Source organism: Actinomycetospora aurantiaca (genome assembly GCF_037401875.1).
Taxonomy (GTDB): domain Bacteria; phylum Actinomycetota; class Actinomycetes; order Mycobacteriales; family Pseudonocardiaceae; genus Actinomycetospora; species Actinomycetospora aurantiaca.
Genome location: NZ_JBBEGN010000001.1, coordinates 626,296 through 739,212, shown reverse-complemented (window position 1 = coordinate 739,212; position 112,917 = coordinate 626,296). Strand labels below are relative to the sequence as shown.

The window sequence follows — 112,917 nt, the reverse complement described above, 5'->3', positions numbered from 1 at the left end:
TCTGCGACAGCGGCCGGCCCATCGAGTCCGGACGGCGGGTCTCGCCCGCGGCATAGGTGACGACGAGCCCGCTCTGCTCGGTCTGCCCGTAGATCTCGGTCCCGACGATCCCCGTCCCTGCTTCGAGCCGGTCGATCGCCGCGGTCGGCGTGCGCGAGCCACCGAACATGCAGACGCGGAACGAGTCCAGCACGACCGGCGCGTCCACCGTCCGGTTCCCGACGTCGATCATCATCGTCGAGATCAGCCCGCCGTACGTCGGCCGGAGCTCCTCGACCAGCTCGAGCCAGCGCACCACGTCCCACCGCGGCATGAACGTGATCTGCCCGCCGCGCACCAGCATCGGCAGGCTCGCGAGCTGCAGGCCGCCCACGTGGAACAGCGGCATGCAGTTGAGGACGTGGTCGTCGCCGGTCAGTGCATAGACCTCGATCGCCCCGTCGACCTGCGCGGCGATGTTGCGGTGGGTCTGCCGGACGCCCTTGGGCACGCCGGTCGACCCGGAGGTGTACATCAGCAGCGCGTCGTCGCCGTCCAGGCGCGGCACCACGCCCTCCAGCGGCTCCGCGCCGGCGACCGCCGCCGCGAAGGTCCCGTCGTCACCCGTCGTCAGGAAGGCTGGAGCGGGTCCGTCGAGGGCCTTCTCCAGCCGCTCGACGTCCCCGGGCGGGGTGACGACGAGACGCGCCCCGGAGTCGGTCACGGCGTGGCGCAGCGGCGCGTCCGGGAACAGGTAGTTCAGCGGCACCCCGACCGCGCCCGCCTGCCAGGCGCCGAGGATCGCGACGAGGTACTCCAGGCAGTTCGGCGCCAGGACCGCGACCCGGTCGCCCTCTCCGATGCCGGTCGCGCGCAGGTGCCCGGCGAAGCGGGCGGCCCGGTCGGCGAACTCCGCGTAGGAGATCTCGGTGGCGTCGAGGCGCAGCGCCACCCGGTCGGCGTGGTCGGCCGCGGCTCGGCGCAGCAGGGTCGCGAGGTTCATGACGCCGCCTCCTCGGCGGCCTCCACGACCGCCAGGACCTGCCGGGTCTCCACCTGGTCACCCGGACCGACGTGCAGTTCCGTGACGACGCCGTCGACCGGTGCCGCGACCGTGTGCTCCATCTTCATGGCCTCCAGGACGACGAGGGCCGCTCCCGCGGCCACGGAGTCGCCGCCCGCGGCGAGCACCCGGACGACCGTCCCGGGCATCGGCGCGAGCAGCGACCCGGCGTGGGCGACGGCGTTCGGGTCGGCGAAGCGGGGGACGTCGGTGAAGGCGCTGGCGCCGTCGGGGCCGTCGACGAAGGTCCGGCCGGCGGTCCGGTGCACCCGGTAGGCCCGCCGGACCCCGGCGACCTCCATCGTCACGTGGTCCGGGGTCGCCGCCACCGCCGCGACGGGCAGGGGCGAGCCGTCGACGGTGACGTCGAGCCGGGCCCGGCGGGACGCGTAGGTCACCTCGAGCGTGCGGTCGCCGACGGAGTAGTCCACCGCCTGCGGTGGACCCCCGACGTTGCGCCAGCCCGACGGCAGGCCCCGCAGCACCGGGGTGACCGCCCGGTGCTCGGCCTGCCGCGCGAGCGCGGCGGCGGCCGCCCGCGCCGCCTCGCCGTCGTCGGGACCGGGGGAGACGAGCTCGGGGTGGCGCGGCAGGTAGCCGGTGTCCGTGCCGCCGGCGAGGAACTCCGCGTCGCGCAGGATGCCGACCAGCAGGTCGCGGTTCGTCGTGACGCCGTGGATCTCCGCGCGGGCCAGCACGCGGGCCAGGGTCCGCGCCGCCTCGGCCCGCGTGCTGCCGTGGGCGATGACCTTCGCGAGCATCGGGTCGTAGTGCGGGCTGACGACGGAGCCGTCGACGACGCCGGCGTCGACGCGGACGCCCTCGAGTGACGGGACCGCGAAGCGGTGCAGGGTGCCGGTCGCGGGGAGGTAGCCCGCCGGGACGTCCTCGGCGTAGAGGCGGACCTCGATGGCGGCGCCGTCCATGCGGGCGCCGGTGACCTCGGGCGGCAACGGGTGCCCCTCCGCGACCCGCAGCTGCAGGGCCACCAGGTCCAGGCCCGTGACCAGCTCCGTCACCGGGTGCTCGACCTGCAGGCGGGTGTTGACCTCGAGGAAGAAGAAGCTCCCGTCGCGGTCCAGGACGAACTCGACGGTGCCCGCACCGGTGTAGCCGATGGCCTTCCCGGCCGCGACCGCCGCCGACCCGAGCCGGGCGCGCAGCGTCTCGTCGACGGCCGGCGACGGGCTCTCCTCGACGATCTTCTGGTAGCGCCGCTGGATGGAGCACTCGCGCTCGAAGAGGTGCACGACGGTGCCGGCGGTGTCGCCGAGGATCTGCACCTCGACGTGGCGCGGGTCCTCGACGTACCGCTCCAGGAACACCGTGCCGTCGCCGAACGCGGACGCGGCCTCGCGGCGGGCGCCGTCGACGGCGTCGGCCAGCTCGGACGCGGAACGCACGATCCGCATCCCGCGCCCGCCGCCGCCGAACGCGGCCTTGACCAGCACCGGGAAGTCGAGGTCGGTCGGCAGGGGAGCGCCCTCGGGCAGGGTGGCGCCCGGCAGGACGGGGACCCCCGCCGCCTCCATGAGCGCCTTGGCCTCGAGCTTCGACCCCATCGACGCGATGGCCTCGGGCGTCGGCCCGACGAAGGCCAGCCCCGCGGCCGCGCAGTCGCGGGCGAACCCGGCGTTCTCGGAGAGGAACCCGTAGCCGGGATGGACGGCGTCGGCCCCCGTCGCGCGGGCGGCCGCGACGACGAGGTCCGCGCGCAGGTAGGTCTCCGAGGGCGCGGCGCCCGGCAGGCGTACGGCCTCGTCGGCGAGCGCGACGAACGGCGCGTCGGCGTCCGGGTCGGAGTACACCGCGACGGTGCCGATGCCCAGCGCGTGGGCGGTGCGCATGACGCGGGCGGCGATCTCGCCGCGGTTGGCGACCAGCAGCTTGGTGATCACGAGGTGCCTCCGGCTCGTGAGTACTTCTGGTCGCTATAGCCGCTACAAGTGCACACGGGCCGAAGGCACCTCACATCCGGAACGTGCCGAAGCCGCGACGGCCGGCGACGGTGTTGGAGTGGACGGCGGACAGCGACATCCCCAGCACGGTGCGGGTGTCGCGGGGGTCGACGATGCCGTCGTCGTAGAGCTTCCCGGAGATGTAGAAGCTGTGGGACTCGCTCTCGATCTGCGCCTCGATCGCCCGGGTGCGGGCCGCGTCGGCGTCCTCGTCGAACGGCTTGCCCTGCGAGGACGCCGACGCCCGGCCGACGATCGACATGACGCCCGCGAGCTGCGCCGCGCCCATGACGGCGAGCTTCGCGCCCGGCCAGGCGAACATCAGCCGCGGGTCGTACGCCCGGCCCGACATGCCGTAGTTCCCCGCCCCGAACGACGACGCCATGTTGATCGTCAGGTGCGGCACGCCGCTGTTGGTCACCGCGTTGATCATCTTGGCGCCGTCCTTGATGATCCCGCCCTGCTCGTAGTCGGTGCCGACCATGTAGCCCGTGGTGTTCTGCAGGAAGATCAACGGCGTGTCGGTCTGGTTGGCGAGCAGGATGAACTCGCTGGCCTTCTTGGCCTCCTCGCTGAACAGCACCCCGCGGTGGTTCGCGAGGACCCCGACCGGATAGCCGTGGATGCTCGCCCACCCGGTGACCAGGGAGGTGCCGTAGAGCGGCTTGTACTCGTCGAACTCCGAGCCGTCGACGGTGCGGGCCAGGACCTCGCGCGGGTCGAAGGGCACCTTGGTGTCCGGCGGCAGGATGCCGAGGATCTCCTCGGGGTCGTAGAGCGGTTCGGGCGCGTGCGACGACGGGGCCGGGCCCAGCTTGTGCCAGTGGAAGCGCGCGACGATCTCACGCCCGATCCGGATCGCGTCGCGCTCGTCGGTCGCGAAGTGGTCGGACAGGCCGGACACCCGCGAGTGCATCTCCGCGCCGCCCAGCGACTCGTCGTCGGCGGTCTCGCCGGTCGCCATCTTCACCAGGGGCGGCCCGCCGAGGAACACCTTGGCGGCGCGGTCGACGAGCACCGCGTAGTCGCACATCCCCGGCACGTACGCGCCGCCGGCCGTGGAGTTGCCGAAGACCAGCGCGATCGTCGGGATCGCCATCGACGACAGCTCGGTCAGCTCGTGGAAGATGCGCCCGGCCGGGACGAACAGGTCGGCCTGCGTCGGGAGGTCGGCGCCGCCGGACTCGACGAGGTTGATCACCGGGAGGCGGTTGAGCCGTGCGATCTCCAGCGCCCGCAGCGTCTTGCGCAGCGAGTACGGGTTCATCGCGCCGCCGCGCACGGTCGGGTCGTGGCCGATGACGACGCACTCGACCCCGGACACCACGCCGATCCCGGTGAGCACCGAGGCGCCCACCGTGAAGTCGGTGCCCCAGGCGGCGAGCGGCGAGAGCTCGAGGAAGGGCGAGTCCGGGTCGAGGAGCAGCGCGAGCCGTTCGCGGACGGGGAGCTTGCCCCGGTCGCGGTGGCGCTGCATGTAGCGCTCCCCGCCGCCCGCGACGACGGCCTCGAGCTGCTCGTCGAGGGCCGCGACCAGCTCGAGCTGGTTCTTGCGGTTGCCGATGTAGCTCTCGGACGTGGTGTCGAGCAGTGACTGCAGGACGGCCATGCCTAGCGTCCTCCGTAGTGCATCGCGTGGGTGTCCCGGACGACGTTCTTCTGGATCTTCCCGGTCGACGTGCGCGGGAACTCCTGCTCGACGATCACGGCCTTCGGCACCTTGTAGCCGTCGAGGCGCTCCTTGAGCGCGGCGATCAGCCGGTCCGGGTCGATCGTCGCGCCCGGCTTCGGGACGACGACGGCGGTGATCGCCTCGCTCCACCGCTGGTGCGGCAGCCCGACGACCACGACCTCCGCGACGTCCGGCTCCGCGTCGTACACCGCCCGCTCCACCTCGAGCGACGCCACGTTCTCGCCGCCGGTCTTGATGACGTCCTTGGTCCGGTCGGCGAACCACAGCACGCCGTCGTCGCCGAACCGCCCGACGTCGCCGGAGTGGAACCAGCCGTGCTCGAACGCCCGCGCGGTGGCAGCCTCGTCGTGCAGGTACTCCTGCATGGTCGAGGGCCCGCGGTAGACGATCTCGCCCTGCTCACCGGGCGGCAGCAGCTCGCCGTCGGGGCCCATGATGCCGACCTGGACACCGGTCAACGGTGTTCCGACCGACCCGACGTGCGTGAGCTGGTGCTCCGGCCGGAAGAGCGTCGTGATCGGCGACATCTCGGTCTGGCCGAACAGCAGCGCGAAGTCGCACCGGTAGCCGTCCAAGCACGCCTTGATCTGTGCCTCGGGCATCGGGGCCATGGCGTAGACGGCGCGCTTCAACGACGACAGGTCGCGGTCGGCGAAGCCCTCGTGGTCCAGGGCCGCCCGGTACATCATCGGCAGCCCGAAGACCTGCGTGATCTTCTCGTCCTCGATCGTCTGCAGGAAGCGCGCGGGGTCGAAGCCGCGGTGCACGTGGATGGTCGCGCCCACGACGACGGCGGGCGTGCAGAACGCGTTCAGCTGGGCGGTGTGGAACATCGGCATCATCGCGATGAACCGGTCGTCGGCGGTCCAGCCCGAGTCGAGCGCGGCCGACATCGACTCCAGGTGGATGCCGAGGTGCGTGCCGACGACGCCCTTCGGGAACGACGTGGTGCCCGAGGTGTAGAGGTAGCTCAGTGCCGCGCGGTCGTCGATCGCGACCTCGACGGGGGTGCTGTCGTCGGTCTCGAGGTCGCCGAGCGTCAGCGATGGTCCGTTGCTGACGCTGGACGTCAGAGAGGCGCCACTCGCACTCGTGCCGGGGGCGACGAACACGTCGGCGACGGACGGAACCTTCCCGACGGCGGCCGTGATCGGCTCCAGCAGCTGGCTCTCGACGACGATGCCGCGGGCCTGCGAGTGCCCCAGCACGTAGGCGACCTCGTCGGGCCGCCAGCCGAGGTTGATCGGGACGCACACCACGCCGGCCTTCGCGCAGGCGTAGTAGACGGCGAGGAATTCGGCGGAGTTGCCGGCGGCGAGGGCGAGCGCGTCGCCGACGGCGTAGCCACGGTCCACCAACCCGTGCGCGAGCCGGTTGACCCACGCGTCGAGCTCCGCGTAGGTGAGGCGACGGTCGCCGTCCACGACGGCGAGCTGCCCGGGCCGGGCGAAGGCGGACCGGGTCAGGGCGTCGCCGACGTTGATCCGCTGGACGAGGTTGCGCTGCAGGTCCATCAGTACGACCTCGGCAGCCCGAGGCTGTGCTGCGCCACGTAGTTGAGGACCATCTCGCGGTTCACCGGCGCGATCCGCAGCAGCCGGGCGAGGCCCCAGTAGGGGAGCAGCCCGAACTCCTGGGACACGCCGTTGCCGCCGTGGGTCTGCATCGCGGCGTCGCACGCGGCGATCGCGGCCTCGGCGGCGGCGTACTTCGCCATGTTCGACGCCTCGCCGGCCGGCAGTCCCTGGTCGTGCAACCAGGCGGCCTTCTGCGTCATCAGCGCCGCGAGTTCCGTCTCGATCTTGGCCTTCGCCAGGGGGTGCGACACGCCCTGGTGGGTGCCGATCGGCCTGTCCCACACCGCGCGGTCGTTCGCGTAGCGCGTCGCCTTCGCCAGGGCGTAGCGGGCGATCCCGACGCACAGCGCGGCGCCGGTGATGCGCTCGGGGTTGAGGCCGTGGAACACCTGCTTGAAGCCCTGGTTCTCGTCGCCGACCAGCGCGGACGCCGGGACGCGGACGTCGTCGAACCGCAGCGTGAACTGCTTCTCGGGCAGCAGGACGTCGACCGGGAGCGGCACCTTCTGCAGGCCCGGCGCGTCGGTGGGGACGAGGAACAGCGACATCTGCGCCCGCCCGGCGTCGTCGCGGCCGGTGCGCGCGACCAGGAGCAGCGCCTCGGCGTCGTCGACCCCGGAGATGTAGTACTTCTCGCCGTTGAGCACCCACTCGTCGCCCTCCCGGCGGGCGTGCGTCGCGAGCTGATGGGTGTTGGAGCCGGCGCCGGGCTCGGTGATCGCGAAGACGACCTTCTCGCGGCCCGACGCGAGCCCCGGCAGCCACTCCTTGCGCTGCTCCTCGGTGCCGTACTCGGCGATCACCTCCGCCGAGATCGCGTGCGTGACCAGCAGGAGCAGGATCGGTGCGCCCTGCGCGGCGGTCTCCTCGCAGACGAGGGCCAGCTCGACCATGTTCCCGCCCCCGCCGCCGTAGGCCTCGGGGACGGACACGCCGACGTAGCCCGCGTCGCCGAGCGCGTGCCACAGCTCGGTGCACTCGACGCCGCGTCGCGCGTGGTCGACGTAGTAGTCGCCGCCGAAGGGCGCCGCGACCTTCGCGACGGCGGCCCGGAGGTCGCGGTGCTCGTCGGTCTCCACGAAGTCCACGCCGACTCCCTCGCTTTGTGACTCGCCGTTCACTCGTGGCGTACCGTAGCGTCCGCGACGACGGGTGAGAAGAGGGATGGCGATGGCAGAGCCTGCGGACGGCCCGGTGGTGCTGGCGGACGCGACCCGTCCCCGCCGTCGTCGCGACCCCGCCCGCAAGGACCGCATCCTCGCCGCGGCCGCCGAGCTGGTGGCCAAGCACGGGTACCACGCGGTCGGGATGGCCGACATCGGTGCGGCCGCCGGCATCGTCGGGTCCGGGATCTACCGCCACTTCGGGTCGAAGGCGGCGCTGCTCTCCGCCCTGCTGGAGCAGCTCATGGACGAGATGCAGCGCACGGCGGCCGCGGTCGTCGCCGGAGCCGCCGACGACCGCGAGGCCCTGGAGGGGCTGGTCGCGAACCACGTCCGCTTCGCGATCGAGGACCGGCGGCTGCTGCAGGTGTACTACCGCGAGGCCCACCACCTGCCCGAGGACGACCTCCGCCGGCTGCGCCGCGCCCAGCGCCACTACGTCGAGGAGTGGGTGATCGCGCTGGCCCCGCTGCGCCGGGAGCTCTCGGACGCGGAGCTGCGGGTCGTGGTGCACGCGGCCCTCGGCACCACCCAGGCCGTGCTGTTCCACCACAGCGGCCTGCCCGCCGACCGGCTCGCCGAGATGCTGGTCGCGATGGGCCGACAGTGCCTCGGTTTGTGAACCACGGATAACTCACCTCTTGCGCTCGACCTGCCGTCCTGGGAATGCTGCACGTCACATCGCGACGGCAGGGAGGCCCGCGTGGACCTGGGCACCACGACCTTCGACGTGACCACCCTGCGGGGCCGCCGCGCCGTCCACCGGTGGGAGCGGACCTCCGTGGGCGACGTCTTCGAGCGGCTCACGTGGAGCTACCCCGACCAGGTCGCGATCGTCGGCCGCCCCGGCGCCTACGCCGACGAGCGCTTCGCCGCCGTGACCTACCGCGAGGCCGACCGGACGGCGAACCGCGTGGCGAACGGCCTCCTCGCCCGCGGCCTCGAGCCGGGCGCGCGGGTGCTGCTGTTCTGCGAGAACTCCGTCGAGGCCTACGTCGCGAAGATCGGCATCGCGAAGGCCGGGATGGTGGCGATGCCGCTGAACCCGAACCTCGCGCCCGATGTCGTCGAGCACCTCATCGCGCACGCCGAACCCGGGTTCGCGATCGTCGACGCCGAGCTCTGGTCCCGCGCGGCCGGCGCCTTCGGCCGGGCCGGGCTCGCACCCGGCGTCACGATCGGCATCGGGGGCGACCCGGCGCCCGGCAGCACGGGCTTCTCCGCCTTCGTCGATGGGGCTCCCGACGGCGAGCCCGACGTCGAGATCCACGGCGACGACATCTGGGAGATGCTGTTCACCTCCGGGACGACCGCCATGCCCAAGGGCGTGATGATCTCCCACTCCGCGAGCCACTACGCGGCGCTGAACTTCGCGCTGTCGCTGACCCGCGGCACCGGCCTGGAGAACGAGGTCCGGGTCGGCACCTACCTGCCGATGATCTACCACGTCGGCGAGCTGATCTTCGCGCTGTCGGCGTTCCTGTCCGGCGGCACGCTCGTGCTGGGGCGGCGGCCGATCCCGGCCGACGTCGCGGCGGCGGTCGCCGAGGAGCGGATCACGGCGCTGTGGGCCGGGTCGCCGCAGTTCGTCACGGCGCTGACCAAGGAGTTCGAGGGCCTCGACGTGACGTGCCTCGACGTCCTGGTCTACGGCTGGGGCGCGCTGCCCCCGGAGGTGTACGAGCGGCTGCAGGGCCAGGCCGGCGACGACCTCGTCGTGCTGGGCATCTTCGGCCAGACCGAGGCGATCGCGTGCCACCGCTTCTGGCCGCGCCGCTGGCCGGAGGCCTACGCGGCCACGGCCCCCGTCGTGAACTACGTCGGCCTGCCCAGCCCGCTGCTCGCCTCGGACGTCTTCGACGACGACGGCGTCTCGCTGCGCGACCGGCCCGGCGTCGCCGGCGAGGTGGTCTACCGGACCCCGACCGTCACCGCCGGCTACTACAAGAACGAGGAGGCCACCCGCGAGGCGTTCCGCACCGGGTGGTTCCACTCCGGGGACAGCGCCGCGTTCGACGACGACGGGCTGCGCGTCATGGTCGACCGGATCAAGGACATCGTGAAGTCCGGCGGGGAGAACGTGTCGAGCCTGCGGGTGGAGTCGGCGCTCTACGCGCACCCGGCGGTCGCGCGGGCGGCGGTGATCGGGCTGCCGCACGAGCGGTGGGGCGAGGCCGTGACCGCCGTCGTCGTGCCGTCGTCGGAGGTGACGGCCGAGGAGCTGATCGCGCACTGCCGCGAGCGGCTCGCGGGCTACGAGACGCCGAAGGCGATCGTGTTCGCCGACGCGCTGCCCGAGACCGTCGGCGGGAAGATCCTCAAGTACAAGCTGCGGGCGGCGCACGCGGACCTGTTCTCGGCGGCGGTGCCGTAGTGCGGATCGGGGTCAACGTCGGGCACTTCGCGGGGCGGCCGCCGCCGGACCTGGCCGCGCGGCTGCAGGAGATCGACGCGGCCGGGTTCTCGTCGGTGTGGTTCGCCGAGGCGTACGGGTCCGACGTGTTCACGCCGCTCGCGTACGCGGCGGCGCTGACCTCCCGGGTGCGGCTCGGGACGGCGGTCGCGCAGGTCCCGGCCCGGACCCCCGCGGCGACCGCGATGGCGGCCATGACCCTCGACCACCTCTCCGGTGGGCGGGTGGTGCTGGGGCTCGGCGCATCCGGTCCGCAGGTCTCCGAGGGCTGGCACGGCGCCCCGTACGCGCGGCCCCTCGCCCGCACGCGGGAGTACGTGTCCGTGGTGCGACAGGTGCTCGCGCGGGAGGCACCGGTCAGCAACGACGGCGAGTACTTCCCGCTGCCGTCGCCCGGCTCCGAGCTGGGGAAACCGCTGCGCTCGTCGTTGCATCCGTACCGCGCGTCGCTGCCTGTGCTGCTGGGGGCGGAGGGGCCGAGGAACATCGCGCTGTCCGCCGAGGTCGCGGACGGCTGGCTCGCGATGTTCTTCGCACCCGCGTTCGACGGGTTCTACCGGGAGGCGCTCGACGAGGGCTTCGCGCGGCGTGGCGGTCGGCCGGAGGGCTTCGAGGTGGTCGCGACGGTGCCGGTGGTGCTCGACGACGACGTGGACCGTGCCGCCGACCGGGTCCGCCCCGAGCTCGCGCTCTACATGGGCGGCATGGGCGCCCGTGGCGCGAACTTCCACCACGACGTCTTCGTGCGCATGGGGTACGAGTCCGTGGCCGCCCGGGTGCAGGAGCTCTACCTCGACCGACGCAAGGACGAGGCGGCCGCCGCGATCCCGACGGAGCTGGTGGAGCAGGTGGCGCTGATCGGTCCGGTCGGGAAGGTGCGCCGGGACCTCGACCGATGGGAGTCCACGGTCGTCGACGAGATCGCCGTGCAGGGCCTCCCCGACGACGTGTCGGCGGTGGCGCGGTTGCTGTAGGTGTCAGCACTGCGGCCATGCTGACACTGGACGTCACAAACGCCGCAACGTCGACGCTCAGGTGGGCAGCTGTGGCCGCGACGACGGCAGGTGGACGACGGTGATCAGACCCTCGACCCCACGCCTGAAGGTGTCGCCGACGTCGTCGGCCTCGTCGATGGAGCCGGCGCTCATCGCCCCGTCGCGCAGCATGAGGAAGTGCCGGGCGGCGTGTTCCGGACGAGCCCCGGGCCCCTCGTCGCGGTAGACCTCGGTGAACAGGTCGCGCAGCGTGTCGACCATCCACGCCCGGTGCGCCACCACCTCGCGGTGCACCGGGTCGCCGGGATCGGGGAACTCGGCGGCCGCCCGGAGGAAGGCGCACCCACGGAAGCCGGGCCGGCGGAGGTCGTCGGCGATCGTTCCCGCCACGGCCCGCAGCGCGTCCGCGGCGGACGACGTCGTCGCGATCGACCGGTCGACCTGGTCCCGCACCTGCGCGTCCGCCGCCCGGAGGTAGGCGACGACCAGGTCCTCCTTCGACGGGAAGTGCCGGTAGAAGGTCGCCCGGGTCACCCGTGCCTCGGAGACCAGACGGTCGACCCCGACGGCCCGGATGCCCTCGCCGTAGAAGAGGCCGCTCGCCGTCGTCAGCAGGCGCTCACGGGCTTCCGAGTGGCCGGGCACGGCGCCGACGTTAACAGAAAGAACGATCGGTCTTGACGACGGCGAGTGCGGTGAAGCAGGCTCGTTCAGATAGGAAGAACGTTCGTTCTACACGAGGAGTCGACGATGTCCGCCGTGCTGTCGGTCGAGGACCGCGACGTTGCCGAGGAGCGCGCGCAGGCACCGCTCCTGCTCGCCCGCGCGCTGTTCGCCCTGGTCTGGGCGGCGGTGCTCGTCACCGTCGGGCCCGAGCTCGGCGTCGTGACGGCGGTCGTGCTGGTGCTCTACCCCGTCGGCGACCTCGTGCTCGTGGGTGTCGACGCCCTCCGGTCGCCTCGCGGCCGCGCCGGACTCGTGGCGAACGCGGTCGTCAGCGCACTGGCCGCCGTGGGTCTCGTCGTCGCCTCGGGTCTCGGGGTGGCGAGCGTGCTCTGGGTGTGGGGCGTCTGGGCCGTCGTGTCGGGAGCGGGGCAGCTCGTCGTCGCGCTCGCCCGCCGTCGGACCCGGCGCGGGCAGTGGCCGCTGGTCGTCAGCGGGGGACTGTCGTGCCTGGTCGGGGTGGCCTTCGTCGTGATGGCGTCCGGGCCGGCGCCGCTGCTGATCTCGCTCGCCGGCTACGCGGTCGCCGGGGCGGTGTTCGCGCTGGTCGGACTCCTGCGACTGCGACGGAGCTGAGATTGTCGGACCCCTGGTGCACTCTGTCGAACATGAGTTCGAGTGCCGGAGGTCGGGATGTGCTGGAGATGCCGGGAACCACGGGTCACGAAGGCCGCGGCGGACGCACGGATGCTGGCGATGATCGAGCAGTACGGCTGGGCGATCCAGTACGTCCAGGCCGACCGGGTGCACCCGCCGTGGGCGTACACGGTCGGCCTGGTGCAGTACGACCTGGCGGAGCTGGTGGTGACGGGGCTGTCGACGCAGCGGGCCGGCCACCTGCTCAACGACGTGGCGCACGAGGTCGTCTGGCACGACGGGGAGTGCCTCCCGGGGCAGCGCTTCCCGCTCGACGACGGGACGCGGATCGAGGTGGTCGAGCTCCCGCACCCCGACGCGCACCTGCTGGCCGTGCCCGGCCTCTTCCCCGGGCTGCCCCTGCGTGCGCTGCAGTTGGTGTGGTGCGACGACCGCGGCCGTTGGCCGTGGGACCGGCGCTTCCGCGGCCGCCGCGGAGGTCAGCCGGTGCTCGGGCCGCGCGCGGAGACGGGCGCGTAGACGAAGCCGTCGCGCTCGTAGGTCTCGCCGACCACCACGTCCACGGGCCGGGCGAACCCCGGGCCGTCGGTGACGAACGTGTGGAGCTCGCCGTTCTCGCCGCACGGGTCGACACCCTCGGGGAGGTCACGGAGGAGGTCCTCGTCCCACGTCCGCCCGGCGATCCCGGCGGGCGCCTGCGCGGGGTCGACGCAGACGACGACGGCGCGGACCCCGGCCTGGAGCATCTCCCGGGCGAGGTCTGCGGTCGACCGTTCCCACAGCGGGAACCGCGCGGTGAGCCCGGTGCCCTCGAGTCCCTGCTCCCGGTAGGCGCGGATGTCGGCGAGGAACAGGTCGCCGTAGACGATCGCGTCGGCGCCGGCGGCCTGCAGCTCGGCGAGGGCGGCGCCGGTCCGCTGCTCGTAGACGTCGTTCGGGCAGGGCCAGGGCAGCTCGATCGTGCGCAACGGCAGGTCGAGCGCGGCGGCCTGGGCGTGCAGGAGATCGACGGGCACGCGGCTCATGGCGACCACGCCGTCGGTGACGGTCGTCAGGAGCCCGCCGACCTCGACCTCGTCGCGCACGGCGTGCAGCGCGAAGGCGCCGTCCTTGCCGCACGACCAGCTGGCCCAGGCCCTCATCGGACCTGGAACCGGTCGAGGGCGTCCTCGTCCCAGTCGACCCCGCTGCCGGGCTCGTCGGGCAGGACGACGGCGCCGTCGACGACGCGGGCGGGGGAGCGGAGCACCCCGGCGGCGACGTCGAGGTACTCGAAAAGGAAGGCGCCCGGAGTGACGGCGAGCAGAGCGGCGCTGATCTCGGGCCAGAAGTGGCTCGACACCGGCAGGCCTGCGGCGTGAGCCACGGGCGCGGCGCGCAGCCACCCGGTCACCCCTCCGATGCGCGCGACGTCGAGCATCGCGTGGTCGCTCGCACCCGCGGTGATGCTCGCGGTCATCTCGTCGACCGCCCACCAGCTCTCGCCGAGCTGGACCGGTGTCGACACGGCCGACCGGATGCGCGCGTGTCCGGCCGCGTCGTCGGCCCGGGTCGGTTCCTCGACCCACATCAGGTGCTCGTCCGCGAGCGCGTGGAGCCGCCGGATCGCCTCGGGGACGGGCAGGGTCTGGTTGAAGTCGACCGCGATGTCGGCGTCCGGCCCGACGGCCTCGCGCAGTGCGGCGATGACCTCCCGGTCGCGGGCGAGCCCGGCCGACCCGACCTTGACCTTGTAGGCGTCGAACCCGAGCCCGGCGAGCTCCGCGGCCTCGGCGCGGACCTCGTCCGGGGCCATCCGCCGCAGGCTGCCGTACGCGCGGACCGGGCCCGGCTCGCCGCCGAGCAGCCGCACCAGGGGGAGCTCGCGCCGTCGTGCCAGGACGTCCCAGAGCGCCATGTCCAGCCCGGAGATCGCCATCGTCGTGAGGCCCTGCGGGCGCAGCAGCCGCAGTCGCGCCCGCAGGTCCGCCTCGACGGTGCGCGGGGCGTCCGGCGTCCCGACGACCGCCGCGCCCAGTTCCTCGACCAGGCTCGTCAGGGCGGGCAGGACCATCGGCGTGTAGCAGAACAGGTAGGCGTGCCCGATCACGCCGTCCGACGCCTCGACGTCGACCAGCACCAGTGGCGCCGTCGGGACCTCGCCGCTCGCGGTCTGCAACGGCGGGTCCAGCGGCGCCAGGACCGGCCGCGCGGTGACCGACCGCACCGTCGTCGTCATCCCCGCATCCTCCGCCCCGGCCGTCAGCCGCGGGCCCGGGGCAGGCAGCACTTCTTGTACTTGGTGCCCGATCCGCACCAGCATGCGTCGTTGCGCCCAGGTGGCCACTCCAGCAGCGGTCCGGGCGGCACGTCACGGTCCTCGTCTCCTGCGACGAGGGCCGCCAGCAGCTCCGGGGACCCGAGCTCGACGACGGGAAAGTCGTTCGGGTCCGCCTCCTGCAGTCGACGCTCGATCGACGCGCGGTGCTCGTCCCAGGTCGGGGGCCCGCCGTCGATCTCCGGCAGTGAGCGAACCAGGTCGGCGAAGGCGGCCTCCGGCCAGAAGGTGACGTCGGACCCGTCGTCGTCGACCTGCTCGGCGAGGCGATCGGTGTCGTCGAGCGGGAGACCCATCTCGCGGCGGAGGTCGTAGCGGAGCACGAGCAACCGGTCGGCGATGTCGAAGGCGTCCTCTTCGTCATCCGAGCCGTCCTCGGCGCGGTCGGCGATGCCGAGAACGGTCGCGAGCGCCGCGCTCAGCCACTCCTCGGCGAGCTCGTCCCGACCGTTCTCCCGCAGCGGGTCGATGACGTACCCGTCGGCCAGGAGGTCTCGGCTGAGCTGCGGTCGAAGCGTCCGCAGCAGCGCCATGCCCTCCTCCTCGTGGCCGTAGCGCAGGAGGAGGTCCGCGTGCTCGCCGCGGGACTGGAAGTGGTCCCGCCCGCCTTCGGACATCTCGACGCCACGCGCCGACAGCTCCAGGGCCCGGGCCTCGTCACCCAGCTTCACCGCCGCGCTCGCCGCCAGGGTCAGCGCGTAGGGGACGTCGTCCGGGTCGGCGATCCGGCCCTCCTCGACGGCGAGCACGAGCTCGTCGAGCATCGCCTTCGGGTCAGCCGGGTACAGCTCGTCGCCGTAGGCGTCCAGATCGTCGGAGGTCAGGGTGCGCGACACGGGAGCACCGTACGGGCGGTGGGCACCAGGCCCGTCGGAGCCCGCAGATCGCCTGGTTGCCGTCCGGCTCCGCGGACACCGTGCTCGGGCTTGCACTCCACCGCAGAACCGATTCCACGGGAATCGGTTCTCCGGCACGGTCGAGGACCAGGAGTTGCGCTCAGTGATCGCCGACTCGGCTGCGCTATCGGTGGGTGAGCGTCTCGGCGGAGAAGGCGCGGCCCGAGAGCCTGCGCCACAACCAGGTCAAGATCACCGGAACAACGAGGATCTGGACGGTGAGCGTCCGAATCCTCGTTGTTGCGGTGATCTTGGTCGTGAGCGGGCGCACCTCAGCCGTAGGACGTCGGCACGAGGTCATTCGCGAGCCAGACCAGCCAGCGTCGAGCGGTCCATCCGTCGGTCCAGGGTGTGTACTCGAGGCCGAGTCCCAGGAGCTTCACCCTGAGTTCGTCCTCCTCGAGGTGGAGGTGGACGAGAGCACTCGCGTCCTCGGAGGTCGCGACGAGTGACTTCGGTGGGAATTCCCGCTTGTAGGCCTCGATGGCGGCTGTGGCCGACCCGTAATCGTCGGGACAGTTTTGGTTCAGGTAGCACCCGAAGAAATTGGACAGGGTCTCGTAGGCGGGTTCGGTGTTCGTCATGCTCTCCGCCTCACGACGGTCGGCGCGTCAACTGATGTAGCGGATCTACGCGCCCCGCGTCCGAATCCGCTACATCCTGATGCTGCAGGTCGACGTGAACCGTCGGCGACGTGCAGCAGCCACCTACCGCAGGGTTCGCCGAGGCTCAACGACCGGCGCGCCGCTGCACGATGGCTTCCAACCGCGAGGCCACGAACTCCAACCACGCCGCGTCGCTCCAACCGTCGGCCCAGTACGCATAGGCGACCTGAGCCTCGGTCATCCGCTGTCGCAGGGCCTCGTCCGATTCGGACACCGCGAGCGACCGAGCTTCGCTGGCCGCTCGGCGGACGTACTCGACGTCCTCGTCATGTCCGAAGCCGTTGATCGAGCCCTCAGGGGTCCCGTCGTACTCGAGGTCGAAGTCCTGGTGGAGGTACGCGAGGAGGAGCGTCTCGAGATGTGGCCATCGAGCCAGAGCGGTCACGCTGCCGCCTCCTATCGCTGCGGGTACGAGGTCAGGACGTAGAAGCCGTCGGGTTGTGTCGCGTCCCGTCGCAGGACGAGGCGTGTCCGATGTACCTCGACTGCGTCGGCCGGCGAGGTCGCCGAGCGATCGATGCTGATGCCCACCGCCTGCCGGTGCTCGAAGTCCACGACCTGATTCCTCGCGGATGTGTTCGCCAGCCAGTCATCGATGGCTCCACGGTTGCCTGCGAGATTCTCGGCGACGCTCCGCTCTGCGATGGCTCGGTCGAAGAAGCTCGAGGCTGAAGGTATCGGTCGCGGGGCATTCTGGACCCGGTCGAACAACGCCTGCTCGTCGGTCCCGATGTGCACCTTGTGCGGCGCGAGCGTGTGCCCGCCGGCCTCCTCGTGGTGCTGCAGCCCGCCGCCCGGGGCCAGCGGGGTCTGGTTCTCTCCGCGGAGCCGTCGCAGCTTGTTGAGCTTCGTCAGCCCCTTCGTCCCGATGACGCCGGCGAGGACGGCGGGTGTCCGCCCGATCGCCTCGTCGAGACCGCCCGTCCCGTAGGACTCGCCGATCGGCGCGACCGTCCCCTCCACCACGGCTCGCCCCGCGCCAACCGGGTCCGTGACAGTCGCCCTGACCGTCTCCCACGTGCTCGCCCAGGCCGGTCCGAACGCGTCGGAGAACGGGTTGAGCAGGGTCGTGAGGCCGGAGACCGAGTTGACGATCTCGCCCGACACGTCGCCCACCGCCTTCACGAGGCCGTCGCCGAACGTGCCGTCCCGGCCCACGACCGGAGCGGGCGCCGACGCCGGGACCAACCCCGCCAACGCCCACGCCGCCTCCGCGAGGGCGCGCGCCGCGACCTCGTTCGCCTCGAGCGCCCGCTCCTGCGCACTCTGCATCGCGCTCGCGCCGTCGGCGATCGTCTGCGCCGCGCCGTCCCGCGCGGCATCAGCCACCGCGGTCGCACCGGAACCCGTCGCGAGCCGCGCCGCCTCACCCTCGCGCACCATCTGCTCGCCGAGGGCGAAGTCCCGTTGGGCATCACGCAGCGCCTCCGCGTACACCGCGAGCGGCGGCGCCGACCGCGCGACCGCATCGACTGCCCGCTCCAGCTCGAGCGCCTGCCGCTCGACCAGCTCCAGCGCGGCTGGCGCAGCACGCCCAGTCCAGTCGGCGGTCACGGCTCGTCCGCGCGCCGCCAGTCCTTCCCGGGCGGCCTGCAACGCACGCGCCGCCGCCGTCAGCTCGGACGACGCAGCGAGCACGGCGTCCGGGTCTCCAAGCACCGTCATCAGAAGCCCGGCACGGCGACACCGGAGATGCTCCGCGACGCCGCCGCATCCGACGTCTCGTAGTTCGCCGATGCGGCGTCGATCGCGGCCGCGGTCTCCTCGATGCTGCGCCGTACGGCGTCGATCGCCTTGTCGAGCTGTGACGCCAGCTCGTTCGCCGCGCCCGCGAGCGGACCGGCGCCCGACGCCTGCGCCGCCGACTGCGCGGCTGCGCTCGCCCGGCCGCCGGCACCGTCGAGCCCGCTCGCGTCCCCACGCAGCCCGGTGGCGCCGGCGCGGAGCTGGTCGGGGTGGACGTCGAAGCCGTCGGGCACGCACCAAGCCTGGTGCAGGCCGCGTGGCAACAGGTGCCGTTCCGTGAAAGTCAGGCACGCAGGACCCGTCTCCTGCCGGTCGCACAGCCTCGCAGCCGTCGACACCATTGCCGACGACGGGTCCACCCCGCGTGACCGTTCTGTGACCTTCCGTGGCATTCTGCCGTCACTCAGCGGGATCTTCGCCCGCTGCTCCTGGGGGGAGCACGACATGGTCCGATGGACACGTCTCGGCCCACTCGCGGTCGTCGTCGTCGCGAGCGCGCTGATGGTGGCCGGTCCGGCCTACGCACAGCAGGATCCACCCGCGCCGGGTACGGACAGGTGCACGGACCTCGTCAACGCTGAGAAGGCCGTGCAGGAGGCCACGGAGGGGTCTGAGAAGGACGCCGCCGTAGCGAAAGCCACCACGGACCTCTGCACCGGGACTGCCACGACCACCCCTCAGGGCGACGACTCGACCAACGGTGAGCCTCCTGCAGATGGAGATGCCGGGACGGCAGGGGCACAGCAGCAGCCGCAGAACGGCGGAGACGGGCAGCAGGCCCCCGGCCAGTCGACGTCGGAGAACCGGACGCGCCAGTCGGGTCAGGGTGGGCCGGCGTCCACCACGCGGCAGCAGCGCGTCGGCGACCAGAACTGCCCCGACTTCGCGAACCAGCGCGAGGCGCAGCAGTACTTCGAGTCCATCGGCGGTTCGGCCCAGAACAACGCAGACCGTCTCGACGCCAACCACAACGGCGTCGCCTGCGAGGACTACTTCGACGACGGCGACAACCAGAACGCCGCCGTGACGACCACCGGCGACGACGGGTCCGAGGCGAAGACGTCGGGCGACCAGGTCACCGAGGTGCCCGAGGGCTCGGCCCAGACCGGGGGGTTCTGAGATGAAGCAGCGCACCGTTCTCGCGGTCCTCGCGGCCGCCCTGCTCGCCCTCCTGACGACGGCCTGTGGCGCCCAAGACACGAGTGGCGCCGCGGCCTCGCTCGCCTCGGGTCAGCAGACGACGGCGGGCGTCATCCCGGGCTACCAGGTGACGATCCCCAAGCTCAACGCGTCGTCGCAGCTGGTCGGGCTCGGCCTGAACCCCGACAGGTCCATCCAGGTGCCGCCGCTGTCGGACCCGATGCAGGCCGGGGTCTACACCAAGGGGCCGATGCCGGGCCAGAACGGGCCGGCCGTCGTCCTGGCGCACATCAACGCCGACGGCAAGCCCGGGTTCGGCGCGGACTTCCACACGCTCGCCGCCGGCGACACGATCACCGTCACCACGCCGACCGGCCCGGTCACCTACGCCGTCACGAGGACCGAGACGACGCCGAAGGCCGAGTTCCCGACCGCCGACGTCTACTCCGACACCCCCGGCCCGGAGCTCCGCCTCATCACCTGCGGTGGCACGCTCGACCGCGGCGCGCACAACTACCTCGGCCAGACGATCGTCTACGCGAAGAAGGCCTGACCCCGCCGGTTCGCCCACAGCGAACCGCCCCACCCCCTCCGTGATCCGCGCCTAGCGTGGACACCGATGAAGCCGCTCGCGTTCCTTCACGCCGATTTCAGGGTTGCGGCCCTCGGCACGGAGGAATACGCCCACAAGTCCGCACGGGTGCGGTTGTGAGGCGAACCGGGGGGTATCCGCCTGCTACGACGTTGTGTAGTAGGAGGTGTTCGTCGTGGCCGACGTATCCCGACTCCCGGCCGCCCTCGTGGCCCATTGGGACTGGCAGCGACAAGCCGCCTGCCGGGACATGGACCTCGAGATCTTCTTCCATCCCGACGGCGAGCGGGACCCGTCCCGCTCGCAACGGGTCGCCCGCGCGCGGGCGATCTGTGACTCGTGCCCGGTCGAGAAGGCGTGCCGGGACTGGGCCCACCAGGTCGAGGAGCAGTACGGCACGTGGGGAGGCGAGAGCGAGGACGAACGTCGCCTCGTGATCTCCCGCCGCCGGCGCCACGCCCGCCAGGGCGCGTCCGCCCCTCGTCCCGCCGCCTGATCGTCGTCCGTCGACACACCGGAGGTCCCCGATGACCGACACCACCACCGACATGGCCCGCGTCCCCGAGCTCGCGGGCGTCCCCGCCTCCGAGGCGCACGACCGCGCCCTCGACGCCGGCTTCCTCGCCGTCGCCGAGAACGCCGTGCACACCGCCGCGGGCCGGGCCTTCATCGGCCGCCAGGAGCCCGAGGCGGGCACCGAGCTCCAGAAGGGCTCAATCGTCCGCATCTGGATCGGCGAGGACAACGGCGGTCGCTGATCCGACCCGCCGTCGGGAAGGGCCTTCCTGACGGCGGGTCGCCCCTAGGCTCTCGATCATGCCGACGGCTGACGAGCTGTTCGAGGCCGCCGTGGCGGCCGACCTCGCAGGACGGCCCGACGAGGCGCGGGAGAAGTTCGACGAGCTCCTGGCCCGGCGTCGGGACGAACTCGGTCCCGACCACCCCCACACCCTGGACGCGGCCCACCGCCTCGCCGGCCTCGTCGCCGAGCTCGGCGACCCGGACGCCGCCCTGGCGATGGACCGGGACACCCTCGCGCGGCGCAGCGCGACCCTGGGGCCCGACCACCCGAACACCCTCGAGACCGCGAGCAACCTCGCCGCGACGCTGGCGCAGCTCGGCGACCTGCGGCAGGCCGTCGGGGTGCTCGACGACGTCCTGACCCGCCGTCGTCGGGCGCTGGGCCCGGACGCGCAGGCCACGCTCGACAGTGCGCGCAGTCTGGTCGCACTCGGCTTCGCCATCGGCGACGAGGCCCAGGTCGCGCCGCTCGCGCACGACACGCTGGAGCGGCACCGCCGTACCCTCGGCGACGACGACCCGCGGACGATCGACGCCGCGCACCAGGTCGGGGCCGTCCTCCGCGCGACCGGCGACGTCGTCTCGGCGCGCTCGGTCGACGCCGAAGTCTTCGCGCGCGCCTCCCGGGTGTTGGGGGAGCAGCACCCCTGGACGGTGCGCTCGGGGCAGGCACTGGCCGCCGACGCCGAGCTCCTGGGCGACGTGAGCACGGCGACCGCCTGGCGGAACTGGCTCACCCAGCGCCAGGGCTGACGACTTTGCACGAACCGCACCCACGCGCCCGGCGGCTTCCCTAACGTCCGTCGACGAAGGGGGTGGTCCGAGGTGCCGATGCCGGGGGATCCGGGGGCGGTGGAGGCCGGGGCGTCGCAGTTGACGTCGATGGCCGAGCAGTTCACCAGTGCCGGGGAGGGCATCCGGGCGGCGGGCGGGAGTCTGGGCAGCGCGTGGACCGGTGGGGCGGCGTCGGCGGCGACGGGTCAGATCGGGGAGATCGGGGCGCGGGCGGGGATCGGGGCGGACGTGTCGCGGCTGGTGGGGTAGGCGCTGACGGCGTACGGGGCGGAGTTGCGGGCGGCGCAGGAGATGTTCGCCCGTGGCGAGGAGATGGTCCGCCAGGGTGAGGCGGAGTTGGCGACGGCGTCCGCCCGGGTGGCGACGTTGGCGGCGGCTCCGGCGCCGGCGGGGCAGCAGGCGGACGCGGCGATGAACGCGGCCAACGGGGCGGTCAACGCGGCGAACGCGAGGATCGCCGAGGGTCGGGCGTTGATGGAGCAGGCCACGGCCCGCGAGCAGCAGGCCAACCAGGCGGCGGCGTCCCAGGTGGCGGGTGCGCAGGGTCAGTTGGCCGGGATGACGGCGCCGGTTCCCGGCGCGGCCGGTGGAGTACCGGGAGCGGTGGCGGGCGCTCCCGGTGCTCCACTCGGAACCCCGCCGCAGTTCGGGGCGGCTCCGGTGGCACCACAGACGCCGCCCGAGGAGGAGGCGGGCTTCTCCTGGTCCGATCTCGGGCACTCGGCGTTGGACGTCGCGGGTCTGATCCCGGGGGTCGGTGAGATCGCCGACGGGGCGAACGCGGCCTGGTACACCGCGGAGGGCGACTACCTCAACGCCGGGCTCTCCGCGGCGGCGATGATCCCGTTCGTCGGGTGGGGTGCGACCGGGCTCAAGGCCGGGCTCCGGGCCGGCGAGGCCATCACCGACGCCTCCCGGCTCGCCCCCGACGCCGTCGCCGCGACCCGTACCGCGGACGTCCCGACGCAGGCTGTGCCGCCGGCCCGTCAGGCGGGGGCACAGGCCGGCCCGCAGAACCCGCCCGTCGTCGAGACGAAGGTCCCGACCACCGAGCCGGTCGACCTCGCCTCCGGGCTGCTGTTCCAGCCCGAGGTCGACGTCGTGCTGCCGGGTCTGCTGCCGCTGGTCCTCGAGCGGACGCACGTCTCGAACTACCGCGCGGGGCGCTTCTTCGGCCCGTCGTGGGCCTCGACGCTCGACCAGAAGCTGCAGGTCGGCGAGGACGCGGTGTGGTTGGCGCGCGCCGACGCCCACGTCCTGGAGTTCCCGACGGCGGACGTGGTCCCGGTGGCCTCGACCCACACGCCGCGGTGGACGCTGCGCATCGTCGACGACGAGCTCCTGGTCGACGACCTCGACCGGCGCCGCACCCTGCACTTCGTCGGCGAGGGCGAGGAGCGCTGGTTGGCGGCGGTCACCGACCCGGTCGGCCACCGTGTCGACGTCGAGCGGCTCGCGGACGGCATGCCGATCGAGGTGCGCCACTCCGGCGGCTACCGCGTGCGGGTCGACTCCTCGCACGACCGCATCGTCGGCTACGACCTCCTCGGCGCCGGTCCCGACGGCGAGCCCGCGGCGCTCGTCCGCTTCGGCTACACCGCGGGCAACCTGACCGCGATCGTCAACTCGTCGAACCTGCCGTTCCGCTACGGCTACGACGAGCGGGGGCGCATCACCGGCTGGGTCGACCGGATCGGTACCTGGTTCCGCCACGAGTACGACGAGCAGGACCGGGTCGTCCGCCAGACCGGGGCCGACGGGGTGCTCTCGTGCGAGCTGTCGTACGTCGGCGACGTCGTCGAGATGACCGACGCCCTCGGGCACCGGTCGCACTACGTGCACGACGACGCCCGCAGGGTGGTCCGGGCGGTCGACGGGACGGGTGCCGAGCAGCGTTGGTCGTGGGGGCACGGCGGGCTCGTCGCGTCGGTGACCGACGGTCTCGGCCGGGAGACCCGGTTCGGGTACGACGAGGCCGGGGCGCTCGTCGGGATCACGCGGCCCGATGGGTCGTCGGTGGCGATCGAGCGGGACGTCCGGGGGCTGCCGGTCCGCGTGGTCGAGCCGGACGGCGGGGTGTGGCGCTACGAGCACGACGCACGCGGGTTGCGGACCGCCGAGATCGATCCCGCGGGCGTGCGAACCTCGTACGCCTACGACTCGTCCGGGCACCTCGCCGCGGTGACCGACCCGCTCGGCGGCGTCACGCGGGTCGAGTGCGACGCGGCCGGGTTGCCGGTGGCGGTGACCGACCCGCTGGGCGCGACCACCCGCCTCGAGCGGGACGCGTTCGGGCGGGTGGTGGCGGAGGTCGACGCGCTGGGTCAGCGCACCGCGCACGGCTGGACGCTGGAGGGGCTGCCGGCGACGACGACGGGCCCGGACGGCCGGATGTCGCGGACCGTCTACGACGGCGAGCGCAACGTCGTCGCGGTCACCGACCCGGCGGGTCACGTGACGCGATTCGAGCGCGCGCACTTCGAGGTGCCGGCGGCGCGGATCGACCCCGACGGGTCCCGCACCGAGTTCGTGTGGGACGCCCAGGTCCAGCTCGTGGGCGTGCGGAACCCCCAGGGGCTGACCTGGTCCTACGAGCGCGACGAGGCCGGTCGGGTGGTCGCCGAGACGGACTTCGACGGTCGCCGTCGCACGTATCGGCTCGACGCGGCGGGACAGGTCGTGGAGCGCCACAATCCCGCCGGGCAGGTGGTGACGCAGTCCTACGACCTGCTCGGACGGGTCAGCGAACGGCGGGCCGGGGGAGTGCTGAGCACCTTCGACCACGATGCCGCCGGCCGCCTCGTCCGCGCGACCACCCCGGACGTCGACCTCGTGCTCGAGCGCGACGTGTGCGGCCGCGTCGTGGCGGAGGCGGTCAACGGGCGCGCGGTGACGTCGTCGTACGACGTGCTCGGGCGGCGGGTGCGGCGCGAGACGCCTGCCGGACAGGTCAGCGCGTGGACGCACGACGCCGCCTCACGGGTGTCGACGCTGCTCGCAGGGGTCGACATCGCGTTCGAGCACGACGAGGTCGGGCGCGAGACCCGTCGTCGGGCCGGGGCGGCGGTGGTGGCGTCGGAGTGGGGTCCGAGTGGCCTGGCCGCGTTGAGCGCCGGACCGGTGTCGCGCAGCTACACCTACCGGGCCGACGGCTACCTGTCGGCGGTGACCGGGACGGGTGCGCAGACGTTCGACCTCGACGCCCTGGGCCACGTGACCGGTGTGGCCGGCGATGGACGGAGCGAGCGGTACGCCTACGACGTCGCCGGCAACCAGACCTCGGCGTCGTGGGCCGGGGCCGACCCGGAGGTCGCGGGGGAGCGCGAGTACCGCGGCACCCTGCTCGTGCGGGCCGGCCGGGTCACCTACGCGCACGACGCCGAGGGCCGTGTCGTCCGCCGCACCCGGGGTCGGCTGTCGCACCGGCCCGAGACGTGGCACTACGAGTGGGACGCCGACGACCGCCTAATCGGGGTGCGGACCCCCGACGGCGCGCACTGGCGCTACGTCTACGACGCCCTCGGCCGGCGGGTGTCGAAGGTCGGGCCCGACCGGCAGGTCGACTTCGCGTGGGACGGGCCGACGCTGGTCGAGCAGGTCGCCCACGGCCCGGACGGCGTCTCCTCCACGACCTGGGACCACTCCGGCCTGCATCCCGTCGCACAGCGCGAACGGGTCCGCCGGGCGGGACAGCAAGAGATCGACGAGCGCTTCTACGCGATCGTCACCGACCTCGTCGGCGCACCCACGGAGATGCTCGATGTCGAGGGACGGGTCGCGGGCTCGGCCCGACGCTCGCTCTGGGGCCGGACGACCTGGACCGGCTCGGCGTCGACGCCCCTGCTCTTCCCCGGGCAGTATCACGACCCCGAGACCGGCTTCGCCTACAACGTCCACCGCCACTACGACCCCGACACCGCCCGGTACGCGAGCCTCGACCCGCTCGGCCTCGCTCCCGCCCCGAACCCCAGCACCTACGTCCACAACCCACACACCTGGCTCGACCCGCTCGGCCTGACGAGCTGTCCCAGGCCGGATTTCGTCGTCGGGTCGAACGGCACGGCGATCCCGACCAGTCGAGCGCGACTGGAGGAGGGCCTGCAGCAGTTCCCGAGCACGCCGACGGAGAGCGCCGGCCGGCAATACCAGTTGCCCGACAAGACTCATGTGCGAGTCATGGAACCCAGTGGCAACAATCCGCTCCGGGCCTCCTTCACCGGCGATGACGGACGGAGTCTCGTCGACGCGTTCACCGGACAGAAACCGACGCCTCCCCAACCGCCTCTGAGGCCCCCCGGCGCGACTCCGCCCCAGGCCGACATGGATGCTTGGCAGTCAGCGCTCCAGCAGCACAAGGAATGGATGAAGAGACAATGGCCGATGGAAGTTCACCGGCGGGCTCACGTCAACCTCAATCCCTAGTTCAACGATTGAGCTTGGCCATAGAAAAGCAGGGACCACTCCTCATCGGCGCTATCACCACGGATTGGCCGCAGTTCGGGTTCGGGGGGACGAACTGGGGTTTTCAGACGACGTCGTCGTGGCGGCTCGTAGGTGACGAAGGGATCGTCACGAGCAGCGGTAGTCCGGACCTCGAGTCCGGCGTGCTCGGGCTCGTTCATCTGAGCGTCGTCGCTGTATCCGAACAGGCGCGCCTCACTCCTGGGGACCCTGTCTTCCTGCTCGACAACGGGTGGCGGCTCGAGGTCTTCTCGGAACTCGCGCTCGATCCGTGGTCGATGATGCTGCCCGACATCGTCTTCGTGGGAGAACCCGGACGCTGATGATCGAGGAGCCGGGAGTGGGGCTTCCCGGCGAGCTGCGTCGACACCCGGAAGGCCGCATCGTGCGGAGTCGAGTGGCCGTCCTCGTCGTGGCGACGCGGACGAGGAGCCGACACGCCGCGCTCGGACCCACGCCGAGTCAGCACAACCGACAGGTCTGGACACCGTGATCTCTGAAGAGGAGAGACGCGTCGGCAGCAGGACGTTGACGTTCTCGTTGACCACGAATCGTCTCAGGACCGCACTATCAGTGGCAGACGCCTGCACGCAGCGAACCTTCATGCGGATCGGTCGGGACAACGGGTGGCTGCCATGGCAGGCCGTCATCGACTGGGCCGAGGAGCCGATCGAGCTGGCGCTGCTCGAGGACCTGCTCGCTGCGGCGCGCATGGGGCTCGACCTCGCCGAGGTGCCCGCGGATCTCTCCTCGACCGGCGTTCCTCCCGATGGCCCGAGAATCGGTGAGGTGTGGGTCAACGGGATCTGCTTCCGGACGACGCTGCTGTCACCGGCCTCGGGTGACGGAGAACAGCTGGAGTTCCGTCGTGTTCCAGGAGGAGGGCACCTCGTCGTGGAGCAGTGGGGCGGTGCGGGCTCGACGACGGCGTCCGTCCGCTACGGGGGACTCGCTGGAGAGTCCCCCGAATCGCGCGACATCGCGGTCCTGGACGTCCTCCTGGACGTGGCACGTGACCGCCTCGACGTTCCTCGTCCCGCGCGATATCGGGCACCGACCAGCGGCTCGGCGCGGCGTGATCGGCTCGCGCCCCCGGTCGTCGTTCCCTGGTCGGACCCTGACGAGGTCCCGCCGGAGATTGGTCGACTGCACTCGCTCGGGATGACGGACCTGATCGCATGGCGGCTGCTGACGGGGCGGCGAGGCCGCTGGTTCCAGGTTCGCCACGACGAGCTGTATCCAGGCACGCAGAGGATCCCGTTCGCCGGTCGGATCGACAACGACGATCTCGCCTGTGTCGTGCCGATGACGGGCGAGGTCGTCGTGGTGCACCTCGAAGCGTCTGCCGGGTGGGAGGCTCGCGGGACGTACCGCGACGTCTGGCACTTCATCGAGGAACGGCTGATCCCCGACCTCCTCGAGCGTCTCGAGGACGACGCCGAATTCGTGCGCCACGATGTCGCCCTCCGAGAAGACGACGAGTTCCAGGTACCGGTCGCCTGGCCGCAGGGACTGTCCCTGCCCCCTGAGTTGGCCCGTCTCCACGGTGCCGGCCTCGTCGACCTCGACGCATGGCGCCTGCTCGGCGATCCGTCCGATGACGAACTCGTCGAGGCAGCTCCCTTCTACCCTTCGAATTCGGACAGTCCGTGGGTCCTGTTCGCGCAACGCCGTGAACGAGGCGTGCGAGCATCGTGGAACCGGTTCACGGGGCAGGTGGCCACCTCCCCCTGGCTCGCGGATCCGGAGGACGAGTCCGAGGCCCGGTACGAGGACGTGCTGTCGTTCCTGGCCGAGGTCGTCTGGCCCGACTTCGTCGTCAGACATCGCCTCGAGTCTGCGGCGGAGCGCCGCGAGCGCCGGTTGCTTCCGTGACGGGTCGGCTCGCACCCGGCTACTCCCGGCGCCGGTCCACGCTACGAGGTAGCACTCGCCCTGGGCCGAGAGCACGTCCGCGTCACGACGACTCGGACGAACGCGGCTCCGACACACCTCCAGGCCCGAACCGAGGTGCGAGTGCCACATCAGGCAGCTCCACTAGCCGCGGGTGCTTGCTGGCGTAGCACTCGACGGCGCGTGACCCGTCGTCCGGAACAGGGCACCCGCGGGGCATGACCGTGCACCTGCAGCAGGAACAGCAGACGATGCTGTGGACGCTCGCCATGCACGCGCACGACGCCGCGTCCACCCGCCCGATCCTCGGCGACCGGTACGCCGCCGACCTGCTCGACCGTGTCGACGACCCGCCGCGGCTCGGGCTGAGCCTCGCCGGCAACACCCCGCTGATCTGCGCTCGCGCGAAGCTCATCGACGACGCCGCCCGGGCCTTCCTCGCCCGGCACGACGAGGCCGTGGTCCTGCACCTGGGCTGCGGGCTGGACAGTCGGTTGCTGCGGCTCGACCCCGGGCCGGGCATCCGGTGGTTCGACGTCGACCAGGATCCGGTCATCGAGTTGCGCCGAGAGCTCTACGGCGAGCGCGAGGGCGCCACCTCCGTCGCCGCGTCGGTCACCGACCCGGGCTGGTGGGCGCAGGTCCCCGACGACGTGCCGCGCCTCGTCCTCGCCGAGGGCCTCCTGATGTACCTCGATCCGGAGGGCGTGCACACCGCCGTCACCCACGCGCTCACGCCCGGCAGCACACTCGTCGCGGATACCGTCGCGCCCTGGGTCACGTGGATCGCGGGTCTCCAGCCAGCGATGCGCGCCGCCGACACGGGGTTCCTGTCGTCCACGAACGACCTCGCCGCCGCGGCCGGCGCAGTGAACCTCGAGGACGAGCTCTCGCTCGTCGATGCGACCGCGACCCGGACGGGCGGCCTCACCTCGACCGCGATCCGGCTGTTCGCGCTGGCCTCCGGTGGCCGGGACGCGATGGTCCTAAGAACGTATCGAAGGCCTTGACAGTCGTACTTGTTTTTTGCAAGTCTTCTTCCCGTTCGAGCACGACGACGAGGGAGCCTCCGATGATGTTCGTCAACCTGCCCGTGACCGACCTCGACCGCGCGAAGGCCTTCTACGAGGCCCTCGGGTTCCGGATCAACCCGCAGTTCAGCGACCACAACGCCGCGTGCGTCGTCGTCGAGGACGACCACAACTACTTCATGCTGATCACGCGGGACTACTTCGCGACCTTCACCAAGCTGCCGATCGGCGACCCGTCGAAGGCCGTCTCGTGCTCGACCGCGATCTTCCTCGACAGCCGCGAGCAGGTCGACGCGACGGTCGAGGCCGGCGTCGCCGCCGGCGGGAGCGAGCCGCAGCCCGCGTCCGACTACGGCTTCATGTACCAGCGCGGGTGCACCGACCCCGACGGCAACGTCGTCGACTTCGGCTGGATGGACCCGAAGGCCGGCGAGCAGCAGGCCTGATGGCGCCGCGCGAGTACGGCCAGTACGACGGCGTCACCCGGGCCCTCGAGCTGATCGGCGAGCGCTGGGCCCTGCTCATCGTGCGCGACCTGCTCGTCGGTCCCCGTCGCAACGGCGAGCTCGCGGCGGGCCTGCCGCGCATCCCGACGAACATTCTCGCGGCCAGGCTGAAGGAACTGCAGGCCGCCGGAATCATCCGACGGGCGCCCCGGTCGCGGATCATCATCTACGAACTGACGCCCTTCGGTCGCGAGCTCGAGCCGATCGTCCTCGGGCTCGCGGCGTGGGGGTTCAAGGCCCTGGGCGACCCGCGGGAGGAGCAGGTCATCACGCCCGACTCCATGACGATCGCCTTGCGCTCCGCCTTCCGCGCGCAGGTGGCGGCGGACCTGCCCGCCACCGCCTACGCCGCCCGGCTCGGGTCGGCGGAGCTGCTGATCCGGGTGGACGGGCCCTCGCTGGACGTGGCCCGCGGCAACGGCCCCGCCGACCTCGCCTTCGCCGCGGGCCCGGACATCCGACGCATCCTCTCGGGCGAGCTCGCCCCGGACCGGGCGATCGCGACCGGCGTCGTCGAGGTGCTGCGGGGGAGCGGCGACCTCCTCGGCCGTTTCGCCGAGACGTTCCACCTCGCTGCCTAGATCTTCCTGACGACGGGAGCTCCCGGAACTCGGTCGCTCCGGCGCCGGTGTCGTGGTGCCCTGCCGGGATGGACCTGCCCGACCACTTCGGCCCCGCCGTCGCCGAGGCCTACGACGATGACGACGACGTGCGCTTCACCGCCGAGCACCTGGCGGTCGAGTCACGGTTCCTCGCCGATCTCGCGGGCGACGGTGGCCGTGCCCTCGAATTCGCCATCGGCACCGGTCGCATCGCCGTCCCGCTGCGCGAGCGGGGCGTCGAGGTACACGGCATCGACCTGGCCGAGGCGATGGTGGCGAGGCTCCGCGCCAAGCGCGACGACATCCCCGTCGTGGTCGGCGACTACTCGTCGACGCAGGTCGGAGGGATGTTCGACCTCGTGTTCCTGGTGTTCAACTCGATCGGCAACGTGGTGACCCAGGACGCCCAGGTCGCCACCTTCACCAACGCCGCCCGCCACCTGCGTCCCGGCGGGCGCTTCGTCGTCGAGACTGAGGTGCCCGGCGTGCAGCGCCTTCCGCACGGCGAGCGGTTCCGGGTCTTCCGGCACGACACGCACGGGGTCGGCTACGACGAGTTCGACCGGGCGAGCCAGACGATGTGGTCGCACCACGTGTCCCTCGCCCCGGACGGCTCGGCCCGGCGCCGCTCGCTGCCGTTCCGCTACGCCTGGCCGGCCGAACTGGACCTGATGGCCCGGCTTGCCGGGATGGCCCTCGAGCAGCGGTGGGCGTGGTGGGACCGCTCGCCGTTCACCGACGCGAGCACCTCGCACGTGTCTGTCTGGACGCTCGACGTGTCGGCCCCGTGACGGCCCTTCTGGTCCGAAGTGCGGTGGCAGAACCGTGTCCTTCGGACTCGGTTCGCCGCCCTGCGCCCCGGTTCCGCCGCCATCGACCGGGTCTCGCTGTCGTTGTTGCGCTACCGTAGTGACATGACGTCCCCGCTCTCCGTGCGATTCGACAGCGAGGTGCTCGCGCGGCTCCGCCAGCATGCCGCTGCCGTACCCGGGGCAACCGCGTCCGGGCTCGCGCAACGCCTGGTCGACGAGGGGCTCAGGATGGCGGACCATCCGGGCGTCGTCTTCCGTGACGGACCGGCGGGTCGCCGTCCCGCGCTCGTCGTCGGGCCGGACGTCTGGGAGCTCGTGGTGTTCCTGCAGGAGATCGACGAGCGGGGCGAGGCAGCCGTCGACGCTGCCGCCGAGAACTTCGCCGTGCCCGCAGCCACCGTCGCGGCCGGGATCCGGTACTACACCGAGTTCTCGACAGAGATCGACGCGTGGATCGGCGAGGCCCGCGCCGCATCGGAGCGCGCTGAGGCCGAATGGGAGCGTCGGCGGGCCCTGCTCGCATGACGACCACTCCGTCGCCCGAGCGCCTGCTCCTCGACGAGATGTTCAGTCCTCGGCTGGCGGACTCGCTGACGAGCGAGGGACACGACGTGGTGGCGGTCGCGGGCCACCCGGTGCTCGCCGCTGCCTCGGACGTGCAGGTCGCCACCTGGGCAGCTCGCGACGAGCGTCGTGTCGTCACCGAGAACGTGCGCGACTTCGTGCCGCTGCTCGCGACGGTCGAGCCTCCACTCCAGCTCCTCCTCACCAGCTCCCGGCGTTACCCGCGCTCGCGTCAGAATCCGACACCGCTGCTGCAGGCCCTGAGTACCTGGCTCGCCGCGGAGGTCCCGCGGGCCACGCTGGAGTGGCTTCCGTGACGACCCCCGCCGAGTCGGCGAGACGAGGAACCTCGAAAACCGCCACCGCACCCGAGCGGCGCCCGCTAGCGTCCTGATCGTCGCCAGGGTCAGCAGCGCGCCGGCATCGCCGGGCCGCGTCCTGCGCATCGTGGCGGCACTGGACCGGGCCTCGAAAACCTGGATACCTCCTCACGCGCTCCGCCCGGGTCGTCGTGGTCGTCCTCGGACGGCCATGGCCGGACGGACGGCCCTGCGGGCTCCGGACTCCGGGTGGCCCCCGCCGACCGTCCGATGCCCGGGCGGAGCGCCCCGAGGACCGACGACGAGGAGAGATGCGGCGTGGAGGTGGGCGCCCGGCACGTGACGGTGCTCGAGTGGGAGCGCGTGCTGCGGCTGCGCGACGGGCGGGTGACCGAGCTCCTCGGCGCGGGCCGGCACCGGCACCGCCCGCGTCGGGAGCAGCTCGACGCCGTCGACGTGCGGCAGCGGCTCATGCCCGTCCTGGGGCAGGAGCTGATCACGGCGGACGGCGTGACGGTGCGGGTGAGCGGCCTGCTGACCTGGCGGGTCGTCGACGCGCGGGCGTTCGTGATCGTCGCGAGCGGGAGCGACCGGCTCCTCTACGGCGCGGTCCAGGAGGCGATGCGGACGGCGATCGCGGCGGCGACGCTCGACGAGCTCCTCGCCGATCGCGACCGGCTCCATCCGCAGGTCGGAGGCCCCGTCGCCGAGCAGGCGGCCGCGATCGGGGCCGAGGTCGACAGCCTGCGCGCGAAGGACCTCATGCTCCCGGGCGAGCTGCGACAGGCGGCCATGGACGTCGTCGTGACCCGGGAACGGGGGCGGGCCGAGCTCGAGCGCGCACGCGCCGAGGCGGCGACGCTGCGATCCCTCGCCAACACCGCGCGCCTGCTCGAGGAACACCCGGCGCTGCTGCAGCTGCGCACCCTGCAGACCGCGGCGCAGGCGCGGAGCACCGTCGTCCTCACACCGTCCGGCCTGCCGACGACGACGGGCACCTGAGGAACCCGCCGTCGGGAACGAGGCGTGGCTCACGCCAGGAGGCCGATCGGCTCCGGCACCCGACCGCCCACCCACGCGGGCCCGCCGCACGTCGTGCTCGCCCGGATGCCCGCGCCCCGTCCGAACCGGGGACTCCACACTGGAGCCCATGGACGGTCCCGACGAACCGGCCCCGACCTCGACGCGCCTGTGGTTCTCCCTGCTGCGCCGCCTCGGCCGGGGCCTGACGGGCCGGCGGATCGCGGTGCAGGACACGGCGTTCACGGTGGCGTCCGTGCACGGCCGTCCCGACGGCTGGTCCCTCGGCCGGGCGCGCGACGTGCGGCTGACCCTCCACGACGTCGCCGCGCCGGAGATCACGGCCCAGGAGCTCGTCGTCGAGTGCGACACGCTGACCGTCGGGTCGACCGTGTCCGCCACCGGCGTGCGCGTCACGGCCACCCTCTCGTCGTCGGCCTTCGCGTCGTTCGGCGACGGCAGCGAGGGGCCGCGGGTCACGGTCGAGGGCGGGGAGCTCCGCACGGCCTGGTGGCCCGGGATCACGCTGGCGCTGCGGCCCGAGGTCACCGCCGAGGAGCTCCGCTTCACGCCGGTCGCCGTCGTGACGCCGCTCGGTCGCTGGTCTTCGTGGGGGCTCCTGCCCTCCGGGACGGTGCCGTCGCCGGTGCTGCCCGGCGGGCTGCGGGTCACGGACATCGCGACGACAGGTGACGTCGTCGTGGTCCGCTCCGCGACCGACCGGTGGACCGCCACCCCGGCCGACCGGCCCCGACTCCGCGAGCTGCTCGCCGCGGCCTGACGAAGGCTCTTGACGGCGACGCGACGACCCGCAACAGTTAACCTCGTGGTTCACCATCAGTTCGCGGCGCTCGGGGACGCGACCCGTCTGGCGATCGTGGAGCGGCTCGCGCGCGGGCCGACCCCGGCCGGGGATCTCGTGGCGCCGTCGGCGATGTCGCTGCCCGCCGTCCTCAAGCACCTGCGGGTGCTCGAGGAGGCGGGGCTGGTGACGACCGTCAAGCGCGGCCGCGTGCGCGAGTGCCGGCTGCGCCCCGACGCCCTCGTCGCCGTCGCGGAGTGGACCGCACGTCAGCAGGCGCTCTGGTCGGCCCGACTGGACGCGCTCGGCACCCTCCTGGAGGAACAGTGACCACCGCCCCGCTCCTGTCGTTCGACCTCGACCGCACCTACTCCGCGCCTCCTGAGCGCGTGTGGGACGCCTTCACCCGCGCCGAGCTGCTGCAGCGCTGGGCGTGCCCGGACCCCGAGTGGCTGGTGTCGAGCTGCGAGGTCGACGCCCGGGTCGGCGGCGGCTACCGGGTCGTCTTCGGCCCACGTCCGGGCGGCGACGGGTTCAGCGAGGTGGCGACCTTCACGACCTTCGAGCCGGTCGAACGCCTCGTGCTCGACGTGGTCACCTCCGGCGAGGGCATGAACGAGACGTCGCGGTGCACGGTGGTGCTCGTCCCGGTCGACGGCGGGACCCGGCTCGACCTCACCGTCGAGGGGCTCTCGGGTCAGGAGGCCGCCGAGGGGATGCGCACGGGCTGGGAGTGGTGCCTCGAGGGCATCGCGGCGCAGCTCGAGCCCGCGGCCTGACCGGTCGTCTCAGGCCGCCTGCCGCGCGGCCTCGGCGTGCACCGCGCGGCGCAGCGCCTCGACGGGCGGGGAGTGGTCGTCGGCGCGGGTGCACAGCGAGATCGGGCAGGGGTCGGCATCGACGATCGGCACGTAGACCACCTCCGGGTGGCGGTAGCTGTCGGCGACCGACCCGCCCGTGATCGCCACGGCCCGGCCCGACGCGACGACCTCCAGCAGCTCGTCGAGGGTGTGCACGATCGGCCCGTACCGCACCGGGCGGCCGCTCGGACGCGGGTCGCAGGCCCACCACCGGACCCACACCGGGTCGGTCTCGTCGTCGTCGACGTGGGGGTCGTCGTCGAGGTCGAGCAGTTCGACCGATGCGCGGGTGGCGAGCCGGTGGCGCGCCGAGAGGGCCACGACCCGCGGCTCGTGGCGGACCACGTCGAGCCGCAGTCCGCCACAATCGACCACGGGCGGACGGACGAGCGACGCGTCGACGGTGCCGGCGCGGACCGCTTCGGCCTGGTCGGGCCAGGTCAACTGGACGAGCTGCACGGACACCGCCGGCAGCTCCTGCTGCATCGTCTCGAGGATGCGGCGGGTGTGGGTGCCGGTCGCGGCGGTCATGAACCCGAGGCGCAGCTCGCCGGCGACGAGACGGCGGTGCGCCTCGACCGCCGCCACCGCGCGGTCGGCCGCCGCCAGCGCGACCCGGGCCTCCGTCAGGAACCGTTGCCCGGCCTCGGTCGCGACGACGGGGTGCGCGCTGCGGTCGACGAGGTCGACCCCGAGCTTGCGCTCGAGCGTGCGGACCTGCTTGCTCAGCGCCGGCCCGCTCACGTAGAGCCGGGCGGCGGCCCGCCCGAAGTGCCCCTCGTCGACCACCGCCACCAGGTACCGCACGAGGTGCAGGTTCAGCTCCACGACGGCGAGTGTGCCAGCTCACCGCGTCGTCGAGCCGCTGAGCAGCGGTGATAACCAGCTGGTTCACGAGCAGGACGAGAAGTGTCGTGGACGGGCCGGGGGCGGGTCGTGACTCTCGTGGGCGCCACCGCACGAGGGAGGACCACCACGATGGGCCAGTACGACCACGAGTTCGTGACGATGTTCGCCGGGCTCGAGAAGCAGCTCCAGGACGTCGAGAACCCACGCCACCGCGCCATCCTGAAGAACTACCGCCGTCACGGACTGCTCGAGGTGGCGGGACGGTACAAGGAGCTGCTCGCGCCCGACATGACCGTCGAGCACCCGCACTACCGCCTCCACGAGGGCGGGCAGTCGATCATCCTCGACGGGATGGAGCAGGTCGTCGGCTTCTACGAGTCGCTGATGGCGGCGAACGCCATCGTCATGTGGGTGGCCGACCAGGACATCGCCGTCAACGACCACGGGTTCTCCGGCGAGGTCGTGTTCAACGCCTTCGTCCCCGCACCGATGCTCGGCGACAGCGCCTTCGCCGACATCCGCGCCGGCGAGGACGCGAGCGAGATGTACCTGCTGCGCCGCACCCTGGCGTTCGTCTGGCCCTACGACGACCGCCAGCGCCTCATCGGCGAGCACGTCTACGAGGACGCCGCGTCCCGCGAGATCACCCGCCCCGACCCGGCCGACGTCATCACCGCCGAGCGCGCCGCCGAACTGCTCGCGCCGGAGATCGACCGGGTCCTGCCGTGAGGCTCAGCGGAGCGGTCGCGCTGATCACCGGGGGAGCGCGCGGCCAGGGCCGTGCCCACGCCGTGCGGCTCGCCGAGGAGGGCGCCGACGTCGTCGTGGTCGACCTCTGCGCGCCGATCGCCTCGGCGCCCTACCCGATGCCGGATCCCGGTGAGCTCGAGCAGACGGTCGAGGCCGTCGAGGCGGTGGGTCGGCGTGCCCTCGCGGTGCAGGCCGACGTCCGCGACCTCGGAGCGCTGGAGAAGGCGGTCGCCGAGACCGTGGCGCGGTTCGGGCGCCTCGACGTCGTCGTCGCGAACGCCGGGATCGGCGGCTTCGCACCCGCGCTGGAGATGGACGAGGCCACGTGGCGGGAGATGATCGACATCAACCTGACCGGCGCGTTCCTGACGGTGCGGGCCGCGGCTCCCGCCGTCGTCGACGGCGGGCGCGGCGGCTCGATCGTGCTGACCAGCTCGGTCGCGGGTCTGATCGGCTTCCCGAACCTCGCGCACTACTGCGCGGCCAAGCACGGCCTCGTCGGGCTGATGAAGGTCCTGGCCGTCGAGCTCGCGCCCCACCGCATCCGCGTGAACACCGTGCACCCGACCAACGTCGACACCGACATGATCCAGAACCCGGCGATGTACGAGCTCTTCAGTGGCGGGCAGCCGAGAGCAGATCGCGCGACGGCCGCCGCGGCGATGCAGGGCATGCACGCCCTCCCGATCTCCTGGATCGACCCGGTCGACATCAGCAACGCCGTGGCGTGGTTGGCCTCCGACGAGGCGCGGTACGTCACCGGGGTCGCGCTTCCGGTGGACGGCGGGATGACGGCGCCGTACACGATTCCCCATGCCTGACGTCCCGACCCTCGCCGTCACCGGCGCGACCGGCCGCCTCGGTGGCCGGATCGCCCGCCGTCTCGCCGACCGCGGCATCCCGCTCCGTCTCGCGGTGCGTACCCCGGCCGGGGCCCCGGAGCTGCCGAACGCCGTGGCGGTCGCGTGCAGCTACGACCGGCCCGACCAGGTCCGCGAGGCCCTGAGCGGTATCGAGACCGTGCTCATGGTGTCGGGCTCGGAGACCCCGGACCGCGTCGAGCAGCACCGGACGTTCATCGACTCCGCCGCGGCGGCCGGGGTCGGGCGGCTGGTCTACATCTCCTTCGCCGAGGCCTCGCCGACGGCGACCTTCACCCTCGCCCGCGACCACGCGGCCACCGAGGAGCACCTCCACGCCTCCGGGCTCACGCCGGTCGTGCTGCGCGACAACTTCTACCTCGACTTCCTCCCGCAGCTCGTCGAGGCCGACGGCGTGATCCGCGGGCCGGCGGGGGAGGGTCGGGTCGCCGCCGTCGCGCAGGACGACATCGCCGACGCCGCGGCCGCCGTCCTCGCCGACCCCGCGCCGCACGACGGCCGGACCTACCGCCTCACCGGCCGCGAGGCCCTGACCCTGGGTGAGGCCGCGTCCAGGATCGGTCGTCACCGGGGCACCGACGTCCGGTTCGAGAACCAGACGGTCGACGAGGCCTACCGCTCCCGCGCCGGGCAGGCCCCGGAGTGGCAGCTCGACGCCTGGGTCAGCACCTACACCGCCATCGCCGCCGGTGAGCTGGCCGAGGTCACCGACGACGTCCCCACCCTCACCGGCCACCCCGCACTGACCCTCGACGACGTCCTGCGTCGCGCCTGAGAGGAGCCCGATCATGCCCGTCGACCTCGTCCACCCCGACCGCGTCCACCGCGTCGACGTCCACCACCAGGTCGCCGTGGCCACCGGTTCGCGCACGATCTACCTCGCGGGGCAGGTGTCGTGGGACGTCGACGGAAACCTCGTCGGCGCCGACGACGTCGCCGCGCAGGCCGAGCAGGCGTACCTCAACGTCCACGCCGCGCTCGAGGCGGTCGGCGCGACGCCGACCGACCTCGCCAAGGTCGTCGTCTATCTCGTCGACCTCGACGAGACGAAGGCCGAGCAGTTCGTCGTCGGTCGCGACCGGGCGGCCGCGAGGTTGGGCGTCGAGTTCCAGCAGCCGAGCACCTGGATCGGCGTCACGGCCCTCGCCGCGCCGGGCTACCTGGTCGAGGTCGACGCGGTCGCCGTCCTGCCCTGAACCTTCCCGACGACAGGTCTGGCGCGCCCGACCCGACGTCGGGAAGGGTTTCCTGCCATGGACGACGTCCGCTCGCTCATCCCCGCCGCCACGGACCGCTTCGGCGCGCGGGTGCACGCGGTGCCGGCGGAGCGGTGGTCGTCGCCGACGCCGTGCTCGGAGTGGACCGTGCGCGACCTGGTGGCCCACATGTGCTTCGAGCACCGGTGGGCGCCGCACGTGCTGGCGGGGGAGTCGATGGAGGAGGTCGGGGACCGGTACGACGGCGACCTGGTCGGCGACGACCCTGTCCGCGCGTGGGACGCCGCCGCGTTGCTGTCCCGCCCGGCGTGGACGGGCAGCGCCGCGCGGGTGCACACGTCGTTCGGGTGGCTGGCCGTCGAGGAGTACGCGGTCCAGATGCTGGTCGACCTCACCGTGCACGAGTGGGACCTCGCCCGCGGCGCCGGCCTCGACGAGCACCTGGACCCGGAGGCCGTGGGAGCAGCGCTCGCCTACATCCGCACCGGCCCGATCATGCTCACGGGCCCGGGTCTGTTCGACGCCGCGCTCCAGCCGTCCAGCGGTGACCCGCAGGCCGAGCTGCTCGCCGCCGTGGGTCGACGCGCCTGACGCAGCTCTCCCGCCGTCGCGACGCCGAGCGTTCAGGGCTCGCCATGGCGGGCAGCCACCACGCGCAGGGCGTACTCGACGTGATCGACGACCTCGGCGAGCGAGAGGGTGAACACCCCACCGTTCTCGTCGCGCCACGTCCGGTAGCCCTCGAGGTCGGGCTCGCCGGGGTCGGTCCCGAGCAGGTCGACCGCGCTGCGCTCGAAGGCCTCCTGGCTGAGCGGGACATGGGTGATGCAGGTCGTGTACCCCGAGTCCAACCGCGGGTTCGGTACCACGACGTCGTGCACGCTGAGGTGCACGATCTGTCCGAGCACCGGATCGGTCTCGGTCACCAGCACGCGCAGCCGCGAGTGCTCCTCGCCGGGACGGGTGCGGTAGCTCCACACCTGCCCGTCGTGAACATCGGTCATGTCGGGGGCCCTTCTCGACCTGGGTCCGTCGTCTGGTTCGGGAGAGTAGGCACGAGGCGGGTCACACCGCCTGAGATTTCTCGGATGTCGCCCCGGGGACAGGCCCGGCCTTCTCGAAGGGTCCGCGCTCGCCCGTCGCGCGGGACACGACGAGGTCGTTGACGCTGTCGATCCGACTGCGCCACGCTTCTCGGACACTGTCGAGCAGCTCGTCGAGGAGAAGCCGATGACCACGGGCACCCCGCACGTCCCTCCGGGCCGGCTCGGCGATCCCGCCCTCACGCTCGGCACGGATCCGCGTTCCGACCCCCGCATGGTCGCCGTGTTCGGGGCGCTCGGGGCGCTGGACCACCCCGCACCGAACCCGCTCACCGCGGACGCCGGCCGCGAGACCCTGCTCGGGTTCAGCGTCGCCGCGGAGGAGGCCTTCGAGGGCCTGTTCACCGTGCTGGCCCAGGACCTGAAGCCGGTGGACGGGGTGTCCCGCGAGGTCCGGACGGTGACCCGGGACGGCCACGAGATCGCGTTGCACGTGCACCGACCGGACGGCGTCGAGGGCCCGCTCCCGGTGATCGTCCAGATCCACGGCGGCGGCATGGTGATGCTGTCGGCCACGGGCCCGCTCTACGTGCACTGGCGCGACGAGATGGCGAAGGCGGGCGCGGTCGTCGTCGGGGTGGACTACCGCAACGCCGGAGGTGCCGCCGGCGCCAACCCGTTCCCGACGGGGCTCGACGACTGCGCCGCGGCCATCCGCTGGGTGCACGCGAACCTGGCGGAGCTGGGCGGCAGCCACATCGTGGTCACGGGCGACTCCGGCGGTGCCAACCTGTCCCTCGCGGTGGCGATCAAGGCGCGCCGGGAGGGCTGGCTCGACGAGATCGCGGGCGTCTACGCCCAGTGCCCGTACATCCTGGGCACCTGGGACGAGCCGCCCGCGGAGCTGCACTCGCTGTGGGAGAACAACAAGTACTGGCTGGACCGGGCGCTGTTCCCGCTGCTCGCGGAGGTCTACGACCCGGACGGCCGGAACGTCGACGACCCCACCTGTTGGCCGTCCCGCGCCGAGCCGTCCGACCTCGGCGGCCTGCCGCCGCACGTCATCTCAGTGAACGAGTGCGACCCCCTGCGCGACGAGGGCCTCGCCTACCACCGGCTGCTGGTGGCGGCGGGCGTCCCGTCGGTCGGGAAGATCAACCTCGGCCTGTGCCACGTCGGGGAGCTGCTCTTCCAGAACGCGATGCCGGAGGTGTACGCCGAGGCGGTCCGGGACGTGACGGGCTTCGCGCATTCTCTCGCGTCCTAGACGAGGGCCTCCCCACCGTCCCAGGTCAGCTGGAGCCGGCCGTCGATGGTCTCGAAGGCCACGCCCAGCACCTCGGAGTACGCCGGCTCGGCGACCCGGCCCGCGCGGTACAGCGTCGCGGTCCGGGTCTCGGGGTCGATGACGAGCACCTCCCGCACGCCGAGCTCGTCATACCAGGGGAGCTTCGCCCGCGTCTCGTCCTGCGGCGAGAGGATCTCGACGACGAGCTCGGCGCCCTCCGCGCCGCGGGAGGACCCGTCGTCGGGAAGGCGGTAGAGCTGATCGGGTACGCGGTAGTCCTCGCCGCTGCGGAACAGCCCGGTCTCGACCCGGGGGACGAGCCCACGGCGCTTCGCCAGGGGCCCGAGCAGCATCACGAGCTCCGTCGACAGTCCCTGATGCGCGTCACCGGGCGGGGGCACCATGTGCAGGACCCCGTCCCAGAGCTCGTCGCGGCGGTCGAGGCCGCGCGAGCGCCGCTCGGCCAGCAACGCCTCCGGCACGACGGCTCTCATCGTTCAAGGGTAGGTCGCACGATTCCTCCGGCACTAGCGCGTGGCACCCGGAGGACACAGCTCGATGTCGACCGCTCCCGGCCCCGCTTCCTCCATCGCCGCCATGAGGTGGACCCAGAAGGCCACCAGCGCGGCCTCGAGGGGCTTCATCAGCGGGAACACCGGCGCGTAGTCCGGGACGAGGTCCCGGAGCGTCCGCCCGAGCAGCGAGGGGTTGAGGTGCAGCCGAAGCTCCGGTTCGCGTTGGCCGGGCTGACCCCGCAGGACGATCACGTCACCGACGACCTCGGGCGGCACCTCTCCGGCTTCCTCGAGCTGCTCGAGCAGCATCGCGAACAGCTCGTTGTCCGTCGATCCCATGGGCTCCTCCTGTCACACGACGTCGTCATGAGATGAGAGGGGATCGGAGGCCAATCGGTTCCGTCGAATTTCTGCTCATCGGCGGTCGGGCAGCGAGACGACGCCTTCCGAACCGTGTCCGACGGACACGGTCTCGCCGTCACCGTCGATACGTCTGCCCGCTCTCCGGTGCACGGGCCGACCACGTGAGATCGGCGGCCGGTCGTTCCGGCAGCGGATCGGAGAGCGCCCTGGTGGTCACCCCGGTCGACGTCACAGCGATCCTGGTGCTCCGCGTGTCGATCGTCCCGGCGAGACGGTCGATCTCGTCGACCATCGCCTGCCAGGCCGCCTCCCGATCGTCCGCCTCCCGCATTAGCGACCGCAGGTCCTCGATCGGCACGTGCAGCGTCAGCGACGTGGGGAAGGCGTGCCCGTCGAGGTCGGAGAGTGTCAGGAGGTCGTTGCCGATGCCGATCGTCAGTTCGCCTCGGTCCGCGTAGTGCTCGATGAGGCGCTCGTAGTACGCGTCGAGCGCGAACTTCTCCTCGACCACGGGGGCGAACGGCGTCTTCGTCCCGTCGGGTCGGTACGACTCGACGCCGTAGCTGACGACGACGAGCTCGGTCTCTCCGTCGCGCGCCGTGTGAACCGCCTCCCAGATGTGCACGAGGAACAGGCCGATCGAGGAGCCGACCGGGTCCATCCCCGGCTGGACGTAGCTGCTGGCGGCGATCTCGCGAACGGTCCTGCCGACCGTCTGCGGGTCGACGTGGAGCCGCATCGCGGGGTCGAGCTCGAGGCCTTCGAACACGGAGATCGTGACGACGCCGGGCTCACCGTCGGTGTCGATCGAGCTGCTCGACACCAGCGTGCCGAGGAGCCGGTCGTAGAGCTCCTGATCGTCCACGTGCGTCTCCTCCCGTGAGGTCTCCCAGCCTGACCGATGCCGGGGGAGCGCACGTTCGATTTCCCCGTTCCCGACGACGGGTCTGCGCTCATCGAGGGGGCAGGCCCAGCCGCACCGGTGAACCCGGACGCTCGCTGCCGGCACAGCACGCACCGCTTCCGTCGTGGTCGACGAGTCGGGGGAGGTCGTCACCATCTATACCGACCCGGCAGACGACTGGACGACCTGTGCACGATGGGCACCACGACTCGGCGGCACCCCGCGCTCGCCCGCATGCAAGAGCTGCAGCACGAGGAGCGACAGCGGCGGGCTGCCCACCCGGAACTCGCGCTGCGCCTCGCGATCGCTGATCTCGTCTCGGGCTGTGCGAGGCAGTACTACGCCGACCACGCCCTGAGCGACGATCTCGCCCGCCTCGACGCGGCGCATGCTCTGCTCGATGCTCCGGGGCAGTACCACTCAGGGACGAGGTTCGAGACGGCAAGCCTCGAGACCGTCGGGCTGCTCGTCGCGGCGATCCACCCGCGGCGCGACGACGCGATCGACCTCGATGCCGAGGACGAGCTCCGTCGGGAGGTCGTCGACGTGCCCTCGCGCACGATCCTGGGGCGTAGCGACCAGGAGTCGCCGGGAGAGCTGCTGTGTTGGAACGAAGCCACGTGCTTGCTCGAAAGTGTCACGGTTCCTTTCCGTTGCGCCTCCGCGGTCTCAGGGCTGGGGTTCCTCGGTGCTCCGGACCGATTCGGCCTGATCGACCCCATGGTCGACCTCGCTCGGCGCTATGAGGCCGCTCCGGATGAGCGCGGCAAGCTCGACGATGAGATCCGCGAGTCCGCGACGACGTTCGTGGAGTGGTTCGCGGCGGAGCGCGGGCTCGTTCGGGGCGCCGAGTAGATCCATAGCTTGCGGTGGAGAAATCATCATGGCCGCCGTCGTGGAGCCTTCGCGACCGACCCCGCGACTCGGCCGCCCGCGCGAGCTGAACGAAATGCCCACCACGGGCGAGCCGACTCCGGATCGATGTCGCTCGACGACGGCGAGGAGGCGACATGCCCGACGAGGTGGCACTGCTCCCGGGCACGGTCGAGCAGCTGATCGCGCGGACGCTGCGCGTGCCCGCGTTCGACGGCCCCGAGGGTGACGGGGAGGTGGTCGCGCGCCAGCTCGACGTCGCGCTGCTCTCCGAGGGCTACGTCGCCTCGACCGACGTCCTCGCACACCTGGCCGGGCTCGAGGCCGGGGCGGCGTTCGACGCTGCCGTGCAGATCGTCGCCGCCGCGAAGCGCCGCATCGGCTCGCACGTCGAGCACAACCCGTACTTCATCGACTTCCCCGCCGGCGTCCCGCCGACCGAGCACTTCTGGCTGCAGTGCCTGGCGTCACACGGTGTGGCGGTCGAGGGCGCGGTCGACCTCACGACCCTCCCCACCTACGGCCGTTACCAGCACTCCTTCGCCGAGATGCTGGTGCGTCGCGAAGAGCGCCCGGCCTCACCGGACGACCGCCGCACCCCCGTGGCGACGACGGCTGGCGGGCGACGTGGATGCACCTGCTGCTCAGCGGTCGCGCCCGCGCTCTCCTCGGTCGTGCCCTTCTTCCCCGACGAAGGGTGGCAGCGCCAATCCCCGGCGGGTGTTGACGACACCCGTCTCTCCCCCAGGGGTTCAGTGACCCTCGGTCCAGAAGCGGTGGAGGCGGGCAATCGCTTCGTCCTTGCTCATCGCCCTGACATCGCTCTCGTCCAGCCCGACCCGCGACATGAGCAGGGCGACGACCTCCGCGGGGAGGGCGATGTCGGGCACCGGAGGCGCCCCGCGGTCCGGCGCTTCGCCGTCCTGGACGCACGACCAGAAGGTCGCTTCGTCGACGTCGAGCTGATCGCGCAGGATGTGCGACCACAGCGCCTTGCCGTACGTCTGGCAGCCCGGCGGGTGGGAGACCCGGGTGCGGAGGACGCGGCCGTCGGGAAGGGCGAGCTCATAGGTGACGTGGTGTGTCCCGGTCCGGCCGCGTGCATCACGTACCGGCTGCCAGCCCTCGACACGACAGAGTCGTTCGTGGTCCTGTCGGGTCGGCGCCGGAAAGGTCACGACGACGAGCCGGTGAGCCAGGTCCGGAGTTGGTCGTCGCTGCTGAGACCGATCATCTGGACGAGGCCCCAGTGCTCACGGTGGTTCGGGGCGTCGAGGAGGTGGTCCTGCCAGTCCTCGGCGTAGTCCCGTAGCGCTCCCACCATCTCGTCGATCGCCTCGTCGAAACTCGCGCCGTCCGCCGCGACAGGGAGCCCGGGAAGAAAGACCGACCAGCCTTCGGCCTCGGGGACCACCTGTGCGCGAGCCGGGCTGAGCGTGGCGAGAAAGTGCCGTAGCCGTTCCACGTCGACCATCGCCGTGGTCGCTGCGTTCCGGCGCACGGTGGCCAGCCGACCTCGCTCGGCCGCGTCGAGGAGATCCTTGAGGTGTGCCCGGGCCTCGGAGTAGCTGTCGCAGTGGACCTCGGCCATAGCAACCTCCACGAGCGCGCGTACGTGACGTACCTAGCGTACGTTTCCTGCTGTCGTGTGCCAGGCCTCTTAGACCCTGGCGACCCGCACGCCCACGTGATCAACCATGCCGACTGCGCGACAGGCTTCGCTGATCAGCGAGACCGCCCGGCCGACCCCCAACGGCGTCCACTCGGTCAGCGTCACCGAGAAGGTCACCGTGTGAGGCGGTCCGTGTCCCAGCCACCACCGCCACGGCACTGCCTCTGCGAACTCCGGCGCGGTCTCGTCAGTGGCCCGCGGGTCGAGACCTTCTTCCGTCGGCGCGGCGCGTGAGAGCTGCTCCAGGACGTCGTCCCGCCGGTCGACCACTGCGCTCGCATCGCCGGAGTCGAGAGAGACGACGACCCGCGTCCGGCTCGCCGGAGGAGCGAAGGAGAACCAGTTCTCGGCGTTGGCGATCTGCCGGCCTGCCGGCCCCGCGACGCTGGTGGGGAGGTAGTACTCGTAGCCCTCGACGTCCAGAGTGCCGAATCGCCCGAGGGTCGTGGCGCAGGTGTCGGTGAAGGACGGGATAGGGAGGCCGACGACGTGCTCGTTGAGCGGACTCACCTGGAACCACCCGCACAGATCCCGACCTTCCTCGGTGAACGAAGGCCCGCCCGCGTCGTTCATGCCCCAGGCGGCACCAGCGTCGAGCCCCGTCGGAGTGAGGTGGCCGAGGAGTGAACTCAGCGCGTGGAAGACGCTGTAGGCATCCTCATCCGCTTGCGGTCGGTCCGCGTGGCGCGAGAGTCGCCCGAAGAGGCCCAGCGCCATCGAACCGACGGGTGAGGTCGCCATCGGGAATCAGGCCCCGCAATCCAGGAGGCGAACGGTCGTGTAGAGCTTCTCAGGGCTGTCGATCACGCCGACGATGTCGACGTCGATGACGCTCCTCCACTCCGTCGGGGTGCGATCGACGCAGGGGACTCGGGCGTTCGCCCGATACACGGAGCCCCCGGTCGCGGGACGAACCCGCTCGATTCCCGGGACACCGACGTCGGTCCAGACGCCTTGGCGATTCACCTGGAGCTGGACGGTCACGTCAGCGCGCAGATCGCTGTCTTTCGAGTACCTCCACCATCCGTGCGCGGAGGCGGGTCCGCACGGAGGTGGTCGTCGAGATGTGCACGAAGTCGCCTTCCGTCGAGCCCGGCACGAGACCCTGGGTCGGGGTGCCTTGCGTGCTGGCCTCGGCCGACTCCGCGACACCGATCATGAGGCTAACAACGGAGATCGCCACGAGAAGCCACGCCGCGACGAGGCGCGCGAGTCGAGGAGTTCTCCCGGACGTTCGTCGGACCATTCCGCACGTCGGGCCCCCGACGCGGTCGGCGACCGCGGTGAGGGTGTCAGCGAGTCTGGCGAGAGGAGAGCTCCGCATCACGGGCTACCTTCCGAACGGGGAGCCCGCCGGCCGGGCTCCTCATCGGCTTGGACCACGCCCGTCGCGAAACGGTTCCAACTGTCTCGGACTGCGCTCCGCCGTCGGGTTCGCGACGCGGTCGAGGACAGGCTGCGCCGATCCCGGCGGGAGCGGACGAGGGGCTGCACGAGTCGTCCTCGCTCAGGACCGCTGCCAGCCCAGGGACCGCAACATCGAGTGGACGGCTGCCTGGCCCGCGCCGACTCCCTGCACCCGCTCGGCCAGGCCGAGGAGCACCTGCGCCAACAGTTGGTCGGACTACGATTTCAGCGAGTCGAACGAGGGGTCGAGCAGGAGCGAGACGTCGTCGGCCGCCAGTTGCGCGACGCGGTCCACGAAGATCTCGAGACGGCGCGCCGCCCCTGATGGTCCAGGGGTGCACCCTCGGTGCGTCCACCTGGATGAAAGACGTCCTCGTCGCTAAGACTCGTCGTGTTCGGATCCGCACGCTCGAGCAGTCTCTTGACGCTGACTAAGGATGCCAGGAGAAGGCGTATCCGATGAGATACGCTAGGGCCGTGAACGGACAGGCGATAGCAGCTGCTCGCCGAGCGGCAGGGCTGACCCAGGCCGAGCTGGCTCGGCGGGTCGGAACGTCTCGAGAAACGCTCTCGGCCTACGAGCATGACCGGAAGTCGCCGACACTCGACACCGTGACCCGACTTCTCGAGGCACTGGACCACGAAGTGCGGCTCGTGCCTCGTCCCCGATTCGTCTCGGTTGAGGTCCCGCGCGGCCGTCCAGCCTCCGTCCCGACGGTCCTGCCTCGATTGGACGCGCGGCGTGCGCTGGCCACGGTGACGCTTCCCTTGCACCTGGACTGGTCGCCGTCACCCAGGGCCTTCGATCTCTCGGATCGCCACCAGCGGGCGCGCGCCTACGAGATCATCCTGCGCGAGGGCCTGCCGGAGGACATCCTGGCCTACGTCGATGGAGTTCTGCTGTGCGAGGTGTGGCCTGACCTGGTGCTCCCGCGACCCATCCACGCAGCGTGGGAGGCGGTGTTCGAGCAGGCGGGGGAGGCCGCGTGATGGCCGACGATGACATCCCCGCCGGCCTGACGCGCTTCCAGGCCGAGGTCGCGCGAGCCTTCTCGTCGCTGGCCGAGGCGTCGGAGTTCCGGTTGGCGGGCGGCAGTGCGTTGGCAGCGCTTCGTCTGTCCGACCGCCTAAGCAGGGATCTCGATATCTTCAGCTCTCATGGCACCGTGGACGACGCACTGGATGCCTTCCTCGCGGAGATCGAACGGCGCGGGTGGTCTGTGTCGATCGTCCGACGTGCGCCGACCTTTTGTCAGATGGAGGTGGGGACGGGGCAGAGGAGCGGGTGCTTCTCGATCTCGCCGTGAACGGCGCCGCCCTCCTCGCCCCAGTGCCCACCGCCGTCGGCCAGGCGTTCGATCCCGAGGAACTGGCGGCGCAGAAGGTGCTCGCGCTGTTCAGCCGGGCCGAGGCACGTGACTTCGTCGATGTCTTCGTGCTCTCGGAAAGGTTCGGGACCTCGCTGCTCCTCCGACGGGCGGCCGAGCTCGACAAGGGATTCGATGCCGCTGTCCTCGCCGAGATGATCGGCTCGCTCGACCGCTTCTCCGACGAGGACCTACCCACCGACCAACCAGGCGCCGTGCGGCGATTCTTCCGTGACTGGACGACCGACTTGCGCTCGTGAGTTCTCACGGCCGTCGACGGCTGGCTGCGCGGGGACCTCGAGGCGCCATGCAAGCAGCGCCACACCGCGCGGCGGGTCTGCTCCCATGGGCAGGGGCGTTCCTGCAGGGGCATCCGGAGGCCCGCTCCGTCGGGGAGGAGTACGCCGCGGAGTCGCCGCGGCCGCGGCCGCTCGATGGGTTCGAGACCGGCCGCTGGCTCGACCAGGCCAGGAGAAGTGGGGTGTTCACCAAGGGGCACGAGGTGTTCTGGACCGCGGCGCGCACGGCGAGGCCGCCAGCACGCCATGGCCGCGACCGTCGCCGTTTCGTCGTTCGACCTCCGCGTGCGCTTCACGGAGCGGCGGGGTCCGGCGCGCATCCCGGTCGGGGATCGACGTGGAGGCGCTCTTGCTGGCTCGAGTTCGAGGCATTGGTCCACTGACCGATCGGACTCAAGGTCTGCTCAGGTCGAGCAGGTAGACGGCCTCGTGATCGACCTCGGACACCTCAGGACTGACGTCGAGATCGGTGCTGTCCGTCGCCATCTCACGAATTCGGTCGACGGACCAGAGCCGGACGCCGTCCGGGAGGAGTGGCCAGAGGACACCGTCCGTCGACCACAGCAGGGGCTCGACCACGAGCCGACCCCGCGCCAGGACCGCTTCGCCGGACGGAGCCGCGCCATGCAGTACGGGCATCAGCGCCCCCGCGTCCACGATCGTCGGCGCCTGCGACGAAGGCCGGAGCACTGAGCCCGAGATCGTCGTGACGGGCACGCGGTCTCCCGACTGCGCGAAGCCCGGGGGGAACGCCCCGACGTCCATCGACTCCGGCTCCAACGCGAAGCCGAACTCGGCCGCACGTCCGACGGCGAGGTCGCCGTACTCGCCGTCAGCGACCATCCAGGCGGGTAGCACGGCCACGAGGTGCACGAGCGCCACCCTAGAAGTCGGCATCACGCCCGATTCATTTCGTCGGGACAGCGTTCCATCCCCTCGCAGTAGGCGGTGATCACGCCGGTAGGGCGGCCGTCAGGAGGCGTCCCGCGACGCGTGAAGGTGCTCGTGTCGACCACGACCCGCACTCGGAGGTCGAAGCCGCCTCCGACGGCGTGCGCGACGTACACCACGCGCGGCCCCTCGGGCGGCTGCTTGTTCTGCCTTCCCTGGATCGTCAGAGAGATAGCCCGGAGGCTGCAGAAATTGTGCTTCCAGCACGCTTTCGCATGGCCGAGCGTCTGGTCGCCGTTCCGCACCGGCACCTCGACGCCGTCCTCGTCACGCGGCAGCAGGATCAGTCCGAAGTACTCCTCGTCGGATATGGGGCGCGGGTCGGCTTCCGCGACACCTGCGGACGGCGCCGCCACTGCCAGCGCAGCCAACAGTGTGGCCGCCGTTCTTCTCGCGATCATCGTCATCTGACCTCCGGGTCCTCTACTCACTTGGAGTGAGCGAGGAGCCGACCGGTTCCAAGAACTTTGACAGCAAAGACCGGCTGAGCGACGGCGTCTGCCGCGACCGCGTCGGAGCCCTGGTCCTGTGCTCTTCGCCCCGGGTGCTCGCCGCGTGACACCTTCCCGACGACGTCCCCGGGCAGGTCCGTCCGCTACGTCAGCGCATCCGGCGGATGCGGTCGAGGGCAGACGACGACGGCGTGATGTCGCGGAGAGCCCGCATCGCGTTCGCGGACTCGGGCATCCCGAGCCGGTCGTAGTTGCGCGCGCGGTCCGTGAGTTCCTTGACGCTCGGCATCGCGGCGAGCGACTGCTCGTAGACCCAACGCTCGTGGTCGCGCTTCTGCTCGTCCGAGTAGGCCCAAGCGAACGCCTTTGGGATGGGCTGGGCCCGACGTCGCTCACGTCGCGCGGCCGCATCGGCCGCCTTCCGTCGCTCCTCAGCCTTCTTCGACAGCTGACCCACCGCGGCCAGAGCCACCAACCCGCCGATCATGACGCCTCCCCGACGATCAGTTCCGTTGCTCCCACACATCGCCACCAACGGAGATCCGTTACTGCTCCACACGGAAGGGCGTCCGCCCGAGTGAAACCGCACTGCTCGGCTAACCCGAGGCCGTCGCGAGCGCGATGGGCCCGGCATGACGGAGGTCCGTAGCTGGGCGGCAGGAGTCCTTGCCGCCGTCAGCGTCGCGATCGCGATCGGCGCCTGAGTCAGGTCCGCGTCGCTATCGACGACGCCCCGCACGGAGTAGGCCGGCCCTTCGTCGCCTCCAACCTACGACGCTCTCGCACGATGACCTTCGGACCCGGCGGCCGCGGCCTGCTGATCTTCGCGTCGAGGACACGACGAGACGGGTGGTCTGGCTATGACGGATGACGCCGGCACCCGCGACCTGGACCTGCTTCGTTGCCGCGGCCCGAGAGCAGGCGAGGGCACGATCACACGGGTCGGCGCCCGTGAGACCGTCCAGACGTGGGGGATACGCCGCTGGGCGCGCGTTCGTGGGCTGAGGCCGGCCATCGTCTCGGAACGCTGGTCCATGACGTGCTGGACGCAGGCCACGCGTTCCTCGTTGTATCAGCGGCGCAGGGGCGGTACGTCCAGATGCACGCCCATCCCGAGGGTGGTTGTTGGATCGAGGCGGACTCCGGTGCCTACTCGAGGCGCCTCGCGAACGAAGGCCACCGCGCTCTGCTCGCGCTCGGATAGCCACCGGTTGACGACACCCGACGGCCGTCCACCAACTACGGACTCGACGTCGACGCTCCGGTCGACGTCTACCGACTCGTCCTGTTCCTGACGTGCACGCTCGCGCAGGCCTTCGACGCGAGTCCGGAGGACCTCGGCTATGTCGCTTCGGCCTGCCGTTGCGAGGCCTCCATCGACGAGTGATCGGCGCTCCTGAAAGAGGTACCCGAGCGCCTCCTGCGTCGCGGTCCCTTCGGGTCGCGCAGCTCATCAACCAAGGCATTCGTGACCACGGGTCCGCGCCGCGGCAGTGGTCGGAGGCCATGACGGGACGCCTCAACGTTGGGTCGATCGCGGACCTGAACGCTCAGCGCGGTCCGAACCAGCTCGGAGAGGACCTCACCGACCGCACGCTTCTCCCGTGCAGCACGCTCACGGACTACGATCATGACGTCGTCGTCGATGGACAGCGTGGTGCGCACGCACGGATGCTACGTGTCGGATCGGCCCCTCTTCCGGACAATTCACATGAGCGGCCGCCACGCACTCATCGACGCCCGCCACACTTCAACAGACTTGACTGCCCCATCGCTGTCCTCGACGGCGGAGACCACCAGTTCGCGGTCGTCGGGTCCGAAGGTGGCGGATCGAGAGCCGGAGGGATTGGCCGGGTGGTAGGGCCCGCCGACACTCCATCGAGCGACTTCCAACGCGACGCGCAGCTCCGCGAACGCCACGAGGAATCGCTCAGGCAGCTCGTCGACAGCGGCAGCAATGTCCTCGCCGACCGGCTCGACGCGGTACACCCGCTACATACCGGCCTTGGCACGGGTGACAGCGAAGGGCTCATCGGACGGCACCGGTTCCCCGCTGAAGAAGGCTGCCGCGCGACGGACCATCAGCTGGAAGGCTTCGGCATCAGACTGCGCGATGGCCTGCCTGCGCCAGTTCTCGAGAGTCGAGTGCAGGGCCGCGAGGTCGTAGTCGCGTCGGGCCTGATCGAGTGCGCCTTCGTAGGCGGCGTCGAAGACGGCCTTGTCCTCAGACAACAGCGCTGCCCGGATCGAGGCGGGCGACGCGCCTCGCGCCAGCGAGCCTCGCCGCTCGGGCCGAGGGGACGTCGACGTGGTCACGGCATCACCGTAGCGGCTGCACCCGACAGCCACGGCCGCTTCGGCAACCAGCCCGGCATAGGGACGCCGCGGTGCGGTTGCCAGCTCACACCTCGTAGACGAACTCCACCCCGACTCCCACGCCCACACCCGTGCCTCTCGCCCTCTCCTCACGAACCTCGAAGTCGGTGATCCACCACGCCATGACGGACGACGCGGCGACTCGAATGGCCGGCGGATGCAACGACGGCCCGCTGCTGGCGGCCAGGGAGACGTCCGCGAGACACAGCGTGTCGGCGTCAGCTTCAGGTGCTTCGACAGCAGCGAACCCAGGGGCGACGGCCTCCTGCGCGCGCTGGACCCGCTCAGCCTCGGGGATTCGGGACCGCCGGGGCTGCTTGACAGCGAGCACGGACTGGCACATGGAGTCGAACGACGCTTGGAGGAAGATCTCCGAGCTGACCGGCCGGCCCTGGATGAGCCAGCTCCCGACCAGCAGGTTGATGACGCCGGGGCACGCCTCGCCGGCCTCAGCGGACGCGATGATGCTCGCCAGGCGCGGGTCCGGGACTGCAGCAGCAACGGGCGGGGCGAGTCGGGTCTCGATGGTCACCGGTCCTCCGATCAAGGTCTAGATCGGACATCGCCTCGGTTGAGATCTTGTTACAGGCCTCGCCCGTCGGCAGGCATCGCCGCCGTGGCAGGCGCCGTCCCGTGCCTGGGGGAGTGGACGAGGGGCTTTACGAGTCGCTGCGCGCGGCGGTACTCGAACGGCGTCTCGAGCCGCTTCCCCGACGATGCGGCGGTCTTCCGACTCTCGACGCGACGGCGGCTCCCGACGTCCTCGCCGGTAACGTCGCCGAGGTCGTCCGTCGTGCCCTCAGCGCCAACGGCGACAACACCGGTTGTCCGCCGTGGTCAAACTGGTTCTGACCCCGGGCGGTCGAGCGAAGCAACGGTCGTTTGGCCACGTTGCCGTCGGAGTAGGTCAGTGAGCTCGTCAACCCTGAGCCACGCGACCGTGCGGTGAATCATTCGATGACAGTTCGAGCAGATGAGGGCGAGGTCGTCGAGGCGAGTTCTTACAGGGCCGGATTCATGAAGGGGAGTGCGGTGGTGGCACTCGATGTAGTCTGCTCCTCGGTCTCCATAGGTAGTTTCAAAATTGAAGCCGCACGCTTCGCAGGCGATTTCACGACCTTGTCGACGCGCGTCTGCGATCTTCCGACGCCTAAGCGATGCGCTGCGCTCGCGACGAAGGTGTGCGCGGAGGACTGCACTGCCCTCGTTAGCGGAGACATCGAGTAGGTCCGGGTCCTCGATACTATGCGGACCGTCGCCCCACTCTCGTAGTGCCACCTCTATTGCTCGAGCCTCGTCTCGCATCTCCGAGGGTCGGGCGCGGAATGCATCAACCACCTCGATATCGAGTCGGTTACCGTTCGTGCGGCGGTGGCCGGGGAGACATGAGACAAGGTCGCCGGTCTTGCGCTCAACACCTGCGGGATTCCGAAAATCCGAGGTTCGACCTTCCAGTGGATGGATTGCTCTAGATTGCAAGAGTCGCGACAGTTCGACGACTTCCGGTCGTTCTTGTGCGACTGTTCGCCAGTCATGTGCTTCGACGAGTGCGCAGGCCAACACTATCTCGTCACGCGTCCACGCAGGGTTGCGAACGAAGCGGACGCTGAAGCCCAGAGCCCGGAGTAGGTCCGCGACGGTCTTCTCCCCGCCGCTGAAGTCGCTGGCGCGCCAGGGTCTATCTCCACTGATTCCGTGCGCGTATCCGACAATTGCTTTCGAATCGTACAGATTTCCATCGTGCTCGAGAAAGTAGCTCTTAGCGTGACCGAAGCCCGTTGCCTCAAGGAACTGGTCGCGGCCCAGGCGGTCGAATTCTTGGAGGGCGGCGGTCACCGCGGCGCCGGTCACGTCATCGAAAGCCACCGTAGAATCTTAGACGACTGGTGCTCCCGGCTGTCGGAGTCGGCCTCTGCGCAGTCGGGGGAGCGTCGACCTCTCGCTGGCGGGCTGTGCCTCGTCGTCGGCATCGTCCACAACCGCATCAACCAGGTCGCTGCTGGTCGAACGCTTGCCGCCTGGTCGGTCTGAAGCGATCGCCGCAGCGGGACTGAAGCCTCGCTGCCGGCTCGGAGCCTGCCCGTCTCTGGGCCGGCATCGGACCGCTCGACGACCACGACAGCTTCCGCGGGGAGTCAGCGGAGGCGCGGCGTCAACTCCGAGTCTCGCCGAGGCTGCCGATCCACGAGCCGTGCGTCGTCGACCGCTGCGGGCAGGCGCCCGGCCTCAAGCGTCCTGCAGGGCTCCACGGGCCACAGCTCATGCGAGCGGCGATCCATGGAGCGATCGAACGCCCTGTCTTCTCCGTCTCCAGCGGGGCGGGCGCTTCTCGGTCTTCGCAACGGCACCCTGCTACCGATCGCACCCAGTACTGTACGGAGCGTTGTGTTGATCTTCGACCAGTCGAACGAGTTAGGCAGTGCGTTCACGCGGACGGGTGGGGTTCTTCTCGGCGCCGGTCGTAGATCCGGCTAGTGTCGCGCCGCTGCGTAGGAGCGGGCGATGGGGGTCGATGTGAGCGGTGGCGTGTCCGACGAAGAGGTCGAAAAGGCGTACAAGGTATTCCTCAAGTACGCCGACATCGACTCCCCGCAAGAGGTGCTCAACGACATTTTCGAGGGCCGGTCTCCTGAACTGATCGAGAAGCTGCGTCTCAAACATGAGGCAGAGACCGTCCGTATTCGTGATCTCGACGAGCCACCGTCAGTCTGGCGCAACGGGCGCATCACCTGGTACCTCGGGCCCGACATGGTGAAAGACCGCAACTGGCCTGCCATCAAAGCCTCGATGGACCGGAAGAACTTCGGCCAGAGCAATATCGAGTCTGTGGATGAGAGCTCGACCAAGGTCCTGTCTCTGTTGGATCATCCCAAGCAGGACAAGTACCGGACACGTGGGCTGGTCGTCGGCTTCGTACAATCCGGCAAGACGACCAACTTCACCGCAGTCATGGCGAAGGCCGCCGATCGTGGATACAAACTGTTCATCGTCCTCTCTGGCATCCACAACACCCTTCGCCGCCAGACCCAGCTGAGGTTGGCCAGGGACCTCGTCAGGTCGAACCCGGACCGTTGGCACGAGGTGACGACCGATCAGCACGACTTCGTTCCGCCTGGGAATCCCAAGGCGTTCTTCGCGGCGAGGGACCAGCATCTCCTGCTGGTGGTCAAGAAGAATGCCGTGGTCCTTCGCAAGCTGAGCAAGTGGTTGGCGTCTGCAGGTGAGTACCTCGACAAGTGTCCCACGTTGATCATCGACGACGAGGCCGACCAGAGCACCGTGGCGACAGCGAAGATCAATCCTCTCCTCTACGGGCTGCTCGACAGGTTCCCCAAGGTTGGGTACGTCGGCTACACCGCGACCCCGTTCGCGAACCTGCTCATCAACCCCGCGGACGAGTCGGATTTCTATCCACGGGACTTCATCGTCAATCTTCCGCAACCGACCGGTTACCACGGCGGCGAGGTCCTCTTCGGGCGAGAGCTGTTGCCCGGCGAGGACGCGTCCGACCTCGACGGTGGCTACGACATGATCCGGTCGGTCCCCGATCCGGAGATCGACGAGCTCAAGCCACGGAACAAGAAGGAGGCCGCAGACTTCCAGCCGGGCATGGTGCCGTCCCTCCGGCGCGCGGTCGAATGGTTCTGGCTCGCGACCGCGGCTCGGCGCGTCCGCGGCGGGGGAAACCCACACTCCTCCATGCTGATCCACACGACCACCGAGACGGCCGTGCACGAGCGCTTCAAGGAGCCTCTGCTCGAACTTCGGGCTCGGATGTTGACCGGCCTCGACAAGGGCGACGCGGCCCTCCTGGACCGGCTCGCTGCAACGTGGGAGGACGAGACGGATCGGGTGCCGGCGTCCGACTTCGGCGAGACCGCTGTGGCCTTCGATGCGCTGCTTGAGCAGCTCCCGACGGTGGTGCTCGACACGAAGGTCGTGATCGACAACTACAGGAGCACCGATCGTCTCGACTACGAGTCGGGACCGGTCACGGCCATCGCGGTCGGCGGGAACACCTTGTCGCGAGGTCTCACGCTCGAGGGCCTGGTGTCGAGCTTGTTCGTGCGGGCCGTCACGGCGTACGACACGTTGCTCCAGATGGGACGTTGGTTCGGCTACCGGGACAATTACGGCGACCTGCCCCGCATCTGGATGACGAACGAGCTCCGAGGTTGGTTCAGCCACCTTGCGACGGTCGAGGCCGAGATGCGGCAGGACATCAACCGCTACATGAACCCCGGCGTCGACCCGCTCAACTTCGCGGTCCGCCTCCGGACGCACCCCAAGATGAGCATCACCGCCAAGGCCAAGATGACGAGCGCCGTCAGGGCCTCCGCCGCCTACGGTGGTCTCCTCGTCGAGTCACGCTTCTTCGACGTCGGCCCGGGCGCAGGCCAATGGCTGGCCCGCAATGCCTCGGCCGCACGCAAGCTGGTGGAAGCGGCATTCAAGGACGGCATCGAAACGAAATCGCACGTCGAGTCGGCCTTGTTCACGCAGGTTCCGCACGAGGACGTGCTGGAGTTCCTCGACGACTATTCGTTCCAAGAACGGTCGTCGGACGCCAACAGTGCTCGCATCTCTCAATACATTACTCAGAGAGTCAGTGAAGGCGCTCTCGGGCGGTGGAGTGTGGGAGTCATCGGCAACTCCCGGTCGGGCGCCGACACGAAGACATGCAATTTCGGCAGCGGGGTGGAAGTGCGGATGGTCAGGCGAGCTCGCCTCGCCTACGACGCCGACGACTTCGACGGTATTGCCGACATCAAGACCCTCAGTAGCCGCCGCGACGAAGCACTCGACCTCGTCACCGACAGTCCGAGCTCACTGAGCCGCAAACAACTCGTCGCGCTCCGCATGAAACAGCGGCCCACTGAGGGACTGCTGCTTCTCTATCCCATCGAGCCCGAGTCGGAGCCCACGAGCAGGAATCGCGTGCCCCTCGACGCTCCGACCGACGATGTCGTCATGGGTGTCGCCCTCGTCTTTCCCGACCCGATCGGCAAGGACTCCGAAGTCGAGTACGTGAGCGCCGACCTCTCCCAGGTTGCTCGGGAGGAAGAGGACGACTCCGTGCTTGAGCAGGAGGACGAGTGAGCCCGAGCGCGACGGAACTCGAGGAGCTCTGGGACGTGGCGGGGCGGAGATCGTCCTCGGCTCGTTTCAGATCCGCGGAGGTCGGAATCGTCACGCCCCAGGGTCCCGTACTCATCGCGGTTCGGGACGACGGTACCAAGCACCTGCTCGTGCCCGTCGATCCGAAGCACACGATCAAGGAGGACCTCGACGGTCGGGCCGTTTCGCTGAGGAGGACCGTTCTCGAGGACGAGACGAGTCTTCGCACATACGCTGCACTCGGTCTGGTGGACGACGCTCTGTCGGACCTGTTCACCACGCTCTGTGCTGAGGTACTGACGCGTGTCAGTTCCGCGCCACACCGTGCTCTCCCAGTGCTCCGTCGGGCTCTCGACGAGTGGCGGGCCCTCCTGTCCGGAGCTCGCCGGGCGCTCGGGCCGGCCGAGCAGGCAGGGCTGTTCGGCGAGCTCCTGATCCTGAAGGCTCTTGTCACGAAGGATCCGGGGGCGGTCGTCTACTGGACCGGACACACGGGAACGTCGCAGGACTTCCACCGTGGGAAGGTGGCGGTCGAGGTCAAGACCACCACCTCAGTAGAAGGCCGTCAGGTACGGATCCACGGTGTCGAGCAGCTTGACACCGACGACTCGGTTCGGCTCTTGCTCGTGTGGATGCGCGTGAGCAACGGCGGAGGTCGATCGCTGCCCGACCTCATCGACGAGATTACCGAACTCGTCGACGATCCGCCGGGCTTCGTGGCAGCCCTTCGCGAGGTCGGGTACGCAATCACCGACCGCGAGGTCTACTCGCGTCAGACCTTCGAGCTGGTGGAGCAGGCCGTGTACGAGATCGGAGCCGGCTTTCCCCGCATCACCACCTCGGACCTCAGCGGCGACGCCGCACTGGCCGGACTCGACAACGTGCACTACGACCTCGACCTGAACAGTCCTCCGGCCTCCTCGAGCGTCGTCGATGTCGACCCGGCGCGTGCGCTCCTGGAGCTCTTGTGATCTCGCCGCGATGGTGGTCACAGCCGTTCCCGCCGACCGGAGCGATTGCTTCCGAGGGGATCCGCAATCAGCTCGGTCGGCCACCGGTGGACCCGCTGACGGTCTTTGTACGAGAGACGGCGCAGAACTCCTGGGACGCGCGATTGCGAGAGGCAGAAGTTCCGACCACCTACCGCCTCGAGCTCACCTCCGTGGCTCCGACGCACCGCCCCGTCTGGGAACGCCTCCTCACCCCACCCCCCGCAACCGAACGGCATCTTGGTGTGGGCCGCGTGGTCCGCACCCCGAATCTGCGGCTTCTCTCCGTCGTCGATCGCGGAACGAAGGGCCTGGGCGGACCGACCCGAGCCGACCAGCTGGCCACTGGACGGAAGGACTGGGTGTCGTTCGTCCTCAATGTCGGGGAGAAGCGTGACACGGAGCAGGGAGGCGGTACCTACGGGTACGGCAAGGCCGTCCTCTACCGCATGTCCAAGGTCGGGACGATCCTCGTCTACTCGCGCACCGATGAGCCCGGGCGCGGACTCGAGTCGCGTCTCATCGGGATCGCTCTCGGTGATTCTTTCGACAGCAGCGAGCGTGTCGACGCCGGAGCGCGGCCCTTCACGGGAAGACACTGGTGGGGCGAGGTCCAGGGAGATCACGTCGAGCCCCTGCGCGGCCCCGAGGCGGACCGTGTCGCGCGAAGCCTCGGACTGCTTCCGTTCGCCGAGGACGAATCGGGTACGACGTTGATCGTGCTCGACCCCGATCTCGATGAGTTCGACGACGACTCTGACACGGCGGCAGATCACCTGGCGAACACCATCGCGTGGCAGCTGTGGCCGATCATGCTCCCGGAGCGGGGAGACGATCGCCTGGCTGCGGAGGTCGTCTCCAACGGATCCGTGTTCCGGGTGCCGGACCCTGCCGCCACCTATCCGCTCGACATGTTCGTCGCCGCGTACCGCAAGCAACGTGATGGACATGGAACCGTCCTGGAGTGCAAGCGTCCGCGGCGTGCGCTCGGCCGGTTCGCGGTCCAGCACGACTTCGTCGTGCCCATGTCGAAGGACTCGGTGACGCTCGCAGCCGATTGTGCGGGTGTACCCGGCGACCCGCACCACATCTGCCTGATGCGATCACCCGAGCTCGTCGTGAAGTACCTGAGCCAGACCGAGACCGGTTCCGTCAACCGGGCCTACGCCGGAGTGTTCCGAGCCGTGGACGAGCTGGACGACGTCTACGCGGCCGCCGAGCCCCCGACGCACGACAACTGGGTACACGAGCAGCTGACCGGCAATGATCAGACGTTCGTCCGGACGACGTTCCGGAGGATCAAGGAACAGCTGGACGAGTTCCGTACTACCGAAGTCACCACGAGCCGGGCGGAGAGCGGAGTCGCGCTGGGTGCGGCCAGCAGCTTCCTCGGTGGCATCGTCGCGGCTGCCTTCGCCCAGCCCGACGACGGAGTCGGGGGCGCGGGATCCCGAGGCGGCGGGCGAGCGGTCGGGTCAGGGAACGGCTCTGGCGGAGGGCGTCCCTCCCCGGGACGCCGACCACGGATCTCCGCCTTGACCGAGCCGATCGTCGACGAGCGTGCGGGCCGAGTGGTCCTGATGCAGAGGTTCTCGGTCAGCGGCCCCGGCCCGGCGAGACTCGAGGCCAAGTTGTCGGTCGGGCTGGGCAGTCGCGCGAGGGAGGACGACGCTCCGGCCGGTGGCCGGCGTCCCGAGATCCTCGCGTGGTCGACGCCGGACGGAGAGATCGGTGGAGACCACTGCGTCGTCGCCACCCCGGCAGAAGTCGGTCTAATTGTCATCCCGGTCCCCGACACGGTCACGGACATCGCGGTCCTGGCGACCAAGAACGAGGAGGGTGCATCGTGAGTCGGGCTTATCCGTACCGACGGCCTCCGGTGGATGTGGTCGCCGCCGGGCCGTGGTTGATGGCAACGGCCTCGGAGTTCGTCGAGCTATCGGCTGAACTCCCGGACTGGGACTACGACTCGGTCCTCCGCCTGCGGCGGCCGATGCGGGTCGACGGCCTTCGCGCGCGGCGCTCCACCGGACTGGGTCCGGACTCGACCTTGGTCCTGTCAGTTCTCTGGTCCTCGTCCAGCTCAGGACTTCGGGGCCGTGTCTGGCAGCAGGTCCTGCCTGCGGATGACGAGATGGAGGTCGAGATCGCGTTCGATCTGCCCGGTGACGAACTCGGAGGGCAGCTCGACCTCGAGACCGTCGTGACGCTCGGGTACCGCGGCATCGAGGTGGAGTCGGCGGCCGCCCCTACTCGGCCCGGCAGCGTCCTTTGGCGGGATGTCCGGTCGGCCCTCCTCCAGGGTGACAACGTCCTCTTCCCGCTCGCGGTGGCGGATTTCCAGCAACTCGTCTATCCCACGGGCGCTTCCTGGCACCTCGAACTCGGACAGAATCTCGACGCGCAGGCGCTCGGATCGATCCTGCTGCTGGCGAACAAGCGGCGGGAGGCCGTCGTCAACGCGCTCACCTCTGCCGGCGACCCGTCTGATGCGGACCGGAGGGTCCTGTCCGTAGTCCGCTCCGACGTGATCCGCTCGCTGATCGAGCGCGCGATCGTGGACGACGTCTTCGACATGGAGGAGGACTATCCGGCGGGATCCATCGGAGCGCTGCTGGTTGCGGTCGTGCGCAACACCTTCCCCGACCGTACGCTCGAGATGCTGAGGCGGGAGCGGTCCCATGAGCCCATTCGCTTCGCCACCCGCCTGCAGAGTGCGACGGACCTGCTGGCCACCGCATGAGCAGCATTCTGTATCCGAGGCTCCTGGACGGGGCGGCGTCCGAGCTGCACTACCGGTACTGCCGCATGTCGATCGACGACCTAGGCCGACATGCCGCCTTCTCCCATCCGTCGGCCATCTTCGCTGCGACGGGCGGTCAGCGCGTCCCGGGTGAGCATCTACGTGAGCTGCGTGGCCAGATAATCGAGTTCGCAATCCAGACGGGTTTTCCGACCCCCTCAGGTGACCACGCGGTGTTCGACCGACAGGTGGCACAGCTCCTGCACGAGCGCTGTGGGCTGGTCGCGGCCGAGGCTGCCGTGCGGTCGATCTGGGCGTTCCTCGCACTCGTGGTTCTCCCGGACGTGTCGTACTGGAGATACCCGAGGCCGCCCGAGGAACGGATCCTTGCCACTGACATCACGCGCCACGTGTGGGGTCGCCTGTGGTGGCGCTCTCATCTCCTCGTGCTGCCCGAGGCCTACGGCGATCGCTACCGGCTCCTGGGCGTCCTGGGCGAGTCGGACTTCGACCAGATCTACGCGCGACGTTCACTGTTGGGAGGCAGCCGGACCCTCATCAGGGCGCTGGTCGATACGTGGCCGAGCATCGATCGCGGTGGTCTGCCCAGCAGACTCGTGCTCAGAGACCTGTTGAAGCGGCTGCTCCGCGCCGGAGCGCTGGTCGAGTTCGATGCGTTGGACATCGGCGAACTGACCGCACAGTTGCGATGGGAGGCGACCCAGTCCGTGGCCGAGTTGAAGCGTCTCGGCTGAGGTGCGGGGCCGCGGACTAGTCACTCCGGCCGGCCTCGGCCGAGCCCGGTGCTGAGGTACGCAGCGTGTTGACAAACCTGCTTAGAGACCGCTGCAGGCCGAGGCGGGCGGATGAGAGGGGCTGGACCTTGAAGAACGGCCCACTGCCCTCGTCCCGGGCGGTGAGTGAGCGCATGAGCGCAGCTCGCCGACGAGACACCCGCCCGGAGCTCCTCGTGCGCAAGGAGGCACACCGGCGCGGGCTGCGTTATCGAGTCGATGCTCCGATACCGGGCATGCCCCGGCGCCGCGCGGACCTGCTCTTTACGCGGGCCGAGGTGGCGGTGTTCGTCGACGGCTGCTTCTGGCACGCATGTCCCCTGCACCGGACCTCACCCAAGGCCAACGGGAGTTGGTGGGCGGCGAAGCTCGAGAAGAACGTGGCACGGGATCGCGACACGGATAGGCATCTTCAGACTCTGGGATGGGTGGTCCTCCGCTTCTGGGAGCACGAGGATGCGGTCGTAGTCGTCGACTCGATCGAGACGGTCGTCCAGCGTCGGCGCGAGGCCCGGCAGTGACATCGAACGTTGCCGGTCTCATGGCCGCGGCGCGCCCCCAGCTTGGCCAGGGACCCTGCATGAAGGGCCTCAACAGCCATGCGGCACCGTGGGCACAGGCTGCCCGGCCGGTCTGACGCTGGGCATTGTCGGTGGGGGCGAATAACATGGGTGTCATGAGGCCGCTGACCGTGATCGACCTGTTCGCAGGGTGCGGTGGGATGACCCAGGGTTTCGTCGACCAGGGGTTCACCCCCGTGCAGGCCGTCGAGTGGAACCTGGCCGCCGCGGCCACGTACGCATCCAACTTCAGCGAAGACCACATCTACTGGGGCGACATCGCCGACTTCGGGGACGACGACATCCCCGAGGCCGACGTGGTCATCGGGGGGCCACCTTGCCAGGGCTTCTCGAACCTCGGCAGCAAGGACGTCGACGACCCTCGGAACCAGCTGTGGAAGCAGTACCTGCGCTTCGTGCGGGTGGCTCAGCCCAGCGTGTTCGTCGTGGAGAACGTGGCGAGGTTCTCGAGGAGCGCCGAGTACCAGCTGCTGCATGATGAGGTGAAGCCCGGAGGCATGATTGAGGGCTACCACTTGGAGTCCCGTGTCCTTCTGGCCGCCGACTACGGGGTGGCACAACGGCGGCCGCGGACCATCCTGATCGGCTCGAGGGTCGGCCGCGTCCCTTTACCGGAGCCTACGCACTCAAATCTGCCACAGCTTGGGATGGAGCCCTGGGAGACCGTCCGATCCCGCATTTTCGGCCTTCCGGAGCGGCCGGACACGTCTGACCTGCCCGAGATGTACGTCGAGCATTTTGGGCGCGTTCTTCCCGGCGAATTCAAGGCTCGCGACCTTCATTTCGGTCGCCGGCCGAAGGAGATATCGCTCCAGCGGTACGACTGCGTGCCGCCCGGAGGCGGTCGCTTCGATCTCCCCGACGAGCTGCTCCCCAACTGCTGGCGGAAGAAGGCGACCGGAACCACGGACGTCATGGGCCGGATGCGCTGGGACGCTCCGTCTCTGACGATTCGTACCGAGTTTTTCAAGCCTGAGAAGGGTCAGTATCTTCACCCTCAGTGGGAGGCCGAATCTTCGTCGCGACGCGTCAATCGGGTAATCACCCATCTCGAAGCATCGTATCTCCAGGATTTTCCCGAGAGCTACAAGTGGTGCGGCTCGAAGGTTGAGATCGCCAAGCAGATCGGCAACGCTGTCCCAGTTGGGTTGGCGTCCAATTTAGCCGCCCATCTTAAGTATTACCTGATGAGGGATGGAGGAATGGACGTGCGCGAGACTGGCATGTTCGCCGATTCCGAGGTGTCAGGTGTGTAGGCTCAGCGTGTTGTGTCAGTTATGTGCATCACTCCAGCTTGCTATTAGTCGCCTGCAGGCAGCTACGATCACTATCCGATGGGGCCCAGCGTGTCTGGAAGTAAGCGAGACATAGTTCAGATGTCGATGCTAGACGTTGAGGCGGCTGAAGCGCAGATCGTTGCACAATCTAAGCGCATCGAGTTTTACATCACTGAACTGTCCATCGAGATTCTCGCTCAGAAGATGCGAGACGGTGAGTACGAGGTCCCACCCTATCAACGGGAGTTTACCTGGGAGGCGATCAGAAAATCGCGATTCCTTGAGTCTCTCCTTATGGGTCTTCCGATTCCTTTCATATTCTTTTGGGAGATGCCCGACGGGCGACTTGAGATCGTAGATGGCTCGCAAAGACTGCGAACTTTGGAGGAGTTCCTCCTGGGGGACTTCCGTCTTGGTGAGCTTGAGCAGCTAAGTGCTGTCTCAGGGTTCGGGTTCAAGGATCTTCCCGCGTCCCGGCAGCGTAAGTTTCGCAATCGCTCTATTCGCGGAATCGTTCTGAACGAACATGCTGATGAAGCCGCTCGCTTCGATATGTTCGAGCGCATCAACACGGGAAGCAAGATTGCGAATCCGGCGGAGTTGCGTCGAGGCGCTCTGGGCGGGCCATTCATGCAGCTTGTGATCACACTCGCTCGAGACGAACGGTTCGTGGAACTGACTCCCATGTCGGCCAAGAGCGAGAAGGAGCGCGCCCGAGAGGAGCTGGTGGCTCGATTTTTTGCTTACGGCGACGGGTTAGACGGGTACCACGACCGGCCGAGCGAGTTCGTTTTCGAGTACGCGAAGATCATGAACAAGAAATTTGCAGCGGACCCAGAGCTGGCCGATTCCTATGCGGAGCGTTTTTTCCGTATGGTTTCGTTTGTCGACAGAAACTTCCCGTACGGCTTTAAGAAGAACGCTCGCAGTCAGGCCACTGCTAAGGCGAGGTTCGAAGCCATCGCGGTCGGGTCCTACCTGGCGATGTCCGCGAAGCCTGAGCTCGCGACTGTCGATTCAGCCGAGTTGGCAGTCCCATCTTGGATTAATTCGAACGCTTTCGTCGAACGCACCAGCTCCGACGGTGCCAATGCAGTCGCACGACTTCGCGGTCGATTCGACTATGTGCGAGACCGCCTACTTGGACAGGCCGAATGAGTGAGAACGTGAGCGAGCTCATTCAATTCTTAGACGAGCGAATCAGCGAAGTTCGTGACTATATAGAGTTGCTTCGCGCTATTGAACAGGAGGCAGCCACCGGTGTTCCGCGCCTTGAACAGTCCAAAGCGCCCATCACGGTTTCTCAACAACGAGTGCTTGCCTCCACTGTGTATCTCCAACTGTACAGCCTCACGGAGGCCCTAGTCAGCAGGTGCCTTGAAGCTCTTGGCGGAGCCTTGGAAACCGGAGGATGGCAGCCGACTGATCTCGCCGAACAATTGAAGCGGGAGTGGGTTCGCCATATGGCGCGTACTCACACCGAGATGTCGCCCGAGAGGAGACTCGAGAACGCCATGATCCTGTGCGAACACCTAATGGGTCAGCTTCCTCTTGGCAAGTTTGCGATTGATGTTGGTGGAGGTGGGAATTGGGATGATGAAGAGATTTACAGACTCGGGCAACGTCTAGGCTGCAACTTTCGCTTTGCCGCAGAAACGCAGGCCGCAGCTAAGCGTCCGATACGGGACAGCCTTGGCGCGCTGAAATTGGTACGTGATCGACGCAACAGGCTAGCTCATGGATCACTGTCTTTCCGTGAGTGTGCTGATGGTGTAGCGACAGACGAACTTACGCGTACTACCGACGCCCTAGAAGCGTATGTACGTGAATTTGTCTCGAGTTTTATCGTTTTCATTGAAAGCCACATGTTTGTGCTGGAAGACCGTAGGCCCAGCCAGGAAGCCGGATAGGCGTGGATACCCTAAGCCCAAGCATTTCCGCAGTCGATCTGTTCTGTGGTGTAGGTGGGTTGACCCATGGACTAGCTCGGGCTGGGGTCGATGTCCGCCTCGGCGTTGATGTTGATCCGGCATGCAAATTCCCCTATGAGGAGAACAATAACTCGCGGTTCCTCGAGAAGGACGTCGACGAGCTTAAGGTATCTGAAATCGCAAGCGAACTATCGAAGGGTCGGTACTCGCTTCTAGCTGGCTGTGCTCCTTGTCAACCCTTTAGTACCTATAGCCAAGGGGACAGAGGGAAATCGCGGGGGCAGGACTGGCGCCTCCTGAGGCGCTTTGGCACTTTGGTGGAGCAGCTACAACCGGACTTCGTTACAATGGAGAATGTTCCACAGCTGAAGTCTCATAAGGTTTTTCAAGATTTCATCCTAAGTCTACGCGGGTACGACCTGCGCTCGGCGCGAATTCAGTGCTCCCGCGTCGGAGTTCCGCAATCGAGGCAACGTCTGGTCCTGGTCGCCTCCCGGCACGGGCCCTTAGGGAGGGGAGTCGACGCAGAAACAAGTCTGGCTCCCACGGTTCGGGAGACAATTGGCAAACTCCCTTTGCTCCGCGCCGGGGAATCCAATGCGGTAGACCCGCTTCATATCTCTCCCCAGCTAAGTCCGCTCAACATGCAAAGGATACGGGCTTCTGCTCCAGGAGGTACTTGGAGAGATTGGGACAAATCGCTACTTTCTCACTGCCACCAGAAAGATACAGGTGCAACTTACCCAAGCGTGTATGGCCGCATGGAGTGGGACAAGATAGCTCCTACGATCACAACCCAATGTTTCGGGTATGGTAATGGACGATTCGGTCATCCAGACCAAGATCGAGCTATCTCTCTGCGTGAAGCTGCTATGCTGCAGACGTTCCCGGAAGAGTACAAGTTCGTCCGCTCGGGCGAATTGGTTCGATTCAACCGTCTCGGGCGATTAATAGGCAACGCTGTTCCGGTGAGACTCGGCGAAGCGATAGGAAGACTTATTCGAGAGGAGGTTGATCGGCTCTTCTCCCGCTCTTACTGAGAGTTCTTCCTCAAGATGCCAATCTGTGTTCTGCTCACCCTTTGGCGTTAGTCCTCCGAGTGACGGCCCTTCAGGTGCCCAGGGTCTTCGGGAACGTCTCCAAACGCTCGCCGCACGCCCTTGACGACCGTCCACCCGACAGCGGCGTTCCCGGCCGCGCCGATCCCTGCGCCGATGCCGAACGGTGCGGTTCGGCCGAGCACGAGGATCCCCTGCTTTTGGCCGTACTTCGTGATGAACCGTCCGCCGAGCACGCGGTTGACCTGGTTGATCTTCGTCATGGGGATCGCGTCGACCAGGAGCCGACCCCAATGCTTACCCGTTCGTCCCGCCGCCTTGGAGACGAACGTCGAGCCGCCGTCGCCGAGGAGGAGGGAGAGGAGGAGGGTTCGCCGCCGTTCGACGTCGGCGATGTGGACGCCGTGTACCTCGGCGTAGGACAGCGCGAAGAGTGCTGCCGCCTCGAGTGAGGTGACGGTCTCGCCCGCGCTCATCGCGAGGGACGCAGCGGTTCCCACTCCGGGCGCCGCAGCCGCCGCGCCCACGGCCGCACCTGACCCGGTTACCGCCGCGAGGTACTGGCGCTCCAGCCTCTTGCAGATCTCGCTCGCGGATTCCTCGGGGTGGCGCTCCCGGAGCTTGCGGACGTGAGCCGCTACGAGCGGTTGCTGGAGATCGATCGCGCGGTCGAGCAGCCGGAGCGCTCGTCCCGTCTGCTGCTCGTCGTCCGGAGTCGGCTCGTCGCGTGCTTCGTCGATCGTCACTGTGCGTCCCCCTCGTTCAGCGGCGTGCCGCGATCATGCCGAAACCGTCACGTCGGCCTCGCTGGGGCCCACGCCGACGATGGTCGATCGCGTGGCGGTTGTACTGCTCGCGGCTTGGCCAGCCGGCGCCGAACGTCTACCCGACTGCAGGGCGGCTCGAGCGTCGCTCCTCGATCCGGGCCTCAGCGCGGCGGGCGCAGCACAGCAGGTCCAGTCGGCGGTGATCGACCGACCGCGAGCCGCCAGGCCGTCGTGCCCCTACGCCAACGCGGCCGCGGTCGTCGCCATCTCCCGGGATGCCTCGACTCCGGCGTCGGGTCACCGGGCCGCGGCACGTAGCCGAGTCGAGCACGCGACGACCACTCGTGGTGGTCGTGTCGTCGAGGAGGAATTGGCACACTGCACGAGCCACCGAGACGCGAGGAGGTCGACGATGCGCCCGCCGCTCCGGGAGGCGACCGCGGCGCCATTGGTCGTCGGATTCGTACTCGCTGGCGTCGTGGTCCTCGCGATGGTCCTCTATCGACCGGTCGCCGACCGTCCGCTGGTCGACCTCACCTCGGCCAGTGTGTGGCCCCCGGTCGGCACCTGTCTCGACCTCGGGAAAGTGCCCGGCGGAGCGCTCGTGCCGTGCGACCAGGAGCACGATGCGGAGATCGTCGGGACCGCGGTGATCGCGCCTCCGGGAACCCCACGACCGGAGGACGGGTCCCCCATCTTCCGGCCCGCGAATGGGTGTGCGGGCGTGCCGCCGGTGCCTCTGGGGTTCTCGATGCGGCACCTCGGGGTCCAGGTGCCCGACTGGACCACCCGGTCCGCGACCGGGCCGGTCCGCGCGCTCTGCGTGGCGGAGCCGCTCGACGGAGGCGCGACTCGCGGAAGGGTGCGATGAGCGATCTCCACCTCCGGGTACCTCCGGTTCCGCGGTGGATGGTCGCGGACTCGACCCGCGAGGTGTTGCTGGCCGTCTGCGTCGGGCCGCTCGTCTGCGGGGCGATTGCGGGCGCCCTCGCGCGCTGGGCCCTGCTCGAGGACGACTCGGGCGCCCTGGCGTGGGCCGTGATCCTGCTGCTGCTCACCGTCTTCGGGGCCTGCGCGCCGACGCTCTACGCCGCCTACCACTTCTCCGAGGACCTGGCGCGCTTCGCGGTGCGACGCTTCGAGGGCCTTCTCCACGTCGTGCCGGCGATCGTGGGCTCGTGGACCATGCTCCTGGCCGGCTACACGGCGGCCACAGGACCGAATGCCTGGTCCTTGGGGCTCGTCGTCGCTCCGGTCCTGGCCGGAAGCCTCGGCTCGCTCGCCTTGAGCCGCGCCGAAGCTCGGCCGCAGGTGGCCTACGACGAGAACGACAACGACGTCTGGGTGCGGCGGGCCCGCCGGATCGGTCTGGTCGTCGGGGTCGTCGTCGGGGTGCTGATCGGAGCGTTGGCCGACGGGTGGTTCGGCGCCTGTGCCGGGGCCTACTGCGGGGCGTCGGTCGGGCTTGCGGGGGGAGCCGGTGTCGCCGAGCTCGTGACGCTTCCTCGTGAGCGGTGGGCGCGGCGCGGGGATGCCTTCGGGTCGCTGGCGTTCGGTGTCGGGGCGCCGCGGGCGCGACCGTCGGGGCCCTCGGCGTGGCGGCGTCACTCGGCGCGCCAGCCTGGGTGGCCGCACTGGTCGGGTTCCTGGTCGGCGGCCTGGTGGTCGGGGGTGGAGTCGCGGCCGCGGCCGGTGGCGCCTTCCGGTGGCCTGCGACCCGGGCGACCGTCCCGACGACCGGCGTCCTGCTCGGCCTGGGCGTCGCAGCCGGCCTCGGGAGTGCTTCGGCAGCCCGACCCTCGCTACGTGCTGGCGCCGGTGACCGGCGCGGTCGGCTGCGGCTGGGCGCTCTTCGTGATCGCAGACTTCTGACTCAGGAGGCGACGCTCAGGCGTCACTCTCCGCGCGAGCGCCCGCCACGGCCGTCCGGACGGGAATCCCATCGACGAACCGCGGCCGCGGGATCAGGTCCGGAAAGGCGTTCACGACGACGAGGCCGTCCACGGCCGGGTGCTGCGCGTAGCGCACGAGCCGCGCGCCCAGCTCGTCGTCGACGCCCCCGAGCGCCGGCACCACCCCGAGCGACGCCTCGACCCGCGGGAAGGGCTCGGCGACCAGCAGGGGGAGCCGGTCGCCGCCGCCCAGCGCGTAGTCCCGCACGATCACCAGCCCGGCACCCGCGAGGACGAGCGCGAGGGCGGCGAGGACCGACCGGTGGTCGAGGTGCGGGAAGGCCGAGCCCTCGATCAGCTCGACCACACGCTGGGTCAGCAGTTCGACGTGCACGCGCACCTCCGACCGCCCGGACAACAGGGACGGCACGATGATGCGGCACGGAGGGACGACACACGAGCCCCAACCGTCACACGGTGATCGCCTCCACGGGCGCCGGGGGAGCGGCGACGATCGGCGGCGGGGTGGTCGCGTGGCGGACGGCCCAGGCCAGGACGTAGTCCGCGATCTCCTCCCACCCCGGCGCGGCGGGCAGCAGGTGGGGCATGCCGCCGAACTCGACGACGTCGGTGATCGTCGACTCCGCCTTGTAGTGCGCGGCGTTCGACCACTGGACCTTCGGCGGCATGATGTTGTCGCGGCTGCCGGCGACGAACAGCAGCGGCGCGCGGTTCTCGTTGTGGTAGTCGACCCACGTGCCCTGGTGGCCGGGCGTGAGGTTGGCCAGCGCGCTCTCGAAGATGATGTTGCCGGACACCGGCACCGCGTACCGCTCGTAGAGGGCGCGCGCATCGGTCTCGGGGAAGGTGTTGGTGAAGGCGTAGTTCCAGTGCTCGAAGTCGTAGCGGATCGCCCGGTGCCGGTTGGCGGGGTTCTTCAGCACCGGGAACGTGGCCTTCACCTGCGACAACGGCACCACCGGGACGCCCTCGGTGGGTGCCGAGTTCATCGCGACGCCGACCGCGCCCAGCCCGTGGTCGAGCAGGATCTGGGTGAACGCCCCGCCGGCGGAGTGCCCGATGATGATCGGCGGGGTCGGCAGCGCGCGGACGACCTGATCGAGGTGCTCGACGATCGACGACGCCGTGATCGCCTCGACGGGGGAGGGATCCGCGTTGAGCGACTCGACCTCCACCTCGAAGCCCGGGTAGCTCGGCGCGATCACCCGGTACCCCTGGCTCTCGTAGCGGGCGATCCAGTGCTCCCAGGACCGCGGGGTCACCCAGAAGCCGTGGACGAGCACGATGGTGTCGGGCGCATCAGTCATGCGGTGACGATAAGTAGTCGCAACGTCACGTCCTTGACCGACGATGCCGGATTCTGGTCCCTGCGTGCGGATTCCGGTATCGCCACGGCCGGCGATTCTCTACGCTCGGTGAGCAGGACCTCGCCGGAGGAATGACGTCATGCTCGTGCTCGACTCCCGGGACGTGCCCGCCGAGGTCCGCGCCGAGCGCATCACGTCGCTGATGGCCGAGGCCAGCGCCGCGAGCGTCACGCTGACTCCGCACGCCGACCTCCACGCGCGCATGGAGCTCTGGCAGCTCGGCCGGCTGACCCTGTTCCGCAGCGCCTCGTCGGGGATGGCCATGTCCCGCGACGCCCGCCGCGCCCGCAGCGACGGCGCGCCGATCATCGCCCTCGCCGTGCAGGAGTGCAGCACCGCACGGCACGAGCAGTTCGGGCACCGTCGGGAGGTCGCCGCGGGGGAGCTGATGCTCGTCGACCTCGCCTCGCCGTTCGCCTTCTCCTGGACGACGACGGGTGCGTCGCGGGCGCTGCAGGTGCCCCTCGACGCGCTCGGTCTCTCACCGGAGGTCGTGCGCGCCGCCGCGCCGCGACTGCAGGACGGTCCACTCGCCGGACTCGTGGCGCGGCACGTGATCGACCTGTTCCGGGTAGCCGACCAGGTCGCCGCCGGAGCGCAGGCCGCGTCCGTGGGCGCGGCGAGCATCGATCTCGTCCGGGCCCTCCTCGCCTCGTCGACCAGCTCGGACGCGGACACGCGCACCGTCCATCGCGAGACCCTGCTGGCCCGCATCCACGAGTACGTCCGCCAGCACCTGCGCGACCCCGACCTCGGCGCCGATGAGATCGCGGCGGTCCACAACATCTCCCGACGGCAGGTGTTCGAGCTCTTCGCGCGGTCGGGGGCCAGCCTGGAGCAGTCGATCATCACGCGTCGCCTCGAGGGCGCGTACGACGAGCTCGGCCACCCCGGCTCGCGACACAAGGCAATCGCCACCGTCGCCGCGGAGTGGGGCTTCCGCGACCCCGCCCATTTCTCGCGCCGCTTCCGGGCCGCGTTCGGCCTGACTCCCAGCGAACGACGGGCGGGCGCCGCACCTCGCCCTTGACGAACCTTCGCTCGTGTCAGATAGTCGACGCCACCGTCAAAGTCGTGGCGCGGGTCACGAGCGAGTTCAACGAGGAGCAGGCGCATGGCCTACGTGATCGGCGTGGACGTGGGCGGGACCTTCACCGACGCGGTGCTCGATGACGACTCCGGGTCCGTCATCGCCGCGAAGGCCCCGTCGACCCCTCCGGACTACTCCCAGGGCGTCCTCGACGTGCTGGAGCTGCTGGCCGAGCAGCTGGGGCGGTCGGTGGAGGAGATGCTGGCCGAGACCCACCACATCGCCCACGGCACCACGTCGAGCCTGAACGCCCTGGTGCAGCGCAAGGTCCCCGAGGTCGGGTTCCTCACCACCAAGGGCCACCGCGACTCGATCTTCATCATGAACGTCGAGGGCCGCTACCTGGGCCGTTCCCCGCACGAGCTGCAGCACGTGCTCGCCCAGGACAAGGACCACTACCTGCTGCCCAAGCGGCACGCCCTCGAGGTCACCGAGCGGATGGACCGCGACGGCAACGTCATCGTCGCGCTCGACGAGGACGAGGTCCGCGCCCAGGTCGAGAAGCTGCGGGCCGACGGCATCCGCGCCATCGCGGTCTCCCTGCTCTGGGCCTTCCGCAACCCCGCCCACGAGCGTCGCATCCGCGAGATCGTCGCCGAGATCGACGCCGACATCTACGTCGCGCTCTCCAGCGAGGTCAGCCCCCGCATCCGCGAGTTCGCCCGCAACTCCACGACGATCATGTCGACGCAGGTCGGGCCCGGTCTGCGTGACTACCTGACGAACCTCGAGTCGGCGCTGAAGCAGAAGGGCCTCGGCGGCCCGCTGCTCGTCATGCAGTCCAACGGCGGCGCGGTCGCGGCCTCCGAGGCCCCGCAGCAGGCCATCTCCACCGTCGGCTCCGTGCTCACCGGCGGCGTCATCGGCTCGACCCAGCTCGGCCAGAAGCTCGGCCACCGCAACATCATCTCCACCGACGTCGGCGGCACGACGTTCCTCGTCGGGCTGATCGTCGACGGCGAGCCCGAGCGCGACACCACCACCGTCATCAACCACCACCCGATCAACGTCCCGACGCTGAAGGTGCACGCCATCGGCTCCGGCGGCGGCGCGATCGCGTGGGTCGACGCCGGCGGCAACCTGCGCATCGGCCCGCACTCGGCCCAGGCCGTCCCCGGCCCCGCCTGCTACGACCAGGGCGGCACCGAGCCCACGAACACCGACGCCAACCTCGTCCTGGGCATCCTCCCGACGACGGGTCTGCTCGGGGGTCGCAAGGCGCTGAACGTCGAGCGCGCGCGGGAGGCGATCAAGACGAAGGTCGCCGACCCGCTCGGACTCAGCATCGAGGACGCCGCCGCCGCCATCCACGCCGTGCAGAACGCCCAGACGGGCGACCTGCTGCGCAAGAGCGTCGTCGAGGCCGGCCACGACCCGCGCGACTTCGTCCTCTACGCCTTCGGCGGCTCCGGCCCGGCGTTCTGCGCGAAGTACGCGACGCACCTGGGTGTCGACGAGGTCGTCGTCCCGCTCGGCCCGGTCGCCTCGGCGTTCTCCGCCTACGGCCTGGCCGCGTCCGACATCGCCCTGGCCCAGGAGCTCTCCGACCCCGCCCAGCTCCCCGTCGACCCGGTCCGCGCGGAGAAGAACTTCGCCCAGCTCGAGGACCAGGTCCGCCAGGGCCTCGACCGGCAGGGCCTGAAGTTCGACCACGTGGAGATCGTCCGCGAGGTCGACATGCGCTACGCCATGCAGCTCGCCGAGGTCACGGTCGGGGTCAGCGACGGCCCGCTCGACGAGAACGCGATGAACGAGGCCGCGGCCAGGTTCGAGCAGAAGTACGCCGACCTCTACGGCCAGGGCTCCGGCTTCTCCGCCGCCGGCATCCAGGCCATCACCTACCGCGTCCGCGGCCGCGGCGTCCTGCCGTTCAGCCCGGAGCTCCCGCCGCTCGACCAGGCCGACGGACCCGCCCCGTCGTCGGGAAACAGGCCCGTCTACCTCGAGATCGGCCAGGACTTCGTCGACACCCCGATCTACGACTACACCGCCCTGCGCGCCGGTCACGTCATCACCGGACCCGCCGTCATCGAGGTCCCGACGACGACCGTGGTCGTCCCCGAGGGCCGCACCGGCACCGTCGACGAGCTCGGCAACCTCCACATCGTCAAGAACGGAGCCTGACCTCATGGCCATGGCCGTCCCCGGCTCCGAGAGGTTCTCGAGCCGCCCGATCGACCCCGACACGCTCGCCGCGCAGCTCCCCGCGAGCCTGCCGGTCCACACCGTCACCCAGGAGCAGATCGACGCTGTCGACCCGCTGACCTACGAGGTCATCCGGCACCGCCTCTGGTCGGTCACCGACGAGATGGGCGAGGCGCTCAAGCGCATGTCCGGCTCGCCGATCGTCACCGACGCGAACGACTTCGACTTCGCGGTCTCCGACGAGCTCGGCCAGGAGGTGCAGGTCGGGCTCTACAACACGATGCTCGTCGGCGCCGTCGACCTCGCCATCTACTGGACCCTGCAGCACCGCGCGACCAACCCCGGCATCGCCGAGGGCGACATGTTCCTCACCAACGACCCGTGGGTCGGCGGCGGGCTGCACCAGAACGACGCGATGGTCTACCAGCCGGTGTTCTGGGAGGGGAAGCTCTTCGGCTGGACCTCCGCGATCGCCCACCAGCCCGATCTCGGCGGCGTCGGCCTCGGCTCCTTCTCCCCGGGCGCGCAGGACGTCTTCTCCGAGTCGCTGCCCACCCCGCCGATCAAGGTCGTGCGCGACGGGCTGCTGCAGGACGACGTCGCCGACGTCTGGGTCCGCCGCTCCCGCGTCCCGATGATGATCGGGCTGGACCTGCGCGCGAAGGTCGGCGCCAACACCGTCGGCCGCGACCGCCTCCTCGCCGTCATCGAGCAGTACGGCGCCGACACGGTCAAGGCCGTCATGAAGCGGATGATGTCCGACGCCGAGTCGCGGCTGCGGGGCAAGCTCAAGGCCCTTCCCGACGGCAGGTGGCACGCGACCGGGTACCAGGACCAGTCCCACGAGGGCGACCGCGGACTCCACAAGATCACCGTGGAGATGACGAAGGCCGACGACCACATCACCTTCGACTTCACCGGCACCGACCCGCAGTCCGGCGTCGTCAACTGCACCTACGCCGGCATGCGCGGCGGCGTCATGCTCGCCCTGCTGCCGATCCTCGCGGGCGACATCCCGTGGTCGGCCGGCGGGCTGATGCGCTGCTTCGACCTGGTCAGCGAGGAAGGCACGATCAACAACGCGAGCTTCCCGGCCGCGGTGGGTCGCGGGCCGATCGGCCCCGCGTGGCTGACCGGCAACCTCGTCGCCGAGTGCCTATCCCAGATGCTCGACCAGGCGTCGGACCTCGCCGCCCACGTCCAGTCCAGCTGCTGCGGCACCTGGGACACCGCCGTGATCGCGGGCCTCGACCAGCGCGGAGCGGTCCCGACGCCGTTCCTGTCGATCATGATGGACCCGATGGCGGGCGGCTACGGCGCCCAGCCGCAGGCCGACGGCATGGACACCGGCGGGCTGTTCTGCATCCCGCTCGGCCGCGTGCCCGACGTCGAGATGACCGAGTTCCTGTACCCGGTGCTCGCCCTGTGGCGGCGCGAGGAGCCGGACTCCGGCGGACCGGGTCGCCAGCGCGGCGGGGTCGGGGCGTCGCTCGCGATCACCCCGCACGGCACGAGCTTCCCGATCGGCCTGGTCCTCGCCTCCAACGGCAAGGCGGTCAGCCAGAACAATGGCCTGGCCGGCGGCTACCCCGGCAACACCGGGGTCGAGTACATCGCCCGCGGCAGCGAGGTGACGGAGCAGCTCGGGGCCGGTCGTCTCCCGACCGACCTCGCCGACGTCGGCGGCACCGCGGAGCTCCAGCCCTGCTACGGCGAGACCTACGTGGCGCCCGGCGAGGTGTTCACGATGTTCTGGCAGGGCGGCGGGGGCTACGGCGACCCGCTGGTCCGCGAGCCGGAGGACGTCGCCCGCGACGTGCGGGAGGAGAAGGTCACCGCCGCCACCGCGCTCACGGCGTACGGCGTGGTCGTGGACGACGCCGGGACGGTCGACGCCCAGGCGACCAACTCCCGCCGTCAGGAACTCCGCGATGCTCGACGCGCCCGCGGCTCGGCCGAGGGCACGCGCGACACGGTCGACCTGACCGACGCCCGCCGTCTCGACGACAACCTCGTGGCCGTGGGCGAGCAGGTCGCCTGCCGGCACTGCGCGACGGTGCTCGGGTCGGGCGCGGTCGGCGAGCTGGACCTGGTCCGCTACGAGGGGCCGGTGTCCGACGCGGGCCCGCAGGTCGTGGACAACGCGGGGGAGTACGTCGACGGCGCGGTGCACTTCCGGCAGTACTGCTGCCCGGGGTGCTTCACGGCGGTCTCGACGGCGGTCGTGCCGGTCGACCACGTCGACGACGTGACCCGCACGAGCCGCGTGCTCGCGGACGCCCGCTCATGAGGCTGGACCGGGTCGCCGTGCTCGGCGGGGGACCGGGAGGTCTCTACGCCGCGCGGCTGTACAAGCTCGCCCGGCCCGACTGCGAGGTCGTGGTCCACGAGCAGGGCGTTCCGGACGAGACGTTCGGGTTCGGCGTCGGACTGGCCGCGCGCACGCAGCGCCGGCTGGCCGAGGCCGACCCGGCCTCGCTCGACGACATCCTCGCCGCCTCCTGGTCGCACGACATGCGGATGGTCGTCGGCGGCCGGGCGGCGGGGATGAGCGTGTCGAGCCTGGTGGCGGTCGGGCGGGCGGAGCTGCTGCGGGTGCTGCAGCGCCACGCCGAGGACGCGGGCGTGAAGCTCGAGTTCGGAGCACGGCGGTCGGCCGACGAGCTGGACGCCGACCTGGTGATCGCGGCGGACGGGGTCGGGAGCGCGACGCGCTCGGCCGGCGACTTCGGCGCCGAGGTCGAGACCGGCACCGGCTGGTACCTCTGGGCCGGCACGGACGTCGCGTTGCCGCACGCGCTGTTCGCGCCCGAGCGGACCGAGCACGGCGTGTTCGTCACGCACGCCTACCCCTACGCGGCCGACCGCAGCACATTCCTGGTCGAGACCGACGAGGCGACGTACCGGGCGGCCGGCTTCGACCACGCGGTGCCGGCGGACGAGTCCGACACCGTGGCGCTCGAGTACCTCTCCGACGTGTTCGCCGACCACCTCGACGGGCACCGGCTGATCGGCAACCGCACCCGCTGGATGCAGTTCCGGACGGTGCGCTGCGACCGGTGGCACGCCGGGAACGTGGTGCTGCTCGGGGACGCTGCACACACCGCGCACTACTCGGTCGGGTCCGGCACGAAGCTGGCGATGGAGGACGCGATCGCGCTGGTCGGCTCGCTGCAGTCCTCGGACGACCTCGAGTCGGCGTTGGGTGCGTACGAGGACGAGCGCCGCCCCGCCGTCGCGCGGATCCAGGACATCGCCGAGCGCTCCCGCCGCTGGTGGGAGACGTTCCCGGAGCGCCTGGATCTGCCGGTCGAGCAGCTCCTCGTGGCGTACATGAGCCGGGCGGGCAACGTCCCGCTCGACCGGTTCGCCGCGGGGTCGCCCGAGCTCGTGCACATGGCGCTGCAGCAGTGGGCGGGGGAGGAGCCGCCCTCCGGGCGTCAGCAGTGCGGCCATGCTGACGCTCAACGTCACAATCCCCACAACGTCGACTCGCTGGCGGAGTGGGCGCTGAGCCGCTCGCTGCGGCCGTCGACGCCCGGCCAGGAACCCGAGGTCGAGGGGGAGCCGGAGGGCCCGCGGGGCTTCGACTCCCGGGTCGTCGCCGACGACCCGCAGGCCCTGGGCGCGACCGTGCTCGACCTCGGCACCGACGACCGCCCGTCCGGCTCCGAGCAGGTCGTGGAGGACGCGGTGCGGCGGGGTGCGCAGGTGATGGACACGGTGTGGCTGACGGGCGCCGACGACCGGGCGAGCGTCCTGACCCGGCTCGAGGTCGCCGAGCGGCTCCGTCGGCAGACGCCGGCGCTGGTCGTCGTCGCCGGCCCGGAGGCCCTGCGCCACGACTTCGCCGACGGGCTCGTCGCCGACCGCGCGCACCTGGTGGCCCTGCGATGACCCGGGACGAGTACGGCGACTACTGGGGCACGAGCACGATCGCCGACGAGTTCCACGCGGTCGCGCTCGCCCACCCCGACCGCGACGCCGTCGTCGCGGCCCAGGGCCGGCGCACCTACGCGGAGCTGGACGCCGAGACGGACCGGATCGCCGTCGGGCTGGCCGAGCTCGGCCTGCATCCCGGCGACCCGGTCATCGTCCAGGTGACCAACCGTCTCGAGACGATCGTCGCCTGGTACGCGCTGCTCAAGGCCGGGCTGGTGCCGGTCGCGACCCTCGCCGCCCACCGCGGGCACGAGATCGCGCACATCAGCCGGGCGGTCGGGGCCCGGGCGCACCTGGTGGAGGCCGGGACCAAGGGCATCGACCTCGTCGCGTTCGCCCACGAGCAGGCCCACGACCACCCGACGATGCGCCACGTCCTCGTCCTCGGCGACCTCCCCGTGGCGGAGGTCGACCCGGACGAGGCCCGCAAGCGCGTCGAGGAGATCCAGCGCGGCATCGACCCCGACGACATCGCGGTGTTCCAGCTCTCCGGCGGCACGACCGGGGTCCCGAAGCTGATCCCGCGCCAGCACGCCGAGTACTGGTACAACGCCCGCGCCTACGCCGATGCCCTGCGCTGGACCGCCGAGGACCGCGTCGGCCACCTCATCCCGGTCATCCACAACGCCGGCGTGGTGTGCGGCGTGCACGGCCCGCACACCCGCGGTGCCTGCCTCGTGCTCACCGACCACGACCTCGACACCGCCATGCCCCTCCTCGTCGCCGAGCGCACCACCTCGGTGCTCTTCGGCCACGTCCACTACCGCGCGCCGGAGCACCCGCTCTACGACGAGCTGGCCGAGACGTTGCGCGTCGTCCTGCTCTCCGGCGCCAAGGTCTCCGAGGACCTCTTCACGACGACGGGTCGCGGCGGTGCGTGGGTCGGGCAGCTGTTCGGCATGGCCGAGGGCATGTTCCTGGTGACCCCGTGGGACGGCTCGCCGGAGCTGCGGCGCACCACCGTCGGCGTGCCGATCTCGGCGGCCGACGAGGTGCGTCTGTTGGAGCCGGGGACGGAGAACGAGGTCCCCGACGGCGAGGTCGGCGAGCTGTGCTGCCGCGGCCCCTACACGCTGCGCGGCTACTACGGGATCGACCGGCCCGAGGCGTTCACGTCCGACGGCTTCTACCGCACCGGCGACCTCGCAGCGGTCCGTCTCCTGGACGGCTACCGCGCGGTGTCGATCGAGGGCCGCATCAAGGACCTCATCAACCGCGGCGGCGAGAAGATCAACGCCGAGGAGGTCGAGCTGCTGCTCCTCTCGCACCCGCACGTGGTGGAGGCGGCCCTCGTGGCGATGCCCGACCCGCGGCTCGGCGAGCGCGGCTGCGCCTACCTCGCGACCGACGGCACCGACGTCACCCTCGACGACCTCCGCGCCCACCTGACCCGCCTCGACGTCGCGAAGTTCAAGTGGCCCGAGCGCGTGGAGCGGTTGGAGGCGCTGCCGCGCACGAAGGTCGGGAAGCTCGACAAGAAGGCCATGACGGCCGACATCACCGCACGCCTGGAGAACCAGCTGTGAGCCACCACCGCATCGGGATGATCGTCCCGAGCTCGAACGTCACCGTGGAGACCGAGATCCCGGCCCTGCTCGCGCGCCACCCGAGCGAGACCTTCTCGTTCCACGGCAGTCGCATGCGCATGGCGAAGGTGACGCCCGAGGAGCTCGTCGCCATGAACGCGCAGCGCGAGCGGTGCGTCGACGAGCTGGCCGACGCCGGCGTCGACGCCCTGCTCTACGCATGCCTGGTCGCCGTCATGGCGCAGGGCGCGGGGGAGCACCGACGGGTGGAGACGGCGGTCGCCGAGCAGCTGGGCGCCCGTGGCCTCGACGCGGGCCTGGTCTCCAGCGCGGGCGCCTTGGTCGACGCGCTGGCCGCGGCGTCGTGGGGACGGGTCGCGCTCGTGATGCCGTACATGCGCCCGCTGGCCGAGCAGGTCGTCGCGTACCTGGAGGCCGAGGGGATCGAGATCGTCGACTGGGCGGCGCTCGAGGTCGGCGACAACGCCGAGGTCGGATGCATCCCGGGCGACCGGGTCGCCGAGGCCGCCCGCGGGCTCGACCTGTCGCGCGCCGACGCCCTGGTCATCTCGTGCTGCGTGCAGATGCCGTCGCTGCCGCTCGTGCCCGTCGTCGAGAAGGAGCTCGGTCTGCCGGTGCTGTCGGCGGCGACGGCGGGCGCGTTCTGCCTGCTCCGCTCGCTGGGCCTCGCCCCGGAGCTCCCGGACGCCGGGGCGCTCCTGTCGGGCCGCGTCGGGGTGTCGGCGTGACCCGCACCCCCGCGAGCGTCCTCGCGCTCTGCCTCGCGTGCATGACGCTGGAGGGCTACGACGTCGTCGCGTACGGCGCGGCGCTTCCGTTCCTGCTCGCGCACCCCGGCTGGGAGGTCACGACGGCGCAGGCGGGGCTGCTCGGAAGCCTGACGCCGGTCGGGATGCTGGTCGGCGCGGTCGTCGTCGGGCTGCTGACCGACCGTCTCGGCCGCCGTCGCCTCGTCCTGGTCTCGACCGCGGTGTTCTCGGTTGCGATGCTGCTCTGCGGGCTCGCGCCCGGGGTGGTCCTGTTCGGGATCGGCCGGCTGTTGGTCGGGCTCGGGGTCGGCGGGGTCCTGCCGTCGATCGCGGCGCTGGTCTACGAGTACTCCGCGCCGGGCCGCCACCACGTGAACACGGCGCTCGCGTTCGCCGGGGTCGGCGTGGGCGGGGCGCTGGCGGCGGTCGTGGCGGCGGTGTTCGGGCCGGACCTCGGCTTCCGGGTCGTGTACCTGGTGGGCGGCGGGGCGGCGCTGGTCGTGCTGCCGCTGGCGCTGCGGTTCCTGCCGGAGTCGCTGGTGTACCTGCGGAGTCGGGGTCGGGACGGCGAGGCCACGCGCTGGGCCGCGCGGCTGGGCGTGTCAGAGGTGGCCGCCGAGGAGCCGGCGGCGGCCCGCTCCGGGGTGGGCGTGCTGTTCTCGCGCTCGTACCGCACCACGACGGTGATGTTCTGCCTGACGACGTTCGCCTCGCTGCTCGTGCTGTTCGGCCTCTACACGTGGCTGCCGCAGCTGATGCGCTCGGCCGGCTACGAGCTCGGCTCCGCGCTGACGTTCCTCATCGTGCTGAACCTCGGGACGGCCGTCGGTCCGCTCCTCCTGGGCGGCCTGGCGGACCGGTTCGGGTCGCGGGTCGTGACGGCGGGGTCGTTCCTGCTGGCCGTCGTCGGCATCTCGGTGCTGAGCCAGCCGCTGCCGTCCGTGCTGCTCTACGTGGCGGTCGTGCTGGCCGGCATCGGCACCGTCGGGACCCAGATCCTGATCAACGTGTTCATCGCGAGCCGCTACCCCGTCGACGTGCGGGCGACCGCGATCGGCGTGGCGCTCTCGGTCGGCCGCATCGGCGGGATCGTCGGGCCGCTCTACGGCGCGTTCCTGCTGACGACGCAGCTGCCGCTGCCCGTCCTGTTCCTGGCGTTCGCCGCGCCTGCCCTGCTCGGCGCGGTGCTCGTCGCCTCGATCCCCCGCGCGGGCGCGACGCGCCCGGAGACGGCGGGCGCGGGGCCCCGTCGTCACGACCTCCAGGCGCAGTAGGAGCTCTCCCGCCACCGCTCGACCCCACCACCAGGAGCGTGCCCCGATGACCGTGGACGACCAGACCGACTTCAACCCGCTCGCCGGCGGTTCCGTCACCGACATCCGGGCGTCCCTGCGGGAGGTCCGCGGGCGCTGTCCGGTCTCGGCGGTCGCGCCCGGCCTGCAGTTCGTCGCCGGCCACGAGGCCGCGCGCCGGGCGCTGCTGGACGGCACGGCGATGAGCAACGCCGGCAACTTCGTCCTCGGCGACGAGGGCGACGGCGAGGCCCCGCCCGCGCTGATCACCCAGAGCGACGCGCCGGAGCACACCGCCCTGCGCGCCCTGCTGCGGCCCGGATTCGCCCGCGCGGCGATCACGAACGCCACGCCGTGGGTGCGGGAGTACGCCGACGAGCTGATCGACGCGCTGCCCGACGGCGGGCCGGCGGACGTCGTCGGCGACGTCGCGATGCCGCTGACCGCCCGGGTGATCGCCCGCCTGGTCGGCGTGCCCGCGGAGGACGCCGACGAGCTGGCGCGGCTGTCGCTGGAGATCACGGCGATCCTGCCGGCGCCGTTCGTCGGGACCGAGGCGTGGCAGCGGCTGGAGGAGTACTTCGTCGCCGCCTCGGTGGCTCGGCGCGGCTCGACGGACCAGCCGGACGACATGATCACCCGGCTCGTGCGCGGCACCGTCGACGGCCGTGCGCTCAGCGACCGGGAGGTGGCCTTCCACGCCTGGCAGCTGTTCGTCGCCGGCCTGGAGAGCACCGCCTACACGATCGGCTCGACGGTCTGGCACCTCCTGGCCGACCGCAGCCGCTGGGAGGCGCTGCTCGCGGACCCGTCGTTGCTGGACAACGCCCGCGAGGAGGGCCTGCGGCACGGCTCGGCGATCCGGTGGGTGCTGCGGACGGTGGCGGCGCCGGTCGAGCTGGGCGGGACGTCGATGACGCCGGGGGAGCGGGTGGTCGTCGGGCTGGAGTCGGCGAACATGGACGAGCAGGTGTTCGGCGAGGACGCCGACGACTTCGTCCTGGGCCGCCCGACCGCCCGGAAGCACTTCTCCTTCGGCCACGGCGTGCACCTCTGCCTGGGCGCGGAGCTCTCCCGCATCGAGATCTCGACGGTGCTCCGGGCCCTGCTCGACCGCCTGCCCGGGCTGCGGCTCGTCGACGGGGCGGAGTGGCGCGACGTCGAGAGCCCGATGTTCTGCGGCCCGCAGCGCGTCGACGTCGTCTGGTAGCCGTGCCCGTATCGTCGCCGTCCATGAGCGCGGCGGAACACGACCCTCCCGACGAGGTCCCCGCGCGGCGGCCTCGTCGGGAACTGGTCGAGGCCCAGATTTACGAGCAGGCCACCCGCCTGTTCGCCGAGCGGGGCTTCGCGGGCACGAGCCTGCAGGACATCGCGGACGCGATGGGCATGACGCGGCCGTCGCTCTACTACTACGTCAAGAACAAGGACCAGCTGCTCGCGCGGCTCGTCACCGAGATCACCGAGGGGCCGGCCGACACCGCGGAGGAGATCGCAGGCGGTGACGCGGACCCGGAGACGAAGCTGCGCGAGCTCGTGCGGGTCACCGCGGCGCAGCAGGCCCGGCACGGGCCGCGGTTCCAGCTCGTGATCCGCTCGGAGTCCGAGCTGCCCGACGACCTCGCCGCGGCGCACGCGGCGGCCAAGCGGAGGGTCCTCGACGGCTTCGTCCGGATCGTCGACGAGGGCGTGCGGAGCGGTCAGTTCAAGCCGCGGCCCGTGCGGTCGACGGCGCTCGGGCTGATCGGGATGTGCAACTGGGTGGCGTTCTGGTTCCGGCCGGGCGGCGCGCAGACGCCGGAGGAGATCGGCGAGCAGATGGCCGAGATGGCGGTCGCGACGGTCGCGCAGGCCCCGGACCGGCTTCCCGACAGCCCGCGGCCGGACGACCCGGCGGCCGCGCTGAGCCTGCTCCGGCAGGACCTCGACTACCTCGAGAGCGTCATCCAGACGCGAGCGTCGAAAGATTGACGGAGACGTAGACGAGTTCTACGCTGGTGCCATGGCACTGGAGCACAAGGTCCGCGGTGTGGACCACACGGCGTTCCCGACCTTCGACCCGGCCGCCACGGTGCGCTTCTACCGCGACGTCCTCGGGTTCCCGGTCGTGCACTCGATCTGCGCGGCGGGTTGGGGTCCGGAGGACCACCCGGACTTCATCCACTTCTTCTTCGACATCGGCAACGACGACCGGATCGCGTTCTTCTACTACTTCGGTCTCGAGCCGGTGCACGCCCAGGAGCGCGGCGACGTCTACGCCGGGTTCGGGCCGGAGGTGCCGGAGTTCTTCGTGCGCTCGCGGCACCTGGCGATCCACGTCGACGACCAGGACGACCTGCTGGAGTACCGCCGGCGTCTCGACGACTCCGCGTGGCCGGTCGAGATGCAGATCCAGCACGAGACGATCGAGTCGATCTACACGCACGACCCGAACGGCTACATGGTCGAGTTCACCCGCGCGATGCGTCCCGTGACGCCGCAGGAGGACCTTGACGCCAACCTGACGATCGACGCGCTGCTCGACGTCGTCTCCGCCCCGGAGCCGTCGTTCGGCAAGCTGCTCGCGCGCAAGGCGGAGCTGATCGTCGAGCGGGCGGCCGACTGGGAGGCATCTCGGGAAGGCGCGCAGGTATGACCGCGCTCTACGTCCTCGACGTCCCGGAGAACACGTCGGTGGCGAAGGTGGCCGCGGAGTCGGGGGCGTCGGTCGGGAAGGTCGGCCCCTACTTCGAGATCACGGCGGACGGGTCGATCGTCATCGACCGCCGCGCGACCGGCTGCCGGCACGCGGTCTGGTACAGCTGCGTGGCCGGGGTCGCGGGCGGCGAGATCGTGCAGCACGACAAGAACGCGCTGCAGGTCGACCCGGCATGAGTGCGCCGGTCTCGCAGCGGCTGGGTGCGGGGCGCTACATCGAGGCGGACGAGCGCCCGGCCTCGACGACGACGAGCGTCCACGAGCTGACGACGGCGGACGGCGCGACCGTGCGCGGGGTCCTGGCCTCGGTGCCGGGCGCGCGGACGGTCGTGTGCCTGATGCACCCACGCCAGGACGTCACGCACCACCCGCTGGTCCCCGCGCTGCTGCAGGCCGGCGCGGCGGTGTGGACCCAGCACACGCGGTCGGTGAACAACGACCTGACCCTCGTGCACGAGCAGGCACTGCTCGACGTCGCCGCGGGCATGGCGTTCCTGCGCCCGCATTTCGACGCGATCGTCCCGCTCGGGCACTCGGGTGGCGGCACGCTGTTCGCGTTCTACCTCGAGCAGGCCGGGCTGTCCGGCGCGGAGCGGATCGCGACGACGCCGGGCGGGCGCCCGACGAAGCTCGCCGAGGCCGAGATGCCGCTGACGGACGGCGCCGTGTTCCTCGCCCCGCACCCGGGTCAGGGTCAGCTGCTGCTGCGGTGCATCGACCCGTCGGTGGCCGACGAGGCCGACCCGCTCGCGGCGGTGCCGGAGCTGGACGCGTTCGACCCACGCAACGGCTTCGCGGAGCCGCCCACGAGCTCGTCCTACTCGCCGGCATTCCTCGAGGACTACCGCGCGGCGCAGCGTGCGCGGGTGGCGCGGATCGACGCCCGGGCACGTGAGCACCTGGCACGGGCGGCCGAGGCGCGGGCTGTGCACAAGCGCACGGGTGCACCCGCCGACCGCCGCCGGGCGCTGGCCCCGACGATCCTCACGGTGTTCCGCACCGACGCCGACCCGCGCACCGTCGACCTGTCCCTCGACCCGAGCGAGCGCCCGTACGGGTCGCTGTTCGGGGCGCGTCCGGACCTGATCAACTACGGCCAGGTCGGGTTCGGCCGGCTGACGACGCCGGAGGCGTGGCTCTCCACGTGGTCGGGTCTGAGCTCGAACGCCGACTTCGTGCGCTGCGCGCCGGGGGTCACCGTGCCGACGCTGTTCCTGGAGCTCACCGGCGACCAGGCGGCGTTCCCGTCGGACTCCCGTCGGATGGTGTCGGCGCTTGGGGCCGTCGACCTGACACACGAGAGCGTCCGCGGCACGCACTTCGGTGGCGCGATCGCGGACGGCGAGCCGACCGGGAACCAGCTCGCGGCCGGTCGGATCGCGGAGTGGCTGGGCGCGCGGCACGACCTCGCCCCGCCGGCCTGAAGCGCGGTCGCGCAACCGTGTCCGATCGACACGGTTGCGCGACCCCGGTCGGCGCCGAAGGCTGCTGCGCCGTCGCGAGTGCGACACAGGGCAGGTTCCGGCGACCCCGTGGATGCCTGACGTAGCACTCGTCGCGTGCCCGAGCTGCTGCGCCATCGCGAGTGCGACACAGGGCAGGTTCCGGCGGCCCCGGGGGTGCCTGACGTAGCACTCGTCGCCGAGGCGCATGAGCAACGAGCCTCGCTCAGCCGTCCGCCGGCAGGTCGGACGACGTCCAGGACGCCGGCGCCTGGATGCGGTAGGAGTCCTGCAGCGCCTCGGCGAGCTCGGTCCAGTCGGTGTGCTCGTCGAGGATCATGCCGATGACGTTCGAGCCCCAGGACACGGTGAAGTACGGCGGGCCCATGTGGCCGAAGGCGGCGACCTCGTCGGGCTCGCCGCGGAAGGTGATGCGGAACAGACCGTCCTCACCGCCGAACACGTGCGCGACCGTCGCGTCCCGGACCTTCCACCGGATCCCGACCCACGCCGACTCCTGCCGCACGCCCTGCCACGCCCGCAGCACGGTGTCGATGCGCGCGACGACGTCGTCGGGGACGTCCGGTCGATCACCCACGGCGATCACCACCTCTGAGCCACCCGCCGAGATCCTTGCCTGCGCTCGGCGGAGTGGCACACGGCTGCCCAACGGATAGCGTCCAACCCATGACCGCCGTCACCGAGTTGAACGCAGGCGAGCGCCTCAAGGCCTGCGGGGTCCGCATCGCCGTGGCCCTGATCGACCGGGCCGCCGGTGCGGTCGCCGACAAGGTCGACGACGTGTCCGAGCAGCTCGAGGGCCAGCTGCAGGGCCTGGCCTCCGGCGGCGGCGTGAAGCTCGGCGCGATCTTCGGCGCCGGCAACGCGGTGATGGCGGGCAAGAACCCGGTGCTCGGGGCGGTGAAGGGTGCCTGGGGTGCACTCGGCACCGGACCGAAGATCGGCATCGTCCTCGGGCTGATCCTGCTGGGCGTGCTCAGCCCGGTCGCGCTGGTGCTGCTCCTCGTCGGACTGCTCATCGCCGCCATCGTCTCCGCCGTGAAGAACTAGCGGCTCGCCGCGCGGCGGTACTGCCAGCTTGCGAGCGGCGCGAACACGGCGACCACCACCACCGCCCAGATCAGCGTGTACAGCTGCGGGTGCTGCAGCGACCACGCCGTGGACACCGCCGCCGCGGGGTTCGGGTCGGGGTTGCCGAACAGCTCCCGCGCCGCCTGCGTCACCGCCGACACCGGGTTCCACTCCGCGAACACCCGCAGCGGGCCGGGCAGCGTGTCGAGCGGGACGAACGTGTTCGCCACGAACGTCAGCGGGAAGATCACGATGAACGAGGCGTTGTTGATCACCTCGGGGCTCGGGATCAGCAGGCCGAGCCACGCCATGATCCACGAGATCGCGTAGGCGAAGATCAGCAGCAGGAGGAAGCCCCACAGCGCCTCGAGCGGTCCGGTATTGATCCGCCACCCGACGATCAGCCCGGTCACCGACATGACCACCAGGACGATCACGTTGTTCACGACGTCGGAGAGCGTCCGCCCGGTGAGCACCGCCGACGGCGCCATCGGGAGTGACCGGAACCGGTCGATGATCCCCTTCTTGACGTCCTCGGCCAGGCCCGCGCCGGTGTTGGTCGCCCCGAACACCACGGTCTGGGCGAAGATCCCGGCGATGAGGAACTCGCGGTAGGCCGCGCCGCCGCCGGTCGGGTCGATCGCGCCGCCGAACACGTAGGCGAACAGCAGCACGAACATGATCGGCGAGAGCGTGGTGAAGACCAGCAGGTCGGGCACCCGCTTGATCTTGATCAGGTTCCGCTTGGCGACGACGGCGGCGTCGGAGACGACGGCGAGCGTGGTCACGAGGACTCCTCGGTGGTGGACCCGGTGAGGGTGAGGAAGACGTCGTCGAGGGTCGGGCGGCGCACCCCGGCGTCGTCGACCTCGTGCCCCTCGGCCTCGAGCAGGTCGAGCGCCTGCCGCAGCGCCTTCACCCCGCCGGACACGGGCATCGTCAGGGACCGGCGGTGCTCGTCGGTGACCGCCGGGGCCACGCCCAGCGGCGTGACCAGTCGCGCGACCTCGTCGAGGCGGCCCGCGTCGCTCACCGTCAGCTCCAGGCGCTCGCCGCCGATCTGCGCCTTGAGCTGGTCGGCGGTGCCGCGGGCGATCGCGCGGCCGTGGTCGATGACGACGATGTCGTCGGCGAGCACGTCGGCCTCCTCCAGGTACTGCGTGGTGAGCAGCAGCGTGGTGCCGGCCGCGACCAGCTGCTGGATCACGCCCCACATCTCGGTGCGGCTGCGTGGGTCGAGCCCCGTGGTGGGTTCGTCGAGGAACAGCACGGGGGGATCGGCCACCAGCGCCCCCGCGAGGTCGAGCCGGCGCCGCATGCCCCCGGAGTAGGTGCGGGTCGGCCGGTCGCCCGCGTCGGTGAGGCTGAACTGCGCCAGCAGCTCCCGCGCCCGCTCGCGGGCACGGCGCCGCCCCAGGTGGTAGAGCCGCCCGATCATGTCCAGGTTCTCGAACCCGGTGAGGTACTCGTCCACCGCGGCGTACTGCCCGGAGAGCCCCAGCCGGCGCCGCACCTCGCGCGGGTCGGCCAGGACGTCGATCCCGTCGATCGTCGCCCGCCCGGCGTCGGGTTGGAGCAGCGTCGTCAGGATCCGCACGATGGTGGTCTTCCCGGCACCGTTGGGGCCGAGCAGACCGAGCACCGTGCCGCGGGGGACCTGCAGGTCGACCCCGTCGAGCGCGGTGACGTCGCCGTACCGCTTGACCAGCCCGGCGACCTCGATCGCCACGTCCATTCCAGCCCCCAGGTGTCCGATGCGGCGCGAGCGTAGCGACGGGGTCCGACAGCGTCGCCGGAGTTCCCTGCCACGCTGCCCGCGTGACGGAGATGCTCGGCGTCCTCGTGAGTGGCTTCATCGTGATCGCCGCGGCGGCCACCTTCGGTCCTCGTCTGGGAATCGCCGCACCACTGGTACTCGTGGCCGTCGGCGTCGGGGCCAGTTTCCTGCCCCTGTTCGCCGCGGTGGAGATCGAGCCGGAGTGGATCCTCCAGGGCGTCCTGCCCCCGCTGCTCTACTCGTCCGCGGTCTCGATGCCCGCGATGAACTTCCGTCGCGAGTTCGGGGCGGTCAGCGGCCTGTCGGTGGTCCTCGTCGTCGGCAGCGCCCTGGTCCTCGGCCTCTTCTTCTCCCTCGCGATCCCGGGGCTCGGCTTCGCGTGGGGCGTCGCCCTCGGAGCCATCGTGAGCCCCACCGACGCGGTCGCCACCTCGATCATCAAGCGCACCCCCGTGTCGAGACGGGTCGTCGCGATGCTCGAGGGCGAGAGCCTGCTGAACGACGCGACCGCGCTCGTCGTCCTGCGCACGGCCGTCGTCGCGACCGCCGCCGCCTTCTCCTTCTGGGGCGCGCTCGGGACGTTCGCGTACTCCGTGGTCGTGGCGGTCGTCGTCGGCGGGGTCGTCGGGGTGCTCGGGCTGCAGGTCCGCAAGCGCGTCGCCGACCCGACCGTCAACACCGTCATCTCCTTCGCGGTGCCCTTCGTCGCCTCCGTGCCCGGCGAGCTGCTCGAAGCCTCCGGGCTGGTCGTCGCCGTCGTCGCGGGCCTGGTCACCGGCGTCCGCGCACCCCGCGACCTCTCCACGCAGAACCGCCTCTCCGACGCGCAGAACTGGCGGACCGTCGAGCTCGTCCTCGAGGGCGCGGTCTTCCTGACGATGGGCCTCCAGGTCCGCGCGATCGTCGAGAGCGTGGAGCGCGACCACGCGGGCGTCGGCCCGGCCGTGCTGATCGCCGTCGGCGCCCTGGTCCTGACGGTGCTCGTGCGCGCGGCCTACGTCGCCCCGCTGCTGAAGGTCCTCGCCGTCCGGTCCCGGCGCGGCGCGGCGCTGCGCGACCACCTGCTCGAGATGCAGCAGCGGATGACGACGGACGAGGGCAGGCAGGAGGCCTTCGCGGAGGTGAACCGCCGTCGTCGCAAACCGTCCGCCAACCAGCTCGACCGCTTCGCCTCCCGGGTCACCCAGGTCGTCGCCGACATGGACTACTTCCTGCGCCAGCCCCTCGGCCTGCGCGAGGGCGCGACGGTGGTGTGGGCGGGGATGCGCGGCGCGGTGACCGTCGCCGCGGCGCAGACGCTGCCCGAGGACACCCCGCAGCGGTCGGTCCTCGTGCTCGTGGCGTTCGCGGTCGCGACGCTCTCGCTCGCGGTCCAGGGCGGGACGATCGGCCCGCTGGTGCGCCGCCTCGCCCCGCCGCCCGACCCGGGGGCCGAGGAGCAGGCCGAGGCCGACCGGGGCCGGCTCCTCGAGCTGATGCGCCACGCCGGCGACGACCTCCCCGAGCCGACGCCGGTCGAGGGCGAGTCGCGCGCCGACGCCGTCCGGGCGCAGGGACGGTGGCGGATCGCCGTGCTCGAGGCCCAGCGGGAGGCGCTGCTCGACGCCCGTGACCACGGCACGTTCGACGCGGACGTCCTCGAGGACGCGCTGGCGAACCTGGACGCCTCGCAGGTCGCCATCGAGATGCGGGCCCGCTCATGACGCCTGCGTGCTGTGCAACAGGGCACAGCGCGCAAAGTTGCACGTCGTGCATGAACGAGTAGCGTGGTCGTTGCTCGGGCGAACGAACGCCTCGAGCACTATCGCCCGCCACTCGTGAAAGCCGGTTCCATGACCGCGTCCCCCGACACCGCCGACGCAGCGCCGCCGCAGACCAGCCGTCGTGCGGTGCTCGTGCCGCTCTCGGGCCTGCTGATGGCCCTCTTCGTCGCGATCCTGTCGTCGACGATCGTGTCCAACGCACTCCCGCGCATCATCTCCGACCTGGGCGGCACCCAGGCCCAGTACACGTGGGTGGTGACGGCGTCGCTGCTGGCGATGACCGCGTCCACCCCGATCTGGGGCAAGCTCGCCGACCTGTTCTCCAAGAAGCTGCTCGTCCAGCTCGCGATCGGCGTGTTCGTGGTCGGCTCGATGCTCGCCGGCCTGTCCACGAGCACCCCGGCGCTGATCGGCTTCCGCGTGCTCCAGGGCCTCGGGATGGGCGGTCTGACCGCGCTGGCCCAGGTCGTGATCGCCGCGATCATCCCGCCCCGCGAGCGGGGCCGCTACGCCGGCTACCTCGGCGCGATCATGGCCGTGGCCACGGTCGGCGGCCCGCTGATCGGCGGCGTCATCGTCGACACCATCGGCTGGCGCTGGTGCTTCTACGTCACGGTGCCGATCGCGGTCATCGCCCTCGTCGTGCTGCAGCGCACCCTGACCGTGCCCACGCAGAAGCGCGAGGTGCACATCGACTACCTCGGCGCGCTGCTGATCGCCGCCGGGGTCTCGGCCCTGCTGATCTGGACCTCCCTCGGCGGCAAGAACTTCGCCTGGGTCTCGTGGGCCTCGCTCGCCTGGGCCGGCGCCGGGATCGTCGCGATCGTCGCGGCGCTCGTCGTCGAGTCGCGGGCGAAGGAGCCGGTCGTCCCGCTGCAGCTCTTCCGCAACCGCACCGTCGCCCTGGCCACCGTCGCCGGGCTGTTCGTCGGCGTCGCGATGTTCGGCTCGTCGGTGTTCCTCAGCCAGTTCTTCCAGCTGGCCCGCGGCGCCTCGGCCACCGAGGCCGGCCTGCTGACCCTGCCGATGATCGCCGGCCTGTTCATCGCCTCGACCCTCGTCGGGCAGCTGATCTCCCGCTACGGGCGGTGGAAGCCCTACCTGGTCGGCGGCGGGGTGTCGCTCGTCGTCGGGCTGGTGATGCAGGGCCTGGTCATGGGCGCGGACACCCCGTACTGGGAGCTCGCCGTCGCGATGGTGCTGGTCGGCGTGGGGGTCGGTGCGACCCAGCAGAACCTCGTGCTCGCCGTCCAGAACCAGGTCGCCATGCGGGACATGGGCGCGGCCAGCTCGACCGTCGCGTTCTTCCGCTCCCTCGGGGGTGCGGCCGGCGTCGCCGCGCTCGGCGCCCTGCTCTCCGGCCACGTGTCGTCGGCCATCACCTCCGGGCTCGCCGCCGTCGGCCTCCCGGCGGGCGCCACGAGCTCGTCGAGCGGGCAGATCCCGAACGTCGCGACCCTGCCGGAGCCGATCCGCGGCGTCGTCGAGAACGCCTACGGCGACTCGGTGGCCCTGCTCTTCCTGGTCTCGGCCCCGCTGGCGCTGATCGCCCTGATCGCGATCCTGTTCCTCCGCGAGGTCCCGCTGCGCGAGACGATCGACATCGACGAGTCCGCGCCGGCCGATGCCGTGGAGGAGTTCGAGCCGACCTCGGTCGTCGAGGGCACCGTCCGCGACGGCGCCCGGGCGGCCACCGGGGCGGTCCTGACCGTGATCGACCGCGCCGGCCACCAGCTCGCCCGCGCCACCGCCGACGAGGAAGGGCGCTACCGCCTCGCCGTCGACGGCGACCCGGTGCCCTACCTGCTGGTCGCCCAGTGGCGCGGCACCCCGCACGTCGAGCTGCTCGGCGGGACGACCGGCCGTCAGTTCCGCGACGTGCGGATGCCGGTCGACGCCCACGGCGGCCGGCACGCGGTGGACGCCGACACCGAGGTCATCCCGGCGGTGGCCCGATGAGCACCGCCACCCCCACCCGGCCGGGCTCGCGCGAGACTGGCCGGGTGGTGGGTCGGCGGGAGCGCAAGAAGCAGGAGACGCGGACCGCGCTGAGCGAGGCGGCCGTGCGGCTCTCGCTCGAGCACGGCGTCGAGAACGTCACCGTCGAGCAGATCTCCGACGCGGCCGACGTCTCGCTGCGGACGTTCTTCAACTACTTCTCCAGCAAGGAGGAGGCCGTCGTCGAGGGGGACGCCGCCCGCGGCGAGACCCTCCTCGACCTGCTCCGCGACCGGCCCGCCGGCGAGTCGGTGCTCACGGCCCTGCGGCACGCGGTGCTCGAGCACGTGGACGACATGGCGGGCGACGACCGCATGGACGCGCTACGGCTGCTGCGCAGGAGCCCCACGCTGCTGCCGCACCAGCTCGCCGCCTATGCGGCCCGGGAGCGCGAGCTCGGCGTCGCGATCGCCGAGCGCCTGGGGGAGAGCATTCCCGACGACGGGTCGGTCGGGTTGCGTCCGGCCCTCCTGGCGGCGGCGACGATGGCCGGGGTCCGGGTCGCGATGCAGCGCTGGACCGATGGCGGGTCCCGCGACCGCGACCGGCTGCGCGCGGGGCTGAACGAGGTGTTCGACGAGTTGGGCGCCTTCGGCTCGTAGGGTGCGGGCCGTGCCTGACGCGCCCTACGGATCCTGGCCGACCCCGCTCACCTCCGCGCTGGTGGTGCAGGCCGCCGTCGGGCTCGGGGAGGTCCGGCCCGACGGCGAGGACCTGCTCTGGGCCGAGGGCCGCGCGGCGGAGGGCGGCCGCATCGCGCTGGTCCGCCGCACGCCCGACGGCACCACCTCCGACGTCGTCCCGCCCGAGGTCAACGTCCGCACCGCGGTCCACGAGTACGGCGGCGGCGCGTGGTGGGTGGCCGACGGCGTGGTCTTCCTCGTCGACTGGGCCGACCAGCGGCTCCGGCGCCTCGACGCGGACGGCATCACGCTCCTCACCCCCGAGCCCGCCGTCGCGCGCGGCGACCGGTACGCCGACGGCGACGTCGCCCCCGACGGCTCGTGGCTGGTGTGCGTCCGCGAGCACCACCCGTCCTCCGGTGCCCCCGCGGCGGAGGTGGTGAACGAGATCGTCCGGTGCGACGCCCGAGCGCTCGCCGAGCCCGAGGTGCTGGTCAGCGGACCCGACTTCGTCGCCGCGCCGCGGCTCTCGCCCGACGGCTCGGCGCTCGCCTGGGTCTCGTGGGACCACCCGTCGATGCCGTGGGACGACACGGTCCTGACGGTGCGGTCGCTGGCTTCGGGGGAGGACACCGTCGTCGCGGGCGGGCCGGGGGCGTCGGTGAGCGAACCGGTCTGGCAGCGCGACGGGTCGCTGACCTTTCTCTCCGACCGCACCGGCTGGTGGAACCTCTACCGCTGGTCCGACGGCGCGGTGGAGCCGCTCGTGCAGCTCGACGCCGAGATCGGCGTGCCCGGCTGGCAACTGGGCGGGTCGCGTTATGCCCTTCTCGACGACGGGTCGGTGGTGTTCGCGCGGTCGTCGGAGGGCTTCGACGCGCTGGCGGTACGTCGCCCGGACGGGACGGTCGAGGAGCTGGACACCGGGTTCACGGTCGTCCGCTCCGTGCGGGCGGTCGGCGACGGCGTCGTGTGCGTCGCGGGCAGCCCGACGACCGAGACCGGGGTGCACGTCGTCTCCGGCTCCGGCTCGGTGACCACGGTGCGGCCGCCCCGGGACCTCGGCCTGGACCCGTCGATCCTCTCCGCGCCGGAACCGATGACGTTCGCGTCGGTCGACGGGGACGGGAACCCGCGCGAGGCGCACGCGCTGTACTACCCGCCGTCGGGAACGGTGGAGGGGGAGCTGCCGCCGCTGCTCGTCGTCATCCACGGGGGTCCGACGGGGGCGGCCGCGCCGGTGCTCTCGGTGGGGCTGCAGTACTGGACGACCCGCGGGTTCGGGGTCGTCGACGTGAACTACGGCGGGTCCACCGGCTACGGCCGCGCCTACCGGGAGCAGCTGCAGGGCGCGTGGGGGATCGTCGACGTCGCGGACTGCCTGGCGGCGGCCCGGGCCCTGGCGGACGCCGGCCGGGTGGATCCCGCGCGGCTCGCGATCCGCGGGGGGTCGGCGGGCGGGTTCACGGTGCTCGCGGCGCTGGCGCGGTCCGACACGCCGTTCGCGGCGGGGGCCGACCACTTCGGCGTGGCCGACCTCGAGGCGCTCGCCGCGGACACGCACAAGTTCGAGTCGCGGTACCTCGACGGGTTGGTCGGGCCGTACCCGGCCGCCCGTGACGTGTACGTCGAGCGGTCGCCGCTGACGCACGTGGACCGGTTCTCGACGCCGCTCATCGTGCTGCAGGGCGAGGAGGACGCGATCGTCCCGCCGAACCAGTCGGAGATGATCGTCGCCGCGCTGCGGGAGAAGGGCGTGCCGGTGGCGTACCTGCTGTTCGCGGGGGAGCAGCACGGGTTCCGGCGGGCGGAGAACATCCGCCGGGCACTGGACGCGGAGCTGTCGTTCTACGCGCAGCTGTTCGGGTTCACGCTGCCGCAGGACGAGGGGATCGAGCCGGTGGAGATCGAGCGCTGATCAGGCCGCCGGGAGGGACCCGTAGTCGGGGAGGTCGATCGCGTCCGCCGGCGGGCCGGTGACGCGGTTGAACAGCCCGCCGAACTTGTCGAACGCCTCGGCGGCCACCTTGGCCGCGCCGCGCTGCACCTTCTGCCCGACGGCGGTCCGCGGGTTCATCGCCCGGATCATGGCCGGCTTCACGTCCTGGGCGCGGTCGACGAACGGGCGCATGAGCTGCTCGTAGCGGGCGAGGGCGGCCGGGACGTCGGGCTGCGCGGCCAGCTCCCCGGCCAGGATGTACGAGCCGGTCAGGGCCAGGCTCGTCCCGGTGCCGAACGGGCCGGCGGCCCACGCGGCGTCGCCGAGGAGCACGGTGCGGCCGTGGCTCCAGCGGTCGAGCTTCACCTGGGCGACGGCGTCGAAGTACATCGAGGCGTCGTCGAGCGCGGCGAGCACGCGGGGGGCCTCCCACCCGACGTCGGCGAAGGTCCGGCGCAGGATCGTGAGCTGGCCGTCGCGGTCGAGCGCCTCCAGCCCGCGGACGTCGGAGAGGAAGCTCAGCATCGCGCGGGTACTGCCGAGGTTGTCGGGTCGCAGGCTGACGCCGCGGGTGCCGGTGGTGTGCATCCAGCGCCACCAGCGGTCGTCGTCGGCCGTCCGCGGGATCGTCAGATAGGCGATGTAGAGGCCGAGCTCGGTCATGTCGACCTCGGGCGAGACGAGCGACCGCGTGTGCGAGCGGGTGCCCTCCGCGACCACCACGACGTCCGCGTCGAGGGTCGCGCCGCTCGCGAGGGTGGCGGTGACGTGGTCGTCGTGCTCGGCGAGGTCGGTGATCGACTCGCCGAAGCGGTACTCGCTCGCCGTGTCGGTCCGTTCGTACAGGATGCGGGCCATCTCGCCGCGCAGGATCTCCAGCTCGGCCGTCGGCCCGTCCGTGCCGCTCTCACCGGCCGGGAACTCCGCCACGGTGCCGCCGGCCTCGTCCATCAGCCGCAGACCGACCTCGGTGGTGTTCGCCGCGCGGACGGCGTCCTCGAGGCCGAGCCGGCGGGCCACCTCGCGGCCCGCCCCGCGGAGGTCGACGTTCTGCCCCTCGTCGCGCAGCCGGGGGGCGCGCTCCACGACCGTGGTGCGCCACCCCGCCGCGTTCAGCTGCAGGGCGAGGGCGGGGCCGGCGATGCTCGCCCCGGAGACGAGGGCATGACGGGTCACGGGATCGGGTGCCCCGTGCGGTCGGGAACTAACGGCTCGGGGCGGCCGTCACGGCGCGGGGGCCGCCCTCGGCGAGCACCAGGTGGTCGTGACCCTGCTCGCGCTCCAGGATCGCCTCCTCGATCTGGGCCAGTAGGGACTGCAGCCGGGCGGCCTCGCGGTCGTCGTCCGCGGGCGTGCCGAGGTGCTCGGTGAGGCTCGTGGCGTCGACGTGCAGGTGGACCGGCGGCTCGATCGGCTCGCCGTCGAGGGCGGCCAGGGCGAGGCCCGGCGTGTCGGCGAGGTCGGCGCGGAAGCCGAGAGCAGAACGGAAGCGGTCGAAGCGCTCCTGCGGGTCCAAGGGACACCTCCGGGTCGGGAGCCTCCGATGGTCCGCACTCGGGCCGCCGGGCGCCATGTGATGTGCGCTGCGCGCTCGTGAGTAGTAATCCGTGTCCAGACACGGATCAGTACTCACGAGCACGGAGTGCACCTTGCCCGACGACGCCCTCGGTGACGACGACGTGACCGCCCTGGTGGCCCGGCTGCTGCGCCGCGAGGTCTCGCCCGCGGAGCTGCGCGCGGCGGTGGCCGCACGCCTGGCCGCCGTCGACCCCCGGGTCCGCGGGCTCGGGCTCGACCGGACCGACGCACCCGTCGTCGGGAACCCCGAGGGGCCGCTGGCCGGCGTGCCGATCCTGGTCAAGGAGAACACCGACGTCGCCGGCTGGCCGACCACGAACGGCTCCGCCGCGTACGTGCCGCAGCCCGCCCGGCAGCACGCCGCGGTGACCGAGCAGTTGCTCGGCGCGGGACTCGACCTCGTGGGCACCAGCCGGATGCCGGAGTTCGGGCTCAACGCGACCACCGAGTTCGTCGACGCCGAGCCGACCCGCAACCCCGTCGACCCGGCCTTCTCCGCGGGCGCCTCCAGCGGCGGGGCGGCCGCGCTCGTCGCCGCCGGTGCGGTGCCGGTGGCGCACGCGAACGACGGCGGGGGGTCCATCCGGATCCCGGCGGCGGCGTGCGGGCTGGTCGGGCTGAAGCCGAGCCGCGGGCTGCTCGCCCGCAGCGCCCACGGCGCGCTGATGCCGATCGACCTGGTGGCGGACGGGGTCGTGACCCGCACCGTCCGCGACACCGCGCTGGTCCTGTCGGCGCTGACGGGGGAACCGGTGCGTTCCCGGACGCGGCTGCGGGTCGGCGTCGTGCTGCACAGCCCCGCCGGCGGCGAGGTGGACGCCGACACGCGGGCCGCCGTGGAGCGGTCGGCGCGCCGGCTCGAGGCCGCCGGCCACCACGTCGAGCCGCACCGACCCGCCGTCGGGACGGGCTTCGTCGACGACTTCCTCGTGTACTGGGGCCTGCTGGCGTTCGCCGTCGCGGCCGGCGGACGCCGGAGCTTCGGGCCGACCTTCGAACGCTCCCGCCTCGACCCGCTCACGCGCGGCCTCGCCCGCCACTTCCTGACGACGGGTCCGCGACGGCCCGGGTTCCTGCGGCGCCTGCGCCGGGTCGCCTACCGCGCCGAGTTCATCCACCAGGACGTCCTGCTCTCACCGGTCCTCGCACACCGCACCCCGCCGCTGGGATGGCTGCACCCGGCCGTGCCGTTCGACGACCTGCGCGAACGGCTCGTGCGCTACGTCGGGTTCACGCCGCTGCAGAACGTCGCCGGTGCCCCCGCGGTCTCCGTGCCGGCCGGGCGGGACGGGCGCGGGCTGCCGATCGGGGTGCAGCTCGCGGGCCTGCCGGGCGATGAGGGCGTGCTGCTCGGGCTCGCGGGGGAGCTGGAGGCTGCCTCGGACGTCAGCTCTTCGTTAACCTCCGCAGCGTGGACGAGCCCGCGGATCTCGACGCGCTGGTGACGGCGGTCGCGACGGCGCTGATGGGGGTCGACTCCGCCGGGCTGGGCGAGGCCGCGGAGTCCGTGCTGGAGACGACGGTCGGCGCCCTCGGCGTCGAGACCGGCTCGCTGCGCTTCCACGACACCCGGCAGCGGGTGGCGGTGCTCGTGGCCGCGTGGCCGTCGGGGGGCTCCGGGGCGGGGGACGCGGCGCTCGAGGTCCTCACCGAGCCGCGGGTGGGACCGGACGAACTCGTGGTCCCGCTGGTCACGGCGGGGACGACGACCGGGTCGCTCGCCCTGGGCGGGGCGCGGGAGTGGCGCGAGGAGGAGCTGCGGGCGCTGGGCACGATCGCGGTGCTGTTCGCGCAGATGCAGAGCCGGATGGCCGCCGAGGACCGGCTGCGCCACATCGCCCACCACGACGAGCTCACCGGGCTGCCCAATCGGCGCGCGCTGATGGAGCACCTGTCCGGGATCCTGGCCGAGGCGGAGCCGGGCACGCGGGCCCTGCTGTTCATCGACGTCGACCGGCTCAAGGCCATGAACGACTTCCTCGGCCACGAGGCGGGGGACCGGTTCATCGTCGAGATCGCGCAGCGGCTGCGCTCCGCGGTCGATCCCGACGACGTCGTCGCCCGGCTCGGGGGCGACGAGCTGGTGGTGTCGGTGGCCGGGGTGTGCGACGAGTCCCGGGCCGTGGCGCTGGCCGAGCGGGTCCAGCACGCGATCGCCCAGCCGATCCAGCTGGGCGGGCAGTCGCTGGGGCGGACGGTCAGCGTCGGGATCGCGGTGATGGAGCCGGCGTCGGTGACGCTCGCGCAGTGGCTGCGCTCGGCCGACCAGGCGGTGCTGGTGGCCAAGAGCCGGGGCGGTAACGAGGTCGTCGTGTTCACCGCGGAGATGGAGTCGCGCGAGCAGGTGCGCGTGGCGGTCGAGATGAACCTGCTGACCGCGATCCGCGACGGGTCGCTGACGATCGCCTACCAGCCGATCGTCGACCTCCGCACGCGGGCGATGGTCGGGGTCGAGGCCCTGGTCCGCTGGCACCACCCGACGCTCGGGCCGGTGGCGCCGGAGCTGTTCGTGGGGGTCGCGGAGGCCACGAACCTCGCCGGGGAGCTCGGCGACTGGGTGCTCGCGGAGGCGTGCCGGCAGTTCGCCCGGTGGCGCGCGGACGTGGCGCTGGACGGCTTCGCGATCTCGGTGAACATCTCGCCGGTCCAATTGATCGCGATCGACTTCGTGACGACGGTGGCCTCGGTCCTCGAGCGCCACGGCCTCGACGGGTCGGACCTGATCCTCGAGGTTACCGAGCACGCCGTGGTCAGCGACGACGCCGCGGCGCTGAAGACGCTGCACGGGCTGCGCGAGCTCGGCGTCGCGATCGCCATCGACGACTTCGGCACCGGCTACAGCTCGCTCGCCCAGCTCAAGCGGTTCCCGGTGAACACGCTGAAGATCGACCGCGGGTTCGTGCACGACCTCGGCCACGACCCGGACGACTACTCGATCGTCCGGTCGATCGTGAAGCTGGCGGAGTCGTTCGGCCTGGACCTGATCGCCGAGGGCGTGGAGAGCGAGGAGGCGGCGGCGACGCTGGTGGAGCTCGGGTGTCGCGTCGCGCAGGGCTACCTGTTCGCGCGCCCGGTCAGTGCCGACGAGCTGGGTGCGACGCTGCGGGGGCGGTACTCACCCGCGGGCTAGCTCCTCGTCGTCCTCGGTCTCGGCGACGACCTCGGCGGGGTCGGCCGGGTCCTCGAGGTCACCCATGAGATCGCGCAGGTTCCCCAGGAGCATGCTCATCGCGGACTCCTCTCGGGCGGTGTGCGGTCGACGGTAGCGGCTCGTCGTGCACAACCGGGTTCCTGACCGATCCGGACGCCGGGCGGCTGTCTCAGTTCGGTCATCGGCGGCTGCGGGGCGACGGGCGGGTCCTCGGGTGGCGGCTTCCCGGACCAACATCGCCGGAACAACGAGGATCCGGACGCTGAGGCCTCGGATCCTCGTTGTTCCGATGATCTTGCACGAACCGGGAACCGCTCGGCCGCGGCGACACTCCAAGCGGGTGTGAAGGTCGATGAGTTCGTGGCGACCCACGACGGAGTGATCTCGCGTGCCCAGGCCAAGCAGTGCGGCATGAGCGACGACCAGATCGCCCGGAAGGTCGCCAAGAAGGAGTGGGTGCGCCGGGCGCCCGGGGTGTACTTCGTGGTCGCGTTCCCGTGGACCGCGGCCGCCCGGGTGCGGATCGCCGCCGAGTTCGTCCGGCCCGTGGGCGCGTTGATCGGGGTCGCCGCCGCGTGGTGGCTCGCCCTCGGGGTCGCGGGCCCGCATCCGATCGTCGCCGCGCTCCCGCCCGGCAGCTCACGGCCGAAGCCGGCCGGGTTCACCACCGTGCAGCGTGACCTGCGGGGAGACCGGGTGCTGCACCGCGGACTGTGGGTGACCACCCGGGCCCTGACGACCCTCGACGCGGCGGTGGCCCTGGGACGGGAGGGGCAGCCGTTCCTCGACCGGGTCCTGCAGCAGAAGAAGGTCGGTCTCGACGAGCTCCGGGTCGCCCAGTCGCGTCATCTGGGCCGACGTGGGTCGGGTGCGGCTCACCGGCTTCTCGTCCAGGCGGCGGATCGAGCGGCGTCGACGGCCGAGCGGGTGGCCATCGCGCTCCTGCGGGGCGGTGGCGTCTCCGGATGGGAGGTGAACCTGGAGGTGCTGCTCTCCGACGGACGGGAGGCGGTCATCGACATCGCGTTCCGCGAGGCCAAGTTCGCCCTCGAGATCGACGGGTGGGCGTTCCACCAGGACCCGGAGCGGTTCATCAGCCGGCGGGCGCGCAAGCGGGCGCTCGTGGCCGACGGCTGGGTCGTCGCCGAGGTGACGTGGAAGGAGCTGACGGAGCAGCCCGAGAAGGTCCTCGACGAGATCCGGCGGACGCTGGCTCACCGGCTCGCGCGATGAGGAGGTCCAAGATCACCGGGACAACGAGGATCCGGACGCTCAGGCCTCGGATCCTCGTTGTTCCGATGATCTTGGTCGACGGTGCGACGGGGTCAGCCCGCCAGGGACGCCCGGAGGTCGGCGAAGAGGTCGGTGCGGGACTCGGAGCCGAGGCGTTGGCGGATGCCCCGCACGTGGTGCTCGACGGTCTTGGCGGTGATGAAGAGCCGGTCGCCGATCTCGCGGTAGGTGAGGCCGTCGAGGAGGAGCTCGGCGACCTCGCGCTCCCGGTCGGAGAGCACGCTGGGCCGGGGAGCGGGCGCGGCGGCCTGCGGTTCGGCGGCGGGGGAGACCTCGGGCGCCGTCGACGGCCCGGCGAGCAGGCCCCGGGCCAGGCCGAGCATCGTCGCGAGGACCCGCTTGTCGCTCGTGCGCACGGCGGCCTCCTTGGCCAGGCGCGCCCCGTCGTAGGCCATGCCGGCCTCGGAGAGCGAGGCCGCCACCGCACTGACCTCCTCGGCCTGGACGTCGCCGGTGAGGACGTGCAGCCACGTCCGGGCGGCCCGGGCGAGGACCCCGGCGAGCGAGCCGGCGTGGGCGGCCGGGTCGGCGGCGGCCTCGGCGAGGTGGGCCGCGTGGCGCTGGGCGGAGGGCGGGTCGTCGGCGGCGACCGCGGCGAGGAACGCGCACCAGTGCCACGGCGCCGCCCACAGGACGGGTTGCCCGAGCGCGTTGAGCAGCTCGTCGCCGGACCGCAGGTGCGGCGCCAGCCAGGCCAGCTCACCGAGGCGGCCGGCGACGACCGCCAGCTCCCCGACCGCCAACAGCGACCACAGGTCCATCGCGTGCCGCAGCACGGCCTCGCGCGCGCGGGACCACACGGCCAGCAGCCCGCGGGTGTCGCCACCCCGGCGGACGAGCCCGGCCTCGAGGGCGACCGCGACCAGCTCGTCGCGCGCGTGCGCCGGCTCCGGGCGGGCGTTCGCGGCGTCGAGCCCGGCCCGCGCGGCGAGCAGGTCGCCGCCGGCCATGTCCGCCCAGGCCCGCAGCAGCAGGTGACGGCGCCGGTACGGGGCACCTCCGAGGTCGGCGGCGAGGGCGCGGTCGACGAGGGTGCGCGCGAGGTCCGGCTCGCCGCGGTGCAGGGCGACCAGGGCGCCGAGGGCGGCGGGCGAGTCGTCGTGCAGCACCGGGGCGGCGCGGCACTCGAGCATGGCCGCGGCCCGCGTGAGGTCGGACAGCGCCGACGCCGACCCGCCCGGCTGCACGCTGGCCCGGACGGCCTTCCCGACGAGGCCGTCGGCCCCGGCCCGGAGGGTGGGAGGCACGGGGCGCGTGGACGTCGTGTCGGTCGACGGCACCTCACGACCGGTCCCGACGAGCGCGACGGCCGCCGCCGGGCAGGCACGGCCCGGGGCGACGGCGGCGACCCACGCGTGCAGCTCGGCCGCGTCGGCGAGCATCCCGCGGTGGGCGTGGACGCCGGCCAGGACGTGTGCGGCCCGCACCAGGTCGGTCAGCGGGGCGTCCGAGGCGAGCACCTCGTCGGCGCACCGGCCGGCCTCGACGAACTCGCCGGTGAGGGCGGCCTGCTCCGCGACGGCGGCCAGGTCGGACGTCATCGGGCGCTCCAGCTCGGGCGCGCTCACGTGGCGACGGCGTCGGATGCGGGGGGAGCCGGCGGGACGACGGGGGCGGGCGGCGGCACGGAGGAGGACGGCGGGTCCTCGACGACGGGCGGGTCGGGAACGGGGGGCGGCGGGTCGACCTTCGGCGTGTCCGGCGTGGTCGTCCCCGTGTTCGCCGGCGGCGCCGGGGCGGGGACGACGGACGCGGGCGCGACGAGCGGCGGCACGACGGCGGGCGCGGGCGCGACCGGGGCGACCGGGTTCGCGGCGGCGGGGACGGCCGGGGCCTTCGCCGGGGTGGAGCGGCGGGTCGCGGCGGCGGGGGAGACGTCGTCCGCGGTGTCGTCCGAGACGTCGGTGGTCGCGGCGTCGAGCGTCCCGGGCGGCAGCGTGCCGGCGTCGCCCGGACCGGGTGCCGCGGGAGCAGTGCCGGCGGCCTGGGCCTGGGAGGGCGCCACGGTGGCCGTCGACGACCCGGTGTTCTTCACCATCGGCACGGTCACCGCGACCACACCGCCCGCGACCAGCACGGCCGCGGCCCCGGCGCCGATGGCGAGCCGGCGCTTGCGGGGGTCGGGCCGGCTCTCCGGCTCGACGGCGGACGGAGCGGCGGGAGCGGAGACCCGAGCGGGCGGCAGGGCGCTCGTCGGGACCGCCGTCCGCCGGGCCGGGGCGACGGCGAGGGTGTCGGTGACCGGCTCGTCGTCGGGGGCGGGCCGGTGGCGCAGGTCGAGGCGGACGGGCGTCGTCATCGGGTCGTCGGCGTGGGCGAGCAGCGCGGCGGCCGGGCCGACCCACTCGGTGCGCGGTTCCGGCGCCGGGAACGGGCCTGAGATCGGGGCACGACCCGGCGTCGGGAAGGGGCCGGTGGGAGGACGGACGACGCCGGAGGCGGCGGCCGCGGCCCAGGTGGCGCCGCGGGCGACGACGGTCGTCGGGTCGGGGTCCACGGAGACCGGGCGGCCGAGCTCGCTGGAGAGCAGGCGCGCGACGAGCGGGATGCGCGAGGAGCCGCCGACGAGCAGGACGCCGTCGAGGTCGGCGGGGCGGACACGGGCGGAGTCGAGGACCTCGCCGAGGACGTCGATCGTCTGGCGCAGCGCCGGGGCGATCATGTCCTCGAACTCGCCGCGGGTGACGCGGATGCGGGTGCTGACGTTGGGGAGGCGGACGTCGACGACGGCGTCCGTGTCGACCGACAGCCGCTCCTTGGCCGCGACGCACGCACGGCGGAGGCCGGCGACGGCGCGGACGGTGGCCGGGTCGGCCGGGTCGAGAGCGGCGACCGCACCACCGAGCTCGGCGCAGACGTGCCAGAAGAGGGCCTCGTCGAAGTCGATCCCGCCGAGCGCCTCGAGTCCCTGGCCCCGGCCGAGGACGGTCAGCCCGACCGGCGCGACGGGGGAGGAGGGCACGCCCCGGACGACGGCGGCGTCGAAGGTGCCGCCCCCGAGGTCGTAGACGGCGACGGTGCGGCCGACGGGCAGGCGGCCGGCGGCGGCGTGCGCGGCCGCGGCGGCCTCGGGCTCGGTGAGCAGCACGACGTCGTGCAGGCCGACCTCGGCGAGCGCCTCGGAGAACACGCGGCGGCGGTAGGCGCCCCAGCCGGCCGGGTGGGCGACGGCGAGGCGGCGGGGCTCGCGACCCTGGCGCTCGGCGACGCGGTCGGCGGTCCACCGGACCATCTCGGCGGCCACGCCGTCGGCGGAGAAGCCCTCGCCGGCCACGACGATCGGGGTGTCGTCGCCGAGGCGGCGCTTGAACTCGCGGACGACCCGCTGGGGCGCCCACGGCGCGCGGGCCTCGGCCTCGCCGCCGACGAGCAGGGACCCGTCGTCGTCGACGAGGAGCACGGAGGGGACCTGGACGGCGTCGCGGTCGAGGCCGACCACGTGCACGTCGGGAGCGCGGTCCGGGTGCACGGCGGCCGCGGTGTAGGTGGTGCCCAGGTCGATCCCGAGGTCGTAGGCGAGGGGGACCCCCGGCCTGCCTGCGGTCGCCCGTGCCGGGCCCACCATCGTCACACCCAGCTCCATCCGCCCCGGCCGCCCCGGAAGGGCGGCGCCGTGTCGCTGACTCGTGGCCATCATCGACCCGTTCCGCGGCGTCGTTACACGTTCGTAGCTCGATCGTGTGAGCTTGCTCCGAACGGTCGGGGAGGCTGCGTCACTCGGCGTGACCCCGGGGTGCCGACCGGGGGGTCGCCCCGAAATCCCCTAGGGGGTCGTCCGGGGAACCCGGCGGGAGCCCCGATGGCCGGGGCGCCCCCGGCGACGACTGTTCTCCCCACGCCGCTGGCGGCAGCACGCCGCGAGCGCCACACCTTCGATGCCTGGGGGCACACCATGGTCGCCGAGAAGACGCTGCTCGAGTTCCTGCTGGACCTGCTGTCGGACAAGGAGGCGCTGGCCGCCTTCAAGGAGGACCCGGAGGGCGCGCTCAAGGCCGCCGGCCTCGAGCACGTCTGCGTGGAGGACATCCAGGACCTCGTCCCGGTCGTGCTCGAGAAGTGCAGCCCCGAGGACTGCGCCAAGTACGAGGACGACTGCGACGACGACAAGTGCCACGACGACGAGTGGCGCGAGTGCCGTGAGGACGAGCACTGGACCGGCAAGCACCACGACGAGTGCGACGACGACCACGGCCACCACGGCAACTCGCACCACGACTACGAGATGCACAAGGTCATCACGCACCTGACCTACGTCACCAACAACTTCACGATCGACAACTCGATCAACGTCTGGAACGCCGGCGACGGCGACGTCCTCATCGTCAACGGTGACGGCAACATCATCGGCGACAACAACGTCACCGGCGACGGCAACACCATCGGCGACGGCAACGGCTCGGGCAACGTCGGCGACGGCGCCGTGGTCGGCGACTTCAACGGCTCGGGCAACATCTCCGGCGAGCTGAACCTCGACCTGGGCCTCCTGCCGGAGCTGCCGCCGCTCGTGCTGCCCGGCGGGAGCCTGGACCTGCCGCTGGACGTCGACGTCCCCGACAGCCCGGCCGCCCTCACCTCGCAGGTGGCGAGCACGGAGTCCTCGGAGTCGGAGCCGACCTCCGTCGAGGAGCCCGAGCCGACCCACGAGACCGAGGACCACGGCTCGTACACCGAGGTCAACGGCCACGGCAACATCATCGGCGACGACAACGTCACCGGTCACGGCAACACCATCGGCGACGGCAACGGCTCGAACAACATCGGCGACGGCGCCGTGGTCGGCAACGGCAACGGCTCGGGCAACGTCGACCTGTCGGCCGACGTGGACCTGGGTGGCGACGACGTCGAGGTGCCGATCCAGGACGGTGCGGGCGTCTGAGCCTGACCTCGGGGCCGCGGATCGCCTCCGCGTAGCCTCCGACGGGTGACGACGAGGCCGGGGCACGGTGGATCACCACCGTGCCCCGGCCTTCGTGCGTCGGTGACTCCAGCAGCGGGGGGTGGCAGGTGAGCGGGAGCGCGACGAAGGGGGCGGCGGCACCGACGGCGTCGGGCCGGAGCGCGAAGAAGGCCCGGTCGGCGGTCGAGCTGATCGGCCTCGCGCGCTCGACGGCGGCGGCCCTCGAGCGCACCGACCTGGCCGAACGGCTCCAGGCCGTCGAGCGGGCCGTGGTCGACGACCGGGCCCGCGTCCTCGTGATCGGCGAGTTCAAGGCCGGCAAGTCCGAGCTGGTCAACGCCCTGCTGGGCGGGCGGGTCCTGCCGACCGATGCCCACCGCGCCACCACCGTCCCGACGGTCTGCACGTACGACGACACGCCCTCGGTGGTGCTGGCGCGCGTGGTGGACGGGGAGGCCGACGCCGAGACGGTCGACCCGGGCTCGCTCGCCGAGCACGTCACCGAGAAGGGCAACCCGGAGAACAGGGCGGGCTGGGCGCACGCCGACGTCCGCCTCCCGCGGTCGCTGCTCGCGCACGGCCTGCGGCTCGTGGACACCCCGGGGGCCGGCGGGCTCGCGTCCCCGACCTCGGTCTCGACGATGGCCGAACTGCCGGGCGCGGACGCCGTCGTCCTGGTGTCGGACGCGGGCCGGGAGCTCACCGCGCCGGAGCTGGCGCTCGTGCGCACCGCGGCCGCGGTCGGGGCCACCGTCGTCGTCGCGATGTCGCGCACCGACATCCACCCGCGGTGGCGGCGGATCGCCGAGCTCGACCGCGGGCACCTGTCGGCCGCGGGACTCGACGGGGTCCACCTGGTGCCGACCTCGGCGCGGCTCGCCCTGCTCGCGGCCCGCCCCGAGGACGGCGCCGAGCCGGACGCGAGCCTCGCGGAGGAGTCCGGCCTGCCCGACCTCACGCGGATCCTCGTCGACCGCGTCGCCGCCGGGCGGGCGGAGCGCCGGGTGCGGACCGTGGCCGACGAGGTGATCGTGTGCACCGAGCAGCTCGCCGGGGCGCTGCGGGCCGAGCGGGACGCCCTCGCCGACCCGCGGCGGGCGCAGATGATCGCCGACGAGCAGGAGCGGTCGCGGGAGCGGGTGGCCGCGCTGCGCGGGCGGGCGGCGCGCTGGCAGCAGACCCTGAACGACGGCATCGCCGACCTCAACTCCGACATCGACCACGACCTGCGGGACCGGCTGCGCACCGTGCTCACCGACGCCGAGACCGCCCTCGACGACACCGACCCGGCGAAGACCTGGGAGCAGTTCTCGCCGTGGCTGCACCAGCAGGTGGCCGCCGCGGTCGCGACGAACGCGGTGTGGGCCGAGGAGCGCACCCGGTGGCTGTCCGAGACCGTGGCGCGGCACTTCGCCGAGGACGGGGAGGGCGTGCTGCCCGAGGTGCTCGTCGGGCACGACGTGGACGGGTCGGCGGTCGTCGCCGACCCGGTCGGCATGCTGGCCCAGCCCGACCACGAGAAGGTCGGTGTCGCCGGGCAGTTCCTCATAGGCATGCGCGGCTCGTACGGCGGCATCCTGATGGTCGGCCTGATCACCACCGTCGCGGGGATGGCGCTGCTCAACCCGTTCTCGATCGGGGCGGGTCTGCTGCTCGGGTCGAAGACGCTGGTCGACGAGCGGAAGCGCGCGCTGCAACGTCGTCGGGCCGAGGCGAAGCAGGCCGTCCGGCGTCACATCGACGAGATCATCTTCCAGGCCGGGAAGAACTCCCGGGACATGCTGCGCGGTGTGCAGCGCGGGCTGCGGGACCACTTCACCCGGACCTCCGACGAGCTCGACCGGTCACTGTCGCTGACGGCCCAGGCCGCCAAGGCGGTCGAGGCGGACAGCGCCTCGCGCAAGAAGCGGCTCGCCGAGGTCGAGGCCCGGCTCGCCCGCGTCGAGGAGCTGCTGACCCGGGCCCGGGAGCTGCGCGGACGTCAGGAGGGGGCCGCCCCCGCGACCCGGATGGTGCGCACGTGACGGGTCATCTCGTCGACGCGGCCCGCGCCGTCGTCGGGAAGGCGCAGCGCCTGTACTCCACGGGCGGCCCCGATCCGGCCTCCGACTGGGCGCGGGCGGTGCTGCACGACGCGCGGTCGCGGCTGGACGAGCCGCTGCGGGTGGCGCTGGCCGGGACGCTGAAGGCGGGGAAGTCGACGCTGCTCAACGCCCTGGTCGGGGAGCGCGTGGCCGCCACCGACGCGGGGGAGTGCACGCGGCTGGTCACCTGGTACCGCGACGCGCCGTCGCCCGCGGTGCTGCGGGAGGACACCGACGGGCGCCGCGGGCCGGTGCCGTTCGTGCGCAACGGCGAGGGGCTGTCGATCGACCTGCGCGGAGTGGACCCGGCGCGGGTGGGGCGGCTGCTCGTCGACTGGCCGGCGCGCGGGCTGGCCGCGACGACGCTCGTCGACACCCCGGGCCTGGACTCGATCCGGGAGACGAACTCGCGGCGCACGCTCGCCTTCGTCACCCCCGACGACCGGCCGTCCGGCGCGGACGCCGTCGTCTACCTGATGCGCCACGCCCACCGGAACGACGTCGGGTTCCTCGAGGCGTTCGCCGACCTCGCTCGGGGCGGCGCCGGCGGGCTGGGGGCGGTCGGGGCGTCGGGCACCGTGGTGGTGCTCTCCCGCGCCGACGAGATCGGGGGCGGGGGCCTGGACGCGATCACGACGGCGGGTCAGGTCGCGAAGGCCTACCGCTCCGACCCGGCACTGCGGCCGCTGTGCCAGACGGTCGTGGCGGTGGACGGGCTGCTCGCCGAGACCGCGCGGACGCTGCGCCAGTCCGAGTTCACCGCGCTGCGGGCGCTGGCCCGGGCGCCGCGCGCGGAGGTGGACGCGCTGCTGCTCTCGGCGGACCGGTTCTGCGCGGCCGAACCACCCGCCGTCGTCGCGGAGGCCCTGGCGTCCGACCCGGACGGGACCCGGCTCGACGGGCCGGCGCGGCAGGCGCTCATGGACCGGTTCGGCGTGTTCGGCATCCGCTCCGCCACGACGGTGCTGCGCCGTGGGGCGCGGACCGGCCGCGGGGTCACCGACTCGGTGTCGCTGGCCGCCGAGCTCGTCAAGCGCTCCGGGCTGGAGGAGCTGCGCGAGGTGCTCACGTCGCGGGTGGTGGGCCGGCGGGACGTGCACAAGGCGCGGTCGGCGCTGCTGGCGGTGGAGATGGTGCTCGCCCGCGCGCCCCGGCCGGACGCCGCCGAGGTGGCCGCGGAGCTCGAGCGGGTGCTCAGCGGCGCGCACGAGTTCACCGAGCAGCGGCTGCTCGCGGCGCTGCGCCAGGGGCAGGTCACGATGCCCGCGGACACCCAGCCCGAGGCCGAACGCCTGCTGGGCGGGGACGGCCCGGACCCCCACGCCCGGCTGGGTGTGGCGCCGGGTGACGACGTGCGGGGCGCCGCGCTGGAGGCGCTGGACCGCTGGCGGACCCGCGCGGAGTCCCCGCTGACGTCCCGTGCGGCAGCCGAGGTGGCGCGGGCGGTGGTGCGCTCCTGCGAAGGTGCGCTGCGCGCCCGTGAGCAGTAGTCCGTGTCCGGACACGGAGAAGTACTCACGAGGGCGGAGCCCACATGAGCGTGCGCCGGCCGGACGACCTCGACGCCGTCCGCGAGTCCTACGACCGGGTCGCCGACACCTACGTCGAGATGGTCCTGACGACGGGTCTCGGCGATCCGCGGACGCACCCGTGGCTGCGGTCCGCGCTGGAGGCGTTCGCCGGGTCGGTGGCCGCGCTCGGGCCGGTGCTCGACGTCGGGTGCGGCCCCGGCCTGACGACGGCGTTCCTCGCCGAGCGCGGCGTCGACGTCGTCGGGACGGACCTGTCGCCGCGCATGATCGACCACGCCCGCCGTCTCAACCCCGCGTGCGACTTCCGCGTGGCGTCGTCCACCGAGCTGGACCTGGTCGAGTCCTCGCTGGGCGGGGTGCTGGGCTGGTGGTCGCTGTTCAACCTGCCGCGGGACGTGCTGGGCGAGGTCCTGGTCTCGTTCGCACGGGCTCTCGTGCCCGGCGGGCAGGTCCTGGTGGCGACGCACGTCGGCGACGACGACCTCGAGCGGACCGAGGCCTACGGCGGGGTCCCGGTGCACTGGACGACGCACCAGTGGCGACCGGAGCAGCTCACCGTGCTGTTCGAGGCCGCGGGCCTGCACCCGGTGGCCGAGCTGCGGCTCCCGGCGGACCCGCCGGTCGGACCGACGGTGGTGATGTGCGCGGAGCGCAGGTGAGCACTAAGTGGGGTTATAGGCCCCGTTAGTGCTCACGAGCGCGGAGCGCACCTCAGACCGTCTCGGGCGCCGGGGCGACGGAGGTGCGGGCCGGCTCGCGGGTGGCGAACAGCATGAGCAGCGCGCCGACCAGGGCGAGCACGCTCATCGTCACGAACCCGCTGGTGAACGTGCCGGTGCTGTCGACGATCGCGCCCATCGCGACCGGGGCGATGACGCCGGAGATCGCGAACGCCGCGTCGGCGAAGCCCGCGGCGGTGCCCGGCTGGGTCGGGGCGGCGTCGATCGAGGCGACCCACCAGATGCCGCCGGTGACGAACCCGAAGCCGACACCGCACGAGATGAAGATGAGCGCGACGGTGAGGGTCGGGTCGAGGAACACCGGGATCAGCGAGGCGCCGGAGAGCAGCAGGGCGACGCCCATGATCGTGTAGCGGCTGCGCACGCTCTGCGTCCGCCGGTAGACGCGGTCGACGAGGAACCCGCCGACCAGGGCGCCGACGATGCCCGCCGCCCACGGCGCGATCGCGAACGCGCCGACCGCTTTGATCGAGAGCCCGAACGAGGTCGAGAGGTACTGCGGGAGCCAGTACATGAAGCCCCAGAACATGAATCCCCACGCGAAGTAGCCGATCGCGCAGATCCAGAGGTTGCGGTTGCGCAGCAGGGCGCCCCAGTCGGTGCGGCCCGGGGTCTCGTGCGCGATCTCGGCCTCGCGGCCGGCCGCGATGAGGGCGCGCTCGGCGTCGTTGGGCTGCGTGGCCTCCTCCGGGGTGCTGCGCAGCAGGCCGAGGGCCACGACGATCCACAGCAGCCCGAAACCGCCGATCACCCAGAACATCCCGCGCCACCCGACGGCGCCCATGAGCTGGGTGAGCAGCGGGCCGGCGATCAGCAGGCTGCCGGAGACCGCGACCCCGCCGATCAGGGCGAGCGCGAAGCCGCGCTCGGCGGCGGGGAGCCACCGGCCCGCGGTGCGGGTGGCGGCCGGGAAGGCCGGCGCCTCGGCCGCGCCGAGCACGATGCGGATGAGCAGCAGGCCGACGAACCCGCCCGCGAGCGGCACCAGCGCCGTCGTCAGGGAGAACAGCGCGACCGCGGCGATGAGCACCTTGCGCGGCCCGAACCGGTCGACGAGCGGACCGGAGAGGAACGCGAAGACCGCGTAGCCGATCGAGAAGACGCTCGAGACGACGCCGTACTGGGTGTCGGTGATCCCGAATTCGGTCTTGAACGGCGTGACCGCGTACGAGATCGCGCTCCGGTCGATGTAGTTGATGATGATCAGGGCGACGATCAGTCCGATCGTGACCCAACGAAAGCGGGTGGGCATGGTCCTCACCTGTCCGTAGCGCGTTCCGCTGGCGGGAACGAATGCCGAATGGCGTTGACGTGAAGAATGGTGCTCGACGGAGATCGGGTCAATGGTCCTGGTGGGACCCGTGACGCCGAATTGTCAATCGTTCCGGTGGAGGGAACGAGCGAGGTCCGCCGGGGTCGTGGAGCTCCGCAGCTCCCAGACCCGGGCCGCCAGGTCGCCCGCTCCGGGCCCGGCGTTCATGACGAACTTGGTCTCGTGCTCCGCCGCCGAGAGCGGCCGGTGGGGACCGCCGCGGTTGTCGCGGACCCGCTCGGTGACGACGTTCCCGGAGCGCAGGTGGGCGGTCAGGACGGCGGGAAAGGCCCGCGGGAAGCCGGCCGTGGCCTCGTCGTCGGGAACGCACTCCACGCGGGCCGCGAGGGCGAGGCGGGCGGGGTCCGCCGCCGCCTCGTCGGTGAAGTCGGCGTGCGAGACCCCCAGGCCACCGCGGTCGCCGGTCAGGGCCGCTGCGACGGTGTAGGGACCGGAGAACGCCGCGTGGTACCCGGAGCGGGGGCGGGCCTTCTCCGCGGCCGGCTCCGCGATCGTCCGCAGCACCGGGGCGGGGACGCCCAGGACGAGCCGCTCGACGTCGTCGGGACGGACCCCGCGGTCGCGCAGGGCGAGCGCGGCGTCGATGCCGGCGTGCGTGAAGTGGTTGCAGGGGTAGGGCTTGTAGAACACGCGCAGGGTCTCCCAGCGCTCGCCCAGCCCCTCGGTGACCTCCTCGATCCGCACCCGGTCGCCGCAGAACGCCTGCAGGAAGCCGAAGCGCCCCTCGAGGACGGTCGGCGGCCCCGTGAGCCCGTGGCGGGCGAGGTCGGCGGCCGCGACCCCGGCGTGCGCGGCCCACCCGCAGTGCACCCGCTTGACGGTGCCGCCGGTGCGGTTGGCCTCGATGACGCCCGCGCCCATGGAGGCGGCGATGCCGATGGCCGAGGTGAGCTGGTCGGCGTCGAGCCCGCGCAGCATCCCGGCCGCCACGGCGGCACCCACGGCCCCGCAGATCGCGGTCGCGTGCTGGCCGTACTCGAAGAACACGGAGTTGCCGAGCTCCTCGTCGTACCCGGCCATCCCGAGCCGGCACGTCAGCTCCACCCCGACGGCGGCCGCGTCGAGGAAGGCGGGCCCGCTCGCACCCGCGGCCTCGGCGGCGGCGAACGCGGCGGGCAGCACGGCGGCCGACGGGTGCAGCACCGACGGCAGGTGGGTGTCGTCGAAGTCGAGCGAGTGGGCCAGCGTGCCGTTGACCAGGGCGGCTGACGGGGCGGGGAGCAGCTCTCCGGTGGCGAACGACGTCGCCGCGCCGCGCCCGCCCCACTCGTCGACGACGGCCGACACGATCCGGCCGGGCTCCTCGCGGCGGGCGGCCAGGCAGTTGCCGAGCAGGTCGACCGTCCGGGCGGCGAGGTCGTCGCGCAGCTCGGCGGGCAGGCCTTCGGCCGCGACCCGGACGGCGAGGTCGGCGACCTGCTGGGCGGGGGTGCGGGTCACGACGGCGGTCACGCGAGCACCGCCACGGGCCGCACCGGGGAGCCGGTGCCGCCGACGATGCGCAGCGGCGCCATGACGAACACGAACTCGGTGAGGCCCTCCGCCGAGGCGTCCTCCAGGGCCAGGTGCTCGATGATGTGGATGCCGTTCTCCACGAGCAGGATCCGGTGCACCGGCAGCACGGCGTGCCCGGCGCCCGGGGGGATGAGCTCGAAGGCGGTGGTGTCGCTGCCGGCCGCGACGACGCCGCGTTCGGCGAGCCACGCCGCGCCGCTCTCGTCGACGCCCGGGACGCCGTCGGCCTGGCCGAGGTAGGTCGCGGCGGTCCCGAAGTGGCGGGCCCAGCCGGTGCGGATCACCGCGACGTCGCCCGGGCCCGGTTCCGGGCCGGCCGCGGCCAGGTCGGCGGCGGTCACGGCCTCGCCGGGCTCCAGCACGTCCACCCCGCGGGCGGCGGCCACGTCGAGCAGCACGCCGCGGGTGATCATCGGGGGGATCGTCTCCGCGCCGTGCTCGCGGTGCACCCCGCCGACCTGGGCCTCGGCCGCGTCCACCCCGCCGTGCAGGCAGCCCTCGTGGCTGACGTGCGACAGGGCGTCGACGTGGGTGCCGACGTGCCCGCCGGTCACGATCATCTCGTTCGACGCGGACCCGCCGTCGGCGCGGACCATGTCGCCGTGGCGGCGGATGAGCGTCATGCGGAAGCCGGGGTGGTTCGGCGAGCAGGGCATGCCGGTGAACAGCGGCTGGCCGAGCTCGACGGTGCGCACGCCGCCGGCGATCGCGTCGAGCAGGGCGCGGGTCGGGGTGGCGGTGGTCATCGGGTCTCCTCGTTCTGGGCGAGCAGGGCTCTGGCTCCCGCGACGACGGCGGGGTCGACGAAGCGGCCGTCGGCGTCGAGGAAGGCGGTCTCGGTCGAGTCCTCGAGCGAGGCGAGCAGCGCCCGGGCGCGGGCGAGCTCGTCGGGGGTGGCGGTGAAGGCCCGGTGGACCACCGGGACCTGCCGCGGGTGGATCACCGAGCGGCCGTGGAAGCCGCGGTCGC

At 71.5% G+C, this 112,917-nt stretch carries 113 protein-coding genes (2 of these 113 cut by a window edge); 69 read left to right on the top strand and 44 right to left on the bottom strand.

What is annotated here, in order from left to right:
- From WCD74_RS03415 to WCD74_RS03395, 5 genes are all read right to left on the bottom strand, one after another.
- Positions 1-982: the 5' portion of a class I adenylate-forming enzyme family protein gene (locus tag WCD74_RS03415; protein ID WP_337693410.1), read on the bottom strand. Its footprint begins 530 nt before the window's first position; the window shows 982 of its 1,512 coding nt (coding positions 1-982); its start codon is at positions 980-982; its stop codon lies off the left edge, out of view.
- Positions 979-2,940 (bottom strand): ATP-binding protein, encoded by a 1,962-nt coding sequence (locus WCD74_RS03410; RefSeq protein WP_337693409.1) that lies wholly within the window; start codon positions 2,938-2,940, stop codon positions 979-981. Before WCD74_RS03410 ends, WCD74_RS03415 begins: the two co-directional genes overlap by 4 nt.
- Positions 2,941-3,010: 70 nt before the next feature.
- Complete coding sequence (locus WCD74_RS03405; RefSeq protein ID WP_337693408.1) at positions 3,011-4,609, bottom strand: acyl-CoA carboxylase subunit beta; 1,599 nt, start codon at positions 4,607-4,609, stop codon at positions 3,011-3,013.
- A 2-nt stretch (positions 4,610-4,611) separates the two neighbouring features.
- Positions 4,612-6,207: an AMP-binding protein gene (locus tag WCD74_RS03400; RefSeq protein WP_337693407.1), complete on the bottom strand. Its 1,596-nt coding sequence runs from the start codon at positions 6,205-6,207 to the stop codon at positions 4,612-4,614.
- Positions 6,207-7,358: an acyl-CoA dehydrogenase family protein gene (locus WCD74_RS03395; protein WP_337693406.1), complete on the bottom strand. Its 1,152-nt coding sequence runs from the start codon at positions 7,356-7,358 to the stop codon at positions 6,207-6,209. The genes WCD74_RS03400 and WCD74_RS03395 overlap by 1 nt, the downstream gene beginning before the upstream one ends.
- A gap of 82 nt (positions 7,359-7,440) precedes the next feature.
- On the opposite strand from WCD74_RS03395, the gene WCD74_RS03390 reads away from it, so the two are divergent.
- The 3 genes from WCD74_RS03390 to WCD74_RS03380 all read left to right on the top strand — a co-directional run bounded on the left by WCD74_RS03390 (position 7,441) and on the right by WCD74_RS03380 (position 10,820).
- Positions 7,441-8,055: a TetR/AcrR family transcriptional regulator gene (locus tag WCD74_RS03390; protein WP_337693405.1), complete on the top strand. Its 615-nt coding sequence runs from the start codon at positions 7,441-7,443 to the stop codon at positions 8,053-8,055.
- A gap of 81 nt (positions 8,056-8,136) precedes the next feature.
- Entirely contained in the window at positions 8,137-9,807 is a 1,671-nt protein-coding gene (locus WCD74_RS03385) for an AMP-binding protein (RefSeq protein WP_337693404.1), read from the top strand.
- A complete protein-coding gene (locus tag WCD74_RS03380) occupies positions 9,807-10,820 on the top strand; it encodes an LLM class F420-dependent oxidoreductase (RefSeq protein WP_337693403.1) in 1,014 nt (337 codons plus the stop codon). Before WCD74_RS03385 ends, WCD74_RS03380 begins: the two co-directional genes overlap by 1 nt.
- Positions 10,821-10,877: 57 nt before the next feature.
- On the opposite strand, the gene WCD74_RS03375 is transcribed toward WCD74_RS03380, so the two are convergent.
- Positions 10,878-11,486, bottom strand: coding sequence for a TetR/AcrR family transcriptional regulator (locus WCD74_RS03375; RefSeq protein ID WP_337693402.1), 609 nt, complete (start codon positions 11,484-11,486; stop codon positions 10,878-10,880).
- A gap of 105 nt (positions 11,487-11,591) precedes the next feature.
- Here WCD74_RS03375 and WCD74_RS03370 point away from each other — a divergent pair, with 105 nt between their 5' ends.
- Positions 11,592-12,140 (top strand): DUF308 domain-containing protein, encoded by a 549-nt coding sequence (locus WCD74_RS03370; RefSeq protein WP_337693401.1) that lies wholly within the window; start codon positions 11,592-11,594, stop codon positions 12,138-12,140.
- Positions 12,141-12,251: 111 nt separating this feature from the next.
- A complete protein-coding gene (locus WCD74_RS03365) occupies positions 12,252-12,680 on the top strand; it encodes a DUF4262 domain-containing protein (protein WP_337693400.1) in 429 nt (142 codons plus the stop codon).
- On the opposite strand, the gene WCD74_RS03360 is transcribed toward WCD74_RS03365, so the two are convergent.
- The 7 genes from WCD74_RS03360 to WCD74_RS03330 all read right to left on the bottom strand — a co-directional run bounded on the left by WCD74_RS03360 (position 12,641) and on the right by WCD74_RS03330 (position 18,018).
- Positions 12,641-13,303: a Dph6-related ATP pyrophosphatase gene (locus WCD74_RS03360; protein ID WP_337693399.1), complete on the bottom strand. Its 663-nt coding sequence runs from the start codon at positions 13,301-13,303 to the stop codon at positions 12,641-12,643. The two genes, WCD74_RS03365 and WCD74_RS03360, sit on opposite strands and share 40 nt — an antisense overlap.
- Positions 13,300-14,379 (bottom strand): enolase C-terminal domain-like protein, encoded by a 1,080-nt coding sequence (locus WCD74_RS03355; RefSeq protein ID WP_337693398.1) that lies wholly within the window; start codon positions 14,377-14,379, stop codon positions 13,300-13,302. Before WCD74_RS03355 ends, WCD74_RS03360 begins: the two co-directional genes overlap by 4 nt.
- A gap of 23 nt (positions 14,380-14,402) precedes the next feature.
- Positions 14,403-15,314 carry an SEC-C metal-binding domain-containing protein gene (locus tag WCD74_RS03350; RefSeq protein ID WP_337693397.1) on the bottom strand — a complete coding sequence of 304 codons (912 nt, stop codon included), beginning with the start codon at positions 15,312-15,314 and terminating at the stop codon, positions 14,403-14,405.
- 332 nt (positions 15,315-15,646) lie between these two features.
- Positions 15,647-15,958 carry a contact-dependent growth inhibition system immunity protein gene (locus WCD74_RS03345; protein WP_337693396.1) on the bottom strand — a complete coding sequence of 104 codons (312 nt, stop codon included), beginning with the start codon at positions 15,956-15,958 and terminating at the stop codon, positions 15,647-15,649.
- Between the two features lie 145 nt (positions 15,959-16,103).
- The gene (locus WCD74_RS03340; RefSeq protein ID WP_337693395.1) at positions 16,104-16,424 is read right to left on the bottom strand and encodes a contact-dependent growth inhibition system immunity protein; all 321 of its coding nucleotides are present in this window, start codon (positions 16,422-16,424) and stop codon (positions 16,104-16,106) included.
- A gap of 11 nt (positions 16,425-16,435) precedes the next feature.
- On the bottom strand, positions 16,436-17,635 hold the full coding sequence (locus WCD74_RS03335) for an RNase A-like domain-containing protein (RefSeq protein ID WP_337693394.1): 1,200 nt from the start codon (positions 17,633-17,635) through the stop codon (positions 16,436-16,438).
- A gap of 68 nt (positions 17,636-17,703) precedes the next feature.
- The gene (locus WCD74_RS03330) at positions 17,704-18,018 is read right to left on the bottom strand and encodes a hypothetical protein (protein WP_337693393.1); all 315 of its coding nucleotides are present in this window, start codon (positions 18,016-18,018) and stop codon (positions 17,704-17,706) included.
- Between the two features lie 211 nt (positions 18,019-18,229).
- Between WCD74_RS03330 and WCD74_RS03325 the strand changes: the two genes are divergently transcribed.
- From WCD74_RS03325 to WCD74_RS03235, 19 genes are all read left to right on the top strand, one after another.
- On the top strand, positions 18,230-18,904 hold the full coding sequence (locus WCD74_RS03325) for an excalibur calcium-binding domain-containing protein (RefSeq protein WP_337693392.1): 675 nt from the start codon (positions 18,230-18,232) through the stop codon (positions 18,902-18,904).
- 1 nt (position 18,905) lies between these two features.
- Entirely contained in the window at positions 18,906-19,478 is a 573-nt protein-coding gene (locus WCD74_RS03320) for a sortase domain-containing protein (protein WP_337693391.1), read from the top strand.
- A gap of 214 nt (positions 19,479-19,692) precedes the next feature.
- Positions 19,693-20,013: a WhiB family transcriptional regulator gene (locus WCD74_RS03315; RefSeq protein ID WP_337693390.1), complete on the top strand. Its 321-nt coding sequence runs from the start codon at positions 19,693-19,695 to the stop codon at positions 20,011-20,013.
- Positions 20,014-20,044: 31 nt separating this feature from the next.
- Positions 20,045-20,275 carry a PASTA domain-containing protein gene (locus tag WCD74_RS03310; RefSeq protein WP_337693389.1) on the top strand — a complete coding sequence of 77 codons (231 nt, stop codon included), beginning with the start codon at positions 20,045-20,047 and terminating at the stop codon, positions 20,273-20,275.
- A gap of 58 nt (positions 20,276-20,333) precedes the next feature.
- Positions 20,334-21,071, top strand: a complete 738-nt coding sequence (locus tag WCD74_RS03305; RefSeq protein WP_337693388.1) for a tetratricopeptide repeat protein — start codon at positions 20,334-20,336, stop codon at positions 21,069-21,071.
- 78 nt (positions 21,072-21,149) lie between these two features.
- Positions 21,150-21,362, top strand: coding sequence for a hypothetical protein (locus WCD74_RS03300; RefSeq protein ID WP_337693387.1), 213 nt, complete (start codon positions 21,150-21,152; stop codon positions 21,360-21,362).
- Between the two features lie 42 nt (positions 21,363-21,404).
- Positions 21,405-25,535: a DUF6531 domain-containing protein gene (locus WCD74_RS03295; RefSeq protein WP_337693386.1), complete on the top strand. Its 4,131-nt coding sequence runs from the start codon at positions 21,405-21,407 to the stop codon at positions 25,533-25,535.
- A gap of 14 nt (positions 25,536-25,549) precedes the next feature.
- The gene (locus WCD74_RS03290) at positions 25,550-25,897 is read left to right on the top strand and encodes a hypothetical protein (protein ID WP_337693385.1); all 348 of its coding nucleotides are present in this window, start codon (positions 25,550-25,552) and stop codon (positions 25,895-25,897) included.
- 250 nt (positions 25,898-26,147) lie between these two features.
- Positions 26,148-27,449: a hypothetical protein gene (locus tag WCD74_RS03285; protein WP_337693384.1), complete on the top strand. Its 1,302-nt coding sequence runs from the start codon at positions 26,148-26,150 to the stop codon at positions 27,447-27,449.
- 236 nt (positions 27,450-27,685) lie between these two features.
- Complete coding sequence (locus tag WCD74_RS03280; RefSeq protein ID WP_337693383.1) at positions 27,686-28,477, top strand: class I SAM-dependent methyltransferase; 792 nt, start codon at positions 27,686-27,688, stop codon at positions 28,475-28,477.
- 62 nt (positions 28,478-28,539) lie between these two features.
- On the top strand, positions 28,540-28,944 hold the full coding sequence (locus WCD74_RS03275; RefSeq protein WP_337693382.1) for a VOC family protein: 405 nt from the start codon (positions 28,540-28,542) through the stop codon (positions 28,942-28,944).
- Positions 28,944-29,585: a winged helix-turn-helix transcriptional regulator gene (locus tag WCD74_RS03270; RefSeq protein ID WP_337693381.1), complete on the top strand. Its 642-nt coding sequence runs from the start codon at positions 28,944-28,946 to the stop codon at positions 29,583-29,585. Before WCD74_RS03275 ends, WCD74_RS03270 begins: the two co-directional genes overlap by 1 nt.
- A gap of 68 nt (positions 29,586-29,653) precedes the next feature.
- Positions 29,654-30,397, top strand: coding sequence for a class I SAM-dependent methyltransferase (locus tag WCD74_RS03265; RefSeq protein WP_337693380.1), 744 nt, complete (start codon positions 29,654-29,656; stop codon positions 30,395-30,397).
- A gap of 18 nt (positions 30,398-30,415) precedes the next feature.
- The gene (locus WCD74_RS03260; RefSeq protein WP_337693379.1) at positions 30,416-30,943 is read left to right on the top strand and encodes a hypothetical protein; all 528 of its coding nucleotides are present in this window, start codon (positions 30,416-30,418) and stop codon (positions 30,941-30,943) included.
- Positions 30,940-31,299 carry a DUF5615 family PIN-like protein gene (locus WCD74_RS03255; protein WP_337693378.1) on the top strand — a complete coding sequence of 120 codons (360 nt, stop codon included), beginning with the start codon at positions 30,940-30,942 and terminating at the stop codon, positions 31,297-31,299. Before WCD74_RS03260 ends, WCD74_RS03255 begins: the two co-directional genes overlap by 4 nt.
- 321 nt (positions 31,300-31,620) lie before the next feature.
- On the top strand, positions 31,621-32,304 hold the full coding sequence (locus tag WCD74_RS03250) for a slipin family protein (protein ID WP_337693377.1): 684 nt from the start codon (positions 31,621-31,623) through the stop codon (positions 32,302-32,304).
- A 148-nt stretch (positions 32,305-32,452) separates the two neighbouring features.
- On the top strand, positions 32,453-33,103 hold the full coding sequence (locus tag WCD74_RS03245) for a hypothetical protein (RefSeq protein ID WP_337693376.1): 651 nt from the start codon (positions 32,453-32,455) through the stop codon (positions 33,101-33,103).
- 45 nt (positions 33,104-33,148) lie between these two features.
- Positions 33,149-33,454 (top strand): ArsR/SmtB family transcription factor, encoded by a 306-nt coding sequence (locus WCD74_RS03240; RefSeq protein WP_337693375.1) that lies wholly within the window; start codon positions 33,149-33,151, stop codon positions 33,452-33,454.
- Positions 33,451-33,903, top strand: coding sequence for an SRPBCC family protein (locus tag WCD74_RS03235; RefSeq protein ID WP_337693374.1), 453 nt, complete (start codon positions 33,451-33,453; stop codon positions 33,901-33,903). Before WCD74_RS03240 ends, WCD74_RS03235 begins: the two co-directional genes overlap by 4 nt.
- A 9-nt stretch (positions 33,904-33,912) precedes the next feature.
- Here the strand turns inward: WCD74_RS03235 and WCD74_RS03230 are convergent, their stop codons facing one another.
- Positions 33,913-34,812, bottom strand: coding sequence for a LysR family transcriptional regulator (locus tag WCD74_RS03230; RefSeq protein ID WP_337693373.1), 900 nt, complete (start codon positions 34,810-34,812; stop codon positions 33,913-33,915).
- Between the two features lie 150 nt (positions 34,813-34,962).
- Between WCD74_RS03230 and WCD74_RS03225 the strand changes: the two genes are divergently transcribed.
- From WCD74_RS03225 to WCD74_RS03205, 5 genes are read left to right on the top strand one after another with little or no spacing between them, the layout of a single operon-like run.
- A complete protein-coding gene (locus WCD74_RS03225; protein ID WP_337693372.1) occupies positions 34,963-35,562 on the top strand; it encodes a hypothetical protein in 600 nt (199 codons plus the stop codon).
- A complete protein-coding gene (locus WCD74_RS03220; protein ID WP_337693371.1) occupies positions 35,559-36,404 on the top strand; it encodes a mycofactocin-coupled SDR family oxidoreductase in 846 nt (281 codons plus the stop codon). The genes WCD74_RS03225 and WCD74_RS03220 overlap by 4 nt, the downstream gene beginning before the upstream one ends.
- Entirely contained in the window at positions 36,397-37,239 is an 843-nt protein-coding gene (locus WCD74_RS03215; protein WP_337693370.1) for an NAD(P)H-binding protein, read from the top strand. The genes WCD74_RS03220 and WCD74_RS03215 overlap by 8 nt, the downstream gene beginning before the upstream one ends.
- Before the next feature lie 13 nt (positions 37,240-37,252).
- Positions 37,253-37,660, top strand: a complete 408-nt coding sequence (locus WCD74_RS03210) for a RidA family protein (protein WP_337693369.1) — start codon at positions 37,253-37,255, stop codon at positions 37,658-37,660.
- 57 nt (positions 37,661-37,717) lie between these two features.
- Entirely contained in the window at positions 37,718-38,272 is a 555-nt protein-coding gene (locus WCD74_RS03205; RefSeq protein ID WP_337693368.1) for a TIGR03086 family metal-binding protein, read from the top strand.
- Positions 38,273-38,304: 32 nt separating this feature from the next.
- Here WCD74_RS03205 and WCD74_RS03200 read toward each other — a convergent pair whose 3' ends face one another.
- Positions 38,305-38,685: a hypothetical protein gene (locus WCD74_RS03200; RefSeq protein ID WP_337693367.1), complete on the bottom strand. Its 381-nt coding sequence runs from the start codon at positions 38,683-38,685 to the stop codon at positions 38,305-38,307.
- A 226-nt stretch (positions 38,686-38,911) separates the two neighbouring features.
- On the opposite strand from WCD74_RS03200, the gene WCD74_RS03195 reads away from it, so the two are divergent.
- Positions 38,912-39,991 (top strand): alpha/beta hydrolase fold domain-containing protein, encoded by a 1,080-nt coding sequence (locus WCD74_RS03195; RefSeq protein ID WP_337693366.1) that lies wholly within the window; start codon positions 38,912-38,914, stop codon positions 39,989-39,991.
- On the opposite strand, the gene WCD74_RS03190 is transcribed toward WCD74_RS03195, so the two are convergent.
- From WCD74_RS03190 to WCD74_RS03180, 3 genes are all read right to left on the bottom strand, one after another.
- A complete protein-coding gene (locus tag WCD74_RS03190) occupies positions 39,988-40,506 on the bottom strand; it encodes a Uma2 family endonuclease (RefSeq protein WP_337693365.1) in 519 nt (172 codons plus the stop codon). The genes WCD74_RS03195 and WCD74_RS03190 overlap by 4 nt on opposite strands.
- 33 nt (positions 40,507-40,539) lie before the next feature.
- On the bottom strand, positions 40,540-40,866 hold the full coding sequence (locus WCD74_RS03185) for a hypothetical protein (protein ID WP_337693364.1): 327 nt from the start codon (positions 40,864-40,866) through the stop codon (positions 40,540-40,542).
- Between the two features lie 139 nt (positions 40,867-41,005).
- Positions 41,006-41,755 (bottom strand): hypothetical protein, encoded by a 750-nt coding sequence (locus WCD74_RS03180; protein WP_337693363.1) that lies wholly within the window; start codon positions 41,753-41,755, stop codon positions 41,006-41,008.
- A gap of 273 nt (positions 41,756-42,028) precedes the next feature.
- Between WCD74_RS03180 and WCD74_RS03175 the strand changes: the two genes are divergently transcribed.
- Positions 42,029-42,649, top strand: coding sequence for a hypothetical protein (locus tag WCD74_RS03175; RefSeq protein WP_337693362.1), 621 nt, complete (start codon positions 42,029-42,031; stop codon positions 42,647-42,649).
- Positions 42,650-42,675: 26 nt separating this feature from the next.
- On the opposite strand, the gene WCD74_RS03170 is transcribed toward WCD74_RS03175, so the two are convergent.
- From WCD74_RS03170 to WCD74_RS03155, 4 genes are all read right to left on the bottom strand, one after another.
- Positions 42,676-43,065, bottom strand: coding sequence for a hypothetical protein (locus WCD74_RS03170; protein ID WP_337693361.1), 390 nt, complete (start codon positions 43,063-43,065; stop codon positions 42,676-42,678).
- A 354-nt stretch (positions 43,066-43,419) separates the two neighbouring features.
- On the bottom strand, positions 43,420-43,845 hold the full coding sequence (locus WCD74_RS03165) for a cytotoxic translational repressor of toxin-antitoxin stability system (protein ID WP_337693360.1): 426 nt from the start codon (positions 43,843-43,845) through the stop codon (positions 43,420-43,422).
- Entirely contained in the window at positions 43,842-44,258 is a 417-nt protein-coding gene (locus tag WCD74_RS03160) for a RelB antitoxin-like protein (RefSeq protein ID WP_337693359.1), read from the bottom strand. The genes WCD74_RS03165 and WCD74_RS03160 overlap by 4 nt, the downstream gene beginning before the upstream one ends.
- A gap of 69 nt (positions 44,259-44,327) precedes the next feature.
- Positions 44,328-45,056 (bottom strand): hypothetical protein, encoded by a 729-nt coding sequence (locus tag WCD74_RS03155; protein ID WP_337693358.1) that lies wholly within the window; start codon positions 45,054-45,056, stop codon positions 44,328-44,330.
- Between the two features lie 1,167 nt (positions 45,057-46,223).
- Here WCD74_RS03155 and WCD74_RS03150 point away from each other — a divergent pair.
- From WCD74_RS03150 to WCD74_RS03140, 3 genes are read left to right on the top strand one after another with little or no spacing between them, the layout of a single operon-like run.
- Positions 46,224-46,736: a helix-turn-helix domain-containing protein gene (locus WCD74_RS03150; RefSeq protein ID WP_337693357.1), complete on the top strand. Its 513-nt coding sequence runs from the start codon at positions 46,224-46,226 to the stop codon at positions 46,734-46,736.
- Complete coding sequence (locus WCD74_RS03145; protein ID WP_337693356.1) at positions 46,736-47,053, top strand: nucleotidyl transferase AbiEii/AbiGii toxin family protein; 318 nt, start codon at positions 46,736-46,738, stop codon at positions 47,051-47,053. Before WCD74_RS03150 ends, WCD74_RS03145 begins: the two co-directional genes overlap by 1 nt.
- Positions 47,032-47,373 (top strand): nucleotidyl transferase AbiEii/AbiGii toxin family protein, encoded by a 342-nt coding sequence (locus tag WCD74_RS03140; protein ID WP_337693355.1) that lies wholly within the window; start codon positions 47,032-47,034, stop codon positions 47,371-47,373. The genes WCD74_RS03145 and WCD74_RS03140 overlap by 22 nt, the downstream gene beginning before the upstream one ends.
- A gap of 432 nt (positions 47,374-47,805) precedes the next feature.
- Here the strand turns inward: WCD74_RS03140 and WCD74_RS03135 are convergent, their stop codons facing one another.
- The 8 genes from WCD74_RS03135 to WCD74_RS03100 all read right to left on the bottom strand — a co-directional run bounded on the left by WCD74_RS03135 (position 47,806) and on the right by WCD74_RS03100 (position 53,057).
- Complete coding sequence (locus tag WCD74_RS03135; protein ID WP_337693354.1) at positions 47,806-48,129, bottom strand: hypothetical protein; 324 nt, start codon at positions 48,127-48,129, stop codon at positions 47,806-47,808.
- A 179-nt stretch (positions 48,130-48,308) separates the two neighbouring features.
- Positions 48,309-48,770 carry a hypothetical protein gene (locus tag WCD74_RS03130; RefSeq protein ID WP_337693353.1) on the bottom strand — a complete coding sequence of 154 codons (462 nt, stop codon included), beginning with the start codon at positions 48,768-48,770 and terminating at the stop codon, positions 48,309-48,311.
- A gap of 193 nt (positions 48,771-48,963) precedes the next feature.
- Complete coding sequence (locus WCD74_RS03125; RefSeq protein WP_337693352.1) at positions 48,964-49,302, bottom strand: hypothetical protein; 339 nt, start codon at positions 49,300-49,302, stop codon at positions 48,964-48,966.
- Positions 49,303-50,156: 854 nt separating this feature from the next.
- The gene (locus WCD74_RS03120; RefSeq protein ID WP_337693351.1) at positions 50,157-50,480 is read right to left on the bottom strand and encodes a hypothetical protein; all 324 of its coding nucleotides are present in this window, start codon (positions 50,478-50,480) and stop codon (positions 50,157-50,159) included.
- A 42-nt stretch (positions 50,481-50,522) separates the two neighbouring features.
- Positions 50,523-50,804 carry a hypothetical protein gene (locus WCD74_RS03115; protein WP_337693350.1) on the bottom strand — a complete coding sequence of 94 codons (282 nt, stop codon included), beginning with the start codon at positions 50,802-50,804 and terminating at the stop codon, positions 50,523-50,525.
- A 3-nt stretch (positions 50,805-50,807) separates the two neighbouring features.
- A complete protein-coding gene (locus WCD74_RS03110) occupies positions 50,808-51,131 on the bottom strand; it encodes a DUF6247 family protein (protein WP_337693349.1) in 324 nt (107 codons plus the stop codon).
- A gap of 85 nt (positions 51,132-51,216) precedes the next feature.
- Positions 51,217-51,723: a hypothetical protein gene (locus WCD74_RS03105; protein ID WP_337693348.1), complete on the bottom strand. Its 507-nt coding sequence runs from the start codon at positions 51,721-51,723 to the stop codon at positions 51,217-51,219.
- A 305-nt stretch (positions 51,724-52,028) separates the two neighbouring features.
- Positions 52,029-53,057 carry an HNH endonuclease gene (locus WCD74_RS03100; RefSeq protein ID WP_337693347.1) on the bottom strand — a complete coding sequence of 343 codons (1,029 nt, stop codon included), beginning with the start codon at positions 53,055-53,057 and terminating at the stop codon, positions 52,029-52,031.
- Positions 53,058-53,693: 636 nt separating this feature from the next.
- Here WCD74_RS03100 and WCD74_RS03095 point away from each other — a divergent pair.
- The 10 genes from WCD74_RS03095 (at position 53,694) to WCD74_RS29910 (ending at position 65,664) form a co-directional block, all read left to right on the top strand.
- On the top strand, positions 53,694-56,291 hold the full coding sequence (locus tag WCD74_RS03095) for a Z1 domain-containing protein (protein ID WP_337693346.1): 2,598 nt from the start codon (positions 53,694-53,696) through the stop codon (positions 56,289-56,291).
- Complete coding sequence (locus WCD74_RS03090) at positions 56,288-57,280, top strand: PD-(D/E)XK motif protein (protein WP_337693345.1); 993 nt, start codon at positions 56,288-56,290, stop codon at positions 57,278-57,280. The genes WCD74_RS03095 and WCD74_RS03090 overlap by 4 nt, the downstream gene beginning before the upstream one ends.
- Positions 57,281-57,552: 272 nt before the next feature.
- Complete coding sequence (locus WCD74_RS03085; RefSeq protein WP_337693344.1) at positions 57,553-59,148, top strand: hypothetical protein; 1,596 nt, start codon at positions 57,553-57,555, stop codon at positions 59,146-59,148.
- Between the two features lie 29 nt (positions 59,149-59,177).
- On the top strand, positions 59,178-60,041 hold the full coding sequence (locus WCD74_RS03080; protein WP_337693343.1) for a hypothetical protein: 864 nt from the start codon (positions 59,178-59,180) through the stop codon (positions 60,039-60,041).
- Entirely contained in the window at positions 60,038-60,796 is a 759-nt protein-coding gene (locus WCD74_RS03075; RefSeq protein ID WP_337693342.1) for a DUF6339 family protein, read from the top strand. The genes WCD74_RS03080 and WCD74_RS03075 overlap by 4 nt, the downstream gene beginning before the upstream one ends.
- A gap of 173 nt (positions 60,797-60,969) precedes the next feature.
- Positions 60,970-61,356, top strand: coding sequence for a very short patch repair endonuclease (locus WCD74_RS03070; protein WP_337693341.1), 387 nt, complete (start codon positions 60,970-60,972; stop codon positions 61,354-61,356).
- Positions 61,357-61,511: 155 nt separating this feature from the next.
- Positions 61,512-62,672, top strand: a complete 1,161-nt coding sequence (locus tag WCD74_RS03065) for a DNA cytosine methyltransferase (protein WP_337693340.1) — start codon at positions 61,512-61,514, stop codon at positions 62,670-62,672.
- A 120-nt stretch (positions 62,673-62,792) separates the two neighbouring features.
- On the top strand, positions 62,793-63,851 hold the full coding sequence (locus WCD74_RS03060; RefSeq protein ID WP_337693339.1) for a DUF262 domain-containing protein: 1,059 nt from the start codon (positions 62,793-62,795) through the stop codon (positions 63,849-63,851).
- Positions 63,852-63,859: 8 nt separating this feature from the next.
- Positions 63,860-64,603 (top strand): MAE_28990/MAE_18760 family HEPN-like nuclease, encoded by a 744-nt coding sequence (locus WCD74_RS03055; RefSeq protein ID WP_337693338.1) that lies wholly within the window; start codon positions 63,860-63,862, stop codon positions 64,601-64,603.
- Positions 64,604-64,605: 2 nt separating this feature from the next.
- Positions 64,606-65,664: a DNA cytosine methyltransferase gene (locus WCD74_RS29910; protein WP_373696022.1), complete on the top strand. Its 1,059-nt coding sequence runs from the start codon at positions 64,606-64,608 to the stop codon at positions 65,662-65,664.
- A gap of 47 nt (positions 65,665-65,711) precedes the next feature.
- Here the strand turns inward: WCD74_RS29910 and WCD74_RS03050 are convergent, their stop codons facing one another.
- On the bottom strand, positions 65,712-66,428 hold the full coding sequence (locus WCD74_RS03050; protein ID WP_337693337.1) for a hypothetical protein: 717 nt from the start codon (positions 66,426-66,428) through the stop codon (positions 65,712-65,714).
- An 888-nt stretch (positions 66,429-67,316) separates the two neighbouring features.
- Between WCD74_RS03050 and WCD74_RS03045 the strand changes: the two genes are divergently transcribed.
- Complete coding sequence (locus tag WCD74_RS03045; RefSeq protein ID WP_337693336.1) at positions 67,317-68,321, top strand: hypothetical protein; 1,005 nt, start codon at positions 67,317-67,319, stop codon at positions 68,319-68,321.
- Positions 68,322-68,336: 15 nt separating this feature from the next.
- Here WCD74_RS03045 and WCD74_RS03040 read toward each other — a convergent pair whose 3' ends face one another.
- Both WCD74_RS03040 and WCD74_RS03035 read right to left on the bottom strand, forming a co-directional pair.
- Positions 68,337-68,735 carry a hypothetical protein gene (locus tag WCD74_RS03040; RefSeq protein WP_337693335.1) on the bottom strand — a complete coding sequence of 133 codons (399 nt, stop codon included), beginning with the start codon at positions 68,733-68,735 and terminating at the stop codon, positions 68,337-68,339.
- Between the two features lie 76 nt (positions 68,736-68,811).
- On the bottom strand, positions 68,812-69,669 hold the full coding sequence (locus WCD74_RS03035) for an alpha/beta hydrolase (protein WP_337693334.1): 858 nt from the start codon (positions 69,667-69,669) through the stop codon (positions 68,812-68,814).
- 139 nt (positions 69,670-69,808) lie between these two features.
- On the opposite strand from WCD74_RS03035, the gene WCD74_RS03030 reads away from it, so the two are divergent.
- From WCD74_RS03030 to WCD74_RS02975, 12 genes are all read left to right on the top strand, one after another.
- Positions 69,809-70,759, top strand: coding sequence for a helix-turn-helix domain-containing protein (locus tag WCD74_RS03030; RefSeq protein WP_337693333.1), 951 nt, complete (start codon positions 69,809-69,811; stop codon positions 70,757-70,759).
- 84 nt (positions 70,760-70,843) lie between these two features.
- The gene (locus tag WCD74_RS03025; protein WP_337693332.1) at positions 70,844-72,943 is read left to right on the top strand and encodes a hydantoinase/oxoprolinase family protein; all 2,100 of its coding nucleotides are present in this window, start codon (positions 70,844-70,846) and stop codon (positions 72,941-72,943) included.
- A gap of 4 nt (positions 72,944-72,947) precedes the next feature.
- Positions 72,948-75,254 carry a hydantoinase B/oxoprolinase family protein gene (locus tag WCD74_RS03020; protein ID WP_337693331.1) on the top strand — a complete coding sequence of 769 codons (2,307 nt, stop codon included), beginning with the start codon at positions 72,948-72,950 and terminating at the stop codon, positions 75,252-75,254.
- Entirely contained in the window at positions 75,251-76,861 is a 1,611-nt protein-coding gene (locus WCD74_RS03015) for an FAD-dependent monooxygenase (RefSeq protein WP_337693330.1), read from the top strand. Before WCD74_RS03020 ends, WCD74_RS03015 begins: the two co-directional genes overlap by 4 nt.
- Positions 76,858-78,432, top strand: coding sequence for a (2,3-dihydroxybenzoyl)adenylate synthase (locus WCD74_RS03010; protein ID WP_337693329.1), 1,575 nt, complete (start codon positions 76,858-76,860; stop codon positions 78,430-78,432). Before WCD74_RS03015 ends, WCD74_RS03010 begins: the two co-directional genes overlap by 4 nt.
- Complete coding sequence (locus tag WCD74_RS03005; protein WP_337693328.1) at positions 78,429-79,181, top strand: maleate cis-trans isomerase family protein; 753 nt, start codon at positions 78,429-78,431, stop codon at positions 79,179-79,181. The genes WCD74_RS03010 and WCD74_RS03005 overlap by 4 nt, the downstream gene beginning before the upstream one ends.
- Entirely contained in the window at positions 79,178-80,476 is a 1,299-nt protein-coding gene (locus WCD74_RS03000) for an MFS transporter (protein WP_337693327.1), read from the top strand. The genes WCD74_RS03005 and WCD74_RS03000 overlap by 4 nt, the downstream gene beginning before the upstream one ends.
- A gap of 46 nt (positions 80,477-80,522) precedes the next feature.
- The gene (locus tag WCD74_RS02995) at positions 80,523-81,704 is read left to right on the top strand and encodes a cytochrome P450 (protein ID WP_337693326.1); all 1,182 of its coding nucleotides are present in this window, start codon (positions 80,523-80,525) and stop codon (positions 81,702-81,704) included.
- Between the two features lie 23 nt (positions 81,705-81,727).
- On the top strand, positions 81,728-82,465 hold the full coding sequence (locus tag WCD74_RS02990) for a TetR/AcrR family transcriptional regulator (RefSeq protein WP_337693325.1): 738 nt from the start codon (positions 81,728-81,730) through the stop codon (positions 82,463-82,465).
- A gap of 31 nt (positions 82,466-82,496) precedes the next feature.
- The gene (locus WCD74_RS02985) at positions 82,497-83,129 is read left to right on the top strand and encodes a VOC family protein (RefSeq protein ID WP_337693324.1); all 633 of its coding nucleotides are present in this window, start codon (positions 82,497-82,499) and stop codon (positions 83,127-83,129) included.
- A complete protein-coding gene (locus WCD74_RS02980) occupies positions 83,126-83,368 on the top strand; it encodes a hypothetical protein (RefSeq protein WP_337693323.1) in 243 nt (80 codons plus the stop codon). Before WCD74_RS02985 ends, WCD74_RS02980 begins: the two co-directional genes overlap by 4 nt.
- Positions 83,365-84,615 carry an alpha/beta fold hydrolase gene (locus WCD74_RS02975; protein WP_337693322.1) on the top strand — a complete coding sequence of 417 codons (1,251 nt, stop codon included), beginning with the start codon at positions 83,365-83,367 and terminating at the stop codon, positions 84,613-84,615. Before WCD74_RS02980 ends, WCD74_RS02975 begins: the two co-directional genes overlap by 4 nt.
- Positions 84,616-84,859: 244 nt before the next feature.
- Here the strand turns inward: WCD74_RS02975 and WCD74_RS02970 are convergent, their stop codons facing one another.
- Positions 84,860-85,231, bottom strand: coding sequence for an MmcQ/YjbR family DNA-binding protein (locus WCD74_RS02970; RefSeq protein ID WP_337693321.1), 372 nt, complete (start codon positions 85,229-85,231; stop codon positions 84,860-84,862).
- A gap of 89 nt (positions 85,232-85,320) precedes the next feature.
- On the opposite strand from WCD74_RS02970, the gene WCD74_RS02965 reads away from it, so the two are divergent.
- The gene (locus WCD74_RS02965; RefSeq protein ID WP_337693320.1) at positions 85,321-85,704 is read left to right on the top strand and encodes a hypothetical protein; all 384 of its coding nucleotides are present in this window, start codon (positions 85,321-85,323) and stop codon (positions 85,702-85,704) included.
- Here the strand turns inward: WCD74_RS02965 and WCD74_RS02960 are convergent.
- Together WCD74_RS02960 and WCD74_RS02955 are read right to left on the bottom strand one after the other, a co-directional pair.
- On the bottom strand, positions 85,701-86,513 hold the full coding sequence (locus WCD74_RS02960) for an ABC transporter permease (RefSeq protein WP_337693319.1): 813 nt from the start codon (positions 86,511-86,513) through the stop codon (positions 85,701-85,703). The genes WCD74_RS02965 and WCD74_RS02960 overlap by 4 nt on opposite strands.
- Positions 86,510-87,460 carry an ATP-binding cassette domain-containing protein gene (locus WCD74_RS02955; protein WP_337693318.1) on the bottom strand — a complete coding sequence of 317 codons (951 nt, stop codon included), beginning with the start codon at positions 87,458-87,460 and terminating at the stop codon, positions 86,510-86,512. Before WCD74_RS02955 ends, WCD74_RS02960 begins: the two co-directional genes overlap by 4 nt.
- Positions 87,461-87,552: 92 nt before the next feature.
- Between WCD74_RS02955 and WCD74_RS02950 the strand changes: the two genes are divergently transcribed.
- The 4 genes from WCD74_RS02950 (at position 87,553) to WCD74_RS02935 (ending at position 93,804) form a co-directional block, all read left to right on the top strand.
- Entirely contained in the window at positions 87,553-89,205 is a 1,653-nt protein-coding gene (locus tag WCD74_RS02950; protein WP_337693636.1) for a cation:proton antiporter, read from the top strand.
- 129 nt (positions 89,206-89,334) lie between these two features.
- Positions 89,335-91,224, top strand: a complete 1,890-nt coding sequence (locus tag WCD74_RS02945) for an MDR family MFS transporter (protein WP_337693317.1) — start codon at positions 89,335-89,337, stop codon at positions 91,222-91,224.
- Complete coding sequence (locus WCD74_RS02940; RefSeq protein WP_337693316.1) at positions 91,221-91,865, top strand: TetR/AcrR family transcriptional regulator; 645 nt, start codon at positions 91,221-91,223, stop codon at positions 91,863-91,865. The genes WCD74_RS02945 and WCD74_RS02940 overlap by 4 nt, the downstream gene beginning before the upstream one ends.
- Positions 91,866-91,875: 10 nt before the next feature.
- Positions 91,876-93,804 (top strand): S9 family peptidase, encoded by a 1,929-nt coding sequence (locus WCD74_RS02935; RefSeq protein WP_337693315.1) that lies wholly within the window; start codon positions 91,876-91,878, stop codon positions 93,802-93,804.
- Here WCD74_RS02935 and WCD74_RS02930 read toward each other — a convergent pair whose 3' ends face one another.
- Both WCD74_RS02930 and WCD74_RS02925 read right to left on the bottom strand, forming a co-directional pair.
- Positions 93,805-95,001 carry an FAD-dependent monooxygenase gene (locus WCD74_RS02930; RefSeq protein ID WP_337693314.1) on the bottom strand — a complete coding sequence of 399 codons (1,197 nt, stop codon included), beginning with the start codon at positions 94,999-95,001 and terminating at the stop codon, positions 93,805-93,807.
- Between the two features lie 28 nt (positions 95,002-95,029).
- Complete coding sequence (locus WCD74_RS02925; protein ID WP_337693313.1) at positions 95,030-95,341, bottom strand: hypothetical protein; 312 nt, start codon at positions 95,339-95,341, stop codon at positions 95,030-95,032.
- A gap of 133 nt (positions 95,342-95,474) precedes the next feature.
- Between WCD74_RS02925 and WCD74_RS02920 the strand changes: the two genes are divergently transcribed.
- From WCD74_RS02920 to WCD74_RS02910, 3 genes are all read left to right on the top strand, one after another.
- Positions 95,475-96,848, top strand: a complete 1,374-nt coding sequence (locus tag WCD74_RS02920; protein ID WP_337693312.1) for an amidase — start codon at positions 95,475-95,477, stop codon at positions 96,846-96,848.
- A complete protein-coding gene (locus WCD74_RS02915; protein WP_337693311.1) occupies positions 96,815-98,533 on the top strand; it encodes a putative bifunctional diguanylate cyclase/phosphodiesterase in 1,719 nt (572 codons plus the stop codon). The genes WCD74_RS02920 and WCD74_RS02915 overlap by 34 nt, the downstream gene beginning before the upstream one ends.
- 363 nt (positions 98,534-98,896) lie before the next feature.
- Positions 98,897-99,787, top strand: coding sequence for a type IV toxin-antitoxin system AbiEi family antitoxin domain-containing protein (locus WCD74_RS02910; RefSeq protein ID WP_337693310.1), 891 nt, complete (start codon positions 98,897-98,899; stop codon positions 99,785-99,787).
- 92 nt (positions 99,788-99,879) lie between these two features.
- Here the strand turns inward: WCD74_RS02910 and WCD74_RS02905 are convergent, their stop codons facing one another.
- Together WCD74_RS02905 and WCD74_RS02900 are read right to left on the bottom strand one after the other, a co-directional pair.
- Entirely contained in the window at positions 99,880-101,415 is a 1,536-nt protein-coding gene (locus WCD74_RS02905) for a LuxR C-terminal-related transcriptional regulator (protein ID WP_337693309.1), read from the bottom strand.
- Positions 101,412-103,412: an Hsp70 family protein gene (locus WCD74_RS02900; RefSeq protein WP_337693635.1), complete on the bottom strand. Its 2,001-nt coding sequence runs from the start codon at positions 103,410-103,412 to the stop codon at positions 101,412-101,414. Before WCD74_RS02900 ends, WCD74_RS02905 begins: the two co-directional genes overlap by 4 nt.
- A gap of 234 nt (positions 103,413-103,646) precedes the next feature.
- Between WCD74_RS02900 and WCD74_RS02895 the strand changes: the two genes are divergently transcribed.
- From WCD74_RS02895 to WCD74_RS02880, 4 genes are all read left to right on the top strand, one after another.
- Positions 103,647-104,723, top strand: a complete 1,077-nt coding sequence (locus tag WCD74_RS02895; RefSeq protein WP_337693308.1) for an IniB N-terminal domain-containing protein — start codon at positions 103,647-103,649, stop codon at positions 104,721-104,723.
- A 128-nt stretch (positions 104,724-104,851) separates the two neighbouring features.
- The gene (locus WCD74_RS02890) at positions 104,852-106,768 is read left to right on the top strand and encodes a dynamin family protein (protein WP_337693307.1); all 1,917 of its coding nucleotides are present in this window, start codon (positions 104,852-104,854) and stop codon (positions 106,766-106,768) included.
- The gene (locus tag WCD74_RS02885; protein ID WP_337693306.1) at positions 106,765-108,318 is read left to right on the top strand and encodes a dynamin family protein; all 1,554 of its coding nucleotides are present in this window, start codon (positions 106,765-106,767) and stop codon (positions 108,316-108,318) included. The genes WCD74_RS02890 and WCD74_RS02885 overlap by 4 nt, the downstream gene beginning before the upstream one ends.
- A 44-nt stretch (positions 108,319-108,362) precedes the next feature.
- Positions 108,363-109,019, top strand: coding sequence for a class I SAM-dependent DNA methyltransferase (locus WCD74_RS02880; protein WP_337693305.1), 657 nt, complete (start codon positions 108,363-108,365; stop codon positions 109,017-109,019).
- Positions 109,020-109,071: 52 nt separating this feature from the next.
- Here the strand turns inward: WCD74_RS02880 and WCD74_RS02875 are convergent, their stop codons facing one another.
- The 4 genes from WCD74_RS02875 to WCD74_RS02860 form a co-directional block, all read right to left on the bottom strand.
- A complete protein-coding gene (locus WCD74_RS02875; RefSeq protein WP_337693304.1) occupies positions 109,072-110,352 on the bottom strand; it encodes an MFS transporter in 1,281 nt (426 codons plus the stop codon).
- Positions 110,353-110,475: 123 nt separating this feature from the next.
- Positions 110,476-111,885 (bottom strand): MmgE/PrpD family protein, encoded by a 1,410-nt coding sequence (locus WCD74_RS02870; protein ID WP_337693303.1) that lies wholly within the window; start codon positions 111,883-111,885, stop codon positions 110,476-110,478.
- Positions 111,882-112,694, bottom strand: coding sequence for a cyclase family protein (locus WCD74_RS02865; RefSeq protein WP_337693302.1), 813 nt, complete (start codon positions 112,692-112,694; stop codon positions 111,882-111,884). Before WCD74_RS02865 ends, WCD74_RS02870 begins: the two co-directional genes overlap by 4 nt.
- On the bottom strand, positions 112,691-112,917 hold the 3' portion of the coding sequence (locus WCD74_RS02860; RefSeq protein ID WP_337693301.1) for an HpcH/HpaI aldolase/citrate lyase family protein. The gene runs 586 nt beyond the window's last position; 227 of the gene's 813 nt are visible here — the last part of the coding sequence; its start codon lies beyond the right edge, outside the window — the gene reads right to left on this strand; the stop codon is at positions 112,691-112,693. The genes WCD74_RS02865 and WCD74_RS02860 overlap by 4 nt, the downstream gene beginning before the upstream one ends.

What these genes read in the sequence shown, in the direction of transcription:
- WCD74_RS03405 (WP_337693408.1), bottom strand. Translation starts at nt 4,609, where the DNA reads ATGGCCGTCCTGCAGTCACTGCTCGACACCACGTCCGAGAGCTACATC.
- WCD74_RS03400 (WP_337693407.1), bottom strand. Translation starts at nt 6,207, where the DNA reads ATGGACCTGCAGCGCAACCTCGTCCAGCGGATCAACGTCGGCGACGCC.
- WCD74_RS03390 (WP_337693405.1), top strand. Translation starts at nt 7,441, where the DNA reads ATGGCAGAGCCTGCGGACGGCCCGGTGGTGCTGGCGGACGCGACCCGT.
- WCD74_RS03370 (WP_337693401.1), top strand. Translation starts at nt 11,592, where the DNA reads ATGTCCGCCGTGCTGTCGGTCGAGGACCGCGACGTTGCCGAGGAGCGC.
- WCD74_RS03365 (WP_337693400.1), top strand. Translation starts at nt 12,252, where the DNA reads ATGCTGGCGATGATCGAGCAGTACGGCTGGGCGATCCAGTACGTCCAG.
- WCD74_RS03360 (WP_337693399.1), bottom strand. Translation starts at nt 13,303, where the DNA reads ATGAGGGCCTGGGCCAGCTGGTCGTGCGGCAAGGACGGCGCCTTCGCG.
- WCD74_RS03355 (WP_337693398.1), bottom strand. Translation starts at nt 14,379, where the DNA reads ATGACGACGACGGTGCGGTCGGTCACCGCGCGGCCGGTCCTGGCGCCG.
- WCD74_RS03345 (WP_337693396.1), bottom strand. Translation starts at nt 15,958, where the DNA reads ATGACGAACACCGAACCCGCCTACGAGACCCTGTCCAATTTCTTCGGG.
- WCD74_RS03325 (WP_337693392.1), top strand. Translation starts at nt 18,230, where the DNA reads ATGGTCCGATGGACACGTCTCGGCCCACTCGCGGTCGTCGTCGTCGCG.
- WCD74_RS03320 (WP_337693391.1), top strand. Translation starts at nt 18,906, where the DNA reads ATGAAGCAGCGCACCGTTCTCGCGGTCCTCGCGGCCGCCCTGCTCGCC.
- WCD74_RS03310 (WP_337693389.1), top strand. Translation starts at nt 20,045, where the DNA reads ATGACCGACACCACCACCGACATGGCCCGCGTCCCCGAGCTCGCGGGC.
- WCD74_RS03305 (WP_337693388.1), top strand. Translation starts at nt 20,334, where the DNA reads ATGCCGACGGCTGACGAGCTGTTCGAGGCCGCCGTGGCGGCCGACCTC.
- WCD74_RS03300 (WP_337693387.1), top strand. Translation starts at nt 21,150, where the DNA reads ATGCCGGGGGATCCGGGGGCGGTGGAGGCCGGGGCGTCGCAGTTGACG.
- WCD74_RS03295 (WP_337693386.1), top strand. Translation starts at nt 21,405, where the DNA reads ATGTTCGCCCGTGGCGAGGAGATGGTCCGCCAGGGTGAGGCGGAGTTG.
- WCD74_RS03280 (WP_337693383.1), top strand. Translation starts at nt 27,686, where the DNA reads ATGACCGTGCACCTGCAGCAGGAACAGCAGACGATGCTGTGGACGCTC.
- WCD74_RS03275 (WP_337693382.1), top strand. Translation starts at nt 28,540, where the DNA reads ATGATGTTCGTCAACCTGCCCGTGACCGACCTCGACCGCGCGAAGGCC.
- WCD74_RS03270 (WP_337693381.1), top strand. Translation starts at nt 28,944, where the DNA reads ATGGCGCCGCGCGAGTACGGCCAGTACGACGGCGTCACCCGGGCCCTC.
- WCD74_RS03265 (WP_337693380.1), top strand. Translation starts at nt 29,654, where the DNA reads ATGGACCTGCCCGACCACTTCGGCCCCGCCGTCGCCGAGGCCTACGAC.
- WCD74_RS03255 (WP_337693378.1), top strand. Translation starts at nt 30,940, where the DNA reads ATGACGACCACTCCGTCGCCCGAGCGCCTGCTCCTCGACGAGATGTTC.
- WCD74_RS03245 (WP_337693376.1), top strand. Translation starts at nt 32,453, where the DNA reads ATGGACGGTCCCGACGAACCGGCCCCGACCTCGACGCGCCTGTGGTTC.
- WCD74_RS03225 (WP_337693372.1), top strand. Translation starts at nt 34,963, where the DNA reads ATGGGCCAGTACGACCACGAGTTCGTGACGATGTTCGCCGGGCTCGAG.
- WCD74_RS03215 (WP_337693370.1), top strand. Translation starts at nt 36,397, where the DNA reads ATGCCTGACGTCCCGACCCTCGCCGTCACCGGCGCGACCGGCCGCCTC.
- WCD74_RS03210 (WP_337693369.1), top strand. Translation starts at nt 37,253, where the DNA reads ATGCCCGTCGACCTCGTCCACCCCGACCGCGTCCACCGCGTCGACGTC.
- WCD74_RS03205 (WP_337693368.1), top strand. Translation starts at nt 37,718, where the DNA reads ATGGACGACGTCCGCTCGCTCATCCCCGCCGCCACGGACCGCTTCGGC.
- WCD74_RS03200 (WP_337693367.1), bottom strand. Translation starts at nt 38,685, where the DNA reads ATGACCGATGTTCACGACGGGCAGGTGTGGAGCTACCGCACCCGTCCC.
- WCD74_RS03195 (WP_337693366.1), top strand. Translation starts at nt 38,912, where the DNA reads ATGACCACGGGCACCCCGCACGTCCCTCCGGGCCGGCTCGGCGATCCC.
- WCD74_RS03190 (WP_337693365.1), bottom strand. Translation starts at nt 40,506, where the DNA reads ATGAGAGCCGTCGTGCCGGAGGCGTTGCTGGCCGAGCGGCGCTCGCGC.
- WCD74_RS03185 (WP_337693364.1), bottom strand. Translation starts at nt 40,866, where the DNA reads ATGGGATCGACGGACAACGAGCTGTTCGCGATGCTGCTCGAGCAGCTC.
- WCD74_RS03175 (WP_337693362.1), top strand. Translation starts at nt 42,029, where the DNA reads ATGCAAGAGCTGCAGCACGAGGAGCGACAGCGGCGGGCTGCCCACCCG.
- WCD74_RS03160 (WP_337693359.1), bottom strand. Translation starts at nt 44,258, where the DNA reads ATGGCCGAGGTCCACTGCGACAGCTACTCCGAGGCCCGGGCACACCTC.
- WCD74_RS03155 (WP_337693358.1), bottom strand. Translation starts at nt 45,056, where the DNA reads ATGGCGCTGGGCCTCTTCGGGCGACTCTCGCGCCACGCGGACCGACCG.
- WCD74_RS03145 (WP_337693356.1), top strand. Translation starts at nt 46,736, where the DNA reads ATGGCCGACGATGACATCCCCGCCGGCCTGACGCGCTTCCAGGCCGAG.
- WCD74_RS03130 (WP_337693353.1), bottom strand. Translation starts at nt 48,770, where the DNA reads ATGACGATGATCGCGAGAAGAACGGCGGCCACACTGTTGGCTGCGCTG.
- WCD74_RS03125 (WP_337693352.1), bottom strand. Translation starts at nt 49,302, where the DNA reads ATGATCGGCGGGTTGGTGGCTCTGGCCGCGGTGGGTCAGCTGTCGAAG.
- WCD74_RS03095 (WP_337693346.1), top strand. Translation starts at nt 53,694, where the DNA reads ATGGGGGTCGATGTGAGCGGTGGCGTGTCCGACGAAGAGGTCGAAAAG.
- WCD74_RS03075 (WP_337693342.1), top strand. Translation starts at nt 60,038, where the DNA reads ATGAGCAGCATTCTGTATCCGAGGCTCCTGGACGGGGCGGCGTCCGAG.
- WCD74_RS03070 (WP_337693341.1), top strand. Translation starts at nt 60,970, where the DNA reads ATGAGCGCAGCTCGCCGACGAGACACCCGCCCGGAGCTCCTCGTGCGC.
- WCD74_RS03065 (WP_337693340.1), top strand. Translation starts at nt 61,512, where the DNA reads ATGAGGCCGCTGACCGTGATCGACCTGTTCGCAGGGTGCGGTGGGATG.
- WCD74_RS03060 (WP_337693339.1), top strand. Translation starts at nt 62,793, where the DNA reads ATGTCGATGCTAGACGTTGAGGCGGCTGAAGCGCAGATCGTTGCACAA.
- WCD74_RS03045 (WP_337693336.1), top strand. Translation starts at nt 67,317, where the DNA reads ATGAGCGATCTCCACCTCCGGGTACCTCCGGTTCCGCGGTGGATGGTC.
- WCD74_RS03035 (WP_337693334.1), bottom strand. Translation starts at nt 69,669, where the DNA reads ATGACTGATGCGCCCGACACCATCGTGCTCGTCCACGGCTTCTGGGTG.
- WCD74_RS03030 (WP_337693333.1), top strand. Translation starts at nt 69,809, where the DNA reads ATGCTCGTGCTCGACTCCCGGGACGTGCCCGCCGAGGTCCGCGCCGAG.
- WCD74_RS03025 (WP_337693332.1), top strand. Translation starts at nt 70,844, where the DNA reads ATGGCCTACGTGATCGGCGTGGACGTGGGCGGGACCTTCACCGACGCG.
- WCD74_RS03020 (WP_337693331.1), top strand. Translation starts at nt 72,948, where the DNA reads ATGGCCATGGCCGTCCCCGGCTCCGAGAGGTTCTCGAGCCGCCCGATC.
- WCD74_RS03015 (WP_337693330.1), top strand. Translation starts at nt 75,251, where the DNA reads ATGAGGCTGGACCGGGTCGCCGTGCTCGGCGGGGGACCGGGAGGTCTC.
- WCD74_RS03010 (WP_337693329.1), top strand. Translation starts at nt 76,858, where the DNA reads ATGACCCGGGACGAGTACGGCGACTACTGGGGCACGAGCACGATCGCC.
- WCD74_RS02995 (WP_337693326.1), top strand. Translation starts at nt 80,523, where the DNA reads ATGACCGTGGACGACCAGACCGACTTCAACCCGCTCGCCGGCGGTTCC.
- WCD74_RS02990 (WP_337693325.1), top strand. Translation starts at nt 81,728, where the DNA reads ATGAGCGCGGCGGAACACGACCCTCCCGACGAGGTCCCCGCGCGGCGG.
- WCD74_RS02985 (WP_337693324.1), top strand. Translation starts at nt 82,497, where the DNA reads ATGGCACTGGAGCACAAGGTCCGCGGTGTGGACCACACGGCGTTCCCG.
- WCD74_RS02980 (WP_337693323.1), top strand. Translation starts at nt 83,126, where the DNA reads ATGACCGCGCTCTACGTCCTCGACGTCCCGGAGAACACGTCGGTGGCG.
- WCD74_RS02975 (WP_337693322.1), top strand. Translation starts at nt 83,365, where the DNA reads ATGAGTGCGCCGGTCTCGCAGCGGCTGGGTGCGGGGCGCTACATCGAG.
- WCD74_RS02965 (WP_337693320.1), top strand. Translation starts at nt 85,321, where the DNA reads ATGACCGCCGTCACCGAGTTGAACGCAGGCGAGCGCCTCAAGGCCTGC.
- WCD74_RS02955 (WP_337693318.1), bottom strand. Translation starts at nt 87,460, where the DNA reads ATGGACGTGGCGATCGAGGTCGCCGGGCTGGTCAAGCGGTACGGCGAC.
- WCD74_RS02950 (WP_337693636.1), top strand. Translation starts at nt 87,553, where the DNA reads ATGCTCGGCGTCCTCGTGAGTGGCTTCATCGTGATCGCCGCGGCGGCC.
- WCD74_RS02945 (WP_337693317.1), top strand. Translation starts at nt 89,335, where the DNA reads ATGACCGCGTCCCCCGACACCGCCGACGCAGCGCCGCCGCAGACCAGC.
- WCD74_RS02940 (WP_337693316.1), top strand. Translation starts at nt 91,221, where the DNA reads ATGAGCACCGCCACCCCCACCCGGCCGGGCTCGCGCGAGACTGGCCGG.
- WCD74_RS02900 (WP_337693635.1), bottom strand. Translation starts at nt 103,412, where the DNA reads ATGGTGGGCCCGGCACGGGCGACCGCAGGCAGGCCGGGGGTCCCCCTC.
- WCD74_RS02895 (WP_337693308.1), top strand. Translation starts at nt 103,647, where the DNA reads ATGGCCGGGGCGCCCCCGGCGACGACTGTTCTCCCCACGCCGCTGGCG.
- WCD74_RS02880 (WP_337693305.1), top strand. Translation starts at nt 108,363, where the DNA reads ATGAGCGTGCGCCGGCCGGACGACCTCGACGCCGTCCGCGAGTCCTAC.
- WCD74_RS02875 (WP_337693304.1), bottom strand. Translation starts at nt 110,352, where the DNA reads ATGCCCACCCGCTTTCGTTGGGTCACGATCGGACTGATCGTCGCCCTG.
- WCD74_RS02865 (WP_337693302.1), bottom strand. Translation starts at nt 112,694, where the DNA reads ATGACCACCGCCACCCCGACCCGCGCCCTGCTCGACGCGATCGCCGGC.